Here is a 113,380-nt window from a genome sequence, read left to right as displayed (position 1 = left end):
CAGCGAGAGTCGCCCCCACTATGAGCTGTCCACTATGATCTATGACGTAGTCATCATCGGCGCTGGCGCCGCGGGCTTAATGTGCGCGGCGCAAGCGGGTTATACCGGCAAGCGGGTGTTAGTGCTTGATCATGCTAACAAAGCGGGCAAGAAGATTTTGATGTCTGGGGGTGGCCGCTGCAACTTTACCAATCTTGGCACCACGCCACAGCACTTTTACTCGTCAAACCCTCACTTTTGTATTTCGGCGCTCAAACGCTACCGGCCTGAGCACTTTGTCGAGCTGGTCGAGCGCCATGGCGTTGAACATGTGGAGAAAACCCCTGGGCAGCTATTCTGTGCAACCTCGGCCAAAGATATTCTCCGCACGCTACTGACCGAGTGCGAATGGGCAGGGGCTGATATAAAACTCAGCACACAGATTACTCGCGTGGAGCAGCAGGGCGGTGCCATGCGGCTAACCACCTCGATAGGTAACATCGATGCGGGGGTGGTGGTCGTGGCGAGCGGCGGGCTTTCCATTCCGAGCATGGGGGCGACGGGATTGGGTTACGATATAGCCCGTCAATTTGGCTTGGAAGTATTCGATACCCGCCCAGGGTTGGTGCCGTTCACACTGAGTGATACTTGGAAGGCACGCGCAGCAGAGCTTTCAGGCGTCAGTGTGCCCGTGGCCGTTAGTGCGGGTAGCCGCCGCTTTGTAGAGCCCATGCTATTTACCCATCGTGGCTTGTCTGGCCCTGCAATGCTGCAAATATCCAGTGTTTGGCAGCCCGGGGAGGCGATTAGCATTGATCTGCTGCCCGGTGAAAACGTGGCGGAATCGCTGCGCCAAGCGCGCCAAGAGACTCCCAAACGTCAGCTCTCTACCTGGCTTAGCGAACGCTTCCCGAGACGCTTGGCGCAAGCGCTGCTGGAGTGGTACCCCGACAGTGACCCAGCGCGACCACTGGCCCAGTACGCCAACGCAGCGCTGGATGAGTGGGCAGGAAGGCTCAACGCCTGGCAACTGAAGCCAGCGGGCACCGAAGGTTGGCGCACCGCAGAGGTGACCATGGGCGGGGTCAATACCGAGGCGCTATCATCCAAGACCTTTGAAGTGAAAGGCCTGCCGCAATTGCGCTTTATCGGAGAGGTATTGGATGTAACGGGAGAGCTCGGCGGGTATAACTTTCAATGGGCGTGGGCAAGTGGCGTAGCCTGCGGGCAAGCCTGCTAGGCAACGCCCCTAGCCCAAGCAATAGCATCCGAATTAACTAGCCACCTTGGCTAACAATTTAAGCTTTTTGAATAGCATGTAGCCCGCAAGCGCTTTTCGACCTGCCGCCATAGCGCCACCTGGGTGGCGTGCTAGCTTATAAGCAGCAAAGCCGCCGACGGCGTAGAGTGGCAGTTTGAAGCTTTGCCAGCTTTGGTCTAGCGGCGAGGCTGCCTGCTGCAAATAATCGCTATCTACCAAAATATCCACACGTTGTTGTTCCAGCTCCGCCAATAGCAGGGCTTTGCGCTCAGCGCGGCTCAATGGTTTAGTGCCAGGTTTAACGGTGTCTGCGGATGGTTTCATCACTTGGCTCCTCAAGCAGTGCTCGATCAGCGGCAAGCTGTTTGAGTGTTTCTTTTAAAAGCGAGTGTTGCTTGGACTGGCGAATCGCAATAATTGCAAGTAGCAAACTGGCACCTATCAACACAGCTGCACTGATCGCAATAGCGGTCAGACGATAGGTATCCCAGAATAGAACCACGACTAGAGCCGTTAGCGTGGCAATACCCAGCAATAGCAATAGTAAACTTGCCCCTGCGAGAAGCAGTAGAACCAGTAAACGAGCACGCTCCTCTTCCAACTCAAACACCGCCAAACGCAGGCGGGTTTCGCTATTAGCAATCAGCGATTTCAGTAAGCGTTTGGCGGCAGAGAAGACGCGTTGGGTTGGTCCCAAAGCCATTAGCGACGACCGAGCAGCATACCCACAACCATACCTGCTGCGGCACCAATACCAATGCTCGTCCAAGGATTCTCATGCACATAGCGGTCGCATGCATCGGCTTGATGGGTCAGCGAATCGCGGGTTTCGTCATAGATACGCTCGCCGCGAGCTTCAAGACGCGCGCGGGTGTCTTTTAAGCGGCGCTCAGCGCGAGTGCGCAGGTCGTTCATCTCTCCGCTGGCATCTTTGGCAGTCGCATTGACCAGCTCTTCAACGGTTTCACTCAAGTGGCGCAGATCATCTTTGAGTTGATCGGCTTGAGTAGAGTAAGTGGGTTGACGTTTAGCCATGGAGTCTTCCTTTGACAAATGAATGATTGGGCTTTTGGCTTCTACACAAGCAAGCATAGCAGCCACGCACTAACAGACAAGCAAATGCACCTATCGGTTCAGCCCTGTGGCACTAAATAAGGGATTTAAACTAAACCCAAGGCTTAAGCGGTGCACGCGATGATCATAATCGATCATGCTTTCACCATATCCGTAGTAGTACTGTACATGCGCCCGCAATCTGTTGAAAGCTGGCCAGCTGTAATCAATCTGGGTGCCTATATTGCCAGCACTAGGGTTGCCGCGTAACTGACCGCTCACTTCATGGTTGTTGTTAAGGCGTTTGGCAAGGCGAATATCGCCGTATCCCATATAACGTTCGATATCCGGGTTATCATCATCCTCATCGGACTCTGGTAGGCGCCAATGGGGCGCCAGGGTGAACGCCCAGTCGCCGCGTTGAAAGGTGCTTTCAAGGTAAACACGGTTCCAACTGCGCGAGAAAGGATCCGAGCGACCGTTTGATTGGTGATTAAAGGATACTCGATTGCGGGTGTTTACCCAGCCAAGCGCCTCCCAGGCATTGTCAAAGTCGATAAATATTTCAGGCTCGTAGTTGGTTTCGCGAAAGGGTGATGAGGCGTCGGTATTATAAGCCTGCCACCAGCTGCGCTGGGTGTAGCCAAAGTAGACATCACCGTAGTTGCCAAACACCTGCTCGGCGAGATTAACCTTGGCGCTGAACTGGAATTTTAACTCCACGCTATCTGCGGGAGTGCCGTTAGCCACGGTGCGAAAGCTTTCACTGTTTTTGTTAGCATTGTAACTAACCGGGAACAGGTAGTTGGTGCGGTGGGTGGTGATTGAAAACGGGTTCCGGCTTGACTCCTGCTCGAGTTCACGACGTTCGCTCAAGTCTTCCCGTGCCGCTTCTTCAGGCAACTGTTCAAACGGTAGGTCAAGCGCAGCGTCTTCGGGGCTCTCTATCTGCTGTAGCTGTTGATGCAAATCATACAGCTCAGCGTTGAGCGCACGGATGCGCGCCTCAATCTCTTGTTGAGATTCGGCGAGGGCATTGGCACTAAAGGTAGCAAGACTGAGCAGAACAATGAGTTTCGTCAACAGCAGTTTTCGGGTGACCATCAAGGTGACTCGCAAAATGAGTGAATAGGCAAATGCCATGCTTGTTTCTATCACGCCGCCTGCAGAAGTCAACAGCTCTGATTGCGCTGGCTATCAGAACGCCTGACAATAACCCTACTATCCGTGTCTGCGGAGCTTTCGATGTCAACGAGGCATAAGTAACGTGGTGAGATGCGCCTGTAGGTGGAGTATACCCTGTTTGTTCCTGCTGCTGTTTATTAGCAGTGCCGCTTTTAATCCAGCCCACGCTGCGCTCCAGGCCAGCCTACTTGAACGGGTGCCTGAGCAGGAAGAACTGGCCTCAAGGCTAGCGCAGTTGGAAGCGCTTGAGGGAGCGTTGACTGCTCAGCAGGTAAGCGACAAGGAGACCCTAGAAGCGGCGCTGGATGCCTATGAGCGGCTGACATCTATCGATGAGCGTCTAGCGGCATTAGACGCCCGGGTAGAACAAGCCCCTGAACTGCTAGCACGCCTGCAGCGTGAATTGAGCGAAACGGAAGAAGCTTCACAGCAGCTAACCGTTGCAGACTTGAGCGACCGTCCCCTCGATGAGCTGGAAACGCTGCAAACCAACGCCGTGGTTGAGCTCCAACAGTTGCAAAGCCAGTTGGCGGAAGTGAACTCCCAATTGCTGTCCGCACAAACACTGCCTGAGCGTGCCCAGCAATCCATCGCGGAAACCCTTCAGCGTGCGGAGAGTTTACGCCGACAGCACGATGAGCGCGAGGCTCTGCTGGCGGATCGTCAACTCTCTGCGCTGAGCGATGCACGGCTTATCCAACTGCGCCTGGAACGGGCGCTTGCCGAGCGCGAAATAAGCTTTTATCAGCGTGAGCTAAGCGCTAATAGCCGTCTGCGTGAGTTAGCTCAAGAGCGCCGCGATGTGCTGATGGCGCAGGTCGATTATCGAGAGCAGCAATTATCGATGTTGCAAGGGGTGATTGACCAGCAGCGTCGGTTGGCCTCGGAGCAAGCCATTGCCGATGCCGCCAGGGATAACCCATTAATCGCCGCCGGGCATCCGGTGGTGGCGCAGGCGCAGCAAACCAACCAGACACTCAGTCTGGAGCTATTGCGGGCGACGGATCGCGCTAACAGTGTTGTACGCGAAAATATTGAAGCCCAGCGGCAGTTGGAGAACGTGCGTCAACTGCAGCGCAGCCTTAATGAGCAAATTGAGGCTATCCGCGGCAGCCAGCTGCTGTCGCGGATTCTGCGCGAACAGCGCAAGTCGCTGCCTCCTTTGCCAGCCCCACGGGATTTGCAGGACGAAATTGCCGACTTGCGGTTAAAGCAGTTTGATTTAGTCCGTCAGCGTGACCAGCTACGCCAAAGCGATCAGTATGCCATCACGCGTTTAGCCGAGGCGGGTATAGAGGCAACGCCAGGGCTTGTGGATTCACTTTCGCAGCTGTATCAATCGCGGCGTGAGCTGGTTGAGCAGTTGGAGCAGTCTTACGGCAGTTTATTAAGTGCGGCGATTGAGCTGCAGCTCAACCAGCAGCAGCTAGTAACAACGACCAGCGAACTGCGTAAAACCATCGATGAACAGCTGTTTTGGGTCGCCAATAGTCGCCCGCTGGATCTGAGCTGGGCGCGCCAGTTACCTCGTAACCTTAAGCTCGAGTGGCAGGAAGGAGAGTGGCGCACCATTTTACCCACCCACTGGCAAGGATTCTCATGGGAAGTGCTCAGAGGGGCGCCGCTGGTGGTGTTAAGCCTGGTATTGATTGGCTTACGGGGTCGAATTAAGGCGCGTTTGGCCAAGCTGCATTCGCAGATTGGCCGATTAAAAAGCGATACCCAGCTGCATACCCCCAAAGCGGTGTTGCTGAATGCGCTGCTGGCGATTCCCGGCCCGCTGGCATTAGCCGGTGTTGGCGTTGGGCTGCTTGGGGCGGCGGGGTCGTTAGCTAATAGCGTTGCCCCGGCGCTGCTTCAGTTAGCGCTTAGCTGGGCAGCCGTCGCCTGGTTGCGCAGGCTGCTGGTGGCCGATGGCGTGGCCGAACGCCACTTTACCTGGTCACCGCAGTACAACGCCCGCTTACGCCAACTGTTAGGTGGGTTGGGCATTGCCTTGATACCGGTGATTGCCATTGCGGCGATGTCTGGGGAGATGGAAACGCCGCTGGCCCTGCGTCCTGTCGCCTTGGGGCTGTTGTCGTTTGGCTTGATGGCGATGAGCTGGTGGTTGGCGCAGTTGATATTGGCACATATCCCCATTTTTGGCTTGCGCCTGTTTCGCTTGCTGCTGGGGCTGGCGATGGCGTCGGTGCCTCTGATGCTGCTGGGGTTGGTCGTCTGGGGCTATGAATACACTGCGCTACGCTTGGTAGGGCGGTTCGCGATTACCCTTTACTTGCTGGGTCTATGGGTTGTGGTGGAAGCCACCTTGGTAAGAAGTCTTGCGGTGGCCGCACGACGGCTCGCCTATCGCCGCGCATTGGCCCGCCGTCGCGCTCAGGTACAAGAGGGTGCGGAGGGTGGGCTCGAAGTAGTAGAAGAGCCCCCCCTTGATATGGAGCAGATCAACAGCCAGTCGCTGCGGCTTTCTAAACTGATTGTGCTGATTGGCTTTAGCGCGCTGCTCTATTTGGTGTGGGCCGACCTGATTTCAGTGCTTGGCTACTTGGACAACGTATCGTTATGGGAGTCCCAGGATGGGGAGTTGGTCGATAATGCGCTGTCGATCTCCGACATCTTTGCGGCTCTGCTGATTGTCGCGATTACGTTTATTATGGCGGGCAATTTACCCGGGCTGCTGGAAGTGATGGTGCTATCGCGGCTGTCATTGAAACAGGGTAGCGCCTATGCGATTAGCTCGCTGCTCTCCTACACCATTGTGGGCACGGGAATCGTCATGGGGCTTTCGACCCTGGGCGTCTCCTGGGACAAGCTGCAGTGGCTGGTGGCTGCTCTGAGTGTGGGCTTGGGGTTTGGACTGCAGGAGATTTTTGCCAACTTTATATCGGGCTTGATCATTCTGTTTGAGCGCCCGATTCGGATTGGCGACACCATCACCCTGGGTAACTTGCACGGTACCGTCAGCCGTATCCGCATTCGTGCGACCACTGTCACCGACTTTGACCGCAAAGAGATTATTATCCCCAATAAAACCTTTGTGACCGACCAACTGATCAACTGGTCGTTGTCGGATAATATTACCCGTGTCGTGCTGACCTACGGCGTGGCCCACGGCTCCGATATGGTCAAGGTGCACCAATTGTTGCGTAAGGTGGCGGATGAAAACCCCCGTGTGCTAACCGACCCAGAACCTCAGGTGTTCTGTTTAAGCTATGGGCAGCACAGCCTAAACTTCGAGCTGCGTATTTTCGTCAACGACCTGCTTGACCGGCTGTTTGCCGCCGATGAAATCAACTGCCGGATAGATGCGCTGTTTCGTGAAGCGGGCGTACGCGTGGCGTTTGAACAGATGGATGTGTGGCTACACCCTGATCAGGGGGAGGCGGTCAAAGTGCAGTCCGCTAATCAGTTAACGCCACCTGCTTCGACGTAATGGTTTTTGTTAAACCCGTGGCTTAAATTCTTTTGACGGCGTGAAGGAGAAACTCGCGGTTGCCGTCGCTGCCGGTGATTGGACTTTCCTGCCAGTGGCGAATGGTCAGCTCACAAGCGTCGCAGGCGCTGCGGATGTTGGCTTCCACGTCGGCGAAACGCTTAGCGTCGCGCACCACGCCGCGTTTGTCTAGCGCGCCGGGTGTTAGCTCAAACTGTGGTTTGACCAGGGAAATCAGTTGGCCGCCCGATGGCAGCAGGGCGCCAATTTCGGGCAGAATCAGCGTTTGCGATATAAACGAGACATCCATGATGGCGATATCGATGGGCTGAGTGGAAAGTAAGCTGTTGAGGGCTTCGTTGCCACTCATCGAACGCGCATTTAACCCTTCCAGGCAGGTAACGCGTGGGTCGCCGCGCAGCTCAGGTGCAAGCTGTCCATGGCCAACTTCTACGCCAATCACGTGGCGGGCGCCAAAGCGCAGCGCGCAGTCGGTGAAGCCGCCGGTTGATTGGCCAATATCGAGCACTGTGCAGCCCTCAAACCGCAACTCAAGCGCAGTGAGTACCGCCTCTAACTTCAATCCTGCCCGGGATACATAGCGCTCTTCGGGATCATCTTCTACTTCAAAATGGGTCTCTTCGGGCCATTTCTCGGAGGCTTTGGTTAACGGCTTGCCGTTCTCGGCAAGACGTATCCGCCCGTGACGAATAAGTCTTTGGGCGCGGGTACGGGAGTTGGCCAGCCCCTGGCTGACCAACAGTTGATCGAGTCGCATCATAATGATTGGAGGTGTCGTTTAGAGGGCAGTTCATCCTACATCAGGTGGGGCATTGGGTCCCTGATCCGCCTGAAGTTCTGTAGGCGGTAAACGCGAAGCGCCCCAGCTACGGTGCAAGTAGTGTTTAACATTTTCCACTTCTTCGCTGGTGACATCGGCAATGTTGACGCGCTCAAGAGGATCGTAGTGATAAATATACAGTCGCGATGCAAAGCGCTCGAAAGGTAGTGAAGCCTCGCCAAAGCGTTCACCATTGCCCGATGTGCTGACAATGACGTCATTGCCCCAATCCTGCCCACTGTCATTGTTAGGGTTGTAGAAATATACCCGCATAACATCAGAAGGGTCGAGGGATGCCCGCAAAATGGTAATCGCGTGCCAACCGATAAAACGCGCTGCGCTGTCGGTGACCGCAATGCCCGCTGGTTGGGGATGAATCAGCGGCTGATTGCCATTGTAGTAGGGGTGATAGTAGGCGAAAAAGTGGCGTATGAAGTCATCCACATCGCTTAGCTGGCCGGTGGCCACATCGACGTTGATGCGAAAGCCACGGCCCGACCACCAGCCGTGAAATTCAGGGTTCACCCAGCGGTGGGGGTCTCCTTCCCGGCCAATGCAGCGCCGTCCCATTTCGGCATAAATGCGATCCAGATGCGGCACGACAATCAGCGAAACCGGATCGAGATCAATGGGTAATTGCGTCGCTACGCCGGATAGACTCGCCATGGATGAGATGGCTTGCCCCTCGAAATGCATAATGATTTCGTCGTCGCGGGCTGCCCAAGCCACCATCTGCAGCAGGTAGTCTGGGTCGTTGTACGCCCACATAGAGAGCGCTCGCGCCGATTGGCAGGTGGGGTTGTTGCCCTGACCAACGCCCAGCGGCAGCCCCAACATGCAGAGCACGCCTTCAATCAAGCGTGCACGGGGGGAAGTCGTATCGCCATAGGCCATAGTGAGTCGTGACTGCGCCCACTCTGATAACGGCAGATTGAGTTGACGCCACATGGCGGGTGCCACCGGCGGCTGATAGAGAATGCCACGCTCAAGCATCAACGCCAGGCCATACACTGCTTGCGCAGTGGCAGGGTAAACGCCGCTCCGAATAAGCGCTTGAACCAGCTCGCGATAGCAGAGTAGGCAGTCGCGGCCGGTAGATGAAAGCCCCAGCGCCTCGGAGAGTAAGTGGTCACCCTCTTCAAGTAGATGACGTAACAGCACGGCGTGATACGGCGATACCAGGCCGGTGTCGTGCATCGCCCGGGCGAAGCCGGTGGATTCAGCCTGTAGGGCCGCCTGATCCATATGCTCTAACCGGTCACGATAAATATCCACACCGGGGTCTTCGCGACAAGCCTGGGTGGGGCCGTAAAGCGAGCTGACCAAACGGTCGGCGCCCTGGCCGCTTGCGCCAAGATCAATCGCCGGGTTGGCCTGGCACAGCGCAATTTGGGTGATCATCTGTTTGATCGAATCAACCTGAATCGGGCGTTGTTTTAAAATGCGCCAAATCTCATCAATCAGTTGATCAACAATATGTTCGTAGCCAATGCGATCGGCGAGATGTTGGAAGAGGTGGCGAGGAATGGTCGCCAGTCGCCCTTGGGTTTCCCGCTCCGCTTCGCTAGGCGGTAAAAACAGCAGCCATAAATTAATCGCCATTACCTGAGTAAGGTAGTGGTGCGCATGCTCGGCGGACACCAGCGGATGCTCAAAATTGCCTTTAGCGACAGCCAGGAGACGAAGCTCGCTTAATGCCTCAATGACGACCACATTGGCATCTGCGCTTTTCAACGCGAAGGTTGTGAGGGTCGGCACCAAGTATTGAGGTGTTTCCCAATCGGAGCCCAAAAACACACCAGCGTCCTCAAACGCTTGGGCGCGGGACTCCAGTGCTTCACAGCCGCCATCCTGAAGCAGTACGCGTCGCGCGGTATCCATCACCCGCGGCAGCTTGGCGGGCTTTGAGAAGGCGGGCGCCTGCGTAAGCAGACGCACGGCGTCATCAAAGTTGCTCAACAGTCCATTGAGCTTGCTATCTTCTTGAGAAGACGTTACTTGATCTGTCTCCACGGTGACTCCTTATCCCAGCATCAGCGGGGATTATACATAGAAGTCGAGATCTTCTTGGCGTTTTAGCAGATCGCGAATTGTATGCGCATCCTCGCCTTTAAAGTAGACCAGACCCCAATGGGTACCAAAGGCAGTGCGTTTAGTAACGGTTTCTTCTACAGGTGAGGTTAGCTCATGAGACTCAAAATAGGGATGATCTTCGGTCTCTTCGGGAATTTCCAAGCGGCTGACCACACGACGGCGGGGGTAAACGCCAAAACATCCAGCAAAGCCATCGGCATCGACCACTTCTTTCGGGAAGAACTGGGCCACTTCTTCTTTCGTGGTTTTCGGGTCGAATACCAGCATTGAAGCTTGGTAAGCATTGAACCCGTAAACACGCTCCAGCAGTTCAAATACTTTGAAGCCGGGCGGACGGTAAGCCACTTCGCCAAAGTACATCTCACCATCGCTGGTGACAAAGTATTCCGGATGGATCAAACCAAACTCAATGTCGAACGCTTTAATCAGCTTCTCGATTTGCTGAGTGATCTGTTCGCGGTAAATCTCGAGTTCAGGTGACGCGGGCACAAACACTGAGTAACCCAGCGTGACGTACTCGGAGATGTTCAAGAAGGCGATTTTGCCATCGTGAATCCACGCTTCAACGGCAAATTCCCAGCCATCCAGGTGCGACTCCATCAGCACCGGGAACTCTTCCTCTGGAATGGTATCAACTTCATCAGGGGTGCGGATAACGCGGTGACCAAGGCAACCCGCTTTATCAAACGCTTTAAGATGAATCGGATCGTTGGGGTCGCCGTCCAGCTTGAGCAGTGTCTGGTTAACCCGCTTCAGAAAGCGTACCACATCCTCTTTATCGTGGGCTTCTTCAAAAATACCCACACGTATGCCACCTAGCTGAGCACGACGCTTCATCAACGCCTTGTCGCGTAGCAGTAACGACTGGCCGTAAAGGCGTGGGTTATCCAGCAGTACAGAGTTGATAGCCCCGGCCCACTCAACGGTTTCCTCGTAGAGCGGAATGGCGACATCAACGCCTTTCTCTTTGAGTGTCTCGGCAATTTCCATCGAGCGGTCATTGAGTCGCTCGAAATTCCAAGGCACGTAGGGGATGTCGTGTTTTTGGCAATACTCTTCCGCCCAATCAGGTGCAACGACAATGTAGCGACGGTCAAAATTCTCGGCCGCTTCAATCGCATTGAGACTCCAGCCTAGCAGGGCAATATAGCCCTTATTGGGATCTTTCTGCATGTTGATGACTCCTACTTGGTGAATAAACATTATTGCCAAACCACGCTAACTACCATACACGAGGGGGGCATGCGCGGCTAATGAGCACATTGTCCGCCGTATTAACGCTAAGCTTGCTAAGGGTTTAGCCTAAAGGCGCAGCGGCAGGAATATGGTAAGCTTGTTGGTTCAACTTAATGTACGAATGGCAAGAGGATTAGGCCAAGATGGCGGCCAAGCCGATCTACCGTGTGGTGGTTCACCAGCAGGGTGAAATTTGGGATTTATACGTTCGAGAGATCTTTCAAAGCGAACTCTGGGGCTTTATTGAAGTCGAGGAGTTTGTCTTTGACGATGCTTCACGGGTAGTGGTTGACCCTGCGACCGAAAAATTGCAGCGAACTTTCGATGGTGTCAAGCGTAGCTACCTGCCATTAAATGCTATTGTGCGCATTGATGAAGTAGAGCGCGAGGGGCCATTGAAAGCGGTCAAAACCGATGCCCGGGTAGCGGAGTTCCCCCGTCCCTTTCCGATGCCTCCGCGCGGAGAAGGGTAAGCGTATGAGACAAGCGCACCGCTAAGTTAGGCGATAAGCGCTGCTGGCTCCGTCCGCCTTGCAGCGTTTTTTAATCAGGACATGATGTCATGCTAGTAAATAGAACGCGTTATCGAAATTACGCCGCTGCGGCTGGTCTTTTACTTACTGTTACCAGCTTCAATGCCACCGCCCAGTCCGCTAACCAAGCCTGGGTGACCGATGAGTTGAGCACCTATGTGCGCAGCGGTCCCACCGATGGGTACCGCATCATTGGTACGCTTAACGCAGGTGAACAGGTGGAGGTGCTGGAAACCAGCGGTGACTACACCCGTGTGCGCAACAGCGATGGTAATGCAGTCTGGGTGTTGAGCAATGAGCTTCAGCAAACGCCCAGTGCGGTTGAGCAGTTGCCCGCGTTAGAAGCCCAGGTAGAGGAACTCACCGCCGAGCTTGAGGGTATCAATGAAACCTGGGAGCAGCGTACTGCCTCAATGACGGAAACACTTGAGGTTCGCGAACGCCGCATTGCAGAGCTTGAAGCGGCCAATCAGGAGTTGGATAGCCAAGCAGAACAGTCCCGCCAGCAGGTAAGAGGGCTGCAGGCTCGTTTGGAGACCCAGGAAGAAGACCTGCTGATGCGCTACTTTATGTACGGCGGCGGTGTGGCTGGCGCGGGTTTGTTAGTGGGGTTGATTGTGCCGCACCTCCCGCGTCGGCGTAAAAAGCGTGACCGTTGGTTCTAAAAGCGCGATCAGCCCTATCTGTTGATAAAACCCTATCTGTGGTTAGCGTAAGCGACGACAAGGTGGCTAGACAATGAGCGATCAATGGCGCAAGCGCTGGCAAGAAGGGCGTATTGGCTTTCACTTGCAGCAAGCGCACCCGGCATTGTTGGGCCATTGGGCGTCGCTTGGCGTTGCAAATCGCACCAAGGTGCTGGTGCCGCTGTGCGGTAAAAGCCTGGATATGCGCTGGCTAGCGGATGAAGGGTATCCCGTGTTGGGGATTGAGTTTGCCCCTGAGGCCATTGAGCAGTTTTTGGCCCAGCGCAGCACCGCCGTATCCCGCTACCGTCAGGCAGGGTTTACGATTTCTCGCCAGGGCAGCGTGGAATTATGGTGCGGGGACTTTTTTCACCTGCATATACAGCAAGCCGCCGAGATTGGCGCGTTTTATGATCGCGCCTCGCTGATAGCGCTGCCACCAGCCACTCGGCAGCGCTATGCGTTTCACCTTGCGCAATTGGTGCCGCCCGGTGCCAAAGGCCTGCTGATTAGCCTATCGCATACCGATGGTAATGCCGGACCGCCCTATAGCGTGCCCGCTAGCGAGATCGAAAGCTTGTTCACCGCTAACTTCACGTTAACGTTTCTGGAAGAGGGCGCACCCGATGAGCGCGGGCGAACAGAGAGCGTATGGGCGCTAGAACGACGCGGGCCGCGCCTTTAAAACGTTAACAATAGCGTTATAAAGGTGCAGCCCTGTTTTGCTGCGGTAAGGAGAGATGCCTTAGCGTGCGAGTAAACGGCCCAACTCTGGGTCGCTAAAAGCACGGTTCATGCCATCGCTAAGTAGATCGCTCAGCATGCGCGTATTGCTGTCGGCATCGGGCTTCAGGGCGTAGCCCTGAGTACGGCGTGAGGTGTAGGTGCCGGTATAGGTGGTACCCTTGTTTTGAGCGATAGCGCGGAAAACACCTTCAAGACGCGCTTCATCGACCAGCGGCTGGCCGCTGTCGCCACGAGCGTAGTTCAGGCTGGCAAGTTCCAGCGTTAAGCTCGGGCGGCCCTCGGCCTGCTCGGTGGTAGGGCTAAAGCCCATATCCCGCACGGCGCGCTCGGCCTCTTCCTGCAGACGTGGGATTAGCTCGTGGCTGCTCACGGTAATATGCGCCGTCGACATACCGCCGCCAGCACGGTTGCCGATAATGTCGCTCTCGCGGCCATCCTGGGCAATGACCGTGACCTGCTGGCCCGAGCCCACTTGCGGCACCTGCGCACTGCGCTCGGGACTGAGCTGTAAATATTGCGGGCTAGCGCAACCAGCAAGCCATGCACTGGCAAGCAGCACACCTGAAATCCGTAAAAAGTGACGCCGAAGCATAGTCTTCCTCCGCTATGGCTAAAACACCAGTATAACGCGGGTAGCGCTTTGGCGGTATGTTCTAGCGATGTGGGGTTTCCAACGTGGGCTAAGTTTCGCTTGTTGCTGCAAACTTTCCAATAATCTAGGCATGCCATAATGCACTGGGCACTAAAGAGGTCTTGGTATGGATCTGTTTGAAAACGATGGCATGAAGTTGGTTAATCTGCTTCCACAGGATGGCGAGGCTTATTACTACGGTGAAATCTTAGTAGCTGAGACCGCGGATAGGTATTTGGATCAGTGCATTAACGAATTGCATTGGGAGCATGACCGGGCATTTATTTATGGCAAAGAGATTGTCACCAAACGCAAGATTGCCTGGTACGCAGATGAGCCGGTTGCCTATACCTACTCCGGGTATACCAAGAGGGCGCTGGTATGGCCGGGCTGTCTACGCGAGATTAAACAACGGGTGGAGAGCCATTGCGGAGAGGTGTTTAATTCGTGCCTGGGCAATTTTTATAGCTCAGGCGAGGAGGGCATGAGTTGGCATAGTGATGCTGAGAAGGACCTTGTTGAGAATGGGGTCATCGGGGCGTTGAGTTTAGGTGGGGAGAGGAAGTTCTCGTTTAAACATAGACACACTGGGGAGAGCGTTTCGCTTACTTTAGGGCACGGTAGCTTGCTGGTTATGAAAGGCAACACCCAAAAAAATTGGTTACACAGCCTGCCCAAAACCAAGAAAGTTGTTGAGCCGCGGGTGAGCTTAACCTTTAGGCAAATGCGCTTTTGAGCGAATCCTATTAAAGCCCCGACAGCGTTAGCTGCTGGGGCTTTAAGTGCTAAGGTTTTTAAGTACTGCAGTTCTTAAATGCTGGGGGGGTTAAGAACGTTCTTCCTAAGCGACGCGGGTTTGTTCCGCCGCTTTCGCTTCTACCTTAGGGAAACGACGCCAGTGGCGCGGATGAGCGAATAAGCGCTGCCCACGTTGTAGCGCCAGGTGTTCAAAGTCCGTATGGCGCACGGTGGCCAGCCACGGCTGGGCAAGCCAATCAGCCTCTAGCTCCACGCGTACTTCGGCACCCACTGGCGAGATCGCCGTGATGGTGACCGGTAGGTGGCTTTCAGCGGTGGGCTGCTCGGTTAGGCGTACTTCATGAGGGCGCAGCAATAGCTCTTGATGCCCATCGGGCAGATCAGCGTGCCAGTAGGCGTCACCGCAGGTCAGAACACCGTTGCTTACGTTGCCTTCAAGATGATTTACATCGCCCAGAAACTCAAACACAAAGCGGTTTTTGGGTGTGCGGTAGAGCTCATCGGGAGTGTCAATCTGCTCAATGCGGCCATTGCTCATTACCACCACGCGGTCAGATAACTCCAGCGCCTCTTCCTGATCGTGGGTGACAAACACACTGGTGAAATTGAGCTCGTCGTGAAGATGACGCAGCCAGCGACGCAGCTCCTGGCGTACTTTGGCATCGAGGGCGCCAAACGGCTCGTCAAGCAGAAGCACTTCAGGTTCCACCGCTAAAGCGCGGGCCAGCGAAACCCGCTGCTGCTGGCCGCCTGAAAGCTGGGCAGGGTAACGATTGGCAAGGTGCTCCAGCTTGACCATTTCCAGCAGCCTAAAGACCCGGGCACGGATCTCGCCACTGCTGGGGCGGCGCTTGCGGGATAGCACGGTCAACCCAAAGGCCACGTTGTCGTAAACGCTCATATGGCGGAACAGCGCGTAATGCTGAAACACGAAGCCGATACGCCGGTCGCGCACATGCACGTTGGTAACATCGCGGTCGCCGAACAGAATCTTACCCGGTTGATTAGAGCGGTCAGCATTTTCCAAACCGGCGATAATCCGCAGCAGGGTGGTTTTGCCCGACCCCGATGGGCCGAGTAGACCAACCAGCTCGCCCTCGTGAATATCCAGGTTGATCGGCTCTAGCGCCTGGGTATTGCCGAAGTGCTTAGCGATGTTATGTAAATGAATGCTCATGCAAATGCCTCCCGGCGCGCTGCGCGCCATTCCAGCCCGGCCTTGGCGGCGAGCGTCAGTAGGGCAATCAATGCGAGTAGGGCCGCGCAGGCAAATGCCCCCACGGCGTTATAATCCTGATAAAGCTGCTCAAGGTGCAGGGGTAGCGTATTGGTCTTGCCGCGAATAGCACCGGAGACCACCGATACAGCACCAAACTCCCCCACCGCACGGGCATTGGTAAGAATCACGCCATAAAGCAATGCCCAGCGAATGTTGGGCAGCGTGACGCGACGAAAAGTTGTCCAACCGGATGCGCCCAGAACCACGGCGGCTTCCTCTTCACGGGAACCCTGCGCCTGCATCAGCGGAATCAATTCGCGTGCAATAAAGGGACAGGTGACAAAAATGGTCACCATTAGAATGCCCGGCCAGGAGAACATCAGCTGGATATCGTAGCTATCCAGCCATCCGCCGATCCAGCCGTTGCGACCATATAGCAAAAGATAGATAAGGCCAGCAACAACGGGCGATACCGCAAAGGGAATATCGATCAGCGTTTGCAGAATGCGTCGGCCGGGAAAACTGAAGCGCGTGACCAGCCATGCCAGAGCAACGCCGAATACCAAGCACACGGGGATGGTTAACAGCGCAATCATCAGCGTTAAGCCAATCGCAAGCAGGGTAAAGGTATCACTGACGTTGGCCCAGAAAACCATAACGCCCTGGGAGAACGCCTGGGCAAAAATGGCGACTAACGGCAGCAGCAAGAACAGCGCTGACAGCACCAGGGCGATACCTATCAACAGGCGCCGGATAAGCGGCGCATCACCAATTCGACGCATTACCCCTTACCTCCATGCAGGCGGCGCACAAAGCGGCCCTGCCAAATATTAATCGCCAGTAGCAGCGTCAGCGATACGAACAACACTACTGAGGCAATGGCCGACGCCCCGGCATAGTCATACTCCTGCAGCTTGACGAAAATCATCAGCGCGGTGATTTCCGTTTCGTAAGGCATATTGCCAGCGATAAAGATAATCGCGCCGAACTCGCCCAGCGACCGCACAAATGCAAGCCCAGTACCGGTCACCAAGGCGGGCCAGATATGCGGCAGGATGACACGGCGAAATGCCACACCATCGGTAGCACCCAGCGACATGGCGGCTTCGTCGACTTCGGCAGGCAAGTCCTCTAACACCGGCTGCACCGTACGCACCACAAACGGAATGCTGGTAAACGCCATAGCCAGCGCAATGCCCACCCAGGTGTAAGCGACTTGAAAGCCCAGCGGCTCCAGCAATCCACCCATCCAGCCGCTGCTGGCGTAAAGCGTTGCCAGCGTAATGCCGGCCACAGCGGTGGGCAGCGCGAAAGGTAGATCCATCAGCGCGTCGAGCAGTCGTTTACCGGGAAATTCATAGCGTACTAATACCCAAGCCAGTAACAGCCCAAAGATGGCGTTGATGATGGCTGCCACTGCCGCTGCGCCGATGGTGACCATGTAGCTGGCAACGACGCGACCTTCGGTGATGATGGCCCAGTACTCGGCAAGGCTAAGCCCCGCTAACTGGCCAAACAGGCCGGTAATCGGCAGCAGCAGTACCAGCGAGATAAATAGCACGCTGATGCCCATAGAAAGGCCAAAACCCGGCAGCACGCGTGTGCTGCCGGATCGCCAGGAGGCAAGTTGACTCATAGTTCAGACTGGCTCATGAGTGGTTATTAGCGGCGCTGTAACTGGTCAAGAAGGCCACCACTGCCAAAGTGGGTCTCCATTGCCTCGTCCCAGCTGCCGAATACGTCGTCTACTTCGAGCAGTTCGGTTTCCGGGAACTGATCGGCAAACTCTTCAACCACGGCTTCGTTATGCACCCGGTAATTGAAGCTCGCCAGCAGGCGCTGAGTCTCTTCGGTGTAGAGATATTCAAGGTAGCTCTGGGCCAAGTCGCTGTTACCGTTGCGCTCAGCATTTTCGCCAACGACGGCAACCGGGAACTCAGCCAGGATGCTAACGGGCGGTACAATTACTTCGTAATCGTCGCTGCCGTATTCGCTGCGAATGTTGTTGACTTCCGACTCAAAGCTAATCAGCACATCGCCAATTTCACGCTCAATAAAGCTGGTGGTCGCGCCACGGCCGCCGGTATCAAATACCGCTACGTTGGCCAAGAAGGTGCGCATAAACTCTTCGATTTGCTCTTCATCTCCATCAAATTCGTTTTCGGCAAAGCCCCAGGCGGCTAAGTAGGTGTAGCGACCATTACCCGAGGTTTTCGGATTGGGGAAGACAATTTCTACGTCTTCATTAGCCAGATCGTCCCAGCTTTCGATGCCTTTAGGGTTGCCTTTACGCACTAAGAAAGCAGTGGTGGAGTAATAGGGCGAGGCGTTGTTCTCAAACGCATCCTGCCAATCTTCGGCCACCAGCCCCGCATCGGCAAGCACCTGCACATCGGTCACCTGGTTGAAGGTCACCACATCGGCACGCAGACCCTGCAAGATAGCGCGCGCTTGGGCAGAGGAGCCGCCGTGGGACTGGCTGATCTCAATCTCTTCGCCGTGCTCTTCCTGCCACCAGGCTTGAAACTCAGGATTGATCGCCGCAAACAGCTCGCGAGCGATATCGTAGGACGAATTAAGCAGTTCACGCTCCTGGGCAGCGGCAGGGCTGCTCACCGTGACGCCTAAGGCAAGCGCAATCAGGCTGCGGCGGAAAATAGTCGGCAGTGTCATAAACTAGCTCCTTCAAAAGTGTAAGCGCGTCTTATCGCAATATGGGCAAGGTTAAATCTATCAATGTGGAATTACAATCATGTTTTATATTCTATTTGAGAATATGAGTGTGCGCAGATGCCCAATGCAAAGTCGTGCAGGTGATGGGGCTTAGTGGGTGGCTCTGGTAACATAGTAGGCTCATTCCCCTGTTAATTTAGGAACGTGCTATGACCGCTGCGCAGGACTTTTTGATTGCCCCCTCTATTCTTTCCGCTAACTTTGCGCGGCTTGGCGAGGAAGTAGATAACGTGCTGGCGGCTGGCGCGGATGTGGTGCACTTCGATGTCATGGACAATCACTATGTGCCCAACCTCACCATTGGCCCTATGGTATGCAAAGCGTTGCGCCAGCACGGGGTGACGGCACCGATTGACGTCCACCTAATGGTCAAGCCGGTAGACCGCATGATCAGTGACTTTATTGAGGCGGGTGCCAGCTACATTACGTTTCACCCGGAAGCCTCTGAGCACGTTGATCGCTCATTGCAGTTAATTCGTGATGGCGGTTGTCAGGCAGGCTTAGTGTTTAACCCGGCCACGCCGCTCTCCTATCTCGACTACGTGATGGATAAAGTCGATATGGTGCTGCTGATGAGCGTTAACCCAGGCTTTGGCGGTCAGTCCTTTATCCCTGGCACGTTAAACAAACTACGCGAGGCGCGGGCGCGCATTGATGCCTCAGGACGTCCGATTCGTCTGGAGATCGACGGTGGGGTGAAAGTGGATAATATCGGCGAGATCGCCGCCGCCGGCGCTGACACCTTTGTGGCCGGATCCGCTATCTTTAGCGCTCACCAAGCCAGCGACCCGCACGGCTATGACACCGTGATCAAGCAGATGCGTGCGGCGCTGGCCAAGTAAACGTCAGTGTTATTTAGTGAAGTTTCATGCGCGGCTTTAAGTAACGATTAAGCTTATCGACCAGCCACGCTAGCCCCGTCTTTGGTGCCCCATGAATAGAGAGCTGGTGCATGCGGTAGAGCGATGCATAGGCTTGGCGAGCCAGCCAGCCCTCTAAAAATAGCCCCTTGGAGGCGGAGCTACGCATTAAATTGCCCACTGCATCGTAGCGGGCGAGCGACACCAGCGAGCCGTGATCGCGGTAGCGGAAATCGGCAAGTGGTTTGCCATCTAGTTGATTAACAATATTTTTGGCGAGCAGCTTGGCCTGCTGATGAGCCGCCTGGGCGCGAGGCGGCACCGTGCCACTTTCCCCCATTGGGCAGCTAGCGCAATCGCCTAAGGCAAAAATCTTCTCATCATCGACACTCTGCAGAGTGCTGTTGACTTCAATTTGGTTTTTCTTATTCGTCGTCAGGCCTAGTTCCGCCAAAAACGGGGGGGCTTTGATCCCCGCTGCCCAGACGTTAATGTCGGTCTTGATCACTTCATCGTCACCAGTGACCAACTGATACGCTTGCGCTTCTTTCACGGCGGTATCGGTGTGAACCGTCACGCCCATCTCCTCAAGTTCTGTTTTAACCGTTTGACTGACCCGTTCCGAAAGCCCCGGCAGCAAACGCGGGGCTGCTTCTAGCAAGTGCACACTGATTTGCTGGTTATCCAGCGCCGTCACGCCATAGGCATTGAGCATGCGCGAAGCGTCAAACAATTCGGCGGCAAGCTCTACGCCCGTGGCGCCTCCCCCCACAATCCCAATGGTCAACTGAGTATGCTGACGCAGGTTGGGATCGGTATAGCGCAGAAAGGTATTGATCATATCGCGCTGGAACGCCTTGGCCTGCTGGGGCGAGTCAATAAAGTGGCAATGCTCCGCCACGCCGGGCGTGCCAAAATCGTTGGAGACGCTGCCTATGGCCATGACCAGATAGTCATAGGTAAGCTCCCTGGCGGGTAGCACTTCTTGACCGTCCTCATCATGGATGGGCGCGAGTTGCAGCGTCTGCTGCTCGCGATTTATGCCGGTCAGCGAACCACGCTGGTAGCGATAGAAGTGAGCAGAGGAGTGCCCGCGAAGATCCACCTCATCCATGCTCGAATTCAGCACGCCAGTGGCCAGTTCGTGGAGCAGCGGTTTCCAGACATGGGTGGTATTGCGATCCAGCAGCACAATTTCTGCGCGTTTGCGCTTACCTAAGGTGCGGCCTAATCGCGTGGCAAGGGCTAAGCCGCCCGCACCGCCGCCAACAATCACGATTCTGGGAGTGGGCATATCACTACCTCCTTAACTAAATTAGCCCTAGCATAGAAGGTTCTAACGCGTCTGACTAATGCGAACGTTTGCTTTGAGCGGGTAAACTGGTTGTTAAATCAACATGAGGCAGAGAGCATTGAAGGTACACCCAATAGACTATCCAGAACTACACGCTGTACTACAGGGTAAACGGCTGGTTGCTTTCGACTTGGACGGCACCCTGATCGATTCAGTGCCAGACCTTGCCGCCGCAGTGGCGCGTACATTAAAAGAGCTCAACCTGCCCCAGCCCGGCGAAACAGACGTGCGCGATTGGGTTGGCAATGGCGCTCCGGTATTAGTCGAAAGAGCCCTGACCTGGGCGCTAAAAGCAGCACCCGACCCCGTGCTTCAGCAGCGCGCCTATGAGGCATTTATGCGCCACTATGGCGCGGCATCCAATACCCTGACGACGCTGTACCCTGGGGTTAAGCAGGCACTTCAGGCGCTGTATCACCACGGTCTAACGTTGGTGCTGATCACCAATAAGCCCGAGCGCTTCATTGAACCGCTGCTAACACACTTCGAGCTGTTGGACTATTTTACCCTCTTGATTGGCGGCGATTCGCTGGCCGAAAAAAAGCCCCACCCTTTGCCGCTGCTGCACGCTGCTCAACACTGCCAAATAGCGCCAGATGAGTGTGTGATGATCGGCGATTCACGTCACGATATGGCGGCGGGTAAGGCGGCGGGCTTTACCACCCTAGGGTTGCCCTACGGCTATAATCATGGGGAGCCGATCGACAACAGCCACCCCGATCTAGTGCTGAGTTCGTTAACCGAACTGCTACTCGGCCGTCGCGCCCCCTAGCGCGGTATGCATCACTTCAGCATTATGTTGCAGCATCGCTGAGTAGTTGGCCGCCGGGCCATCTGCACCGCTCAGCGAGTCGACATACAGCGGGCCGGCTAGGGGAAGCGAGGCTTCCCGTGATAGGGCGTCCATATGAATACTGGGCGTAGTGCTTTCAAAAAACAGCGCTGGCGGGCGAGGGCGATTATTGGCCAGATATTCGCTCATCTTGGCCATTGCCTCGGCACTGCCCTGGGTCTCGTGATTAACGCCCCACACTCCCAGGGTTTCAAAGGCGTAGGCGCGGGCGAAATAGCCAAAACCAGCTTCACTGGTCACTAATGTTCGGTTGGTCTGTGGAATCCCATCAAGCCGCTCTTTCACTGTTTGGTTAAGTGTGCCAAGTGCTTTGCGTGCCTCTGCAGCCCGAGCATAAAAAGCATCGGCCTGGTCGGGTAAATGCTCAGCTAGCGTCTCGGCAATTACAGCGATGTAGGCGGCAGCCCCCTCGGGATCCATCCACATATGCGGGTCTGGCTCGCCTTTATACTGCCCTGTCGAGATCATTAGCGGCGAATAGTCGGCTTTTTCCGCCACCTCTACTAGGGTCAGCTGGTCGTGGGACATCGCTTCAACATGGCGTATCCACGGCTCCAGCCCCAGCCCGTTATAAAACACAATATGGGTCTCTTCTAACGCCAGTACATTGGGCGGGGTTAACTCCCAGCGATGAACATCTTCTCCTCGTGGAACAATGACGTTGACGCTAACCGTGTCGCCGGCCACCCGTTTGACCAACTCCTCCATGACTGAGAAAGAGGCTATAACGCGTAGCGTTGTGCTGGCATAGGCAGGCGCAGCACTTATCAGCGCGGCAAATAAGAGCGTATACACCCAGGTAACCCGCTTTGACATTCCACGCTCCTAACTGGCTGAAAAACTATTACAAAAACGATCACAAACACTATGACAAAAATGATCACAAAAGACGGCAGATAATAAAGACTGCGCTGGCCTGTTGCCAGTTCCAATGCAACGTTAGGCCAAAACAGATATTGCCCAAGGAGGGATTCACCCTCGGGGAAAGTGCCGCTATGCTGAACACTACTGTACCTCTAAGCATAGCGTGCCTTATGAATGACCGAACGGTTTCTTCTTTGTAGCGTCGGCGTAGCCATCCTGAAGGCCGCGTTCTATGACATTTTATGCCCACTTTGAGGTGGTGCACGATCACGCTGGCCGCGCGTGCGATCCTAAAATTCCTAACCACCAACCCGACCCTTGATCTCTACGGCAAAAATGCCGAGGTTAAGTAGGCAGCCTGTCGGCTGGCATGTGGTTTGGCTAAGGGTTAAATTGACAAGGTAAGGAATATTTCTTACCGTTTAAGTGTGAGTCGTTTAATAGGAGTTTCATCATGCTGGGTATTCATGAGTTGGCCACTCTAACGTCCAAAGGGCAGGTAACGTTGCCCAAGTCTATTCGCCAAGCTCTGGGCGTTGATGCTGGCGGGAAAGTTGCGTTTGATCTGCGCGAGGATGGGCAGGTGATTGTCAGTAGAGTCGTCAGCGATCACGAGGACCCCGCCATCGGTGCTTTTTTAGACTTGTTGGCGGGTGATATTCAGGGTGGGCGGCATATCCAGATGCTGCCGGAAGCGCTAGCCAAAGCCATGCTGGTGAACGCAGGCCATGACACCAATCTCGATGAGGAGATTCAGGGAGATGTGGTGATCTGATGCGTCGACACGGATGGACATTGCTGTTCCACGACTGTGTCGTTGAGCAATTGCAAAAGCTGCATGGGGCGGTAAAGCGGGTCGAGAAAAACAATCCGACTGGCTTCGCATCCAATGCTAACGTCAAGCTGTTTCGCGCCTTAAGCCATCTAATACTGGAAGTGGTGCCTAGTGATCCGTCACGGGATGAGTATCGTCAGGGCAATACGCTTGGGCGAGATTACCGCCATTGGCGCCGTGCCAAAATTGGCAGACGGTTTCGACTGTTCTTCCGCTATGACTCTAAGGCCAAGATCATTGTATTCGCTTGGGTCAACGACGAAAGCACGTTGCGTTCATCTGGTAGTAAATCTGATCCATATGCTGTTTTTGAGAAGATGCTTGGTCGCGGGAATCCGCCCGATGATTGGCAGGCTTTGAAGGCGGCCAGCCATGATGACTGGAGCGATCCAGGATAATGGCTGTTCAAACAAGCCCGAGTTAAAGTACGCAGCCTGCCTGGCGTCTGTCACGGGGTGGCACTTAACCCCTGCAAGAGAGTGCTCGGTTGCGGTATCATCATCGCTTAGCGGTTTCATCTGTGACCGAAATGACGCAATGGAGTAAGTGGGGCGATGGCGCAAGCTCAGTCGGTGCAGAAACAGCCAGCGCAGAAAGTGGTGATGCTGGATAACTACGACAGCTTCACGTTTAACATTGTCCAGTACCTGGGCGAGCTGGGCGCGGAAGTGATCACTTATCTTAATGACCACATTACCATTGAGCGGATCGAAGCGCTGGCGCCGACGCACTTAGTGGTGTCACCAGGACCCTGCACGCCCAATGAAGCCGGCATCTCCATGGCTGCCATTGAGTATTTCGCTGGCAAGCTGCCTATTCTAGGCGTCTGCCTAGGTCATCAGGCGATTGGCCAAGTGTATGGTGGCAAGGTAGTGCACGCCCCGCAGGTGATGCACGGTAAAACCTCGGCTGTACTGCATGCTAACCAAGGCGTGTTCGAAGGGCTGGATAATCCTGTTGAGGTTACCCGCTATCACTCCCTGGTGGTCGATAAGGCAAGCTTGCCCGACTGTTTGGAAGTCACTGCCTGGACAGGTGATGACGACGTGACCCCCGGTTTAGTCATGGGGTTTCGTCACCGCGAGCTGGATATTGAAGGGGTGCAGTTTCACCCTGAGTCGATTCTTACCCGCCAAGGCCATGAGCTGTTGGCCAACTTTTTAAAACGCGGCTGATGGCCGGTTTCACACGCTTTTAGGGGCCCCTCTGCTCATGCAAATGCGAGACGCGATTAATGCGGTGATGCGCCGCGAAGACCTCTCTTTCGATGCCATGCACGCCTTGATGCGCCAGATCATGACCGGCGATGCGTCTGACGCGCAAATTGGCGGCCTACTGGTCGGTTTAGCCATGAAGGGCGAAAGCGCGGTAGAGATCAGCGCCGCCGCGCAGGTAATGCGCGAGTTGATGAAGCGCGTAGAACTGAAGGCCGAAAACGTTGTAGACATCGTCGGCACTGGTGGCGATGGTGCGAATCTGTTTAACGTTTCCACCGCCGCCAGTTTTGTCGCCGCCGCCGCCGGTGCCCATGTGGCCAAGCACGGTAACCGCAGCGTTTCATCATCGTCGGGCAGTGCTGATCTGTTTGATGTAGCGGGTATTTACCTGGATCTTAAGCCTGACCAGGTGGCGCGCTGTATTGAGCAGGTGGGCGTAGGCTTTATGTTCGCCCCGAATCATCACCCGGCCATGCGCTATGCCATTGGCCCTCGCCGTGAAATGGGCGTGCGAACGCTGTTTAATATTTTAGGCCCGCTGACCAACCCGGCGGGCGCTCCCAACCAAGTGCTGGGCGTTTACGCGCCGGAGCTAGTGCCGCTGATGGCGGAAGTGCTGAAAACCCTCGGCAGCCGCCACGTGATGGTGGTTCACTCAGATGACGGACTGGATGAAATCTCCCTCGCCAGCCCCACCTTAGTGGCCGAGCTAAAAGACGGCGAGATTACTCAGTACACCATTACGCCCGAAGAGCTGGGCATCGAGCGCCAGAGCTTGGCAACACTGAAAGCCAATAGCGCTGAAGATAGCCTGCGCTTGGTCAAGGCCGCGCTTTCAGGTGAAGGCGCCGCTGCGGATATGGTTGCGCTAAACGCAGGGGCCGCGCTCTACTGTTCAGGCGTCGCGGATACCTTAAAAGAGGGTGTGATGGTGGCTCAGGATGCGCAAGCCTCCAAGCTGCCGCTTGAGAAGCTTAAAGAGCTTTCGCACTTCACCAGCGTTTTTAAGCAGTAGGTTCTTAAACAAGATAAGTTTTAAAAAAAGAGATCACCATGACTCAACAGGCAACGCCGACTATTTTAACGCGCATTCTGGCCCGTAAGGATCAGGAGGTGGCTGAGCGCCGTCAGGCAGTTTCGGAAGCTGATCTGCTCGCCCTCGGGGAGAAGCAAAGCGCCCCGCGTGGCTTTATCGAAGCCCTCAACGCGCGCATTGCAGCGGGTGATCCGGCGATTATTGCGGAGGTCAAAAAAGCGTCGCCCTCGAAGGGGGTAATTCGCGAAGAGTTTCACCCTTCGGATATTGCCAAAAGCTATGCCCAGGGCGGTGCGGCTTGTTTGTCGGTACTCACCGACGCGGACTTTTTTCAGGGCCACGAAGACTACCTGATTGCCGCACGGGATGTGTGTTCGCTCCCGGTGATTCGCAAAGACTTTATCACCCACGGCTATCAGGTCAGTGAAGCGCGGGCGATCGGTGCGGACTGTATTCTGCTGATTGTGGCTGCGCTTGACGATGTCCAGCTACGCGACCTGAATCAGCAGGCTACTCAGTTGGGGATGGATGTATTGGTTGAAGTCCACGACGCTGAGGAACTTGAGCGCGCTCTAGCGCTGGATCTAAAGCTGGTGGGTATCAATAACCGTAACCTGCACACCTTTGACACCAGCCTTAATACCACCCTTGATCTGTTGCCACGTATTCCCGAAGGCGTTACGGTGATTACCGAATCCGGCATTCATACCCGTGATGACGTTGAACTGATGCGCGACCATAACGTCAATGGCTTCCTGGTTGGCGAAGCCTTTATGCGCGAAAGCGATCCCGGCTTGGCGCTTAAGCGGCTGTTTTTTTAACCCGCAGCTTTTAGTTCGCCTTTTTGGTTTTCCAACTGAGCACGGCAACCGTAAGGGCGGGCAGAAAAGTAACGGTGACGATGGCCGTGCCGAGCAGCCCGAACAGCACAATGGCGCCGACGCCGCGGTAAAGCTCGGTGCCTTCCCCCGGTAAAAACACCAGCGGTGAAAGGCCACACAGGGTAGTGAGGGTGGTCATGGCGATAGGCCGTAAACGGCTCTCAACCGCCTGTTGAACGGCCTCACGAACGCCCATCGATGCCGTGCGTAGATTCTCCCTTGCCTGATGAACCACCAGTATTGGGTTGTTGACCACCGTGCCCATCAGTATCAAAAAGCCCAGCATGGTGATCATATCAAACGGCTGGCTAATGGCGTTCAAACCTATTTTTGGCAGTTGGGCGCCTACAGTATTCATCAGCCAGAGCCCGACAATCCCGCCTGCGGCACCCAATGGAATGGTAGCGAGAATCAGCAGTGGATAGCCCCAATGGGCGAAAATCGCCACCAATAAAAGATACACAATCGCCAGCGCAATCAGTGCATTGCCGGTCAGCGCCTGCCGGGTAGCGTCTAACTGATCCCCGGCACCGCTCACCGTGACATTAATGTTAGCGGGTAGTGAGCCTTCATCGCTTAAGTAGTCGATCACCTCCTGTTGCATCCGCTCGATACCCGCTTCTAACGCCACGCTGCGCGGAGGAATAACATCCAGGGTGACGCTGCGGCGACCATCTACCCGCCGTAATGTGGCGGTTCCCACCGTTTCCCGTATGTCAGCGAGGGTATTGAGCGGAACATTAATTCCCGACGGGGTGTGAATCGGCAGCGTGGCGAGGGCGTCCAGGTCGATATCGCCTGCCTCGGGGCCGTAGCCGTAAAGATCGATTTTTTCGTCGTCGAGGTAAAAGTCATCCAGGTAGGCGCCGTTGGTAAGTACCGCCACGGTGGTACCCAGCTCGCCGGTATCCATGCCGACTTCGGCGGCGCGCTCCCAATCAGGGTAAATCTCAATCAGCGGCTGACCAAGATCCAAGGCAGAGGGCCGCGACTGAATGCGCGGGTTGTCGAACACTGTCTGGGCGCGCTGATAAATCGCATTGGCGGTGGTGTAGAGTTCGTTTAGATCATTGCCGGCAATATCCAATGTGATACTGCGCGTTCCGCCATCATTGCTGGAAATGATTGAGCCCCGGGCGGCAAAGGCGCGCATGTCTGGGTAATTCTCAAAGCGCCGGGTGAGGGCGTCCATCAAGGCTTCAATATGTGTGGGGTCGATAGTTTCCGCAATGATCCGCAGACTCTGGGCTTCAGCCTGAATGCCCATGGTGCGAATCGGCGGGATATCGGTATCACCACGCTCAAAATTTTCAGGGTCGGCGCCTACATGGGGTTCAAGCTCACGCTGCAGGGTTTGGGCAATGGCATCCATGGTAGCCAGATTGTAACTTGCCGGGGCGTTCATGCTAGCAAAGGTTTTGGCCTCTTCGCCTTCGGGCAGGTACTCCGCCGGGGGTGTTAGCCAAACAAAAATGCCGATACCTCCCACAACGCCCAGCACGATGGCAAGAAAGCGCCGTGAAGCCGTGCGGATCATGCCATCAACCACCCATAAACAGCTGCGTACCCATCGTGGTGATGAGGTTGATGCGCTCTCTTTGCCGCGAAAATCGATATGCGCACCCAGGGTGGGGATCACGGTAATTGCCACTACCATCGAGACAATAATCGAGGTTGAGATGGCCACCGCAATATCGGAGTAGAGCTGCCCGGCTTCCTGCTGAATAAAGAAGATCGGCACAAAGACTAAAATAGTCGTGAGGGTTGAGGCCAGCACCGCGGGCCATACTTGCTTAACGCCCTCCAAAGCGGCTTCAAAACGCGCGAGCCCACGGCGGCGCTGGGTCTCGATGCTCTCCAGTACCACGATGGTGTTATCAATGGTCATGCCAATGGCGAAAGCGACACCTGCCAGCGAAATGACGTTGAGCGTGCGGCCCGCTAGCAGCAGGCCTAAAAAGGCGGCGATGGTGCAGATAGGGATGCCGATAACCCCGGCCATGGTGGCGCGAGCAGAGCGCAGGAAGGCGTACATCACCAGAGTGGCAAACAACGCCCCCAGCCCAAGGTTGACCCAGACATTGGCAATCGATGACTCCACGTAGCGCACGTCGTCGCTGGAGAGCGTCATGCGCATGCCCTGCTCGGCTAGCAAGCCTTCATTAAGCGCCGCGACTTCGTCGAGCATGGCGCTTTTGATGTCTATCACATTGGCGCCCGGTTCCCGGCGCACCTGCACACTCAATACCGGCTGACCGTCCGAGCTGTAAGCGCGAGAAGTGAGTTCGGCATAGGATTGGCGCACCTCAGCCACATCGCTTAGCCGGGTGACTGCGTCACCTTCGCGGGCGAGAATCAGCGCTTCAAGGCTTTCGACATCTTCGAAACGCCCCACGGTACGCAGCAGATAACGACGCTTGCCGCTCTCTAAATTACCGCCAGAGACATCCTGGTTGCGGGCCTGCAGGGCTGCCTGTATATCGCTAATGCTCAACTCGCGGGCAGCCAGTGTCTCGGGATTAATCAACAACTGCATTTGCCGCTCTGCGCCCCCGGAAACCGTGACTTCCGAGACGCCCGCAACGCTCTCCAGGCGCGGGCGGACGTTATCTTCCAGGTAATCGCGCATGGCTGGCATATCGAGCTGGCGCGGGTTGCCTTCCCGTGGGCCAACGTTAAAGTACATAAAGGCGTTAGCGGAAAAAGAGTTAGCGACAATGCGCGGCTGGTCGACATTGTTGGGGTAGGAGGGAACCTGGCTCAGCGCGTTATTAACCCGAATCAAGGTTTCGGTGAGATCGACACCAAACGGGAACTCCAGCTCGATTTCGGCGCTGCCGCTGCTGGCGGTGGATTCCATGCGCTGTAGGTTGGGCACATTACGCAGGAACTCCTCCTGCTCGATCAAGATATCCTTTTCAATATCCTGTGGCGTCGCCCCCGGCCATTGGGTTTCAATACCCACGACACGGGTTTCCAGATCGGGAATCATCTGTACCGGAATACGCCAGATGGCAGCGATACCCAGAATCAGCAGAATCAGCGTAATAACGCTGACCAAGATGCCGTGACGAATAATGGCGGCAAACATACGCGGGTATCGCTCCTTTAGTCGTCGTTCAGGGACACGTTTTGCCCCTCTTCAAGCCGCTCATTACCAACGACGATAACGCGGTCTCCCGCTGATAGACCCTCATTGACGGCGACCTCTCCCTGGTAGCTACTGCCGATCTCAACCCGCTGCTCAAACGCCTGCCAAGTATCACCGGTTTGGCGGGCGAGCCAAACGCTAACGCTGCCATCCGGGCGGCGAATGAGTGCATCCCGCGGCACGCTGGGCCCGCTTTCGCCGTTAAGTTGCAAACGTCCTTCCACGGCCATCCCCGGCAGCATTTCAAGTGGCGTTTCAGGTGCCGCACGCAGCAGAAACTGCCTTGAGCTGGCATCGAGGGGAATACGCGCGAGGGTGCGCGCCGGGAGCCATTGATCACTGCCTTCTAAGCGGACCTCTAGTTGAGAGCCTTCGAAGCGCTGGTAGGCAGAGAGTGGCACCGGGAAATCCAAGCGAAGGGTAGCTAAATCGACCAAGGTGAGCAGCGTATCGCCAGGGTTGACCCACTCACCGATATTGCTCTCCCGTTGGGTAACCATGCCGTCAAAAGGAGCGCGTATCTGGTGACGCTCAAGCTGTAGTTGGGCCAATGCGTAGTCGGCTCGGCGCGCTTCAAGGGTGGCCTGGGCCGCCGCTAAAGCGCTTTCACGCTGGCGGCGCTCGCTGGCGGCAAAATTTTGTGCTGAGAGCTGGTTGGCTTCGCTGACCAAGCGCTGGGCTTCATCACGATCCACTTCTGCTTGGGATAAGTCCGCGCGGGCGCGCTGGCTTTCTAGAGTAATGTCGCGGGTATCCAAGGAGAGCAGCGGCTGGCCCTGAGTGACGGTGTCGCCCATCTCAACCGTTAGCTCGCTGACTTGGCCAGCTTCAGCGCTCGATAGTAATGAGGTTTGCGGGGCGCTAACGCTGCCGGTGAGCGGCAACACCTCTATCCGCGTAGAGTCAGCCACCACTTGGGTCTCAACACGGTTTTCCTGAGCGGTAGCGAGGGATGCTAGGCTCAGGGTTAGAACAGTGCCTGCGCCTAGGCGAACTAGATAGGGGAGTAGGGACAACAAGGCAGCTCCTGAGAAATAACAGCCAATGAACAGCGTGACAGCTTTTTGCACTGCACGCCGTTAGCTCCCTCAACGTTATACAAGGTTTATTGTTTGTACAAATTTTAGCTGCGCTTTAGGGCAATGAGTAACGCCTGCAAAGGGTGTGGCAGAACTTGTTCAGAGTATCGCTTTACCTGGCTGCGGCAGGAATAGCCCGTGGCCAGCAACTTGCCTGCGTTGTTTTCGGCTTCCACTTGGGGCTGCCACGACTGGGCGTAGATAGTTTTGGACGTAGCGGCGTTACGGGTTTCATGGCCGTAGGTGCCGGACATACCGCAGCAGCCACTGGCCATCAGTTCAAGCTCTAAACCAAAGGCGGCAAATACCTGCTGCCATGCTTTGGGGCTGCCCGGCGCGTTGGTCTTCTCGGTGCAGTGGGAGAGCAGCTTAAAGCCTGGATCGGTGAGCTTAAGCTGATTGGGCGCGAGGGTATTGATGCGCGTCGTCAGCCACTCCTGCAGCATCAGCACTTCCGGCACGGCGTCTTCGCCTAACGTTTTTACGTACTCCTGACGATAGGTGAGCGTCATTGCTGGGTCGATGCCAACCAGAGGGATATCAAAGCGGGCGAGGGTACGTAGCCGCTCGGCCTGCTTGGCGGCGGTGCGCTCGAAGGCGCCCAAGAAGCCCTGCACCTGGAGCGGTTTGCCGTTCGCGGAGAAGGGCATCACGAACACGCGTAGATTTAGACGCGATAGTAGCTCCACCACGTCCATCACCAGCTTGGCTTCAAAGTGAGTAGTAAAGGCGTCCTGAACAAGAATCACACTATTAGCGCGCTGCTGTTCGGTTAACAGCGCCAGTGAGAGCGGTGTTGCTTCAGCGATGCCCCAGGCCTTCATCTGTTTCTTCACGCTGGCGCGAGAGAGGGCGGGTGAATCACTCATGCCCAGGGTGCTGCGCATCAGCTTTTCAACCCAGCCCTGGCCGATTACTGCGTTATACAGCGGTGCGGCCTTGGCCAGGGTGGGCAGCATAAACTCAGTGCCGCCAATCACGTAGTCGCGAATCGGGCGCAGGTAGCGGCCGTGGTAGACCTCCAAGAACTGCGAACGGAACTGGGGGACATTGACCTTGATCGGGCACTGACCCGCGCAGGATTTACACGCAAGGCAACCCGCCATAGCGTCGTAAACCTCGTGGGAGTAGTCGTGGTGCTGCTTGCGGCTTAGGGTATTCGCCACCCGCAGCGGAAAGCTCTTAATAAAGCCCCAGCCGCCTTCGGCTTTTTTCTTACGCGACTCCTCAACCACATCGATGCCCGCCTGGGTCTGCAGGCGCAGCCATTCGCGGATCAGGCTGGCACGACCTTTGGGCGAGTGGCGGCGATCTCGCGTGGCCTTCCAGGAGGGGCACATGGGGTCATCAACATCATAGTTGTAGCAGGCGCCGTTGCCGTTGCAGTACACCGCGGCATCGTAGGCCTGCCAGGCGCGTTCGTCGATCGTGCGGTCGAGCTGGCCGCGCATGGGCACGCCATCGACCGTCAACAAATCGGGGTCACTATCCTTGGCGATGAGCTCGACGCTTTCAGCGGGTGAGGCAATCTTGCCAGGGTTAAGCTGGTTGTAGGGGTCAAAAGCCGCTTTTACTCGCTGTAGGCTGGGGTAGAGTTCGCCAAAGAACTTGGGCGCATACTCAGAGCGCACGCCTTTACCGTGCTCGCCCCACAGCAGGCCACCATATTTCTGGGTAAGCGCGGCCACTTCATCGGACACCGCTCGAATCAGTTTTTCCTGCTCAGGGTCTTTCATATCGATCGCGGGGCGCACGTGCAGTACCCCCGCATCCACATGACCAAACATGCCGTAGGAGAGCCCACGAGCATCCAGCGCCGCGCGGAACTCGGCGATAAAATCGGCTAGATGCTCTGGCGGTACGGCGGTGTCTTCCACAAAGGCAATGGGTCGCTTCTCGCCCTGCACGTTGCCAAGCAAGCCCACTGAACGTTTGCGCATGGCGTAGACTTTTTGAATCTGCCCACGCCCTTCGGCCAGGGTATAGCCCAGCCGCTCGACGGTGGCGTCTTGGGTAAGGTGTTCGGTGAAGTCGCGCACGCGCTCAGCGAGAGCGCTCTCATCGTTATCATTAAACTCGATCAGGTTAATGCCGCGAATCGGCGTACTTCCGGTGGCCGGGAAAAACTCGGCAACGCTGTCCCAGACAAAGTCTTCCATGGCCAGTTGCAGCACGGTGTCATCGACGGTCTCGATGGAGGTAGGCAGCGCGGCACTGGCTTTTAACGCTTTGGCATCCCGTAACGCATCCATAAAGCTGGTATAGCGCACATTGACCAGCGTTGAGTGCTTGGGAATCGGCAGCACGTTCAACACCGCTTCGTTCAAAAAGCCCAGTGAGCCTTCCGAGCCGCACAGCAGGCTATTGAGATTCAGCTGACCTTCGCCATCGCGCAGGTGGGCTAAGTCGTAGCCGGTTAAACAGCGGTTGAGCGGGGGGAACTTGGCCGCAATCAAGTCACGCTGCTGGTCGATAATCTCGGCGGCGGTGGAATGTACGCGCCCCAGTACGCCTTCCTGCTGGCGCTCAGCCAGCTCTTCATCCTGTGTTAATGCGCGGCTGTGTAGGTGCTTTCCGCCAATCAGAATGGTATCGAGTTCCAGCACATGGTCGCGGGTTTTGCCATATTCACAGCTACCCTGGCCGCTGGCATCGGTGGAAATCATGCCGCCAATGGTGGCGCGATTAGAGGTGGAGAGCTCTGGGGCAAAAAAAAGCCCATGGGGTTTGAGTGCCGCGTTGAGCTGATCCTTGATCACCCCGGCCTGAACGCGCACCCGGCGGTTCTCAACATCGATCTCAATGATGTGATTCATATGGCGGGAAACGTCCACCACGATACCATCGGTGAGCGACTGGCCGTTGGTGCCGGTACCGCCGCCGCGGGGCGTTAATACAATGCCACGATGGGTGGTTTGCGCGGCCAGCCGGGTCAGGCGCTCAATATCTTCTGCGTGCTTGGGGTAGACCGCCGCCTGGGGCAGGCGTTGATAAATTGAGTTATCCGTCGCCAGCACCGTACGGTTGGCGTAGTCGGGAGCGATTTCACCCTCAAAACCCCGCGTTTTGAGGGCTTGTAGAAATCGCACGTAATCTTTACCCAAACGTTCAAACGGGGCGGTACGCGTATCCAAGGATGCAATCATAGTTGATCAAGCCGTCAGTGCCGTGGGCGCAAAAAAATAAGACGGCTACTTTACCGCAGCGGCTGCCCGGCTGCATCTCAAGGTAGCGCTTTACTTTACACCTTACTCCGCCCCCAGGGCCTCTTTTACCAGTGCTAATGAGGCGTCAGACATTGGCAGTGTAAGGGCCAGCTCGTGGGCGCGGGGTGACATTTTGCGCCAGGTCATCTGCACGATTCGCACCATATGGTCGTGCTCAATTTTGCGCGAGAAGTCGGCAAAGTAGTTTTCTAAGAATACCAAGCAGGCGCAATCTTCCAGTGCCTGCACATCGGCGTCGCGGCCCAGACCTTTTTTACCAATAATTTTCGCGGCTCGGTCGGCGTCTTCGTCACTGTAGCCAGCATCGCGCATTAGCTGAGCGGTCGTCTCGCCCGCGCGCTTGCCCTGGTCACGCCGCCAAGTTAAATAGCCCACGCGTCCTTCAGGATACTCTTCCCGCGGTACCAGCCAGCGCTGCAAGTGCTGGGCCCGAACGGCTAATCGAAGCACTTCATCCGGTGCGTCATGCACATGGTCTAGCCACCCACTCATGCGCTGAGCATAGGCCAGTTCCTGGGGCATTGATGTGTCATCGTCGAGGGTGGTGGAACGTGGATCCTCGGCATGCAGGGCATCGATGGCGGCAAGCGTTTTATCAAAAGCGGTAGGCATGGCAGCGGTGCTCGGCTGGAAAGTGGTCGACAATAGAGACTAGGTTGCCGAGAAACCGCACGAATCACAACTGCTGTATAGGTGGGGCGATTATGAAAAGAGGAAGCGTCGCGTCCGCTGCTAATCACAGCGGACGCGTTTTCATACGCTATAAACGCTAGCGTCAAAAATTAGCGGCGGTTGTAGATTTCTTCGTTAAGTTCACCCTCGCTTTTACCCACCAGGGTTGTCACCATTAAATCACCGGCGACGTTGACGCTGGTGCGTGCCATATCAAGAATACGGTCAATCCCTGCGACCACGGCGATGGCTTCCAGCGGTAGGCCGACCTGTGCCATGACAATCGAGAGCATAATCAAGCCCGCGCCCGGTACGCCCGCTGTGCCAATGGAGGCCAGCGTGCCGGTGGCAACAATCATGCCGTAATCCATCATGCTCAAATCTGTGCCGGTCATTTGGGCAATAAATAGCACCACTACGCCCTGATAAAGCGCGGTGCCATCCATATTGATGGTGGCGCCCACGGGCAGTACAAACCCAGAAACCCCTTCAGAAACGCCAAGGTTCTTCTGCGCACAGCGGATAGAGACCGGCAGGGTGCCCGCAGAGGAGGCGGACGAGAAGGCCACCACAATAGCGTCCAGGCTGCCCTGCAAATAGCGCATTGGATTTAGCCGACCCAGTAGCGAGATAAAGCCTGAGTAGATCACTAGTACGTGCAGGATACTGGCCAGGTAGGCCACGCCAATCAGTTTGGCCAGTGGTAGCAGTATCTCTAAGCCGTACTGGCCCGAGACGTGGGCGATTAAGCCAAATACCCCGAACGGGGCGAAGGCCATCACAATGCCGGTGAGCTTGTACATCGCCTCGGCAAAGCTATCGAACACCTTCATGACCGGCTCGCCTTTATCGCCAATCAGCGTCAGCGAAATACCCAGGCCAATGGCAAACACAATGATCTGCATAATGTTGCCGTTGGCCAGGGCGTCCAACGGGTTACGCGGCACTAAGTTAACCAGAATAGAGATCAGCGATGGCGCTTCGTTAGCGGCCACTTCAGAGTCGAAGCTTAAATCTACACCCACGCCCGGCTGTAGCAGGGTGGAGAGCAGCAGGCCGATACTTATGGCAAAGGCGGTAGTAATCAAATAGAGCGTAATCGTACGTGCGCCGATACGGCCCATCTTCTGTGGGTCGCGCATGGAGGTAATACCCACCACCAAGGTGGAAAATACCAGTGGCACAATCAGCATCATAATGGCGTTAATAAAAATATCGCCAAGCGGCTTAAACACGCTGGCGGTGTCGCCTAGCAGCGCACCTGCCAAAATACCCAGCGCCAAGCCCGCGAGAATCTTCTTCCATAGGGCAATTCGTCGCCACCAGGCAAACTTTCCTTGCTGTGCTTTTTCCTGCACTGCCTTTCTCCTGTCCAAAAGTGTGAAAAACTATTATTCAGCGATTCGCCAGTCGAATCGGCGGGCACTCTATCACTTTTGGCGATTAAGACCAGCTGGGACTGGTACCAGAGGGTTACGTTGGTAGCAGTGGTGTCGTGACTGTGGGGGCTGATAGAGGAGGGGGAAAGGACGACAATTTCACTTTAAGCATGGAAATTTCTGTTTCTGATGAAGCACTCGCATGATGCGAATAGTAGGGCCATCGACCCAGTAGGAAATAATCAGCGATACCTCAGGGACGATAAGCAATCTGCCTGGAATACCCTCTCTTTGCACACCCATAATCGGTTGCTCGAGTAGGTTTTCAGCTTTAGCTTCGATCATGTCATCAGTTCTCTCCGCCACTAAAGGGTTAAACTCGTAAAGAAACTCGAAGATCACCTCACGATCATTAAGGGACTCTTCTTCCCAAAAAATCATGGCGTATCTTGATGGCGGATTTTAGCTTTGCGCTCAGCCATATGGGCTTTCGCGCTATCATGATCAATAAAGGAAGCCTTTCCCTCATCATATTTCTCAAACGCTTGGTTAACTTGCTGTGTCAACCATGCATCGTGAGATAGCACCTTGCGCTGTTGCTCAGCCAGTTGCTCGGTAAATTCCCGGCAGGCATCACTCAATGTGCGCCCTTGGCTTTCGGCCATTTGTTGGCTTAAGCGTTTTGTTTCCTCGTCAACACGAAACTGAATTCTGGTGTCCATGGTGAGATCCAAGCCAATGCGTGTGTACAGATGTTAGCACAAGAATAGATATCCAAGATATTTCAGTGAAGTTATAAACGTTGCTGCAAACTTCCAAGCAGCGCTTTGCGCTGCATCCGCGGGTGCGCCTTCGGCTTACCACGCGCTACTCGGTTAGTGGCGCTACAAAATATCTTACTCATCTAACCTTTAATACTGCTAAGCAAGTGCTGCGTGGCACCGCCCATAGCCCCCCGCCGCGCTTTTGCCTACAATAGTTCTTTTTTCGCACGCGCATTGGCGCGTTGCTCTTATTGTTTTCAGGCCAAGGGACAGGATTCATGCTCGATCCGAAACTGCTGCGCGGTGATCTTGACACGGTTGCTCATCAACTGGCCCGCCGGGGCTTTGTGCTTGATAAGGCGGGGCTACAGGCGCTGGAGTCGCGTCGCCGCGAGCTGCAAACGCAAACCGAGCAGCTGCAAAACGAGCGTAATATGCGCTCCAAAGCAATTGGCAAGGCCAAGGCTAACGGTGAAGATATTCAGCCGCTGCTAGATGAAGTCAGCGATTTAGGCGATCGCCTGGATAAAGCCAAGAAAGAATTGGCCGAGGTGCAGGAAGAGTGGGACGACGCCATTAGCGGTATTCCCAACCTGCCCCACGAAAGCGTGCCGGAAGGCAAAAGCGAAGACGATAACGTTGAACTACACCGTTGGGGCACGCCGCGGGCGTTTGATTTCAAGGTGCTGGATCACGTTGATCTGGGTAAGAAGTCGGGCTATCTCGATTTTGAGCTGGCGGCTAAAATCACCGGTGCTCGCTTTGCGGTCATGCGTGGGCCGATCGCGCGCCTGCACCGGGCGCTGGCGCAATTTATGCTGGATACCCAAACCGAGCAGCACGGTTATGAAGAGTGCTACGTGCCGTATATGGTCAACCGTGATTCGCTTATGGGCACCGGCCAACTGCCGAAGTTTGGCGAAGATCTGTTTAGGCTAGACGATGAGCGCGAATACCACCTGATTCCCACTTCAGAAGTGCCGCTGACCAATTTTGTGCGCGATGAAATTGTCGAGCAGGCGGCGCTGCCGATGAAGCTGACCGCCCATACGCCGTGTTTCCGCAGTGAGGCGGGCTCCCACGGGCGCGATACCCGTGGCATGATCCGTCAGCACCAGTTCGATAAAGTCGAAATGGTACAGATCGTAGAGCCGGAGACGAGCTACGCAGCGCTGGAAGAGATGCGCGGCCATGCGGAGGCGATCCTGCAGGCGCTGGAGTTGCCGTATCGCGTAGTAACGCTTTGCACTGGGGATATGGGCTTTGGGGCCACGAAGACTTATGACTTGGAAGTCTGGCTGCCCAGCCAGGAGACTTACCGGGAAATCTCGTCGGTCTCTAACTGCGAAGATTTCCAGGCCCGGCGTATGCAAGCGCGGTATCGCCATCCGGATTCAAAAAAGCCGCAGTTGCTGCATACGCTGAACGGTTCAGGGCTGGCGGTTGGTCGTTGCCTGCTGGCGGTGCTTGAAAACCACCAGCAGGCGGATGGCTCGGTAACTATTCCTGAGCCGCTACGTCGCTATCTGGGCGGCGTGGAGCGTCTGGCCCTTTAAGCGCCCACTCAACGCTAACCCCGGCATCAATACGAATGGTGCCGGGGCTGTAATCACTGGCGGCACCCGATTGGTTGGCAGCAGAATCGCTTTCTGCCCGCATTGCCATCATGCGTGGTTGGAAAATAGGCGATTGGGTCTCTTCAATGCGCTGCACATGGTCAAGCTCGGCATCTAAGCTGTCGGCCATCAAATTGGCCTTGTGTTGCGCTTTCTCTAGCGCTTTAACCAGTGCTTCGTCGGTAGCTGCATCACGGTCTTGCAGGTCAAACTGAACACCGTCCAGTGAGTTAACACCGGCGGCTATTAGCGCGTCTAATACTTGGCTTAACTGATCCAGGTCGGTTAGTTCGACGGTGATTGGGCGCTCAAGGCGCGTGCGCTGCAGGGTTTCATGCTCACCGTCTTCATTGCGGGGCCCTTGAACATGTTCAGGATAGACATTCAGCGAGCCCGCATTAATAGCGTTGCGTTCAAGGCCGGTGGCTTCCATCTGTTCGATTAATTCGCTGGCGCGGCTCTCCAAACGCTCGCGGGCATCGCTAAGTGCGCTACTATCGCTCTCTTCCAAGGTGGAAAGAGCGGGAGTGTTCTCCCATAGCCGTGCATTTAAAGTGGCTTTGTCAGGCTCTACCTCCACCCATGACTGTGCTTGAACATGTAGGCTGGGCTGTGGCGGAGTGGGCGGTGAAGCGTGTGCTAAAGGCGCGCTTAGGAGTGCCAGCAGGGCACTGCCAAGCAGACCGTAGCCTAGAAATTGAGAGCGCAGCCGCGTAGAGATAGGTGATATTGCTTGCATAGATGGCTTCCTTAATGAGCGGACAATCGTGCCGCTAAGTTAATACCCGGTTTTACAAAAGCTGTTTCAAGAAGTTAGGGCAGACGGAGCTTGGAAGCGCAGTGGAAAAGAAAGTTCAGCAGGGAAGAGTGAACGCAAAACAGTTGCTTATTATTTGCATGGTTTGTGCAATATGCCGTATGCAGCCATTATACACTGACAGCAAGCTAAGGATGGATTATGCCGAAATTATCGGATGAGGATTACCGCAGTATACCGCTCCATGCAACCTTGGCGCTCGCCGCCTTGGTCGTGATTATTGCGGGCATGAAAGTAGGCGCTGATCTACTCGTGCCGCTGTTACTGGCGATATTTATTGCGGTAGTGTGCACCTCACCTGTGCAGTGGCTGCATCGCTGTGGCTTAAGTATGCGGGTGTCGGCCTTTCTAACCTTGATGGTGTTACTGGGGTTTTTATCGCTTATTGGCCTGCTGGTGGTCAACAGCTTTAGTACCTTTGTGACGGCGTTGCCGGAAATCGAGTCGCGGCTATATGAACAGTACTGGAACTTGCTTAATGCGCTCTCTTCACGAGGGTTAGCGATTAATCCCGATCAGATCAACTCGCTGTTTGAGATGGATGATGAAGGCTCCTGGATGCCAGAGGTATTGAGCCAGCTTGGTAACCTCTTTATGCAGAGCATCATTGTCGGGTTACTGGTCATCTTTATGCTGTTTGAAACCCTCAATGTGCGCGACAAAATTTCCCGTGCCTTGGAAAATCCTGCGCCTAGCTTGAAACGCTTTAGTGAGTTCAGCTTAACGCTGAAGCGCTATTTGGCTGTTAAGACGGTTATCAGCCTGGCAACGGGCGCGTTGGTTTGGCTTTCTTGCATGGTCGTTGGGGTTGATTTTCCGCTGCTATGGGGCGTGTTGGCGTTTGCCCTCAACTTTATCCCCAATATCGGCTCAGCCATTGCTGCCATTCCTCCCGTGCTATTGCTGTTGGTCTCCCAGGATGGCGGCGCCTTTCAGGCACTGCTGCTGGCTTCCGCTTATCTGGTGATCAACTTTGTGCTCGGCAATTTGATCGAACCGCGGGTAATGGGGCAGGCGCTTGGGCTTTCTACCTTTGTGGCGTTTTTATCGCTGGTGGTATGGGGGTGGATTTTTGGTGCGGCGGGGATGCTGCTGTCGGTGGTGCTGACAATGACGCTTAAGATTGCTCTCGATAGTCACCCACAAACCCGTTGGATTGCTCGACTGCTAGGGCCAGGGAAACGTCGTGTTAAAGATGATCGGGCGAGTGATGCAAGCTTGCCGCCCTGGAAACGATAAGGCGAAAGAAGTGGACTGAGTAGTAATCGAACTGGTTAGCAGGACAGCTACCGCCGACAGGGTCGGCGGTAGTTTTACGCAGGCACATTCATCAAGCGTTTTGTTCGATGAACTGCGTCAGTTGTGATTTAGATTGCGCGCCAACCAGTGAAGCGACTTTGGTGCCGGATTTAAACAGCATCACGGTAGGTACACCGCGCACGCCTTGCTCAGCCGCAATTTCAGGCGCGTCGTCGACATTAACGCTAACCACTTTCAGGCTCTCCTGACGTTCTGCAGCTACTTCATCCACAACCGGGGCCATGACCTTGCACGGGCCACACCAGGGCGCCCAGAATTTCATTAGCACAGGCTGTTCAGCGTTGAGGACTTCTTGCTCAAAATTGGCGTTGGTGACATCAACATTATTAGCCATTTGCTTCTCCGTTTGCGTTGCTCTTGCTGTTTCGTTGCCTCAAATGGAGCAACGGTCATTACGCGATCAATCGGCGCTCTTTCACCACGCCACGTGACTATCGCGATAAGCGTGGGCAGATGTTAGCGGGCGCGAAGGTTGCTGGCAAATTTCCTGCATAGTGAGTTAACTAAATAGCAGAAATTAAAGGGTGCCGATAGCACATATTTTTTATAATATAAAAGTATTATTTTGGTGTTTTTTATTCTATATGGTGCTGTAGAGTGCCGAATCGACAACACAACCTCTCAGATGCGATGAGCAGTAGCATTTTAGGGTGTTGGTTGAATGTGTTGTTAGGGTTTGTTGGTAGGGTTTGTTGATAGGTACGGTCTACATAGATCTGTTTAGAGAATAAATAAGGTGAGGATATGAAGCTACAACAGCTACGCTATATCTGGGAAGTCAATCGACATAACCTAAACGTCTCAGCCACAGCGCAAAGTCTATTTACCTCACAGCCAGGGATCTCCAAACAGATACGGTTGTTGGAAGATGAGCTTGGCGTCGAGATTTTTGCCCGCAGCGGCAAGCACCTGACGCGGGTTACACCGGGCGGTCAGTCGATTATTGACCTGGCCGGGCAGGTTCTGCGCCTCACCGAAAACATCAAACAGGTGGCCCAGGAGCATAGCGACGAGCGCCGCGGTAGCCTAGCCATTGCGACGACCCATACTCAAGCTCGCTACGCGCTGCCGCCCATTATCAGCGAATTTACGCTGAAATACCCCGATGTGGCGCTGCATATGCAGCAGGGTACGCCTAAGCAGATCGCGCAGATGGTCAGTGAAGGTCAGGCAGATTTCGCTATTGCGACCGAATCGCTAGAACTATTTACCGATTTAGTGCTGTTGCCGTGCTATCGCTGGAACCGCTGCGTATTGGTGCCTAAGGGGCATGCTTTGGCAACCCATAACGGCCCGCTGACCCTAGAGGCGCTCGCTGAACATCCGCTAGTGACCTATGTGTTTGGATTTACCGGCCGCTCGCAGTTAGACGATGCCTTTAAAGCCAAGGGCCTAACGCCCAATGTGGTGCTGACCGCCGCCGATGCTGACGTGATCAAAACCTACGTGCGGTTGGGCATGGGGGTTGGCATTGTGGCGCATATGGCCGTGGATGAGGCGCTTGATGATGATTTGGTAGCGCTCGATGCTAGCCACTTGTTTGCTAGCTCTACGACCAAGATCGGTATTCGTCGTGGCACTTTTATGCGCGGCTATATGTATGATTTTTTAGAGCGTTTTGCGCCTCATTTAACCCGCGACCGGGTAGAGGAAGCGCTAATGGCAGGCCCGCGTCATGAACAGTCTCTATTCGATGACTTAGACCTGCCTGAGTATTAATCTGCTGTGTGAATCAGTGCTGTAAATGCAGCCCGCATTCGCGCTTCTCTTCCACCTTGGTGGGGTCGAAGTAGTCGAAGTTGTTGGGCAGATTATGCGCCTGTAGGTACTGGTACATATCTTTGGCACTCCACTGCAGCAGCGGAGCAACTTTCAATAGGCCGTCGCTGTTGCGGCTAACCGGCTGCATTTTGGCCCGCTCCGCGGTGTCTTCGGCGCGCAGCGCGGTAAACCATACGTCGGGCTGCATTTCACGCAGCGCGCGCTCAAAGGGCTCGATTTTGACTTCCTGGGTAAAGGCCGCGTGGCGCGGGTCGTCGATACCGGGCATGGGGCCTTCCAGCGCTTCACGATGGGCGCGGGTGCGCTGGGGGATAAAGCTCACCAGATTGAGATTGAGCTGTTTAATGACCTCATCAGCAAATTGATAGGTCGCCTCAGTATTGTAGCCGCTGTCCATCCATACAATGGGAATATCCGGGCGCACCTGGGTGACCATATGCAAAATCACCGCTTCAAAGGGGCGAAAGTTGGTGGTGCAAATAGGTCGGGCGCCCTGAGCCAGTGCCCACTCAACCAACCCTTGAGGATTGTTGGCGAAATCTCTGTTAACCGCTTCAAGCTCTGAGGGCATGCTGCCTCCTAATCGAGAGTTAAATATCGAGAGTTAAATAATACTGACTAGGCTACCAAACAGGAGGCAGCAAGCCCCAATACCGTTTAGTTTGGCTTTTATATTCCTTTTTGATATAGAGCTCGCGCTGCTTATTCCAAAGCGCCAATTAAGTGGCGGATTTTATCCAGCGTCTCGGTGTACTCTTCCTCCGCTTGGGAGTCAGCCACCAAGCCCCCGCCGCCCCATACATGCAGTTTTCCCGCCTCGGCCACCATGGTGCGAATAGCGATGGAGGTATCCATGCTGCCGCGTACATCCACATAGCCAAGGCTGCCGCAATACACGCTGCGTTGGCAGGGCTCCAGTTCATCGATAATCTGCATCGCACGAATCTTGGGTGCGCCGGTAATGGAGCCGCCGGGAAACGCCGCCTTAAGTAGTGCTAGCGGGGTGTAGTGTTCAGCCAGGGTCCCCTGCACTACGCTAACCAAGTGGTGCACGTTGGGGTAGCTCTCTAAGTGGCATAGCTGCGGTACGCGAATGGACCCCGGCTGGCAGACGCGGCCCAGGTCATTGCGCAGCAGATCGACAATCATCACATTCTCAGCGCGGTCTTTAGTACTGCTTATTAGCTGCTCAGCCAGCGCCTGATCCTCTTCAAGCGTTGCGCCGCGCGGGCGGGTGCCTTTAATTGGACGGGTTTCGACTTCGCGGTTGCGGCACTGAATAAACCGTTCGGGTGAAAGCGAGAGCACGGCCTTGTCATCCCAGGCCATGAAGCCTGAATAGGGCGTGGGGGTGGCTTTTCGCAACTGTAGATACGCCTGCCACTCATCCCCCTGGTAGTCGGCATAAAAACGCTGGGCCAGGTTGATTTGATAGCAGTCACCCGCCCGAATATAGCGTTGTACGGCGTTAAAGCGCGTCACGTATTGGGCGTGGCTAAGCTCGGCCTTAAAGGCACCCGTTAGGGTAAAGGATTTAGTCGGCGTTGGCGTCTGAGTCAGCCAGCTCTCCACCTGCTCACGGCGCTCTGGTGAGGCGATTAACCACGCCTGTTGGGTCACGTGGTCGAGCGTAATACACCAGTCGTAAAGCCCCAAACGGGCTTGCGGTAGTGGTGCCGGGCTCGCCTGTCGACTTGGGATTGATAAGCTTTTGCGGCCTAAATCGTAACCCCAGTAGCCAATCAGCCCGCCGAGAAAAGGTAGGTCGCTGCACTCATCAAAGGTGTCTAATTGATCCAGTAGCCACTGCTGAAGACCAAACACATCGTTGACCAAGTGTGCCGGGGGGCTAAGTTGATCCGACACGACATTGGTCTCGCCATGATGAGTAACTTCCAACGTCGCGAGTGGGTCGCTACTGATAATATCAAAGCGACCGGTGGCGATAGGGCGGCCGCTATCGAGTAGCACCGCGCCGGGCCTTTCACGCAGGCAGGCGAATATCCCCAATGGATCGGGTGAGTAGGGCAGGGCAGATATCGTCAACGCCTTGATCATTAAGCAAACGCCTAGCCAGTAAAGGGCGAGCTATTTTAGAGGGGCGTAGACGATGACACCAGTGCACGGCTTCGACGCCTTTCTCACGCAGGGCCTTATCGATAGTTTTACGCACAATAATGACTTGATTGTTGACAGCAAGGGTTTTGTTGCACCTGCTAATACAACGAAAGGGGTATAAAATCGGCTAACAAGGTTAGTTGACGGTTTAATTGGCACGCGCTAGAGTCTGTGTACTTTTCAATTGTCGACAATTAATTATGGCTCCTCTCGCTACTTCCTTATTAAACGCCACGGAAAGTTCGTCTGAATCGAATTCTTCAGAAGTGCGCACGCTCGCCGAGCGGGTATTTAATCAGCTCCAGGATGCCATCGTCCGCGGCGAACTGGCCCCTGGCAGTAAAATCACCGAACCGGGATTGTCTAAAACCTACGGCATATCACGGGGGCCACTGCGCGAGGCAATGCGGCGTCTGGAAGCGCACCGCCTGATTGAGCGCGTTCCTCATGTGGGCGCCCGTGTTGTCCAGCTCTCAATGAAAGAGCTGCTAGAGCTGTTTGATCTGCGCGAAGCCCTGGAAAGCATGGCCGCCCGGCTGGCCGCAGAAAATATGACGCCGGAAGAGGTTCAGGGCCTGCGCGATGTGCTGGCGCTACACGAAGGCCAGGCGGACTTAAAGCGTGGCGAAGCTTACTACCAGCGCGAAGGCGATCTCGATTTTCATTACTGCATCGTGCAGGGCAGCCACAACAAGATGCTAATGAACCTGCTCTGCGACGACCTTTACTATCTTGTGCGCCTCTACCGGACCCAGTTTAGTGCCAGTGGCACCCGGCCTCAGCGCGCTTTTGTGGAGCACCACCGCATTGTCGATGCCATTGAGGCGGGTGATGCGGAGCTGGCCGAGCTTTTGATGCGCCGTCATGTCAGCGCCTCTCGAGCCAATGTGGCCGATCGCTACGCCGAGGCTCTCGAACAGTCAGTATCTAAATCACAACGCTAGAACATAACTAAAAAGTAGCTAAACCAGAACTTATAAAGAGCTTATCCAAAGCTCCGCCAGATCAACAGGAGAAACGCCCCATGTCCCAGATGACTCCCGGCGCCCGCTTTCGGGCCGCGCTTGAGGCTAACCGCCCGCTGCCCATTTTAGGCACTATCAATGCCTACACTGCGCTAATGGCCGATAAAGTGGGCCATCAGGCCATTTACCTCTCCGGTGGCGGTGTGGCGAATGCCTCGTTCGGCTTGCCGGATCTGGGCATGACCACCATGAACGATGTGGTGGAGGATGCTCATCGTATCTGCGGCGCCACCGAGCTGCCGCTACTGGTGGATATCGATACCGGTTGGGGCGGCGCTTTCAATATTGCTCGCACCGTCAAAGAGATGCAGCGCGCTGGCGTGGCGGCGGTTCATATGGAAGACCAGGTAGCGCAAAAGCGCTGTGGTCACCGCCCCAATAAAGCGATTGTTTCCCAGCAGGAGATGGTCGACCGCATTAAAGCCGCCGCAGATGCCAAGATTGATCCTGATTTCTATCTCATTGCCCGCACCGATGCCTTCCAGAAAGAGGGACTTGATGCGGCCATTGAACGGGCTAACGCCTGTGTGGAAGCGGGCGCGGATGCCATCTTCGCCGAGGCCGTGCACACCCTGGACGATTACAAAGCCTTCTGCCAGAGGGTCAATGCGCCGATTTTAGCTAACATCACCGAATTTGGTGCGACCCCACTGTTTACTCAAACAGAGCTTGGCGACGTTGGCTGCCGTATGGTGCTTTATCCGCTCTCCGCGTTCCGCGCCATGAACGCCGCGGCACTGCAGGTTTACCAAAGCATCTTCGACAACGGCCACCAAAAAGACGTTGTACCGCTGATGCAAACCCGCGATGAGCTCTACGACTTCCTGAACTACCACGACTTTGAGCAGAAGCTGGACGCACTGTTTGCCGAGAAAGGCGACGACCAATAAGCCAACTGGTGAGAGGGCAGGTTTCCGCGAGGGCGCTGTGAACCCTTCCTTGGGCGCTACTTTTGTCATCCATGACAAAAGACCCTCGCTTCAACCTGCCCTCTCACCAAGATAGCTTTGCCGAAAGTTTACTGAACGACCTTATTCATAAATCGATAGTTACAATAAAAGCAGTAATAGGAGACACACCATGGCTGATAAACCCGTGACAGGTGCAGGACTGCGTGGCCAGAGCGCCGGTTCCACCGCGCTATGTACGGTAGGCAAAACAGGTTCAGGCCTGACCTACCGTGGCTTCGATATCAAAGAGTTAGCTGAAAAAGCCAAATTTGAAGAAGTGGCTTACCTACTGTTAAAAGGCAAACTGCCCAATCAAGCCGAGCTGGATCACTACATCAGCAAACTGAAAAGCCTGCGTGGGCTGCCCGATGCGCTGAAAACGGTGCTTGAGCAGATCCCTAAAGATGCCCACCCGATGGACGTGATGCGCACCGGCACCTCAATGCTAGGCAATCTGGAAACCGAGGAGAACTTCGACCAGCAGCAGGACGTTGCCGACCGGCTGCTAGCGGTGCTGCCCTCAATTATCTGCTACTGGTACCGCTTCTCCCACGACGGCGTACGCATCGATACCGAAACGGATGATGTCTCGGTAGGCGGTCACTTCTTGAATATGCTGCGCGGCGAGCCCGCTTCTGAGCTGCATGCGCGGGTAATGAACGTATCGCTGATTCTCTATGCCGAGCACGAGTTTAACGCCTCTACCTTTACCGCTCGGGTCTGCGCCTCGACGCTTTCTGATATGCACTCCTGCGTGACCGGTGCGATTGGCTCGCTACGCGGCCCACTGCACGGCGGCGCTAACGAGGCTGCCATGGCGATGATCGAAGATTGGCAGTCGCCTGAAGAAGCAGAAAGCAAGATTATGGGCATGCTGGAGCGCAAGGATAAGATCATGGGCTTCGGCCACGCGATCTATCGCGAGTCCGACCCACGCAATGCGATTATCAAAGAGTGGTCAAAAAAGCTGGCTGATGATGTCGGCGATAAAGTGCTTTACCCGGTTTCCGAGCGGGTTGAAGAGGTCATGTGGCGGGAGAAGAAACTGTTCTGTAACGCTGATTTCTTTCACGCCAGTGCGTACCACTTTATGGATATCCCCACCAAGCTGTTCACGCCGATTTTTGTTATGTCGCGGCTCACCGGCTGGGCGGCCCACGTGTTTGAACAGCGCGCCAATAACCGCATTATTCGCCCCAGCGCCGATTACACGGGTCCCGAGAAGAGCGAGTGGGTGCCGATAGAAGCGCGAGACTGATCCGCGTGCTGCCCGGTGGCTTGGCCACCGGGCTTTTTTCCGCCCCTTCTTTGTGAGTCTGCCTGCTATGAATACCCAATACCGTAAACCGCTGCCTGGCACAGAGCTTGAGTTTTTTGATGCTCGTGAGGCGGTGGAAGATATCCAGCACGGTGCCTACGCACAGTTGCCTTATACCTCGCGTGTGCTGGCGGAACAGCTGGTGCGCCGCTGCGCCCCTGAGCTGCTCACCGATGCCTTGAAACAATTGATTGAGCGCAAAAGCGACCTGGATTTCCCCTGGTACCCGGCACGCGTGGTCTGTCACGACATTCTGGGCCAAACCGCGCTGGTCGATCTTGCCGGACTACGCGACGCCATTGCCGAGAAGGGCGGCGATCCCGCCAAAGTTAACCCCGTCGTGCCGACCCAATTGATTGTCGACCACTCACTAGCGGTAGAGCACGCAGGCTCAGAAGAGGGCGCCTTTGAGAAAAATCGTGCCATTGAAGATCGCCGCAACGATGACCGCTTCCACTTTATCAACTGGACCAAGACGGCCTTTGAGAACGTCGATGTGATTCCCCCCGGTAACGGCATTATGCACCAGATTAATCTGGAGAAGATGTCGCCGGTGGTGCAGAACCGTGACGGCATTGCCTACCCGGATACCTGTGTGGGAACCGATAGCCATACGCCCATGGTGGATGCTCTGGGCGTTATCTCCGTAGGTGTGGGTGGGCTTGAAGCCGAAAGCGTGATGCTGGGGCGTGCTTCCATGATGCGCCTGCCGGATATCGTCGGCGTAGAGCTAACTGGCAAACTGCAGCCAGGTATTACCGGCACTGATATGGTGCTGACGATTACTGAATTCCTGCGTAAAGAGCGCGTCGTAGGGGCGTATCTGGAGTTTTACGGCGAAGGCGCCAATGCGCTTACCGTGGGTGATCGCGCTACGATCTCGAATATGACCCCCGAGTACGGCGCCACGGCGGCGATGTTCTATATCGACGCTCAAACCATCGATTATCTGAAGCTCACCGGTCGCGAGGACGAGCAAGTAGCGCTGGTGGAAACCTATGCCAAGCATACCGGCCTGTGGGCAGACAGCCTGACCGAGGTTGAGTACGAGCGGGTGCTGACCTTTGATCTTTCGTCGGTGACTCGCACCCTGGCGGGACCCTCTAACCCTCACGCTCATTTGCCCACTTCAGAATTGGCACAGCGCGGTATTGCGGTAGGGCTTGAAGCAGTACAGGCGGAAGAGAAAGCGGGCAGAATGCCCGATGGCGCGGTTATCATCGCTGCCATTACCAGCTGCACCAATACCTCTAACCCGCGCAATATGGTAGCCGCCGGGCTGATTGCCCGTAACGCTAACCGGCTGGGTCTGCTGCGCAAGCCCTGGGTGAAGTCGTCGCTGGCGCCAGGCTCAAAAACCGTCAAGATGTATCTGGAAGAGGCCGGTTTGATGAGCGAGCTGGAAAATCTCGGCTTCGGGGTGGTGGCCTACGCTTGCACCACTTGCAACGGGATGTCTGGGGCGCTGGAGCCAAAAATTGCCCAGGAAATTATCGAGCGTGACCTTTACGCCACGGCGGTGCTTTCCGGTAACCGTAACTTTGATGGTCGGATTCACCCCCACGCCCAGCAGGCCTTTTTGGCGTCTCCGCCCCTGGTGGTCGCCTATGCCATTGCGGGTACGATTCGCTTTGATATTGAGAAAGATATCCTGGGTATCGATCAAGCGGGCAACCCCGTTACTTTGAAGGATATCTGGCCAGCGGATGAAGAGATCGACGCGATCGTCAAATCATCGGTGAAGCCGGAGCAGTTTCGGCAAACCTATATCCCCATGTTCGACCTGGATAAGAGCGCCCGCGCCCAGGTGAGCCCGCTATATGATTGGCGGCCGCAGAGTACCTATATACGTCGCCCGCCCTACTGGGAGGGCAATATGGCTAAGGTGCGCACCATGAAGGGTATGCGGCCGCTGGCAATTCTGCCGGACAATATCACCACCGATCACCTCTCTCCATCCAATGCTATTCAGTTGAACAGCGCGGCGGGTGAGTATCTAGCCAAGATGGGCGTGCCAGAGGAGGACTTCAACTCCTACGCCACCCACCGTGGCGATCACCTCACTGCACAACGCGCCACCTTCGCCAACCCTAAGCTGTTTAACGAAATGGTGCGCGACGCCGACGGCAAGGTAAAACAGGGCTCGCTGGCGCGGGTAGAGCCGGAAGGCGAAGTGGCCCGCATGTGGGAAGCCATCGAAACTTATATGGCCCGCAAGCAGCCGCTGATTATTATCGCCGGGGCGGATTACGGCCAGGGCTCCTCACGGGACTGGGCGGCCAAAGGGGTCGCGCTGGCGGGCGTAGAAGCGATTGCTGCCGAAGGCTTTGAGCGTATTCACCGCACCAACCTTATCGGTATGGGGGTAATGCCACTGGAGTTTGAGCCCGGCACTACACGCATAACCCTAGGCTTGGATGGCACCGAAACTTTCGATGTTGAGGGCGCGGTTTCGCCAGGGGCGATGCTCACGCTGGTGATCCACCGCCAGAGTGGAGAAAGCGTGCAGGTTGCGGTGAAGTGCCGATTAGATACGGCTGAGGAGGTGTCGATTTACACCGCCGGTGGCGTTCTACAGCGCTTTGCCCAGGACTTTCTTGAGTCCACCGCTGCGTAAACGGAGATAAGTTAATGCCGCAGATTAAAATTCCCGCTACCTATATGCGCGGTGGCACTAGCAAGGGCGTATTTTTTAAGCTCAGCGATCTACCCGAGGCGGCACGACAGCCGGGTGTCGCGCGGGATCAGTTGCTGCTGCGAGTGATCGGTAGCCCCGACCCCTATGAAAAGCAGATTGATGGCATGGGGGCGGCGACCTCCAGTACCAGTAAAACGGTCATTCTGTCCAAAAGCGAGTCTCCGGAACATGACGTAGATTACCTTTTCGGTCAGGTCTCCATCGACAAGCCCTTTGTGGATTGGAGCGGTAACTGCGGTAACCTCTCCGCAGCGGTCGGCCCTTTTGCAATTGCCAACGGTTTGGTGGACTCGGCGCGTATTCCTGAAAACGGGGTGGCCGAGGTACGCATTTGGCAGGTAAATATCCATAAAACCATTGTCTCACGGGTGCCCATCGTTAATGGCGAAGTGCAGGAGACGGGTGATTTCGAGCTGGATGGTGTGACTTTTCCAGCTGCCGAGATACCGGTGGCATTTATGGACCCCGCTGACGGCGAAGGGGCAATTTTCCCCACTGGCAACCTCGTTGACCAGCTTGACGTTCCAGGCGTAGGAATATTGAAAGCGACGCTGATCAATGCCGGTATTCCCACAGTGTTTATTAACGCCGTTGATATTGGCTATACCGGAACTGAGCTTCAGGATGCGATCAACAGCGATAGCAAAGCACTGGCGATGTTTGAAACTATTCGTGCCCACGGCGCTGTGCACATGGGGTTAATCAGCGATGTGAGTGAAGCTGCCAGTCGTCAACACACCCCGAAAGTCGCTTTTGTAGCGCCACCGGCGGATTACATTTCCTCGAGTGGTAAAAACGTGCAGGCCGCCAATATTGACTTGGTGGTAAGGGCGCTCTCCATGGGGAAATTGCACCACGCCATGATGGGCACCGCCGCTGTGGCAATTGCTGCCGCAGCGGCCATTGAGGGGACGCTGGTGAATCTGGTCGCCGGTGGCGGTAAACGAAACGAAGTCACCTTTGGTCATCCTTCTGGCAGCCTGCAGGTGGGCGCTGAAGCTAGCTTGACAGAGGGGCGTTGGTTTATCGAGAAGGCGGTGATGAGTCGAAGCGCACGCGTATTGATGGAGGGGACAGTGAGAATTCCGGACGACAGCTTTTAGTCCATACTGAAATAGATGGTCATCCAGGAGGAAAGCATAATGACAGCCACTGCGTCAGCTACATCCGAAACCAATGAGCGCCCTGATTACGACCCAGAGCTACAGACCATTGCCGACTATGTATTGAATTATCAAGTCGAGTCCCAGGAAGCGCTGGAAACTGCCCGCTACTGCCTGATGGATACGCTAGGTTGCGGTCTGTTAGCGCTGCGTTTTCCTGAATGCACTAAGCATCTCGGGCCAATAGTGGAAGGCACGATGGTGCCGTTTGGGGCGCGAGTGCCGGGCACCTCGCTTCGCCTTGATCCGGTCAAGGCGGCGTGGGATATCGGCTGCATCATCCGCTGGCTGGACTATAACGATACATGGCTTGCCGCTGAGTGGGGGCACCCCTCCGATAATCTCGGGGCAATACTCGCCGTGGCCGATCATCTCTCCCAGCGGCGAGTGGCTCAAGGCGAAGCGCCGCTGGTGATGCGCGATGTGCTTAACGCTATGATCATGGCCCATGAGATACAGGGTGTACTGGCGCTGGAGAATAGCTTCAACCGCGTCGGTCTTGATCACGTGGTGCTGGTAAAAGTGGCGTCTACTGCGGTGGCCGCCAAGCTTTTGGGGGCTAATCGTGAGCAGCTGCTGTCAGCGCTCTCCCACGCCTGGGTGGACGGCCAGAGCCTGCGCACCTATCGTCATGCGCCCAACGCCGGATCGCGTAAAAGCTGGGCAGCAGGGGACGCCACCTCACGGGGCGTGCGCTTAGCGGATATCGCACTACGTGGCGAAATGGGGATTCCCAGTGCGCTATCGGCGCCCCAGTGGGGCTTCTACGATGTGCTGTTTAGCCATGCCAACAAAGATTTGTGCCTGAAGCCGGAAGCTGACCGCCGCCTTCGCTTCCAGCGCGAGTTTGGCAGCTACGTGATGGAGAATATTCTGTTTAAGATCTCCTTCCCCGCTGAGTTCCACGCCCAAACCGCTTGCGAAGCCGCCGTGACGCTGCACCCTCAGGTGAAAGATCGACTAGCCGAGATCGATAAGATCGTGCTCACCACCCACGATTCAGCCATTCGTATTATTTCCAAAACCGGCGCACTCGCCAATCCCGCGGATCGCGACCACTGCTTGCAATATATGACTGCGGTGCCGCTTATCTTTGGCGCGCTGACCGCAGAGCACTATGAAGATGGCTTCCATGCGGCCCATCCGCTGATAGATGAGCTGCGTGACAAGATGGTGGTAGAGGAAAACGCCGAATATTCGGCGGCTTACCACGACCCGGAGAAGCGCTCTATCGCTAATGCGGTGCAGGTGTTTTTCAACGATGGCACGTCAACTGATCATATCGCGGTAGAGTATCCGGTCGGCCATCGGCGTCGGCGAGAAGAGGGGATGCCGCTACTCGTTGAGAAGTTTGAGCGCCATTTGGCGACACGTTTTGCGGCAAGCCGTTGCCAAGCCATTACTCAACTATGTCGCCAACAGACAGCGCTTGAAGCCTTGCCCGTACACAAATTTATGGATTTGTGGATGATTTAAGGCGTGTATCAACAATAGCCCGATGCTTATGCCACCGGGCTATTGTAGTGGTTTACGAAAGATAGGCTCCCCAATAAGGCTATTCAAACGTGACTTGTTCGCGCATGCGGTCCACCGTGGCAGGGCCAATGCCGCTGACGCGTTCAAGATCCTCAACGCTTTCAAAGGCACCATTGGCTTCACGCTCTTCAATGAGCGCTTCAGCTCGGCTGGGACCAATGCCCGGTAGTTCGGCCAGTAGTTCAGCGTCGGCGGTATTGACGTTAATCGGGGCCACCTCTTGAGCCATCACGCCACTTGAAAGTCCTAAGCTAACGCTAAGCAGTAGTGCGGCCAACATTGCTTTAAGTGTCATGTTCATCCTCAATGATCCTGTTAATAACGTTGGAGTACGTGGGTTGCAGAGACGACGTTGCTTAGTGGTTTTCACCCATGCTCGGATTATCGATGAGCAAGTTAAACGCCGCTGCATCATTAACTTAGCTTTATTAAAAGCGCGTTTCTGTAAGAGATCTATGACAGCGTTTGTAAGTTTTTTGCTATACATTTATGGCAAAAGGCTTACATGCCGCTTGCATGTTGGGGGGCGTGGAGTAGGGCGAGGCTGATATAATGATCAAAAACGTATTTGGAGTAACGTTGTGGTCACCGATTCCCCGATTATTATTGCCCTTGATTACCCTTCGCTAGATGCTGCGCTCTGCATGGCGGATCAATTAGACCCCGCCCGCTGCCGAGTGAAAGTAGGTAAAGAGCTGTTCACGCGTAGCGGCCCCGCTGTGCTTGAGGCGTTACACGGGCGTGGCTTTGAGGTGTTTCTGGACCTTAAATTTCACGATATTCCCAATACCGTTGCCAGCGCCGTGCAGGCGGCGGCGGAGCAGGGGGTGTGGATGGTCAACGTGCACGCTAGCGGGGGGCGGCGGATGATGGAGGCGGCTGTGCAGCGCCTGGATCAGCACGCTTTAACGACCCACTTAATCGCCGTCACTGTATTGACCAGTATGCAGGCCGACGATTTGGCGGAGTTAGGCATAAAGGCCCCACTGGCCGAGCACGTGGAGCGCTTGGCGCTGCTGGCGAAACAGAGTGGTTTGCAAGGAGTGGTCTGCTCAGCCCAGGAGTCAGCGCGGATTAAAACCCTATGCGGGGAGTCTTTCTTGAAGGTGACCCCCGGTATTCGGCCAAGCTTTGCAGCCGCTAATGACCAGCAGCGGACGATGAGCCCCTGGGAAGCCATTGAGGCGGGGAGTACTCATCTGGTGATAGGGCGACCCGTTACTCAGGCCGAGGACCCTATGGCCGCGCTGGAGGCGATTGAGGCCGAGTTGGCGCACCGCTAAACAAATAGCACGGCTAGCTATTCTCCCTCTACGCCTATGACCGGCTTAATCGTGCCCCAGTAGCGGCAGCTGGGGCACTGCCACTGTAGCGCGTCGCTGGCAAAGCCGCAGCGTTGGCAGCGATGGCGCGTACGGTTAAGCAGCAGCGCATCGGTATGATGCTTTAGTAGCAGCAGGCGGGTATCAGGTGAGGGCTTTCCGCTAAGCCGCTGGCTTTCAATATATAGGTCGATCAGATAATCCAGCCCGCCTAAGCTTGGCACTGCGCGCAGGCGTTCACCGATCAACTCAATCGCTTTGTCGACACCATCACGCTGATGAACGAGCTGTCCTAGCGCAATAATGGTACTGGTGTAAGGTGCTTGCTCCAGCAGACGGTAGAGGTGAGCCTCAAATCCCGCTTCATCGTTATTGCGCAAATAGGCGTGTTTGAGAGCAGGCAGCATGGTGGGAATATAGGCTATGTCCTGCCTCGGGATGTTGTCTAATCGCTCTATAGCGCGGGCATAGTGTCCGTTGTCCATCTCAAGTTCGGCCAGCAGCAGCGTGGCGCGAACGCAGTTTTCATCCAGTTGCAGGGCTTTCTTGAGGTTTTTTTTAGCCAGTGCTCGGCTGGCTTCACTAATTTCTTCCAGCGCCAGCTCGCATAGCCAGTGAGCTGCGGGGCGGCGCATCTTGGGATACTGTTTGAGCAGCGGCTGGATCACGTCGAAGGCTTGCTGCCAGGCTTTTTCGCGTTCTAATAAGTCGACAAGCAGCTGTTTGGCCGCATAGCGGTGATCATCATCACCGCTGTTTTCCAGTAGTGTATTGAGTAACCGCTGCGCGCGGTCATGAACACCAAGGGCCATAAAGTCCCGGGCAAGTTCAAGCTGGATCTGTTCGTTGGTATGCTGCGAAAGGGCGGGCCGTGCCAATAGGTTTTGGTGAATGCTGACCGCTTTATCGGCCTCGCCGCGGGCGCGAAACAGTTTACCCAGCGCGATGTGGGTATGAACCGTGTCGCTGTTGACCGAAAGCACGTTGATAAAGGTATTAATCGCTTCGTCGGGCTGCTCGTTAAGCAGGTAGTTTAGCCCGACGAAGTAATCCCGGGAGAGCGCCTGCGAGGAGGACGCAGACGGCTGGGAGCGATGTCGGCGGCGTCCGGCTTGGCGATAACCTAACCCGTAACCGATGGCAATGGCGACCAGCAGTACGCTTAGCAGCGCGACATCCAGCATTTATGCCAGTTCCTTGAACTCCTGGGTGCGTAGACTATCCAGCTCTTTACGCTGCTGCTTATTGTGTCGCTGACTGCGGGCCAGGGTCGCCTTTAATCGCACGTAGACACCCAGCATGGCGAGCATGCCCAGCACAACGCCAAACACCAGTGTCGCTAGCAGCCAAACCGATAGCGATACCGCTGGCAGCTCCAGCCAAATAAGGTTCAAGGCAATGGTTTGCTGATTATTAACGGCAAACAGGATGCCTACCAGCACTACTATGAGCAAAATAACGGCTAGAATCAGCCCTTTGATCCAACGCATGTGAGTTTCCTAGTCTGTGACGTTCACGGTAGCGCTATTGTGTACGACTCGAGCGGCGACGTCATCCCACAGAAGGTCGGATAACCCGAATTAGCCGCGTTTAGTAGCCGAGTGCTCGACTAGCATCTACCTGCTCGCGTAGCTCCTTGCCTGGCTTAAAGTGCGGCACATACTTGCCTTCCAGATCAACGGCGTCGCCTGTTTTTGGATTGCGCCCTACCCGCGGCTCCCGGTAGTGCAGTGAAAAACTGCCGAAACCACGGATCTCAACGCGACCACCGCTAGAAAGAGAATCCGTCATGTCGTCGAGGATAATACGCACCGCCGTTTCAACATCTTTGGCGGACAACTCCGGCTGACGCATCGCAATTTGTTCGATTAATTCAGATTTAGTCATCGGTTGGCTCCCTGCAAACATTGAAGGCCGTGACGCGCTCTCGACCTCGCTAACATCAAATTCAGCATACTGCGCAATTCACTATAAAACAATTCAGATAAAACAAGGTTCTAGGTACTTTCACAGCATAGGCGAAGTAGGGCGCTGGCGCGACCCTGTGGCTTAGGTATACTGGCCCTTCATTTCTTAGATCGGAGCGGCTGACGTTGAACGACGATAATTCCCCAGCAGCCATTTTGCGCAAACGGCTTTACTGGCACTCCCGGCGCGGTATGTGGGAGCTTGATCTGCTGCTTATACCCTTTCTAGAGCAGCGTTTTGACCATCTCAGCGAAGCGGATCAACTGGCCTATCAACAGCTGATTGAAGGTGAAGATCAGGATCTTTTTGTTTGGTTAATGCACCGTGAGTGGCCCGAGGAGCCTAGCCAGCGGCGTATCGTAAAAATGATCGTTGAACATGCTGAAACCACCGATAATTCTGCCTATCGTACCCTCTAAATATTGGCTAATGGCCCAGTATGGGTTGTTGGTTGGGTTAGGGGTGCTGAGCTATTGGGTGGGGGGTAAGCTTGCGGCAGGGGCGATGGTAGTGTTTGGCACTGCCTTTGGGTGGCGGGGCTATCTTCGTCAACCTAAAGAAGTGCTCTCGCTGACGTCGATGGGATCACACTTCCAGGGCCGCTGGCTGAGTGATTCGTCGTCAGCGGAGGAGGGTCTCACCCAACGTGAGTTGCAGGGTGAAACGCATCAAGTGCACTGTGACTATTTAGGGCCCTGGTTGATTGGGCTTTACGTGGGTAAGCAGCGGGTTTGGCTCTGGCCTGATAGCGCGCCGCAAAAAAGCCTGCGTGAAACACGTAAGTTATTTCACCGTCCCGGTCGTTAAATCGGTTATCGAAAGCGCAGAGGCAACGGCTTCGGGCTGATGGTGGGGCCAGTCGGTGGCGTAATGCAGTCCGCGGGACTCATGCCGCTGCTGAGCGGCGAGTACCGTCAATATGGCTAGCTGTAGCGTTTGCTGTAAGCGTTTGCCTTCCGGGGCAGTTAAGGCCCCTTCTAGTTCTTCCAGGCTGTTTAGCAGCGCCTTCAAGTTCGCCAGGGCAGTATTTAGCCCGGTTGCGCTGCGCACAATCGAGACATGCTGGCTCATGGTGGTGCGCATCTGTTGACGTATGGCGCTGAGCTTTGCCTTGGGAAAAACGGCTGCAGCCCGCGCCGGGGGCTGGAACTCGCTAACCTTGGGCGTTTGGCCGCCTTGTTCCTGTCCGTCTGCTAACAGCGCTTGGGCACAGCTGCGTGCAAACACTAAACACTCTAACAGTGAGTTGCTGGCCATTCGGTTAGCGCCGTGCAGGCCCGTGCAGGCCGTTTCTCCGATAGCATAGAGGTGGGCTACGTCGGTGGCACCTTGTAGGTTAGTGGCGACACCGCCGCAGCTATAGTGGGCAGCAGGCACCACGGGAATGGCCCGCTGGGTGATGTCGATGCCTCGGGAAGCACAGTGCGCCAGAATAGTGGGGAAGTGGTGGTGGATCGCATTTTCACCTAAATGACGAATATCCAGCCATACATGCCCTAGGGTGCCGCGCTGTATCTCAGCGTCAATGGCGCGCGCAACGATGTCACGGGGAGCCAGCTCGGCGCGCTTGTCTTGTGCAAGCATAAAGCGTTGACCTGCTTCATTGAGCAAATGTCCGCCCTCCCCACGAACCGCTTCGCTGATCAAGAACGCTGGGCCTTCGGGGTCAAAGAGGCAGGTGGGATGAAACTGCTGGAACTCTAGATTCATTAACCGAGCGCCCAGCTCTGCGGCCATCATCATGCCTTCGCCGCTGCTTGGAGAGGGCGTCGTGGTGTGGCGGTAAAGACCGCTTGCCCCGCCGGTTGCCAGTACGGTATGGCGTGCGGTGAGCGAATGCCACTGGTGGTTGGTATCGTTGCCATAGGCGCCGCAGCAGGCGCCTTGATCATCTTTTAGCAGGCCAACCACGGTTAGATCGTTGCGCTGGGTTATGTTGGCATGCTGCGCAACGCTGGCTAATAGGGTGTCCACCACGGCGCGGCCTGTGGCGTCGTCAGCGTGGATGATGCGCCGGGCATTGTGACCGCCTTCACGGGTGAGGTGATACGGGTAGCGCGCGGCGGGGTCGGGCTCAGGTGTAAAGGGAACGCCCTTATCAATCAGCCACTGAATGGCCGCGGGGCCGTGGGTAACGGTAAAGCGAACGGCCTCTAAATCGCATAGGCCATCACCCGCGATCAGAGTGTCGTTGATATGCGCTTCGAGATCGTCATCCGGCGAGAGCACGGCGGCAATACCGCCTTGGGCCCAGCGGCTGGCGCCTTGGTCGTCTTGAGCGGGGCGCACCAGTGTGACTGACATATGATCAGCAATTTCCAGGGCAAGGGTCAGTCCAGCGACGCCGCCGCCAATGATAAGTACATCGGATGTTGGCGTGCTCATAGTGCCCGCTCCTTCTTGATACTGAACGAAATATTGTAAGCCCTAATCGTCGCAAGCTTCGCCGAGGACAAATAATTAGAAGGCAGGCATCATAGCGCGGCGATTAGTGTTTAGCGATGCTTCGGCTTAAGAAATGAGTGATATTCGAGCACGCAAATAGGCGCAGCAAAGGGCTGCGTAATGAAAATCAATATAGAAAGTTAAATGACTGAGAAAGAAAAGCTGGGAGAAGTGAAAAACAGAGAATGGTGCCCGGAGCCGGACTTGAACCGGCACGGGGTTGCCCCCGAGAGATTTTAAGTCTCTTGCGTCTACCGATTTCGCCATCCGGGCAATACATGACAAGCAATCACATCACAATGCTGTTTCATGCTACTTAAAACACCATTGCTACACAAAGATGGAGGCTGGAGTCGGAATCGAACCGGCGTACACGGAGTTGCAGTCCGCTGCATAACCACTCTGCCATCCAGCCTCAAGAGTCGTTGGAGCGGGAAAGGAGATACGATCGGACTGGAGCACCAGCTCACGACCCTAGCCTGCTTTACCACACTATCCAAGTTGGAGCGGGAAAGGAGATTCGAACTCCCGACCCTCGCCTTGGCAAGGCGATGCTCTACCACTGAGCTATTCCCGCTCGACTCGAGGGCGAATTATACGGATCGCCGCCGGGTTGTCAATCAATGAATTAATTCGTGTTCCCTATTTACTAATCAGCAGCTTACATGGAGCGGCTAAGATGCGGCCAGGCGGCTTTCAGGTACTGAATCATCGACCACAGCGTCAGGATAGCGGCGGTATACAACACTACAACGCCCAGCAGCGCAAATTCGTGCGTCGGCGGAAGCGCCAGCAAGATTAGCAGCGACACCATTTGCAGGGTCGTTTTCAATTTGCCCACCCAAGAAACCGCCACCATACCGCGTTTGCCCATTTCGGCCATCCACTCGCGCAGCGCTGAAATAACAATTTCACGGCCAATGATCACCAGCGCCGGAAGCGTTAGCACCAGGGTGTCATAACGCTCGATCAATAACGCCAGGGCCACGACGACCATGAGTTTGTCGGCTACCGGGTCTAGAAAGGCGCCAAAAGGCGTTGACTGGTTCCAGCGTCGCGCTAAATAACCATCCAGCCAGTCGGTAATAGAAGCCAGTCCAAAGAGGCCCGCCGCCACGGGCATGCTCCAACTGAAGGGCAGGTAAAACAGCACCACTAGCAGCGGAATAAAGGCGATTCTCGCCAGTGTCAGTATGTTGGGTATGTTCATCGCAGGGTGCGATCCTTGCCGGAAAATCAGAGGATTCGAAGTGTCTGGGGCTTATTCTATCCCCCTTGGTCGATAGCATCCATGCCAAACGGGCGTTTATCCGTTGAGCGCCCGATAAATACTCTCTGCTAACGACGCATTAATGCCCGGTACGCGGGCGAGTTCATCGCGACTGGCCTTTTGTACACCCTGCAGGCCGCCAAAGAAACGTAATAACTCGCGCCGACGTTTAGGGCCGATGCCGGGGATATCCTGCAGGGTGGAAGTGCGTCGCGCTTTATCGCGCTGAGCGCGGTGGCCCGCAATGGCGAAACGGTGAGATTCATCGCGAATATGCTGGATCAGGTGTAAAGCGGGGGAGGCCGGATCCAGGTCGAGCGGGTTGTCAGCGGTTTCCACAAACAGGCTTTCAAGCCCCGCTTTGCGCGTAGTGCCCTTGGCGACGCCTAATAGCATGATGTTGCTGATCTCAAGTTGTTTAAACACCTCGCGGGCCATATTAAGCTGCCCCTTGCCCCCGTCGACGATCAAAATATCAGGGGCAATCGCTTCACCGCTTTTTACCCGCTTAAGACGCCGTGTCAGGGCCTGCTGCATAGCCGCGTAGTCGTCGCCGGCGGCGACCCCTTCAATACGAAAGTGGCGGTAGTCGCTTTTACGGGGACCTTGATGATCAAAGACCACGCAGGAGGCAACAGTCGCCTCGCCGTGACTATGGCTAATGTCAAAACACTCCAGACGCTGTGGTGTGTTCTCTAAGCCTAACGCTTTCTGCAGGGCGGTAAAGCGCTGGGTAAGCTGGGTTTGATTGGCCAGTTGCGAGGCCAACTGCTGCTCAGCGTTAGTCATGGCGAGCTGTTGCCACTGGGCACGGTGGCCGCGCACTTGGCTGGTGACACGAATGCGTTTGCCCGCCTGTTGGGTCAGCGCTTCGGCGATCAGTTCGCTGTCGTCTAGCGGATGGCTAGTAATCACTTCGCTGGGCACGCTGTGCGGCTGACCAAAATAGTACTGGCTAACCACCTCGGTGAGTAGCGTCTCTAGCGGTAGATCCAGATCGTTTTTTGGCGTGTGGTGGCGTGCTCCTAATAGGCGGCCGTCGCGGACGCTTAACACTGAAACACCCAGCGCACCGGGGCGCTGGGCGAGGGCAAAAATGTCAGCATCCCCGCCACCGGTATCAACAAACTGGCGCTGCTGGAGCTGGCGCAACTGCTGAACCTGGTCACGCAGGCGAGCGGCTTCCTCAAAATTGAGTGCCCGGCTGGCCGTCTCCATCGCCTCCATTAATTCCTGGGTAACACTTTCACTTTTGCCCTCCAGACACATTACGGCGTGTTCGAGGTCACGGCGGTAGTCTTCGGCGGAAATGTAGTCGACGCAGGGGGCGCTGCAGCGCTGTATCTGATACTGCAAGCAGGGGCGCGAGCGGTGGGCAAACACGCTGTCTTCGCAGTTGCGGATACGAAATATCTTCTGCATCAGCGCTAAGCTTTCACGCACGGCGCCGCTGCTGGGGTAGGGGCCTAAATAGCGCCCATCGTCGCTGCGTTGCCGGGCGCGTTTATACTCAAGTGCCGGGTAGGCGTGGCGGTCAGTGACAAACACAAACGGGTAAGACTTGTCGTCGCGCAGCAAAATGTTATAAGGGGGGCGCAGTTGTTTGATCAGTGTTTGTTCGAGGAGCAGCGCTTCGGTTTCCGTGCGCGTGACGGTGACTTGAACGTCGGCGATACGCCCCACCATGGCCTGGGTTTTAGTGTTCAACTGGCCACGAAAATAGCTGGCAAGGCGCGCTTTTAAGCGCTTGGCTTTGCCCACATAGAGGGTGTTGCTTTGCTCATCAAGCATCCGATAAACCCCAGGTGAGGAGCTTACCGAGCTTAAGAACTGTTTTGAATCAAAGGTCATATCAGCGTGTCGGTACCCAATAACAGCAGGAGAAAATGGGGTTATATTAGGGTGCCGTCAAACCCCTCGACTAGCCCGTGACGGAGCGCTAGGTGAGTAAGCTCGACGTCAGTAGCCACCTGTAGTTTATCAAACAGTCGATAGCGATAGGTATTGACCGTTTTAGGGCTTAAGTGGAGGCGATCGGAGATATCTTGCACACGCTGGCAGTTAACAATCATGAGCGCAATCTGTAGCTCGCGGTGGGAGAGGTGGCTAAACGGATTATCCTCATCGGTAAAGTGTGACATAGCCAGTCGTTGGGCGATTTCCTGGCTCACGTGGCGTCGGCCATGGAATACCTGACGGATGGCGTCGGTCATTTCCAGGGCATCTGCCCCCTTGCTCAAAAAGCCCGAGGCGCCGGCTTCCAGCATGCGGCGCAGTACGCTGTCTTCCATATGTGCGGTTAAGATCAGCACCTTCACGTCTTTCATGTTGCGGTGAATACGTCGAGTGGCTTCAAGCCCGCCGATGCCTGGCATGCGAATGTCCATCAACACGATGTCGGGTTTTAAATGGCGGCATTGGGTTACCGCACTTTCACCGTCGTCGACCTCGCCCACAATTTTAATGTCACGCTCTTCGTTTAGCAGGTGAGCAATGCTAGTTCTGACTAGGTGATGATCATCGGCGATAAGTACAGTGATCAATGGACAGGCTCCTGCTTGGAAACATCATGGGCTCAGGCGTTGGCCTCGGGTGCTGCTTTATCGTGTCAGCTGCATATAGAGTGCCACAGCTAACGACAAAGGAGAATTAGTTGGCCGCTGATGATGTGGATACTTGACCAAGATACATGTTCAACGTAGTATTCGCCTCGCTGTTGAAGGATAGCATGTGGGGCCTTAGCTCAGCTGGGAGAGCGCAACACTGGCAGTGTTGAGGTCAGCGGTTCGATCCCGCTAGGCTCCACCATTATTTTGCGTTACAAAAATTCCAGAAAAAAGCCTCGTTTAACAACGAGGCTTTTTTTTCGACTTTAAAAGCTGATTACGCAGCGATTTTTCCTAGCAGTAAAAATTCAATTAGCGCTTTTTGCGCGTGCAGACGATTCCCGGCTTCCTGCCAAACTACCGCACGCGGGTCGTCGAGCAGGGTGTGGCTAATCTCTTCGCCGCGATGCGCGGGCAGGCAGTGCAGAAAGAGTACGTCCTGGTTGGCTTGATCAAGCATCGCTTCGGTGACTTGGAAACCTGCGAAGTCGGCCTCACGTTTCGCCTGTTCCTCTTCTTGGCCCATAGAAGCCCAGACGTCGGTGGTGATTAAGTCAACCTGTTTTACCGCTTCCTGTGGGTCGTGCAGCAGCGTCACTTGATCGCCAGCGGCCGCCATAATGTCTGCACGAGGCTCGTAGCCTTTGGGGCAGCAAATGCGCAGATGGAAACCAAACTGGCGAGCGGCATTAATCCAGGAGTGGCACATATTGTTGCCATCACCGATCCACACCGCTGTACGTCCTTTTACACTGCCGCGTAGCTCGGTCCAAGTCATCACGTCGGCAAGTAGCTGGCAGGGGTGGTAATCATCGCTCAAGGCGTTAATGACCGGTACGCTGCTGGCGCTGGCGTAGGTTTCTAGCCCTGCGTGGGAGAAAGTGCGAATCATGACCGCATCGACCATTTCAGACAGTACGCGAGCGGTGTCTTCAATCGGCTCGCCTCGGCCTAGCTGGGTATCCCGGGGGGAGAGAAATAGTGCGTGGCCGCCAAACTGTGCCATTCCCGTTTCAAATGAAACCCGCGTACGCGTTGACGATTTTTCAAAGATCATCGCCAGAGTGCGGTTGGGTAATGGTGTATAAACAGGACCTTGGGCTTTGAGATTGGTTTTGATCGTAATGGCGCGCTGGATCAAATAGTCCAGCTCATCCGGGGTCAAATCTAGCAAGGTCAGGAAATGGCGTGTCGCCATAAGAGCTTCTCTCCGCGCAAAAACACTATCCTAGCGATGCCGCAGGGGATGCGCAACGCGGACGGCATGCGTAGAATGCCCTTTACACGTTAAAGCCGAGCGCTCTACTCAGGTACTAGTCTCAAGTACTCACTACAAGAGCTAGGTTCAAGAGCTAGGTTTAATAATCAGGTTCAAGGGCCAAGCTAGGTAGAGGAGTGAGAGGGCATCGGTCATTGATAAGCGAGGAGATAGTATGAGTACGACTGCCGAAAACATTCAGCGTCAAATTAGCGAAAATCCGATCCTGATTTACATGAAAGGGTCGCCCCAGCTGCCCCAGTGCGGGTTTTCTGCCCAAACCGTTCAAGCGCTAATGAGCTGCGGAGAGCGTTTTGCATTCGTTAACGTCCTGGATAACCCGGATATTCGCGCCGAGCTGCCCAAGATTGCCAACTGGCCAACCTTCCCGCAGCTGTGGGTTGAAGGCGAGCTGGTGGGAGGCTGCGATATCGTGGTTGAGATGCACCAAAACGGCGAACTGGAAAAGCTGGTGAAAGCCGCTGCTGAGCGTGCGGGTGCAGCGGAAGGTGGGGATAACGCCTAGGCGCTATCGACCACCCCGCTTTATCCAAGCGGTTGGCGGGCTGCGGTGCAACCGCTAGAATGGCGTTTGTTCTCGTATCATCTTTGTTATGCATCGTGGCCTTTGCCCCGCGCTGGCGACAGCGCGGGGCAAGTCAGCCCGCCGAAGGAAGTACAGCTTCATGAGCTATCAGGTTCTGGCCCGCAAGTGGCGGCCTCGCACATTCCACGAACTCGTGGGCCAGGCCCATGTTCAACGCGCCTTGGTCAATGCCCTTGATCAGGGCCGTCTGCACCATGCTTACCTATTTACGGGTACCCGCGGGGTGGGCAAAACCACCTTGGCGCGTATTCTTGCCAAATGTTTGAATTGCACCGCCAATGGTCGTGGCGATGAAGGCATTACCTCTACTCCCTGTGGGCAGTGCGATAGCTGCCAAGCGATTGATGAAGGCCGCTTTGTTGATTTAATAGAGGTCGATGCGGCGTCAAGAACCAAAGTGGAAGATACCCGGGAACTGCTGGACAATGTCCAGTACGCGCCGACTCAAGGGCGTTATAAGGTGTACCTGATCGATGAGGTGCACATGCTTTCCACCAGCAGTTTCAATGCGCTGCTGAAAACGCTGGAAGAGCCGCCTCCCCACGTTAAATTTCTGCTGGCGACCACCGACCCGCAAAAGCTGCCGCCGACGGTTCTCTCGCGCTGCCTCCAATTTACCCTCAAACATATGCCGCCAGAGCGCGTGGTTGAGCACCTGACCTATGTACTGGGTGAGGAGCACGTTGAGTTTGACGAAAGTGCGTTATGGCTATTGGGTAAAGCTGCGGAAGGTTCTATGCGCGATGCCATGAGCCTAACCGATCAAGCCATTGCGTTTGGTCAGGGGGCGGTGCGCCATGCGGATGTGGCCGCCATGCTGGGCACCTTGGATCACCGCCATATTCTTGGGCTGGCAGAAGCCCTGGCCGATGTGGATGTGCAGCGCCTGCTGGGCGAAGTAGCCCAACTAGCCGAACAAGGCCCTGACTTTGCCGCGGTACTGGATGAGCTTTCGAGCATGCTCCACCGACTAGCGGTGGCGCAGATGGTGCCGGACGCCGTGGATAACAGCCACGGGGATCGTGACGTTATCCTGAAACTGGCGAGCCGCTTTACCGCCGAGGACATTCAGCTCTATTACCAAATTGGTATTCAGGGCCGCGGGGACATGGTGCATGCCCCTGATCTGCGCAGTGCATTAGAGATGACGCTGCTGCGCATGCTGGCGTTTCGCCCTCAAGGGGTGCCGAAACCGCCGCGTACCCCGCTACCGCTGCGCCGCGAGCCTTCAGAGACGGCAGCGACTCAAGCGTCAGTGGTGGAGGCGGCTTCACCAGCGGCGCAGCCCGCGCCAGAAGCTGATACCCCGTCAGAGGCTCCGCAGCCAGAAGCTCAGACAAAGCCGCCAGCAGAGCCTCAGCCGCAAGCGGCCGTGCCTGCTGCCGAAGAGGAGCCTCCGCTGCAAGAGCCACCTCCTTGGACACTCGAAACTGATACAGCCGTGACCGAGACTGATGCTCCCCAACAAGCTGCTGAGCCAGCGGCGATGGCTGAGCCTGAGCGGACTACTGAGCCAGAGCCAACCATAACCCCTGAACCAGCCGCTGGGGCTGAGACTGTAGAGCCCACCACGGCTGAGGCGCCAACAGCTCAACCAGAGGCTCTTTCAGAAGCCAGTCCAGAACCCCAGTCAGAAGCCATTCCCGAAACTGTTCCTGCAACCGTTCCTGAAGCCCTGTCAGGCAAGCTGGACAATGCTAAGTGGTTGGAGTGTTTTGACTCCCTGGGTTTGGGCGGCTTAACCCGTAACTTGGCGGGCAACTGCTTGGTCGAGAGCGACGACGGCACGTTGCTGACGCTGCGCTTAGATCCCAGTCAAGAAGCAATGCAGGCTGAGGTACACCAAACGCGTATTGAGCGGGCGCTAAAGGAGCAGGGTATACCCCGGCGAATAGCGTTTTACGTTGCCGAGTTGTCTAATAGCCTGGAAACGCCCCGCCAGCGCGAAGAGCGCCTTAATAAAGAGCGCCATGCCCAGGCGGTTGATCTACTCAATCACGACCCCCATGTACAGAAGTTACAGCAGGCGTTTGGGGCAAAGCTGATAGAATCCAGCGTAAAGCCTGCCGACGCGATACGCTAAGCGCTTGTCATTGAGTCGAAACATCAACTCTTTTTAACTAGGCAGTTTTAGCTAGTCAGTTTTAACTACGGACGTTGGAGGTCAGATCATGCTTAAAGGTGGAATGGGCAACTTGATGCAGCAAGCCCAAGAAATGCAGGAAAAAATGCAGCGCGCCCAAGAAGAGGTAGCGAAAACCGAAGTACAGGGCGAAGCGGGTGCTGGTATGGTGAAGGTCACCATGAACGGTCGCCACGACGTTTCCAACGTGTCCATTGACCCCAGCGTGATGGAAGAGGACAAAGAGTTGCTGGAAGATTTGTTAGCGGCGGCGGTCAACGACGCAGTGCGCAAATTGGAAGTTAGCTCTAAACAGAAGATGGAAGAAGCCACGGCGGGTTTAAACCTTCCGCCTGGCTTTAAGATGCCGTTCTAAGCAATGCGTTTCTCTCCTCTCGTTGAGCAGTTAATGGAAGCGTTTCGCATACTGCCAGGCGTTGGGCCCAAAACGGCCCAGCGCATGGCGATGCACCTACTTGAGCGTGAACGGCCAGGTGGGCAGCGACTAGCGGCGGTCATTCAACAGGCGATTGAAGAAGTCGGCTATTGCCAGCGTTGTCGAACGCTCACCGAAGCTGATATCTGTGCGCTGTGTGAGAGTCCGCGTCGGGATGATGCGCTGCTTTGCGTGGTGGAATCGCCTGCCGATCAACTGGCGATTGAAGAAGCCGGTGGCTTTAAAGGGCGCTATTTTGTGCTCCATGGGCACCTTTCACCGCTAGATGGCGTGGGGCCGGAGTCAATTGGTTTAGACTTGCTGGAAGCACGCGTTGCTGAAGGGCTCATTGAAGAGGTGGTGTTGGCGACTAACCCCACCATCGAGGGTGAAGCGACTGCCCATTACATTGCTGCGCTGCTATCTGAACATGGCGTCAAACTTTCTCGGCTCGCCTATGGCGTTCCCATGGGCGGTGAACTGGAATACGTTGATGGCGGTACCTTAAGCCGTGCCTTTAATGGTCGTCTGCCGTTTGCCAGCGAATAAGCCTACCTAAAACGCAAGCGCGGTAGCGTTTGCGCCAACTTGGAAGAATGCTTTTGTCCTCTCTTACTCCCTCTTATCAATGGCTTGATACCCCTGATGCGCTTGATGCGGCATGCGAGCAAGTAGCCGATGCGGCTGTGATTGCTCTGGATACCGAGTTTTTCCGAGAGAACACCTTTTTTCCAGTCCCCGCGCTGATTCAATTCACCGCCGGTGAAGAGGCTTATCTGATTGACCCGGTGGCCGTCCCGTGTACCGATAAATTCCGCGCTCTGCTGCAGAATAGTGCCATCAAGTTGCTGCACGCTTGCAGCGAAGATTTAGAAGTTTTCCAACACTGGGCGGGGGTATTGCCAGAACCGCTCATTGACACCCAAGTGGTACAAGGCTTCTTGGGCGAAAACCCTGGCATGGGGTATCAAAAGCTGGTCGAATTTTGGGTCGGTGAAACCCTGCCGAAAGAGGAAACCCGCTCGAATTGGCTAGTGCGCCCGCTTTCGCCTGCGCAGTGCCATTACGCAGCGCTGGACGTTATCTATTTACTCAAAGTCTGGACGCTACAGGCTGAAAAACTCGCCATGCTGGGGCGGCGCGAGTGGGTAGACGCTGAGTGCGCTAGCCTAATTGAACAGGCGGGCCGCAGCGTTGATAACGACCAACAGTGGTATACCCGCCAACGCCAGCTATGGCGCCTCACGCCCCGTCAAATGGAAGCGTATCGGCTGATGACCACTTGGCGTGAAGGTGAAACGCGCCGTCGCAACTTGCCGCGTAATTGGTTGATTAGTGACAAGCTGCTGTTTGCGATCGCCGAAAAGATGCCCAGCAATCGCTTCGAGCTCGCTGAGGTGGAAGGCGTTAAGCCGATGCTCATCAAAAAAGAGGGTGATGCACTGCTGGCGATGGTCAAACAGGCCCAGCACTGTGATGAAATAGCCCTGCCCAAGCGCTGGCCGGACCCCATGCACCCGACGTTCAAGTCACGCTTTAAAGCGCTCAAGAAGGTGGTAACCGGCAAAGCCGATGACTTGGGGGTGGCACCGGAAATGCTGATGCGCCGCCGGGATATTGAAACACTGGTGATGCAGGACTTGGCGGGTGAGCCTTTCACTTGGCCGACCGGTTGGCGGGGCGAGTATTTAAATGGTGCGCTGGCCCAAGCCCTTGAGGAGCGACCATCATGAGCGACAAGCTGATTTGCGAAGTTTTCAAAAGCTCGCGTAAAGATGAGATGTATTTATACCTCGATAAGCGTAAAGGATTTGCTGATGTCCCAGAGCAATTACTGGAAACGTTTGGCAAGCCTGTGCCGGTGTTTACTATGCTATTGACCGCTGACAAGAAATTGTCACGGGTGAATGCCGCAGACGTGGTGGAAGGTATTAAAGAGAAAGGCTTCTATTTGCAAATGCCGCCGCCTAAAGAAGCCTATTTGCTTGACGTGCATCGCGCCCATCTTGCCTCGCGTTCTAATGCACGTTCTGATCAAGAGTAACAACAGGCAGTTATGAATTTTCTTGCCCATGCCTGGCTGGTGAGCGCCGGTAGCGATGACTTCCTCTACGGCAATTTAATTGCCGATGGTGTTAAGGGTCGCGATTTAAGCGCTTGGTCTAGTGCCACGGCGCTGGGTATTCGCCATCACCGCCGGGTGGATGCCTGGGTAGATAGCCATACCTGCGTTGTAAATGCGCGACGCCGTGCGCCAGCGGGCCAACGTCGCTATGCGGGTATTGCTCTGGATATGGTGTGGGATCATTTTCTGGCCCGGGATACAGCGGGCCAGGCGGATCAAGAGGCGATTGTGGAGCGTTGTTATCGGCTGCTCTCCGCGCGCCCTGCGCCAAACCGGTTGGCGGGTATGATGCCGATTCTCGTCGAGCACGACTGGTTAAGAGGCTACGCAGACTTTGCCTTCACCTGCCGGGCGATTGCCGGTATCGGGCGGCGTTTGTCTGGCCCCAATCAGTTGGCGGCCTTAGTGCCTTGGCTCCACGATGATTATCAAGCGCTAGAAAATGACTTCCAGACACTATGGCCTGAGCTATTGGCTGAATTAAGCTATTAAGCTACACCCCCATAATAAAGAATTTTTCCGTGACAATGAGGTATGAGAGGAGGGAGACGGCGATGCGCGAACGTTTTTGGGAGCGCTTTACCCTTGAAGAACTAACGCCCCAGGAGTGGGAGGCGCTATGCGACGGCTGTGGGCAGTGCTGCCTGCTAAAGCTGCACGATGAGGATATCCAGGAGTTGGCAGTGCTCAATGTGGCTTGCCGCCTGCTGGATATCCACAGCTGTCAGTGCAGTGATTATGCCAACCGTTTTGACAGCGTGCCCGACTGTACTCAGCTGACCCCAGCCTTGGTCAAAGAGTTTACCTGGCTGCCGCAAAGTTGCGGCTACCGGCGAGTGGCGGAAGGGCGCAAGTTGGCAGGTTGGCACCCGCTGTTAAGCAATGACGCCGAGCGGGTTCACCGCAAAGGGGTGAGCGTGCGCAGCTTTGCGGTGTCCCAAGATGAAGTGCCAGAGCAGCAGCTAGAGTCGCATATTATTGCCGTGTTACCGATGTGATGCCAGCCACGCCTGCAGCGCTTCAAAAGGCATAGGCCGGGCGAAGAGATAACCCTGAAAAACGTTGCACTGCAACGCCATCAACTGCTGTTGCTGTTGGGGCGTTTCCACGCCTTCCGCTACAACCGTCAGGTCTAGGTGGTGAGCCAAGGCAATAATGCCCTGTACGATAGCCGCATCCTTGCTATTGTTGGCAATATTGCTAATAAAGCTGCGGTCAATTTTTACCTTATCGACGGGTAAGTGGCGCAAGTAACTCAGGCTTGAAAAACCAGTGCCAAAATCGTCAATGGCAATACTGATCCCCATCTCACGCAGCGCATGCAGCGTGTCAATCGCGGCGTCGGTATCGTTCATCAATACGCCTTCGGTTAACTCGAGTTCTAGCGATGTTGCGCTGAGCCCGGTGGCTTCAAGGGTAGCGCTGAGCGAGCTTAAGAAACTTGGCCGGTGAAACTGCATCGGCGAAAGGTTGACCGATATTCGGCAGTGATCAGGCAGTTGTGGCTTAAGCAACAGGAAGTCGCGTGCGGCGCGCTCCATTACCCACTGGCTTAAGGCGATAATTTGTCCTGTCTCTTCAGCAATCGGGATAAACAGTACCGGCGAGATAGCGCCTTTGGTCGGATGGTTCCAGCGCAACAATGCTTCAAAACCGATAACTTGACCATTGCCGGTTAACAACGGCTGGTAGTGCAGCTCAAACTGCTCATTTAGAATCGCTTCCTGCAGATCATTTCTCAGCGTTACGCGCTGAGTGAGCTTCTGATTAATATCCTGAGTGAAGGTCTGCAATGCATTGCGGCCTTGCTGCTTGGCTTTGTACATCGCCATATCGGCTTGCTGAAGCAGCTCTTCCGGTTGTGCCAGCTGTTTGTCATTGAGCGCAATGCCAATGCTGGCTGAAAGATAAAGTTCATGACGATCAATACAGTAGGGCAATGCAAGCGCTTCAAGCAGTCGCTCTCCAATGTCCTGCGCTTGCTGGGGGCTATGCAAATCCGGTAGCAGCAACACAAACTCATCGCCCCCGAAACGGCACAAGGTGTCGGAAGGCCTGATCGCCTGCTCAAGCCGTCTAGCGACGTTGATAAGCACTTGGTCGCCAACGCCATGGCCCAGGGTGTCGTTGATCGGCTTGAATTCATCCAGGTCAATAAACAGCACCGCTAAATGTTGATTGTGGCGCCGGGCGAGCTCAACATCATGGCGCAGATGATCCTCAAACAGGGCGCGGTTACCAAGGCCTGTCAGTGCATCGTGGGTGGCATGAAACGCGAGCGCGTTCTCATGATCCCGACGCTCAGAAATATCATTAATACTGCCCACAAAGTGCGTGACGTGACCGTTTTGGGAGCGCACCGGGGAAAGAAATAGGTTATTCCAGAATGGTTGACCGTTTTTGCGGTAGTTACGTAGGGTCAAAGTGATATCGTGCTGCTGAGTAAGCGCATGCTGTATACCGGTCATTTGCTCTGGATCGGTATCTTGGCCTTGTAGAAACCCGCAGTTGCGCCCTTTTGCCTCTTCCAGCGAATAGCCTGTAATGGTCACAAAGGCAGGGTTTACATAAACAATGGGGTAGTCAGGTTGGCGTGCCTCGCAAATTAAAATGCCATTGCTGCTGGCTTCAATGCTGCGCTGATAGATACGCAGCTGAGACTCTTTTTGGCGCAGCGCGGTCATCTCCTTGGCAATTCCGTATACACCTACCACTTGATCCATGACCACCGTGGGTAAAAACGAGACATCCAATTGGCGTACGCTGCCCTGTTGGCTGATGACCTCCAAATCGAAGCGCTGAGCAATTCCCATTAATGCCTGTTGAAAAGCAGCCCCCACGATGGCGTGATGTTCAGGCGCAACCACTTCTTTCCAGTGACTGCCAATTATCTGTGCCTCGTTAATTTCTAGCAGGGTGAGTACGGATCGGTTGACGCTTAAGTGGTAGCCGCTCAAGTCCAGTGAAAACACCGCGTCGGGGTTCTGTGTAAACAGAGAGCGAAACCGCTGCTCGCTATCTTGCAGGGTCTCTTTGGCTTTCGAAAGCTCACGGGTACGCTGGGCACGGGCAGATATCAAGGCAAAGCTGAAAATCAATTGATAGGTGAGTAACAGACCGGAGATCCCAACACCAGCAGCAAGAAAATGGGTGGTGAGGAGGGGCTGATTTGATTGTTCCGAGAGCGCCAAAGTGATCACTGTTCCGCCCGGTAACGCCAACGTGTGCTGCGCAAGCATTATTGCTGGTGGCACTATCGAAGCCGTGGGTAGCAAGCCCTCACCTTGGTTAACCAGGTGACCATTGGCGTGGATTATATGCAGCGTAAAAGCGCCGTTGACTGTGCTGGTTTCTTGCTCTATGAGCCGCGCTATATCGATAACGGCGACTAGCTGGTGGGGTTGATCCTGAGGCTGGATGGAGAGTAGTGCTAGCGTAGGGCGCTCAAAATCGGGGAATGACCACTGGATGACACTTCGTTGCTGATTAAGCCAGGTCAATGTGGACAGGTTAATTAATTGATCATCTAGCCAGAGTAGCGCACTGCCATGGCGTGCACGGCGCCATATATCATTGGCGAGCGGGTTGAAGTATGCAATGGCGAGTATGCTTGGATAGTCTGTCCAGTAGCGCACAACCTCCCGGCTGCGCGATGCCGGGTCTTCAAAGACCTGGCGCCAACGCTCCGCCAAGCGCTCCAGTACAATCGCTCGCGATGACAGCGTCTGGTTAATATTAACCGCAATGCTTTCCAGGTTCTGTTGAGCCCCTTGGCGCATTTCATGGTTTTGATCCCAACTGACTAAAAACCAACCGCTCATACTTAAGCTAACACCTAGAATGCCAGCCAGTACGGCGGCATTACTTAAGGACGTTTTTAAATGAGGGATATGTCGACTCACCATGAGCATTGCGATAGCAAATAGAAAACCGACTAGGCCAGGTGTAAGCGCGCTGGCGCGGGGTAACCAGTCGGGTACAGTCAAACCATAATGGGCGGCTAAGGTAATACAACCCACCACCCATAAAAACAGCCCGCCGAGCTGCCAAATAAGCCGCTGCCAACGTCCTTGGGGGCCGATCCAGAGACAAAATGCAGCCATAAACAATATAGGGGCGGTTTGGCTAGGCAGGCGTTGATGACCACTCAGCAGGGAAGCCGTGTGATAAGAGGGATCTAGGGCATTGTGCATCAGCGTATAGCTGGCAACCGCAGCCAGTGCGATAGAGGTTACTTTGCGAAAACGTTCAAAGTTAGCCATCACGGCGCTGAGGCCTAGCCCGCAAAGTAAAATAACCAGCGCACTGTCCGGTAGCAGAGCGAGCGCCACGGGCTGGTGAACATCAGGAAAAAAGCCCAACAAGAAGCCACTTGCACCAATCACAATGGTGGCCACCAGCAGCATCAGTAAGCCCGCTTGAAGAGCCAGTTCGCGATTATTGACATCCATTAGCTATTATTTATGCATCCAGTGAAGGGTGTGTTTACGCCGATTCACATAAGGTACCTTTAGAAACCAATAGCTCACCAGGGGATATCATCAACGCAAATTGGAAACATCTTTTTATTAACGCCACCTGTATTTATTAAGTTTATGTATTTAGTAATATTTTTGTATTCTGAGATTAAGTTGAGCGGGATTTTCTAGGCATAAAGGATATGAGTATTTTGCTTAAAAAGATCTCAAGCATTTTTTGCATAGGCCTGCGGTGCTTGCCGGAGCGCAGCAGGCCTGTGAGCACTTTACTCAGTGATTGCCAGTGTTTGCGGATTCAGGCCCAGCGCCCAAAGAATAAACGCATCTTGCCGGGCGGTATCGCGCCAGGCCTTGAAGCGGCCGGATGCGCCGCCGTGGCCACTGCTCATATCGGTTCGCATCAAAATGGGCGCTGACCCCTGTTGCTGTTGGGACACCTGGGCATAGAACTTGGCGGGCTCCCAGTAGCTCACTCGGGTGTCAAACCAACTGCCCTCAATCCACAGGGCCGGGTAGGCCTGGGTCTGGATATTGTCGATGGGCGAGTAAGCGCGGATTCGGGCGGCAACCTCCGGCTCTTCCGGGTTTCCCCACTCGCTGTACTCCGCGGTGGTTAGCGGTAGCTCTGGATTCTGCATGGTGCGCAGTACGTCTAAAAAGGGCACATCCAGCAGCGCTGCGCAAAATTTTTCTGGGGCACGATTAATACAGGTACCGACCAGTAGCCCACCGGCGCTGGCGCCATAGGCTGCTATGCGCTGTGAATCGCTAATACCCTGTTCGACAAGTGCTTCACGCGCGGCCAGGAAGTCATTAAAACTGTTTTCCTTGTGCTCCATTTTACCGTTTAAATACCAGGGCTCGCCGCGTTCGCCACCACCGCGGACATGGGCAACCGCAAAGGCTGCACCGCGCTCCAGCAGCTCCAACCTGGCGATCGAAAACCAGGGGTCGAGCGCATCACCGTAGGCACCGTAGCCATACAGCAGTGTGGGTAGGGGCTGGCCCGCCAAGTCGGCGCGCATCACTACCGATACGGGCACTTGTTCACCATCTTGGCTGGTCGCCCAAAGGCGACGGCTGATTAACTGTTGCGGCTGTAAATTACCGTAAACAGGCACCCGTTTCAGCAGTGTGCGTTCGCCGCTGGTTAGATCAAGTGCGAACCAGCTGGGCGGCTGAGTAAATGACTCTTCACGCAGATGCACTATCTGTGTATCGAAGTGCGGCGCATCCTCCAGCATCTGAGAGCAGGGTTGTTCGGGCAGTGTCAGATATTCATCCTGCGTGCATCCGTGCTGAGCATCGAACAGCAAACGCCGCAAACGCACCTGCGCCTGGGCATGATCGCGCTCCGCTAGTATCAGCCCCCAGGCGAACGCATCAACGCCTTCCAAGGTAGCTTCTTCACGGTGGGCGATTAATGTTTGCCAATTCAATTGGGGCTGACCAAGCTGACTTTCGGGCAGGAAGTCGAGCTGGAAGTGAGCACCTGCCTGGTTATGCAGGCGGTAAAAGCTGCCTGGGCGATGATCGATACTGTACTCAACCCCTGCCTGCCGCGGCTGAATACACTGTGGTGTTGAATCAGGAGCATCAGCGGGCAGCAAGTGAATTTCGCTGGTGTCTTTTGAGCCGCTTTCGAGCAGCAACCATGCCCGCGAGCGTGTTTTGCCGATGCCAAGCCAAAACTCAGGGTCCTCTTCGCGTAACACCAGTGCGGGCTCTTTGGAGGCCTCAGGTTTAGCCAGCGAGAGTGAAAACCGCCAAACGCTATCGGGTCGCTGGGTGTCGTCAAAGCGCGTAAACAGCAGGCTAGCTGTGGTGGCCGTTTGATCTTCTGCCCAGCACAGCCCCGCACCAATATCGCTCAATAGTTGCACCGGCTTCCCGTTAGGCAGTGCCTTCAGCCATAGGGTAAAACGCTCATCGCCTTGGGTATCTTCTGTCCAGGCTAACCACTGTTCATCGGGTGAGAGCGCCATATCGCCCATATCGTAAAAGTCGTGCTCCGCGGCGCGGGCGCTTACATCGAAAAAGCATTCTTGCTGTTCGGAGTGGTGATTGGGGTGGCGCCACCAACAGGGGTAATCATCTTCCGCATCTGTCTCGCTCCAGAACGTGAAGTGGTCAAGCGTTGTCTTAAGGCTGGTCACGGCTAATTCGCGGCGTGCCAAGTGGCTCTGGTATAACGCTTCCTCCAGCGGGGCAAGCGGGGCAAACCAATCGGCTTGTTGCTGGTTGGCGGCCTCTAAAAAGGCGCTGACCTGTGGGTCGTCGCGCTCTTCTAACCAGTGCCATTGCGGGTCATTAGCGCGATAATAGCGTGCAGCGGGTAAGCCTGAATGTATGCCTTGCTGTGCTTTCATAAATTGATAGGTACCATAACGGGAAATCAACGTCGGGTGAGTTCACCCATATGAGGGGTATTATGCTTTTTGCAAATTCAACGCCAATGCTTTGGTTGAGCTATTACGGGCTGTCGCTGCTAGTGATTGTCGCGGTCTATTTTGCGCTCACTTTTCTGCCTCGCTTGCCACGTCTTGTACTGACCTGGATGGTCGCGGGAGCGGTATGGGCACCTGCTACTTTCCGACTGCCGCTAATCGAAGAGGGTGAATTCTATACCGGTTGGGCACCTTCGGCGATGGTGGCAGCGGTTGGCTTTTTAGAAAACAACGGCTCGGCGCTACGTGGCGGGTTGATGTGGCTGGTATTAGGAATGGTGTTAGGTGCGCTTATTGGCGTTGCACTTTGGTGGTGGCGCCGCCCAGGCGAGGCTGAGTATGTCACCCAGGAAGAAGAAAGTGATGATGAAGAATTGCCACGCCGTCGCGAACCGGTGATTGGTTGATGCCACGTGTGAACAATGTCTTGATGCCGCAGTATGTGCAAATCGTATGTATGAACCGTATGTGTAAAGCATATGTGTGAATTGCTAGGTATGAGCGCCAATGTGCCCACCGATATCTGTTTCAGCTTTTCGGGCTTTTTGCACCGCGGTGGGGGCACGGGCCCACACCGCGATGGCTGGGGAATCGCCTTCTACGAAGAGGGCGGCTACCGCGACTTTCGTGACCCACACCCGTCGGTCGATTCGCCCATTGCGCGATTAATTTGTGACTACCCGATTAAGTCCAATGTGGTGATTAGTCATATTCGCCAAGCCAATGTAGGGGGCGTAAAGCTTGCCAATACGCACCCATTTACCCGAGAAATGTGGGGGCGGCCCTGGTGCTATGCCCACAATGGCCAATTAAGTGGCTGGGAGAGCCTAGCATTAGGTAATTATATCCCGGTTGGCAGCACCGATAGCGAGCACGCCTACTGCTGGCTAATGGGTGAGTTACGCCGCACCTTTCCTACGCCACCTGCTTCACCTGAAACACTCTGGGAGTACTTGCACCAGCTGTGTGAGCAGCTAAGAGCGCTTGGGGTGTTCAATATGCTGCTCTCCGATGGCCGCTATTTATATACCTATTGCGCCACTAAGTTGGCGCACATTACCCGCTGTGCGCCCTTCGGCGATGCGGAACTTTCCGACGCTGAAATGACGGTGAACTTTGCCGAACACACCACACCAGACGATATTGTGTCAGTGATTGCCACCGAGCCTCTTACCCATAATGAAGCGTGGCAGCGCATGGTGCCCGGCGAACTATTGGTCTGGCGCGATGGAGAAATCCAGGCGCGTTACTGTCCATAAGCGTAGGTGTTGCTAAAGTGAAATAAGAGAAGTAGCAATGAATTAAGCGAGCCTGACTATGGGCTAAAGTTTAAACGTAAGTTTCAATCGATCGTTTTACAGCCTGTTATAGGTCGTATATCGTTGGGCGTCTTAAGCTATTTTCAGACAAAGCCCAGCGACAACAACAAGGTCGGTGATCCTACGCCGACGCCGATAGCGGAGATTGCCCATGAGCGAACACGCCAACGCCGCCGTTTTACGTGGCCCAGCGCTTGAAGGGTTGGATCAATACGATTCAGTCACGGATGTTTTTCATCACGCAGTAGCACGTTTTAAGGACAAGCCAGCTTTTTCCTGTATGGGGAAAACGCTCACCTTCGCTGACCTTGATCGCCTCTCAGCAGACTTTGCTGCTTGGCTTCAGCATGAAACCGACCTTGTTCCAGGCGATCGTATCGCTATCCAGTTGCCCAACGTACTGCAGTTTCCGGTAGCGGTATTTGGCGCGCTCCGGGCAGGCCTAGTAGTGGTTAACACCAACCCGCTGTATACCGAGCGGGAAATGGCCAATCAGTTCAAGGACTCCAACGCTAAAGCCATTGTGATTTTGGCCAATATGGCGGACAAGCTCGAAAAAGTGCTCGATAAAACAGATATCAAGCACGTGCTCGTCACCCAGTTAGCTGACTTGCACGACGTTCCCAAGCGCTGGTTAATCAATGCCGTGGTGAAGCACGTTAAGAAAATGGTGCCTGCCTATTCACTGCCCGGCGCGGTTGGTTTTCGCGATGCGCTGAAAAAAGGCGCCTCGCTAAGCCATAGTGAGGTCAAAAGAAGCCATGATGATTTAGCCGCGCTGCAATACACCGGCGGTACTACGGGTATGCCAAAAGGCGCGATGCTGACCCATCGCAACCTCATCGCCAATATGTTGCAAGCGCGTGAAGCCATTGGCGCCCATCTGACCGATGGCGAAGAGCTGGTTGTCGCCCCGCTACCGGTGTATCACATCTATACCTTTACGGTTAACTGCCTGTTTTTAATGGAAACCGGTAACCACTCTTTGCTTATTACCAACCCTCGTGATCTGGATGGGTTTGTCAAAGAGCTCAAGGGGCTGCCTTTTACTGCCTTTATCGGTCTCAACACGCTGTTTAATGCATTGTGTAATCGCGACGACTTCAAACAGCTCGATTTTTCCAAGTTGAAGCTGACGATCTCTGGCGGCATGGCGCTGACTAAAGCAGCGGCGCAGCGTTGGGAGCAAACTACCGGTTGTCCTATCGCTGAGGGGTATGGTCTGACCGAGACTTCTCCCATCGTTAGCTTTAACCCCACCGATGCGATCCAACTGGGCACTATCGGCAAGCCTGTGGCAGGCACCGCGGTAAAAGTCGTCGACGCCGACGGCAACGATGTGGCGCTGGGTGAGCCAGGAGAGCTGTGCGTGCAAGGGCCGCAGGTGATGAAAGGCTACTGGCAGCGCGAAGACGAAACTCGCGATTCCATCGATGAAGATGGCTGGTTCCACACGGGTGATATCGCCGTGCTGCAGGATGACGGCTACATCCGCATCGTTGATCGCAAAAAAGACATGATTCTGGTCTCTGGCTTTAATGTGTACCCCAACGAAATTGAGGACGTGGTGGCTGCACATCCTGACGTACTTGAATCAGCGGCGGTTGGCGTACCGGATGAAAATGCCGGTGAAGCGATCAAGCTGTTCGTAGTGAGCAAAAATGACCAGTTGGATGAGAAAACGCTACGCGATTGGTGCAAAAAAGAGCTCACTGGCTATAAGGTGCCCAAGGTCATCGAGTTTCGTGATGAACTGCCCAAAACCAACGTGGGCAAAGTGCTCCGCCGCCAATTGCGCGACGAAGAGCCCTCAAAAACGTCATCAGATAGCCATTAATAAACACTCGCTTAGCGGGCGAGGGCAGGTTGTAACAAGGGTCTTTCGCCATGGCCGGAAAATATTCCTGACAATTCAGGCATTTCCGCCATCCATGGCGGTCAGATGGCGAAAGTAGCGCTCACGGATGGGTTCACAGCGCCCTTGTGGAAACCTGGGCTCGCCCGCTTCCTGCTTGCTTTGTGGTTAGGCGTCGTGGAGCTGAAAGCGTTACACTATCCGACCCGCTCAATCGAGCGGGTCGATTTTTTCTATCTCTTTTTAGACGTCTCTTGTTAAATGCCCAAGCGAATGGAAGCCGACTCAATCGTGACCACCGACACATCCCCAGCCCCCACCGATAGCCAACGTCTCGCGTCGCTGCAACAGGCGGCAGGGAGTGTGATGTTGCGTGATGCCGAACGGCTGGAACGTCGCTTGGCTGGTTTGTACCGCCGTCAGCGCGATAACAAGCCTATTAGCCGTGGTTTGGATGAAGTGCAGCGTGAGCTTAATCGCTCTCAGCAACAGCTCAGCTTGCGTGAAGCCCAACAAGTCGCGCTGAATTACCCACCTGAACTGCCGGTAGTTGAAAGAAAAGAAGATATCGTTAACGCGATACGCGATCACCAAGTGGTGGTGGTGGCAGGGGAGACCGGCTCGGGCAAAACCACCCAGCTACCTAAAATGTGTCTGGAGCTGGGGCGTGGTCGGCGTGGTTTGATTGGCCACACCCAGCCGCGTCGCCTGGCTGCCCGAAGCGTGGCAGGGCGTTTAGCAGAAGAGCTTCAAGTCTCCCTGGGCGAGCAGGTGGGCTATCAGGTGCGCTTTAGCGACCAGAGCAGCCCGGGTACGCTGGTTAAATTGATGACCGACGGAATTTTGCTGGCCGAAACGCAGAATGACCCGCTGTTGCTGCGCTACGACACAATCATTATTGATGAAGCCCACGAGCGCAGCCTGAATATCGACTTTCTGCTTGGCTACCTCAAGCGCTTGTTGCCCAAGCGGCCCGATCTAAAAATCATCATTACCTCAGCGACCATCGACGTAGAGCGCTTTGCCAAGCACTTCGGTACGGCCAAAACGCCCGCCCCAGTGGTTGAAGTCACCGGGCGCACCTACCCCGTGGAGGTGCACTACCGGCCATTGGTCCGCGATGAGGACGATGAAGAAGACCGTACGCTGCAAGAGGGCATTCTCCACGCGGTGGAAGAGATTGAAGCCGTTGAGCGCGAAAAAGGCTGGCTACACGGCCCCCGGGACGTGCTGGTGTTTTTACCCGGCGAGCGCGAGATTCGTGAAACCGCCGATACCCTGCGCCGCGCCGAGCTGAAGGGCACCGAAATTCTGCCGCTCTACGCACGGCTTTCCAACGAAGAGCAGAACCGCGTGTTTGCGCCGCACCGCGGGCGGCGCATTGTACTCGCCACCAACGTGGCGGAAACCTCGCTGACTGTGCCCGGCATTCGCTACGTGATTGACCCAGGATTGGTGCGTATCAGCCGCTACAGCTACCGCTCCAAGATCCAGCGTCTACCGGTGGAAGCGGTTAGCCAAGCCAGCGCCAACCAGCGGAAAGGGCGCTGTGGACGGATCGCCGAAGGCGTGTGCATTCGCCTCTACAGCGAAGAGGATTTTCTCTCCCGGCCCGGCTTTACCGACCCCGAAATCCAGCGCACCAACTTAGCGTCGGTCATCCTTTCGATGCTGGGGCTAAAGCTTGGGGATATTGAAGCGTTTCCATTTGTTGACCCGCCGGATAGCCGCTTTGTTAAAGACGGCTTTCGACTACTGTTCGAGCTGGGCGCAGTGGATGAAAAGCAGCGCCTTTCCCCGCTGGGACGTAAGCTGGCGCGGCTGCCGATTGACCCGCGCTTAGCGCGCATGGTGCTTTCGGGGGCCGAAATCGGCAGCCTGCGCGATGTGCTGATTGTGGTCTCGGCGCTGGCTATTCAAGACCCTCGTGACCGACCCGCGGATAAGCGTCAGGCCGCCGACCAAGCCCACCAGCGTTGGCACGACCCGGATTCCGACTTTGTCGCTTTGCTCAACCTCTGGCACGGCATTGAGAATGCCCGCGAGGCGCTGTCGGGCAATCAGCTGCGCCGCTGGTGCCGCGAGCACTACATCAACTACCTGCGCATGCGCGAGTGGCACGACACCTTCCGCCAACTGCGCCAACTGCTGCGCGATATGGACATTGACGTGCCCGCGCCGCCGCCCCGCAATGACGGCGAGAGCGAAGAGCAGGCGCGTCAAACGCGGCGTAAAACTTCAGGCAAGGTTCATCAGGCGCTACTTTCAGGGCTGCTCTCTAACCTGGGTACGCTGGTGGAGAACCGCGAGTACCTGGGTGCCCGCAACCGCAAGTTTATGATCCATCCTGGTTCAGGGTTAGCCAAGAAGTCGCCCAAGTGGATCATGGCGTTCGAGATGGTAGAAACCTCCAAACTGTTTGCCCGCACCGTGGCCAAGATCGACCCCCAGTGGATCGAACCCCAGGCGCAGCATTTGGTTAAGCGCAGCTACAGCGAACCCCATTGGGAAATGAAACGCGCCCAGGTAGTGGCCTTTGAGCAGGTTACGCTGTTTGGCCTGCCCATTGTGGCGCGGCGTCGGGTGCACTATGGCCCCATCGCCCCTCAGGAGTCTCGGGAGCTGTTTATTCGCCGGGCGCTGGTGGAAGGAGAGTTTCAAACCAAAGGCGCCTTCTTTGCCCATAACCGCGCACTCATCGACGAAGTCGAAGCGCTGGAAGATCGTGCTCGGCGGCGGGACATTCTGGTCGATGAAGATACGCTGTTTGATTTTTACGATCAGCGGATTCCGGCTGACATCGTCAACGGCAAGGGCTTTGAACACTGGCGCAAGCAGGCCGAGCAGCAAGAGCCGCAATTACTGCATTTCGATATTGATTCGCTTAAGGCGCGGGATGCCGATGACGTTACTCAGGCGCAGTATCCAGATCATTTAATGCTGGCGGGCGTGGCCTATCCGGTCAGTTACCACTTTGACCCTGAATCCGAAGATGACGGTGTTACTCTGACCGTTCCCGCCGCCATGCTGCCGCAAGTGCCTGTACATGCCTTGGAGTGGCTGGTGCCTGGGCTGCTGCGTGAAAAGTGTATTGCGCTGCTGAAGTCACTGCCGAAAAGCATCCGCCGCCAGGTGGTGCCGATTCCCGATTGGGTGGATGCGGCGCTGGAAACACTGGTGCCTGATCAGCGCCCGTTAACCGAGGCGTTGGGTGAGTTTATTCGCCGTCGAACATCGACCCGGGTGCATCCCGACGACTGGCGGCTAGACTTGCTCGAGCCGCATTTGATCATGAATATTCGCGTTGTCGGCCACACCGGTGAAACCCTGGGGCAGGGGCGTGATCTACGCGCCCTGGAGCAGCGCTTTGAAGCCGCCGCCAGCGCAGGTGCCCAGGCGCTGGCCGAACAGGTTAGCCATGAGCCCGCCGTTGCCGGGCTACCCAAAACGCCGCTGCCTGCCTCCCGGGTCACCACCCAGGCAGGCATTCGTGTAGAGGCATATCCTGCCCTGGTCGCTGAAACCAACGAGTTCAAAGTAGCGCTATTTGATCACCCTGCTAAAGCTGACGCCGCCCACCAGGAGGGCATCGCCCGGCTGGGCATTGCAAAGCTTCCCGAACAGGTTAAGGCGATTAAGCAACTGCCGGGTGTTGAGAAGTGCGCGCTGCTGTTCGCCAAAGTGGGCAGCAAGCAAGCCTTGATTGACGATCTGCTGCTCGCGGTGTTCACCCAGGTGATTGCTCAGCACCCCCTGCCGCGCTCGGAAGGGGAGTTTAGCCAGCGCCTAGCAGAAACACACAACCAACTGGTTGACGAAGCGAAAGCTCTGCTGGTGCGGGTAGAAGCCGCGCTACAGGGCCATCTAGCCGTTAGTAAACTGCTCAAAGGCAAGCTTAATTTTGCCCTGGCGCTGGTGTACAGCGATGTCAGCGCGCAGATGCAGCGCTTGGTCTATCCCGGCTTTATCCGCGATGCTGGCGCTTGGCTGGACGAATACCCGCGCTACACCGAAGCGGCACTCATTCGGCTTGAAAAAGCCGCCCGTGAACGCGGTCGCGATCAAATGATGATGCAAGAAGTCCAGTCATTAGAGGCCCGCTTTGATGCCCGCCGCGAGAGCGAGCGGCGCGGGCGGGTGGAAGACCCAGAACTGGTCGCTTTTGGCTGGTGGTTGCAAGAGCTTAGAGTGTCGCTATTCGCCCAGCAGTTGGGTACTAGTATGGTGGTGTCGGTAAAACGACTGGAAAAGCGCTGGCAAGAGATAATTAACGTTTAGCCGCGGGGTGGAAAAAAGCGCGTTAAACGCACACAGTAATGGTATGGGTGGCGGTTTAAGCTTCCTGGCGTAAGCCGCGGTGAAAAGGAGAGGTAGATGATAAATGCGGTGATTACCGGGACAGGGCTCTATACACCGGAACACGCCATTGATAATGCAGCCCTGGTGGCGGCATTTAACGCTTGGGTAGACACCGAGAATGGGCAACACGCTGAGGCCATCGAGCGCGGTGAGCGTGAACCGCTTGCCCACTCCAGCAGCGAGTTTATCGAAAAAGCGTCCGGTATTCAGAGCCGCTATGTGCTCGACGCTTCAGGAATACTTGACCCACAGCGTATGCGGCCTAAACTGCCGCAGCGGGGTAATGACGAACCTTCGATTCAGTGTGAGATGGCCACCGCTGCCGCCCGCCAAGCGCTTGCCGCGGCCCAGGTGGATGCTGCTGACATTGAACTGGTCATTGTTGCCTGCTCAAACCTAGAGCGCGCCTACCCTGCAGTGGCGGTAGAAGTGCAGCAAACGCTGGGAACCAGCGGTTATGGGTTTGATATGAACGTGGCCTGCAGTTCAGCGACGTTTGCTTTGGAAACCGCTGCCAATGCGATAGCCTCCGGAAGCGTCAAGCGCGCGCTGGTGGTCAATCCTGAAATCTGCTCAGCGCATCTTAATTTTCGAGACCGTGACAGCCACTTCATTTTCGGCGATGCTTGTACCGCTGTAGTATTAGAAAATAGCGCCGATGCCGTAGCTGTCGAGCAGTTTGAAATACTCGGCACGCGCTTGGTCACCAAGTTTTCCAACGCGATTCGCAATAATGCGGGGTTTCTAAATCGCGTAACGGACAGTGACCCGCTGGCCTTGGACAAGCTGTTTGTGCAGGAAGGTCGACGGGTATTTAGAGAGGTTTGCCCGATGGTGGCTAAATTGATCACTGATCATTTGGCCTCCTTGGAGTTAAGCGGTAGCGATCTCAAGCGTATGTGGCTACACCAAGCCAACCGGCATATGAACGATCTGATTGCCCGCAAAGTATTGGGTTATGACCCCAGTGAAATCCAGGCGCCGATCATTTTGGATCGTTATGCCAATACCAGCTCAGCAGGCTCCATCATCGCCTTTCATCTCCATCGCGAGGGGCTTGTAGCGGGTGATATTGGTGTGATTTGCTCCTTTGGGGCAGGTTATAGCGCAGGCAATGTGGTTATCCGGCGTCTATAAGTGCGCTGCGGAATTGAAAAAAGGAAAATGTCATGTGGCAGTGGTTAAATAAAGACAAGCCTGCGCTTTCGCTGCGTAGCAAAGGGGGGCCACTACTGCTGGTGACGTTACTCGCAACCGGCGGCTGTGCCAGCACGCAAATGGCAGAAAATGCTGCTCCAGAGGACCCCTGGGAAGGCTTTAACCGCAAAGTGTTTGCATTTAACGATGTGCTGGATCGCTATGCGCTTAAGCCGGTGGCAAAAGGATATCGCACTATTACCCCTGACCCAGTGGAAACCGGGGTGGGCAATTTTTTCGCTAACTTAGGCGAAGTGCGCACTGCCATTAATAGTGTACTGCAGGGCAAGCCTGCCAACGCAGGCCTGGCAACCTCCCGCTTTCTGATTAACTCCACGGTAGGTATTGGTGGCTTGCTGGATTATGCCACTCTGATGGAAATTACCGCGGATAAAGAAGATTTCGGCCAAACGTTGGCCGTTTGGGGCTGGCAAGATTCGCGCTATCTGGTGCTTCCTTTGTTGGGCCCCAGCACGCTGCGGGACACCACCGGCTTGCCTGCTGATATGACGTCGTATCCGTTGTATTACGTAGACGACGACGCCGTTCGACTAAGCCTTACGGCGCTCAATGTGATTGATATTCGTGCGGGTTTGCTTGACCAGGAAGAATTAATTCGCGGTGATCGCTACCGTTTTATTCGTGACGCTTACTTACAGAGCCGCCAATTTGAGGTGAGCGATGGAGAATTGGGCGATGACCCCTTTGCCAGCGAAACCTTCGAGTTCGATGACAGCGATTTTGAAGACAGTGACCAGGATGATAGCGGCTCTAGCGGCAACGTCGCTGATTGAGGCTTATGATGGATCACTCTAAGCAGTTGATCGCGGTGATCGACGAACCAGGTCGTGAGCGCGATGCGCTGGCTGAAGCAATTACCTGCGACGGCATGTGGGTTTTTGCATCGGATGATATCGAGCATTTGCCCCCTGATACGGCGCTTATTGTTGCCCACGCGCGAGCGGTGCCCAGGCAGCAGTGGACGCAACTGACACGCCGCCTGCCGACACTGGTGGTCAGCGACTCGCGTCAGGATGCCGACTTGATTAAGGCGATTGATGTGGGGCTGGTGGATTATATCGTCCACCCTCTGCGTCACGCTGAACTGCTGCGCCGCATGATCCGCAAGGCCATTGAGCTTAACGATTTGGCGTTGGAGCGTGAGCGTGACCATGCGCGCCTGGCGGAGCTAAATGAGAGCCTGGAGACTCACTTGGCCCTGCTGCGCATGGATCAGCAGAGCGGCGGTCATATCCAGCGGCGTTTACTACCGCTACGCCCCAAAGTGATTAATGGGGTGTATTACGACTACGTATTTGCCCCTTCGCTCTATTTATCCGGTGATTTCCTCGATTATCAACGCTATAACGAGCGTTATAGCGCCTTCTATTTCGCCGATGTATCGGGCCATGGCGCCTCGTCGGCGTTCGTCACGGTGCTGCTCAAATACCTATGCAACCGCTGGCTGAGTGAGTGGGATGGCCAGCAGCCAGAAAATCTGCCGCCAGATTGGCTAAAGGCGATGAACCGCGAGCTGCAGGGCACTGATATCGGCAAACATGCCACCTTATTTGTCGGTGTTATTGACCATGAGGCGCATACTCTGCACTATTCGCTCGGCGCGCAGCTTCCCATGCCCCTGTTAGCGGCTGGGGGCGAGCTAAGCCGGTTAGAAGGCGAGGGAATGCCGGTAGGCCTTTTCCCCGATGTGGAGTATCCTTCGCTTAGCTGTGCTTTGCCGAACGAATTTCGTTTATGGCTTTGCTCAGATGGTGTATTGGAATGCTTGCCGGGTAAAACGCTCGACACGCGGCTCAAGGAGCTTGAGCAATTAGTAAGCGAGAGTGTCACGCTTGAGCAGTTGCGCGACCGGCTGGCAGAGACGAATGCTCTCCTTGCAGAAGGGGATGCGGAGTTTGATGCCAACCAAGAGCGCGATGCTTTACCCGATGATCTAACAATCATGATGGTGAGCGGATTTGGTCATGCTGATTGAAGAGGGCCGCATTAAAGCGGCGTTCGATTCTGGTGTTTTTGTTCTAAAACTGTGTGGTGATGTGCGTTTGACGCTCTGCGCCACGCTGGATACCCAAGCCCAACGTCTCGCCGAGACGCCGGGGTTGCGTGCCGTATTGATTGACCTGCGTGAAGCGACCAATGTGGACTCCACGGCGCTTGGCTTTCTGGCCAAGGTCGCCATGGCGGTGAAAGGGCGCCTGGAGCAATCACCAACGATTATTGTCGATAATCCCGACGTGCGGCAGATGTTGGACGTGATGGGGTTTGCGCGCTTTTTCACCCTGATGGAAGCGCCGCTACAGCAGGCAGCTACGCTCAATAATGCGCTTGAAGAACTTCCCCAAGAGCCCGCAGATGAAGAAGGGCTGCGCGACCGGATCCTGGAAGCCCACCGCATTCTAATGCATATGAACGAGCATAACCGTGAGCAGTTTCAGCCACTGGTAGAGATGCTCGAGTCGCAAGACGCCACTACGCACCATTAAACATCCCTCACCCTAAGAAGCCCCTGGCCATCTCCAGGGCTATTGATCGATAGCGACCAACCCCGACAAATGGCTTGAAATCGGCTATGATTAGCGGCCTATCTATTCCAGTGCGTATATCATCGCCTTAAGGAGACCCATGGATCTTAATCCTCGCCGGGTAGCCCTGTTGGTTGCCGCCAACACGGCGCTGGCGCCCTTTGCTATCGACGCGTATTTGCCTGCCATGGGGGTTATTGCGGAGAGCATCGGCGCCAGTATTCACCGTACTGAGCTCTCCATTAGCGTGTTTTTGTTTGGCTTTGCGTTGGGCCAGCTTTGCTTTGGGCCGCTATCGGATCGCTTAGGTAGGAAGCCTGTTCTGCTGAGTGGCCTAGTGGTTTTTATGCTGGCAAGCCTGGCTATCACCCTGGTGGACAGTTTGCCCACGCTGCTGGTCTGGCGGTTTATCCAGGCGCTAGGAGGCGGGGCCTGCGTGGTCAACTCGGCGGCGATTGTGCGCGACTGCTTTAGCGGGCGCGAGGCCGCCAAAGTGATGTCCACCATGGCGATGATCATGATGTTGGCACCGTTAGTGGCGCCTACCGTGGGGAGTTTACTGCTGCATATTGCCGGCTGGTGGCTGATCTTTGTGTTCCTGGCTGTCTATGCGGGTTTTTTACTCTGGCTGCTTGGAACGCGCCTGCCTGAAACCCGCGATATGTCGCTGCCTGCCGCTTCACCGCGGCAGGTAATCCGCAACTACGCCAGCGTGCTTAAACACCGTGAAGGCATGGGCTATATCTGCGCGGTAGCGGCTTCCTTTGCGGGGCTATTCGCCTTCGTGACCGCTTCACCGTTTCTGTATCTTGATTATTTTGGCCTCTCGCCAAGCACCTATCCGTTCGTTTTTGGGGTCAATGTGGTGGTCATTGCGCTCTCTAACCGGGTCAATATCCACCTGCTGCGCAAGCGCACCCCCCAGCAAAATTTGCGCCTAGGGTTGCTGATACAGCTGGTGGCGGCGCTAGGGCTAGTGGCGGTGACCGCCTTGGATATAGCGACGCTAGCGCTTGTGGTGCCGCTGATTATGCTGTTTACCGGCATGATCGGACTGATCACGCCCAACGCGATCTCATCGCTGTTGGATCATTTTGGCCATATCAGCGCCACGGCCACAGCGCTGCTGGGTGGCATCCAGTTTACCTGCGGTGCGCTCGCGGGCGTGATGGTAGGGCTTTTTGAGGTTGAGCACCTCTGGCCCATGGTACTCACCATGCTGGGGGCTGCGTTAGTGGGTAATATCGGTGTGCGCAAATTAACCAAGGCGCCCAGTGTGGAAGACCAGCAGGTATGACTGACAGGGATGAACAGCACTGATGAATAGCCTGCTAGCGTGGGTCAATATGCCCATGAGTACCTGGTTGGCCTGTTCCGGCGTACTTCTGCTGGGCGCCTTTGTACAGCGCGCTACCGGTTTTGGTTTAGCCGTTATCGGTGCGCCGCTACTGTTGATGCTTGAGCCGAGGCTGGTGCCGGTCACTCTGGTGCTGTTTGGCTTTACCGTTTCGCTGATGATGGTTCGTCACTACTGGCATGAGGTGCGCCTGGATTCCATTAGTATGGCGTTAGTGGGGCGCCTTCCAGGCAATGCGCTGGGTATTTGGTTGCTGCTCGCCGCGCCTATGTTTCTGCTAGAAAAGCTGATTGCGGTCATCGTCCTGTTTGCGGTACTCGTCACCTTGTGCCGCTTTCAACTGCCGGTAAATCGCATAACGATGTTTGGCGCGGGGATACTCTCCGGTATTTTCGGCACCGTCGCCGCCATTGGCGGCCCGCCCATTGTGCTACTGATGCACGGTCTTCCGGCGGATCGCGTGCGCGGCAATTTAGCCGCTTTTTTCATTTTGACCTCTCTATTGACCTTAGTCACTCTCGCCCTGGCTGACCAGATTCAACTCTGGCATTTTCAGGTCGCGCTGACCTTCCTGCCCGCGGTGTTAATCGGTAATGCCTTGGCCGATACCGTCGCCCACCGCTTGGATCGACGCCTACTACAAGGCGCCTCACTAGCGTTATGCACCCTCGCTGCCTTAGGTTTGTTGTGGTGATGTAAGGCTTGTTTGCTTCCCGGTAACGAAATTTTTTCTGCGTTCTTTTCCATGTCATGAAGTTGTCATAGAAACCGTGCAAGGTATGCCTTGCGAAGGCCAGATCCCTACATGAACAGGAGTATTTCGCATGAACCGTATTCTAAAAACCACCGTTATCGCGGCTGCTGTAATGAGCGTTGCCGGTGTTGCTCAAGCCCGTGATCAGATCCGTATCGTAGGCTCCAGTACCGTTTACCCGTTTGCCAGCTACGTAACTGAAGAGTTCGGTGCGACTACCGGCAACCCAACACCTGTTATTGAATCAACAGGTTCGGGCGGCGGTTTGCGCCTGTTCTGTAACGGTGTTGGTGAAGGCACTCCCGACATTACTAACGCTTCTCGTCGCATGAAAGTATCTGAGTTTGAGCGTTGTGAAGAGAACGGCGTTACCGACATCACCGAGGCTAAAATCGGTTCTGACGGTATCGTACTTGGCCAGTCCAGCAGCAACGATGTTGTTGACCTGACTCATGAGCAGATTTTCATGGCGGTAGCCGCCATGGTGCCGGTAGATGGCGAACTGGTTGAAAACCCCTACACCAACTGGAGCGAGATCGACTCATCGCTGCCGGACCGTGAAATCTCCATCTATGGTCCGCCGACTACCTCAGGTACCCGCGACGCTTTTGAAGAGCTGGTTATGGAAACCGCTTCTGAAGAGCTAGGTGCTTACGGTGATGAAGGCTATACCGATGTTCGTTCTGACGGTGTGTATATCGACGCGGGTGAAAACGACAACCTGATCGTTCAGCGCCTGTCTGAAGACACTAAAGCCTTTGGTATCTTCGGCTATTCGTTCCTGGAAGAGAATACCGATACCCTGAATGCCGCCACCATTGACGGTGTTGAGGCAACGCCAGAAGCTATTAGCTCGGGTGATTACCCGGTAGCGCGCTCACTGTGGTTCTACGTGAAGAACCAGCACGCTGAAGAAGTGCCGCCGCTGTATGACTACGCCGACATGTTTATGAGCGAAATGATGATTGGCGATGACGGCTACCTGCGCGATATCGGCTTGATCGTGCTGCCGGAAGGTGAGCGCGAAGAGTGGCGCCAGGCTGTCGCAGACCGCACTACCATGTCAGTAGATGTTCTTCAGTAAGTATTGAGTTAGTGATGTAAATGGTCGGCAGCGAAAGCTGTCGACCTATTATTGTTAATAAGCTTCTTAACCGGTGACGACGTGAGAGAGATGCGATGCAGACCAACCAGCTTCTTCTGATATTTTGCGGTGCGTTATTGCTGCTGGGGCTGCTGGCTTTTTTTGCTGGCCGTTCAAAAGCCACTCGTCTACGTAGCGCGGGCACGGCGATGTTTGCTCAACCAGATCAATATGGCTGGTTTACCGTGCTTTCCACCGCTGGGCCAGCATTGCTGGTTAGTGCGCTGGGGGCTTTTGTACTACTGCTATTGGGCGCTGATATCCCCACGCTCTATTTGCTCGCAGCGAGTTTATTGGTGGCTGCCATAGGCTTAATGTTAAGTCTTAATCAAGTTAAACCCGATTTTCATGCGCGACAAGCCATTGAGCGGGTGATTCGCCTGATCCTGGCCAGTGCAGCGTTAATCTCCATTTTGACAACCTTTGGTATTTTGATTTCGATTATTTCCGAGGCGCTGCGCTTTTTCCAAATGCACAGCTTCTGGGAGTTTATCACCGGCACCACCTGGAATCCTGGAGCAAGCTTTCTAGCCGCAGCAGGGCGTGGTGATGGTGGTGGGGCAGAGTTTGGCTCGGTGCCGCTCTTTGCCGGTACCTTTATGATTACTGCTATTGCGATGTTAGTGGCAGTACCCATTGGTTTGCTGTCGGCGATTTACATGTCGGAGTACGCGCCGCGCAATGTGCGTACCGTTGCTAAGCCGGTACTCGAAGTATTGGCCGGTATACCTACCGTGGTATACGGCTTCTTTGCCGCCATTACTGTCGCGCCGATCATTGTCAATATCGCTGGTTTTTTTGGCCTGGATGCGTCTTATAACAATGCGTTGGCGCCCGGTATTGTGATGGGCATTATGATTATTCCCTTTATCTCCTCGCTTTCTGACGATGTGATCAACGCAGTGCCTGACAGCATGCGTCAAGGGTCGCTAGCCCTGGGGATGACCAAAGGCGAGACGATTCGTGATGTGGTGGTGCCCGCCGCAATGCCGGGGATTATTTCCGCGTCGCTGTTGGGTATGTCCCGAGCTATGGGCGAGACCATGATTGTGGTCATGGCGGCTGGCATGCGCCCCAACTTAACCGCAAACCCGCTGGAAGATATGACCACGGTGACCGTGCGTATTGTGGCGGCATTAACCGGTGACCAGGAGTTTGCAAGTGCTGAAACGCTCTCCGCCTTTGCACTTGGGTTAGTACTGTTCGTTGTGACGTTGGCTCTCAATTTGGTTTCTGTGCTGATGATCCGTCGTTTCCGTGAAAAATACCGCGTCAATAACCTGTAACGCTGAGGAACTGTTGCGATGAGCCACTCTTTTGACGAAATCAGCCAGCAGCTTAAGCGGCGTCACCGAAAGTCTGCCCGCCTTAAATGGATCACCATGGGGTCGCTAGGCTTAGCTGGCTTGTTCCTGGTGCTGTTTTTTGCCGATATGCTGAATAAAGGTCTGCCCGCCTTTCAGCAGGCGTATATACAAGTCGAGATCAACTACACCGAAGAAGCCGAAACCGACGGGCGGCAGGCGTTTGATGAAGAGTTGCTACCCATCATCAGTCGCACAATGGTTCGTGTAATCCCGATGGAGCTACGCAACAACCCCGGAATGATCGGCACTAGTGAAAGCGACTGGGTATTGGCGACCAGCGAGGTCGATCAGTATCTAAAAGGGCACCGAAATAGCTTAAGCCCCGAACAGCAGGCCGCTATTGATGAGCGGGTTGAATCTGGCCAAGTAGATATGCGGTTTAACACCACGTTTTTTACCAATGGTGATTCAAAAATTGCTGAGTACGCCGGTATTTTATCGGCAGTCGTAGGCACTGTGATGACCATGATCGTCACCCTAGCGATATCCTTCCCCATCGGGGTAATGACGGCGGTGTACCTGGAGGAGTTTGCTCCGGATAATCGCTTAACCCAAATTATTGAAATTAACATCAATAACCTAGCTGCGATTCCGTCGATTCTGTTTGGTCTGCTGGGCCTCGCTATCTTTATTAACTTTTTCGGGGTGCCGCGTTCGTCCCCATTGGTGGGCGGCATGACGCTGGCGCTGATGACGCTTCCCGTGATTATTATCTCGACACGTACCGCGCTGCGCAGCGTGCCGGAATCCATTCGCCATGCAGGCTTCGGGGTGGGTTGTTCGCGCTGGCAAGTGGTGCGGGATCACGTTTTGCCTCTCGCCATGCCAGGTATTATGACCGGCTCTATTATCGGCTTAGCGCAAGCGATGGGTGAAACTGCACCATTGATTATCGTGGGGATGGTGGCTTTTATCCCTGACGTGGGCGTTTCATTTACTAACGCGGCAACGGTGATGCCAGCGCAAATATTCACCTGGGCCGGTGAGCCTGAACAGGCGTTTGTGGAAAAAACCGCCGGCGGTATTCTGGTGCTACTCACCATACTCATCTCACTCAACGCCTTTGCCGTTGTGATGCGTAAGAAATTTGAGCGTCGCTGGTAGGCCAGCCCGTTATAGAGGAAAGTACTATGAATAGCCAAGCACCTGTAATGAACGGCCAGCAGACACCTGCGGTTGGGCAGCCTTATACACGAAATGAAGCGGCGTGCCACGACCTGAGTTTCCGGATTCGCGATTTGAACCTGTGGTATGGCAAAAACCAGGCGTTGAATAACCTCAATATCGATCTGTTCCAGAAAAATGTGACGGCGTTGATCGGCCCTTCGGGGTGCGGTAAGTCGACCTTTCTACGCTGCTTGAATCGTATGAATGATCTGATTCCCAGCGTACGTACCGAGGGTCTGGTCGAAATGGATGGGCTGGACGTTAATGCGCCAAAAATGGACGAAGTGGCGCTGCGCCGTCGGGTGGGAATGGTATTCCAAAAGCCCAACCCGTTTCCCAAGTCGATTTTTGAAAACGTCGCCTATGCACCGCGTATGCACGATTTGGTTAGCCGCAAAGCTGAGCAAGAAGAGCTGGTTGAAAAGGCACTGCGCGACGCCGGGCTTTGGAACGAAGTGAAAGACAAGCTGCATGAGCCGGGCACTTCATTGTCAGGCGGTCAGCAACAGCGACTGTGTATTGCCCGTGCCATTGCGGTACAGCCCGATGTCATCTTGATGGATGAGCCGACCTCAGCACTTGACCCGATCTCGACCGCTACCATCGAAGACTTGATGGACAAGCTGAAAGAGAAATTCACCATCATTACCGTGACCCACAATATGCAGCAGGCGGCGCGGGTGGCGGACTATACGGCGTTCTTCCACCTGGGGGAAATTATTGAGTACAACGACACCAAAGTGATGTTCTCAACCCCGGCGCAGAAGAAGACCGAAGACTATATCTCTGGTCGTTACGGTTAATTAACGTGTAACAAACAGGCCCACCCTTGATGGTGGGCCTGTTGGCGAGTCAGCATTTTTTTACCCATTAATATATGTTTTAGCGTATGTAGCCGTTATGCTTTCCCGTAATAATTGGCTTAAATCAGTTAGCTTAGGAGGCTCCCGTGGCACTACGTATCGGTATCAACGGTTTTGGACGTATTGGGCGCTTAGCGCTGCGCAGCTTGTGGGCGCAGGTAGAATCTGGTGCGGTAGAGCTTGAGCGCATTAATGACCCAGGCGGTGATTCGGCCACTTTTGCCCACCTGCTGGAGTTTGACTCGGTACACGGGCACTGGTCACCTGGGAAGGGCATTGAGGCAACAGATGACGCTATCGTTATCGATGACCAATCCATCGCCTTCAGCGCCAATAAAGCCATTGCCGATAGCGACTGGTCAGGCTGCGATGTAGTGATCGAGTGCTCGGGCAAAATGAAAACCACCGAAAAGCTGCAGGCATACCTTGATCAAGGGGTAGGCCGGATAGTGGTCAGCGCACCGGTCAAAGAGCCGAGTGTGCTTAACGTGGTGGTAGGGGTGAACGACCATCTTTATGATCCTGCTCAGCACCCCATTGTGACGGCGGCCAGCTGCACTACCAATTGCCTGGCGCCGGTGGTCAAAGTCATCCAGGAGAGCTTCGGTATTCGCCATGGCTCGATGACCACGGTACATGACATCACCAATACCCAAACGATTTTAGACGCGCCGCATAAAGATCTGCGCCGCGCCCGCGCTTGCGGCATGAGCTTAATCCCCACCACGACTGGTTCGGCGAAAGCCATCACCGCGATTTTCCCTGAACTGGAAGGCAAGCTAAACGGCCATGCGATTCGTGTGCCGCTGGCTAACGCTTCGCTTACCGATATGGTGTTCGAGCTTGAGCGTGAAGTGACCGTCGATGAAGTCAATCAGGCGCTAAAAGCCGCTGCCGATGGCCCGCTGGCGGGGGTTCTGGGCTATGAAGAGCGCCCGCTGGTGTCGATTGATTACCGCACCGATCCGCGCAGCTCAATTATTGACGCGCTCTCTACCATGGTGATCAACGGCACCCAGTTGAAACTTTACGCCTGGTACGACAATGAGTGGGGCTATGCTAACCGTACCGCTGAGTTGGCCGTTATGGTAGGCGGTGGGCAGATGGGCGATGAGCAGGTGACTCGTGGCTGAATCAATGCTTGCGCGGGTAAAAGCGCTACCTTTCGAGGTGCGCCAATACATGTTGATTACCGGCAACTACTGGGCGTTTACGGTCACCGACGGCGCGCTGCGCATGCTGGTGGTGATGCACTTTCACCAGTTGGGTTACTCGCCGTTAGCCATCGCCATGCTGTTTCTGTTTTACGAAGCCTTTGGCGTGGTGACTAACCTGGTAGGCGGTTGGTTGGGCGCGCGGTTGGGGCTCAATCGCACCATGAATGTAGGGCTTGGGCTGCAAATTATAGCGCTCGCTATGCTGATGGTGCCCGCGAGCCTGCTGACCGTTGCCTGGGTAATGGCCGCTCAGGCGATTTCGGGGATTGCCAAAGACCTTAATAAAATGAGCGCTAAAAGCGCCGTTAAGGTGCTGGTACCCAAAGAGAGCGTCAACGCCAATAGCTCGCTCTACCGCTGGGTAGCGATGCTGACCGGCTCTAAAAATGCGCTTAAGGGGCTGGGCTTTTTTGTCGGCGGCCTGCTGCTCACCTTGATTGGCTTCCAGGCGGCAGTGTTTGTAATGGCGGTGATGCTGGGCGGCGTGTTGCTGCTTTCGCTGCTGCGGCTAAAGGCGGATTTAGGCCGCCAAAAAGTAAAGCCCAAGTTCTCCGAAATTTTCTCAAAATCACGTGCGATTAACGTGCTCTCCGCGGCGCGTTTTTGCCTATTTTCGGCGCGGGATGTGTGGTTTGTAGTAGCACTGCCGGTGTTTTTATACGATCAACATGGTTGGACACACTGGACGGTGGGTGGGCTGTTAGCGGTATGGGTGATCGGTTATGGTGGGGTGCAAACCCAGGCGCCTAAATTAACCCGGCTGATACGAGGGGATGCCCGGGCGCTTACCGCTGGCTGGGCTGCGGCGCTGGCGGTGCTGGCGATTGTGTTGGCGATGCTGCCCTTGGCGCAAGTGGGCTGGCTGGTCGTCGGGCTGCTAGCCTTTGGGGTGCTGTTTGCGATTAACTCCAGCTGGCACAGCTACTTGATCGTGCACTACGCCCGTTCCGACGGCGTCTCCATGGATGTCGGTTTCTACTATATGGCCAATGCCATGGGGCGTTTAGTGGGCACGCTACTGTCGGGCTGGCTGTATATGGCCTATGGGTTGAGCGCCTGCCTGTGGGTGTCGGCGGCCCTAGTGGCGGCCAGCGCATTAATGGCATTGGCACTGCCTAAACAAGTCGCATGATCCGCGCTTCGCCCAGGCTGGGGTTAACGCTCACCTTAGGCAGCGCGCAAACCCTTGCCTGGGCATCCAGTTACTACTTGCCCGCTATTCTGGCGGTGCCCATGGCCCGCGAGCTGGAGATATCGTCAAGCTGGGTGTTTGCGGCGTTCTCTGCCGCCTTGCTGTTAACCGCTATGCTCGGCCCCAGCGTAGGGCGCTTGATTGACCAGCAAGGCGGGCGAGGTGTGCTGATGGCTTCAAACGCTGTTTTGGCGCTTGGTTTGGTGGTCATGGCGCTGTCCCAGGGGCTCTTCAGTCTAATGCTCGCCTGGCTGATCACCGGCGTGGGCATGGCGATGGGGCTATACGACGCCGCCTTTGCTACTCTCGGGCGGCTATTAGGTCGCAGCGCCCGTGCTTCTATTACCGGTGTGACGCTACTGGCAGGGTTTGCCAGCACTATCGGTTGGCCACTAACGGCCTTGTTGGAAAATGAGTTCGGCTGGCGGGCCACCTGCGGCGCCTGGGCCATTATGCATATAGTGATAGGTCTACCGCTGAATGCCCGCCTGCCCAAAGCCGGTGATAGCACCCACCATTTAAATGACGAAACATCTGCGCCATCGCCAGAGCGGCCCCGCCTGGCGATGGTGCTATTGGCCTATGTGTTTGCCGCGGGCTGGTTTGTCTCAACGGCGATGGCAGCGCATCTGCCCAGGCTTCTCCAGGAAACCGGCGTATCGCTTTCGGTGGCCGTAGCCGCTGCAGCGTTGGTAGGGCCTGCGCAAGTAGCCGCACGGCTGGGCGAGTTTGCACTGCTTCGCCATTTGCACCCATTGGTGGCGGCGCGGGTGGCCACAACGCTCCACCCCCTTGGTGCGGCACTGCTAGCCACAGTGGGTATGCCCGCCGCGGGATTTGCGCTACTCCATGGCGCGGGCAATGGCATGATGACGATTGCCTCCGGCACGCTGCCGCTGGCGCTGTTTGGTCCAAAAGGGTTTGGCCAGCGTCAAGGTTTGATTATCGCCCCGGCCAGGGCTGCGCAAGCCTTTGCACCGCTGCTGTTTGGCCTATTGATAGAGCATAAGGGTGCTGGGGCGCTATGGCTGACTACGGGGTTGATGCTGGCGGCGTGTCTAGCGCTAGTGTTTATTCGTATGCCCAGAGCGCGGGTTTGAGCCATCCACATACAGATGGCGCAACTTCCAGAACCCTTCAACGTCAACACGCAGTTCTTGGTAGGCAAGCTCTGTCGCAATGAAGAGCGTTATATCTTCATCACTATGGCGCTGGTAAAGCGAAGGGTCTTTGGGTGCACTCGCCTCGGCGACGGCAACGTTGGCGAGACCCCCACAGCAGCCGTGGCGAGGGGAGAGGCGCACAGTCACCACGCCTCCCTGTTGCTTGATAAACGCTTTTGCAGCGTCAGACACATCGATAATTTCCCGCATTGAGACGCCTGTCGAAAGAGAGCTCCCAGCTTACCAGGAAGCAATCGGGGAGCCAGAGCGCAGTAGGTGAACTTGAGGCCTTTAGGCTTTCAATATAGCTTCGATTTTTTTACGATCTGGAACACCCCCGCTGTGGGCAAGCTGGCCATTGACCGCGACCGCTGGGGTCGACATGACTTGATACTGCATGATGATTTGTGGGTCAGTGACTTTGCTCACCTCAACATCGGTACCCAACTCTTTGGCAATCGCGGTAATTTGCTCTGCGGTGACGGTGCACTTTTTGCAGCCTGTGCCTAATACTTCGATCTTTTTCATGTTTTGTCCTCTTGGGTTTACAGACTGCTGAACAACCAGGGCGCCAGCAGGTTAATTAACCATCCCACCAACATAAAGTTGATAAGTAGAATGATGAAAATGGTGGCCAGTAAGCGCCACAGCATGACCTGTTTGAGCATGATAAATTCAGGAAAGCTGGCTGCGACGGTGCTCATGCAGAAAGCTAACGTTGTGCCGACAGGTAGCCCTTTGGTAATCAAGCTTTCCATGATGGGGATGACACCGGTCGCGTTGGAGTAAAGCGGTAGCCCCGCTAACACGGCCGCGGGGACATTCCACCATTGGCCGCTGCCCAGGTTGTTACTAAACCAGTCATCCGGGACAAAGCCATGCAGCGCGGCGCCCAGCCCCACGCCGATGATGATCCACTTCCAAATCCGCGCGACAATTTCGTAAAGCTCATTGCGTGCAAATTGGTGGCGTTCTATCAAAGTGAGTGACGCAGGTTCCGGAGCAGGCCGATTTGCTTGCGGGCTTGTTGCTGCGTTCTGATAGGCTTTCGCCGCAAAGTCTTTTAACCAGCGTTCAGCGCCTAGGCTATCGAGCAGTATGCCGCCGCCTATGCCTACGGTCATTCCGATGGCGATGTACATCAGGGTGAATTCCCAGCCCAACAGGCTCCACAGCATGATAACGGCAACTTCATTAATAATCGGTGAAGTAAACAGAAACGCCATGGTGATACCCAGCGGAATGCCTGCACTGGTAAAGCCGAGAAACAGCGGAATGCTTGAGCAAGAACAGAACGGTGTTATCGCGCCAAAACCAGCGCCTAAGCCGTAGCCTGCGAAACGGTTCTTTTGCTGAATGTAATAACGCACCCGCTCCAGATTGAGCGAGGCGCGTAACAAGGCAATGGCGTAAATCATCACCACCAGCAACGCAAAAATCTTGCTCGTGTCCTCGACGAAAAAGTGCAGTGAGCTGCCTAACTTGCTATTAGGGTCTAAACCGCCCAGGTCGTATACCAGCCAACTGGCCAGCCAGGTAAAGATCTCCAACATCGCTGCCTTCCTTTTATATGAACGGTTCTATAAAGAAGACGGAGCAATGTGGAAAAGGATGCAGGGAAAAGCCAAATAAATATTCGCTAAGGGAGTTATTCGGGAAAGGGTATCGCCCGATGGCAGCAGATATGGCCTTGGTCATCAAAGACGATCCCGCACTGGGCAACCAAGGTTTCGCGAAGACGTTTCCGGGCGCGCAGTAGCCGCGTTTTGGTCGCAGGGAGCGTTAAGCCATGACGCTGGGCATAGTCACTTTGCTTAACGCCGTTAAGGTCACAGGCCCCAACAATATCCGCGTCTTCGTCAGTACAATGAGCCAGTGCCTTCGCGATGCAGGTAGCCAGACTCGCTAAGGGAAGGTGGGTATCAGTGTGTTCAGGCAATGGTGTTGCTGTCGCGGTATCTAGCGATTGAGAGTCAGGCGTTGAGCGGCGCAACTCATCAATCCACTCATGTTTGGCGACCGTATAAAGCCACGCTTTGGGTTCTGCCAGTTGGCAAAACTGGGCGCGATGCGTCAGCGCTTTTACATAGACACGCTGCAAGATTTCGTCGGCGGCGTCCCGATTGTTGCATAGCGCCAAGAGGTAATAGCGCAGTGCCTGATGATGGCTGTTCCAAGCCTCCTCAATGCAGGGTGAGGCAGCGTTTTTCCTCATGGATAGGTCACTATGTCACCGTCTTCTTTGGTGAAGTGTTTGATCGGTGTTTCCAAAAGCGCTAATACCTGCTCGGAAGGGCGGCACAGGCGTGTGCCCTTATTGGTCACCACAATAGGGCGATTAATCAGAATCGCGTGGGCCATCATGGTGTCGATAAGTTGATCGTCGCTCAATAAAGGATCATCCAGTTTTAGCGCATCATAGGGGGTGTTTTTTCGACGTAGCAATTCCCGAGGTGATAACTGCATCATCGCGAGTAGCTCGATCAGCTTTTCGCGGGTGGGCGGAGTTTCCAAATAATAGATCACCTCCGGCGATTCGCCAGAGGCTTCGATCATCGCCAGGGTATTGCGCGACGTACCGCAGTTGGGGTTGTGGTAAATAGTGACGGGCATGGTGACCTCACGATCGATTAGTTGCTTTCACTGCCGGGCGCGTTGCGTTGCGAGGGCGCGGTTTTAAAAGCGGGCGATACCCGCGTTGGATCTACCTGCTGTTTATAGCTAGCCGCGGCTTCCGCCCACCACATGAGTTGGCCTAACGTGCGGCCAAAATAGCTTTCCCAACGTTCATGCTCTTGCTCAAATTGCCCCTCTTCGTTTAGCGCCTCCTGAGCTTTAGGTATATGAATCATGGCGGATACGGGCAGGCAGCCAAGCTCGGAGAGAAACGCACGCATGGCGACTGCCGCACGCACGCCGCCCCACTGGCCCATTGAGTAGGTCACGATGGCGCTGGGTTTAAACGCAAACAGCGATGCGCCGAAGTGGTTAAGCAGATGACTAAGCGCCGGGCTCATTGAGTGGTTATATTCAGGGCTGACCATCACATAGCCATCGGCAGCGGCGATTTTATCAGCCAGCGCTGCTAAGTCCTCCGGCACATCGGCTTTTGCGTAAGCAAAATGCGGCTTAAACGGATCGCTTAAGTTTAGTGCCAGCGGGTCAATAATTTCAGCCGTGGTATGCGGTAACGATGAAAGCAAGCGCCCGCAGGCCTTTGCTACCCGCTCGCCGAGGCGTGCCGGGGAGGGCGGTGTGCTGGTGCGGGTTGAACCTAGAAATACCAAATAGTGAGCCATAGCGCTTACTCCCGATTAATTAGCTTCTGCCGGAAAATGATGGCGGGTTTTATTGGCAATTCTTACCAGCGCCAGCATTAACGGCACTTCGACCAAAACGCCCACCACAGTGGCCAGTGCCGCGCCCGACTGTAAGCCAAATAGCGCAATGGCAGCAGCCACTGCCAACTCAAAGAAATTGCTCGCACCAATCATCGCCCCCGGGGCGGCAATATTGTGCGGCAACTTCCAGGCTTTAGCCCAGCCATAGGCGATAAAGAAGATCAGAAACGTCTGAATAATCAGCGGGATCGCGATCAGCACGATATGCAGCGGATTATTCAGAATGACCTCGCCCTGGAAGGCAAACAGCAGCACCAGGGTAATGATCAAGCCAATCGGCGTGATCGGACCAACGCGCTTCATAAACACGTTGTCGTACCACTCGGCGCCGCGTTTTTTAATCAGGGTTTGCCGGGTTATATAACCCGCCGCCAGTGGGATCACAATATACAGCACCACTGAGAGGGCGACGGTGTCCCAGGGCACCTGAATATTGGAGATGCCCAGCAGAAAGACCACGATAGGAGCGAACGCGAACAGCATAATCAGGTCGTTTAGCGCCACCTGTACCAGGGTGTAGGCCGCATCGCCACGGGTTAGGTAGCTCCACACAAATACCATGGCGGTACAGGGCGCAGCGCCGAGCAGAATCGCACCGGCTAAATACTGGCTGGCTAGCTCAGCGGGAATAAAGGGCCGAAAGATCACCATCAGAAAGAGCCAGGAGATGGCGAACATGGTGAAGGGTTTTATCAGCCAGTTAACAGAGGTCGTGATGATTAAGCCTTTTGGCTGGCGCCGCACACCTAGCAGTGAGGTGAAGTCTATTTGCGCCATCATGGGAAAAATCATCGCCCAGATAAGTACCGCCACCGGAATCGACACCTGCGCCACTTCAAAGCGTGACAGCGTTTCCGGTACCGCCGGGATAAATTGCCCGACTAAAATGCCCATCACAATAGCAAGTGCTACCCAAAGTGAGAGGTAGCGTTCAAAGACTCCCATGCCTTCGGCAGTGGAGGGCGATGCGTTATCTTGCAGTGCTGACATGTGAAGCTCCTGATTAAATGGCGCGTTGATTAACCCGTTTGGAGACTTCTTCCGCGCTCTCTTTGCGCTCCGAGTAACGATCCGTAAGCAGTTCGCTGCGGTCACGCACCAGCAGCGTGAATTTCACCAGCTCTTCCATGACATCGACGATACGGTCGTAGAAAGGGGAGGCTTTCATGCGGTCGTTATCATCAAATTCCATAAAGGCTTTGGGCACGGAGGATTGATTGGGAATTGTCAGCATACGCATCCAGCGCCCCAAAATACGCAGTTGGTTGACGGTATTGAAGGACTGCGAACCGCCGCATACCTGCATCACGGCCAATGTCTTGCCTTGGGTGGGGCGTACGCCGCCCAGGGAGAGCGGGATCCAGTCTATTTGCGTTTTCATAATGCCGGTCATGGCACCGTGGCGTTCCGGGGAGCACCACACCATGCCTTCGGCCCATTGGGCTAGTGTGCGTAGTTCGTCGACTTTGGGGTGACTGGCCTCTTCACTATCCGGTAATGGCAGCCCTCTGGGGTCAAAGATGCGCGTTTCTGCGCCCATGGCATTGAGCAAGCGTGCGGCTTCCTCAACCATTAAACGACTAAAAGAGCGTTCACGTAGCGAGCCGTATAGCAGCAATATTTTAGGTGCATGTTCAGCACGCTGTGGTACTCCAAGCCGCTCGCTGCTGGGGGGCTCGAAAAGCGTGGCGTCAATATTGGGTAAGTCATCGAAGTGGGACATTAGGTTCTACCTGTAAGCCATGATCGGTTAGTTGCTTCATAATATATGTTTTTCCATATATTTCCAGCGCAGCCTACCCGTTGCAATAATGCCGTCATGATCCAGGCGTAGATTGGCAGCCATCAATCAAATAAGAGGCTGTTTATTTATGTCGAAGCGCCGCGTGTTGTTTCTCTGCAATGCTAATTCTGCACGGTCGTTGATGGGAGAGGCGCTGCTTCGCCATTTGGCAGCTGATCGGTTTGAAGCCTTTAGTGCCGGGTCTGAGCCCGATCAGCCCCATGCATTGACCCTTGAAGCGTTGCGCAAGCAGGGGTTGCCCACCGAAAGCTTGCGCAGTAAGTCGCTGGATGAGTTTGAAAACGAAACCTTCGATTTTGTCATTGTGCTTTGCGACAAAGCCCAGCAAGCCTGCCGTGAATGGCAAGGAAAGGCGGGCGAGGTGCTGTTCTGGGATATTCGCGACCCTCGCCTGATTGGCAAGTCAGATGCTTATGAGCAGGCGTTATTAGAGATTCGTCGGCGCCTGCAGCTGTGGCTGCCCCTCCACACGTCTGATTAATCTTAATGAAAGGGGTGTGTCGAGATGAAATGGATTAATAACTTAAGCGTCAAAGCGAGTTGGACGCTGGTACTCGTCGCCTTGAGTGGCTTGGTGGTCGTTATTGGCGCGCTGGGGCTGTTCGCCAACCATTTTGGCCGTGAGGCATTTACCTCGCTCCATGAGCGCGACATGGCGCAAATTAGCAACCTCGATAGCGCCTATTCCCAGCTATTGCGGGCGCGTATTCAGATGAACCGTGCGGCGGAGTTAATCCGTACCCCTTCATTTGATCGGCCTGACCCCTTGATAGAAGAAGCCCAGCGGTTGCTTGACTCAGCCACTGAGAATTTCTCTCAATTTACAGCGAGTGATTTTGATCAAAATCAACAGGCACTTGTGGATCAGTTAGCGTCGAGCTTTCAATCATTCGTTAACAATAATCTCAACCTTCAGATGATGATGCTAGAAGAGCGCGATATATCCGGTTTTTTCTCAGGTGAGTCACGGGTGGATGAGAGCAGCCAGCACTTTGTGGAAAGCGCCGAGGCTTTTTATAGCGCTTCTACCCTGCGGGGTAACAACTTGCTAATGCGCTTTGAGCAAATCTCATCGTTACTTTTTTGGGGCGTAATTGCCACGCTTGGTGCTGCGCTGCTAGTGGTAACCGTGGTGGTCTGGGGTGTGCGTAAAAACGTGCTGCGACCATTAAAAACGATCACTGGGCATTTTCAGCGCATTGCTAGCGGTGATCTGTCAGCGCCGGTAACAGCACACTCAACCAACGAAATTGGTCAGCTGTTTAGTGAGTTGGACAAGATGCAGCACTCGTTGACGGCGACTGTTAAGCGACTTAACGCAAGTAGTCAGCAGGTGTATAGCAACAGCCAGGAGATGACCGAGCAGAACCAACTTCTGGCGAGCCAAACCGACACTCAAGTCTCGGCCTTGCAGCAAATGGCGGCGAGCTTGGAACAGCTCACCGCCACGGTGAATCAGAATGCTGAAAGCGCGGCGCATGTTAATCAGTCCACGGCGGATGTGTCCCACAAAGCGCAGCAGGGTGACGAGGTAATTAGCCAGTTTATCGCTACGATGGAGGCGATCAATGATCACTCCGAAGAGATTCAAAGCATTATTCGCATGATTGAAGGTATTGCTTTTCAAACCAATATTTTAGCGCTCAATGCATCGGTTGAAGCGGCGCGCGCCGGTGAACATGGGCGTGGATTTGCGGTGGTGGCCAATGAAGTGCGTGCGCTGGCAACCCGCAGTGCCAGTGCCGCCAGCGATATACGGACGCGCATTGAAGCGTCGAGTGCGAGTGTTCAGCAGGGTAGCGTTCTGTCCCAACAGGCCGGCGAACATACTCGGGCGATTATGCAGGCAGCGAGTAGTGTGGACACGCTGATGACGCAAATCACCCATGCCTCTGAGGAGCAGCGGCGAGGCATTGAAGAAGTCAATCAAGCGGTGACCCAAATTGATACCACCACCCAAGACACCATGCGCTTAGTCAATCAAGCAGCCCAGAGCGCAGAGGTGTTGTCTCAAGAAGCCTTGCAGATGCGTGAATATGCTGGCCAGTTTAGCGTGGTAGAGAAAGACTCAAGCTTGGCTGAAGTGAGTGAAGAGCACGCCGAATATCCCGAATGGGAGCAGCTTAGCCATCAAGACACCGCCTTGGCTGATACCCAGGTTCGCCGTCAAGCCAGCTTAATGGCTTCTGCTTAGCATGCTGATGTGAGCAATTTACGTTTACTCAGAGTCAGTTAGCGCTATCATGCGGTTTTCTCTGAGCGGTCTATGGCGTGTTTGCAACAAAGCGGTTAGCGACATCTGTTAGCGTGTTTGTTCAGCGTTTTCTTAACGATCCTATGCTGCTCCTTATGAGCGGCCTAGGCGGCGTTCTGTGGTGGCTGCAGCCTCAGTCGCTGATGGAGATGGCTGAACGTGTTCACTGGAAAACCCTGGCGGTGTTGACGGGCCTGATGGTGCTTAGTAGAGCATTAGAGCTGAGCGGCTATTTAACCCTCTGGGGGCGGCGGTTGTTAGCCCACCTGCGTGGCGAGCGTCGCCTGGCGGTTGGGCTGGTAATGTTTTCGGGGCTGCTTTCCGCAGTAGTTACCAACGATGTGGCGCTGTTTATTGTGGTGCCGCTGACGCTTAGCTTGGCAGGAATGGCGGCACTGCCGATTGGGCGTTTGATTGTATTTGAGGCGCTGGCGGTCAACGCTGGGTCATCGCTGAGCCCGATAGGTAATCCACAAAACCTCTATTTATGGCAGCATTCAGGCGTTAGTTTTGGCGAGTTTTTATCCGTCATGCTGCCGCTGGGAGTGGGGCTGATGGTGCTGCTGTTGCTTCTCGTTCCCTTGGCGTTTCCTAACGCGTTAATACGCTTGGATACAGTGGCAAGCGCGCCCAATGAGCGGTTACAAAAGCCGTTATGGGCCGCGCTAATCGGCTACCCGCTGTTCTTGTTCGCCGTTGAAATGGGCTGGGCGGCCCAGGCAATGGCAGGCGTTCTGCTGGTGATGTTGATCGTGGCCCGACGGGCGGTGTTCAGCATTGATTGGCTGTTGCTGGTCGTGTTTGTCTTAATGTTTGTAAATTTGAGTGTGATCGGTGAGTTGGGCGTCGTTCGGCAGGCGATTGCCACGATGCAGCAGTGGCCAGGTGGCGATACCAGCGTCGGTGTGCTGCTCTCACAGCTGCTATCCAACGTACCGGCAACGCTACTGCTTGCCCAGCAGAGTGAGTGGCAGCCGCTCGCCTGGGGTGTCAGCGTGGGCGGTTTTGGTTTAGTGATTGGCTCAATGGCTAATTTAATCGCGCTGCGATTGGCGCGCCAGCCGGGGATGTTGTTGGAGTTCCATCGCTGGTCGCTTCCCATGCTGGGGCTTGGTTGGTTGTTTGCCGCTGTGTGGCTAAGCGCCCTGGCTCGGTAACAGTGCCAGGGCGTTTTCTTTCAGCTCTCTCTTCCCGCTCTCTCTTTAAAGATCGCGAATTAGTCGATTAGCTCGACGGCGACGGCCGTCGCTTCGCCGCCGCCAATGCACAAGCTAGCAATGCCGCGTTTGCCGCCTTTAGTGCGCAGGGCATGAATCAGTGTGGCAATAATACGCGAGCCGGTGGAGCCAATGGGGTGGCCTTGGGCGCAGGCACCGCCAAATACATTGACCTTGTCATGGGGGAGACCCAAGTCATCCATGGCCATTAGTGTCACCACCGCAAAGGCTTCGTTGATTTCAAATAGATCAACGTCGTTCACGCGCCAGTCCAGCTTTTTCATCAGCTTATCAATGGCGCCAACAGGGGCGATGGTGAATTCACTAGGGTGTTGTGAATGGGTCGAGTGGCCCAACATGCGCGCCAGTGGCTTAATACCGTGCTGATCGGCGGCTGCTTGGCTGGCCAATATAAGGGCGGAAGCGCCGTCGGAAATTGAACTGGCGTTGGCGGCGGTAATCGTTCCCTCTTTGGCGAAAGCAGGGCGCAGCTGGCGGATTTTGTCGAGCTTGGCTTGGAAGGGCTGCTCGTCGTGTTCGACCAGGGTTTCACCCTGGCGAGAGGAGACCATCACCGGCGCCATTTCTGCGTTTAGGTGGCCCGCGTTGGTGGCAGCCATGGCGCGCTCAAGTGAGGCAATGGCAAAGTCATCCAGGCGCTCACGGGTATAGCCGCGATCCGAAGCGACATCTTGAGCAAACACGCCCATTAGTTTGCCCGTTTCGGCGTCTTCCAGCCCATCCAAAAACATATGGTCTTTGAGCTCGCCGTGGCCTAAACGATAGCCACCGCGTGCCTTGGTCAGCACGTGTGGGGCGTTAGACATGGATTCCATGCCGCCTGCCAGCACAATATCGCCGCTGCCTGCCTTGATTAGGTCGTGGGCAAGCATGGTGGCTTTCATGCCCGAGCCACACAGCTTATTAATTGTCGTTGCGCCATTGGCGTCGGGAATGCCTGCTTGTCGCATTGCCTGACGTGCTGGGCCCTGTTTAACGCCTGCAGGCAGTACACAGCCCATAATGCCCTCGCCGATCGCAGCAGGGGCAATGCCTGACGCTTCAATCGCTGCTTTGATGGCAACAGCGCCGAGCTGTGGCGCCGTCATGTTCGCGAGGCTGCCCATCATGCCACCCATTGGGGTGCGTTTAGCGGCGAGAAATACAACATCGGTGGGGTTACTCATGATCAATCTCCTTCAGTTTTGTTGTGATTATCGTATCGAGTCGTGGGTGATACATTGACCCGTAGGCGGTGCTGTGGTTCTCTCCTGAGTAACCAAGCAAGCGCTAGTGTGAGTGACATGAATGTAATGAATGCATCCCCTCGTCGCAAGGAATTGACGCGCCTCGCCGCTCAGCTATTCGTCCAAGAGGGCTTTGACCGCACGACGGTGCGTATGCTGGCGCAGGAAATGGGCATTAAGTCCGGCAGCTTGTTTCACCATTTTAAAGATAAGCAGGAAATCCTCGCCGCGGTTATCGAAGAGGGCACCCAAAATGCCTTGGCGATTGCCCGCAAAGCCCTCGCTGAGTGTGCTGACGAGCCTGAGATGCGGTTACGCGCCATGGCCCGTGCTCATTTAGAAACGCTATTTACCGACCGCAATGCGCATGTGGTGGCGCTCTTCGAGTGGCGTCGCCTGGATCCTGCGGCAAGTGCCCATTTGAGCCATCTGCGCGATGCTTACGAGGCGCTGTGGGTCGCTGTGATTGACGATGCCTTGGCAGCAGGGTTGATTCATGGTGACCGCTTTCTTGTCTCGCGCTTTGTACTGGGGGCGCTCAACTGGACGGTTCGCTGGTACGACCCTAACGGCCCTCGCTCACCCGATGACCTTGCTGATGAGCTTGTCGCCATGATTATGCCTACCCCTCCTGCTTGATGCCTCGATGACCACCGCCTCGACCAACGTCTAACGCGACAATTTATAACAGTGCTTGCTCTCTGCACCGATTACTTTTAGCGTTGCTATTATCTATAGGGTTACGTTAACGTCAACGGATAATTATAGCGACGGACTACTTTCCCACCTTTAATGCCTAGAGCTCGTTACCAACAACAAGTAACAACGACATAAGAGAGCCATCATGACAGCGACATCACAATCACTGCCCGACTATCACCACTATCGCGATAATTTCTCCGTGGATAGCGTTATTGCTCGCCTGGATGACCACCAGGACGGCTTGCTGAATGCCTTTGAGGCTTGCTGTGGTCGTCATGTGCGTGAGGGGCGTGGCGAGGTGCTGGCGCTGGTTCAAGAAGACACTCAAGGTGGTGTGCATACCTTGACCTACGCCGAACTCGATGAGCAGAGCGCGAAGTTAGCGGGATGGTTTGAGTCCCAAGGGTTGGGTAAAGGCAACCGCATTGCCTGTATGCTGCCGCGGTCACCACAGCTATTGATTGCAGTGCTCGCCACCTGGCGTATTGGCGCGGTTTATCAGCCTTTATTTACCGCTTTTGGCCCCGATGCGGTGGATTATCGATTAGGTCGTGCGGATACCAAGCTAGTGATTACCGATCACGCTAATCGCTATAAGTTTGATGGCCTTAGCCAATGCCCGCCGGTTCTGGCTGTGGGTGGAGCGACCAGTGAACACGGCGATGATCACGATTGGCAGTCAGCGTTGACGCATACGTCAATGAGCAACAAGCCGCCGCGGCTCTCGCCCGAGGAGCCATTTCTGCAAATGTTCACCTCCGGCACCGTGGGCAAGCCAAAAGGGGTTGCTGTGCCTCTGGCAGGTATGACGGCTTTTGCGATCTATATGGAACTGGCCATTGACCTGCGTGACGATGACCGTTTTTGGAATATGGCCGACCCCGGCTGGGCCTATGGTCTCTACTATGCGATTGCCGGGCCTTTGTTGCTTGGCGTGACGACGCATTTTTGCGAGGCAGGCTTTAGCGCCGAAGGGGCGCTGGCGTTTATGAAGCGCCACCATATTACCAATTTTGCCGCAGCGCCGACCGCTTACCGCCTAATGAAGGCGTCAGGTCTGTTTGATGACGCCCATAAAACGTTTGAGCTGCGTGCGGCTAGCTCGGCGGGTGAACCTCTAAATACTGAAGTAGTGACCTGGGTTGAAAAGTCGCTGGGCTGCCCGGTTATGGATCACTACGGCCAGACCGAGACCGGCATGACGTGTAATAACCACCATGCTCTTGACCACCTTAAGCATGTGGGCGCGATGGGTGTGCCGATGCCGGGGTATCGTCTGGCGATTTTGGACGCGGAGTATAAAGAGCTGCCTGCCGGTGAGCCAGGTGTCCTTGCGGTGGATATCAAGCAATCTCCAGCGCACTTTTTTCAGGGCTACACCTGGCAAGAGAAGAACCCTTTTGTAGAGGGCTATTACCTGACCGGTGACGTGGTTATCCGCAATGAAGACGGCACCTTCCAGTTTGCTGGCCGCGACGACGACATTATTACCACGGCGGGTTATCGCGTAGGGCCAACGGATGTCGAAAACAGCGTGATGACGCACCCTGCGGTCGCTGAGTCGGCGGCGGTTGGACAGCCCGATGAGATTCGCGGCGAAGTGATTAAGTCGTATATCGTGCTGCGCGAAGGCTATGAGGCAAGTGATGAGCTTGCAGATGAAATCAAGCAACGTGTGCGTGAGCGGCTATCAACCCACGCTTTCCCGCGCATTATTGAGTTTGTCGATGAGCTGCCTAAAACCCCCAGCGGCAAGATACAGCGCTTCAAATTGCGTGCCCAGGCGGTAGAAGAAGCCAAAACAGCTAAGTAAACATAACGACCATAGGGAATACGGTTATGCAGGTTAAGGAGAGTACTTTTTTAATTACCGGTGCCGCTTCGGGGCTAGGGGCAGCAACCGCTGAGCGGTTAGTCGCTGCAGGTGCCCGCGTCGTTTTATGCGACCTAAACGATAGCGTCAAAATCCATGCTGAGCAGTTGGGGGAGCAGGCCCAAGCGTGCCTGGCAGATATCACCTCAGCCGAACAAATGCAGCAGGCAGTTGACGCAGCGGTAGCGCTGGGGGGTGAGCGTGGGCTTTCGGGGGTGGTTCACTGTGCCGGCGTCGTTAGCGTAGCCAAGCTGGTGGATCGTGAGGGGAATCCAGCGGATTTAGACAGCTACACCAAAACGATCAATATCAACCTGGTCGGCACTTTTAACGTCATGCGCCTCGCGGCTGCCGCAATGGCTAAAAATGCGCCTAATGAGAGTGGCGAGCGGGGGGTGATTATTAATACCGCTTCTATCGCCGCTTTTGATGGGCAGGTAGGGCAGTGTGCTTACAGCGCCTCTAAAGCGGGCGTTGTGGGTATGAGCTTGCCTGCGGCGCGGGAGTTGTCGCGGCATGCTATTCGTGTCATGGCCATCGCCCCGGGGGTATTTGAAACGCCGATGATGAGCGAGATTCCCGACGAGGCCGCCCAGGCGCTAGCGGCCGCTGTGCCTTTTCCTAAGCGCTTGGGTAAGCCGGATGAATTTGCGCAATTAGCCGAGCAGATTATTACCAATCCCATGCTGAACGGTGAGTTGATCCGTTTAGATGGCGGCATTCGCATGCAGTAAGTAAGTGGTAAGTAGGTGGAAGGGAAATAGAGAAACTCGTCAGCTTTTAGCTGGCGAGTTTTTTATTATTGATGTCAATGGGTTACTCCGTAGGCGACCAAAGTTCTAGTGTGTTTCAAGGCTAAATTCAAACGCTCGCTTGACTCTGTGGGGCGCTCGCGATAGTTTTCAAACATGTGTTTGAAAGCCTTCTTTCAAAAGAATCTGATTGGCTTCCAAGCCCCCTATTTCAGGAGAAGTGTGATGCCCAGCTATCAGGCCCCCATTCGTGATATGCGTTTCGTTATGGACGAAATGCTCGACTACCCCGCTCACTACGCGCGTCTACCTAGTGGTGATGATGCATCGCCAGACGTGGTCAGTGCCATTCTAGAAGAGGGCGCACGCTTCGCCCGTGACGTACTGCTCCCGATCAATCAGAGTGGCGATGAAGAGGGTTGCCTGTTAGAGGGGGGCGAAGTCAAAGCGCCTAGCGGCTTTAAAGAAGCCTATCAACAGTACGTAGAAGGCGGCTGGCCGAGCCTTGCCGCTGATCCTGCCCATGGCGGCCAGGGCTTGCCGCCTTCATTGGCAATGCTGCTGTCGGAAATGATCTGCGCGACTAACCTGGCGTGGGGTATGTACCCTGGGCTCTCTCATGGTGCGGCGGATGCGCTGCGCCATCATGGCACCGATGAGCAGAAGGCGACGTATCTCACCAAGCTGGTTGAAGGTGTATGGACGGGCACTATGTGCCTAACCGAGCCGCACTGCGGTACTGACCTAGGATTGATCAAGACCCGAGCAGTGCCCGCTGATGGCGATGCCTATGCGATTACCGGCACTAAAATTTTTATCTCGGCCGGTGAGCATAATCTGGCTGAAAATATCGTCCATTTGGTTTTGGCAAAACTGCCCGACGCACCGGAAGGATCTAAAGGTATTTCGCTATTTGTAGTGCCTAAGTTCTTGCCTGATGCCCAAGGCAGTGTGGGTGAGCGTAATGGCGTCACCTGCGGTTCGCTCGAGCACAAGATGGGCATTCATGGTAATGCCACCTGCGTGATGAACTTCGATGGCGCAACCGGCTATCTGGTGGGTGCCCCGAATAAAGGCTTGGCGTGTATGTTCACCATGATGAACGCTGCGCGTCTTGGGGTGGGGATTCAAGGGCTGGGGTTGATTGAAGCCAGTTTTCAGAATTCATTGAGCTATGCCCGTGATCGGTTACAGATGCGCGGCTTATCGGGCAAACAGGCTCCTGAAAAGCCTGCTGATCCGATTATTGTCCACCCTGATGTGCGCCGCATGCTGCTGACCCAGAAAGCCTTCGCCGAAGGCGGGCGTATGTTGGTGCTTTATACCGCGCAAATGCTCGATGTAGTGGAGCATGGTGAGCCGGGTGCAGAGCGAGATCACGCTGAAACCCTGCTTGGCTTGCTAACGCCTATTGTTAAAGCCTTCCTGACCGAAGTTGGTTTTGAAAGCACTAACGAGGGTGTGCAGATCTACGGCGGCCATGGCTTTATTAAAGAGTGGGGCATGGAGCAGTTGGTGCGTGATGCGCGTATTACTCGACTCTATGAAGGCACCACAGGCATTCAGGCGCTTGATCTGCTGGGCCGTAAAGTGCTCATGAGCCAAGGTGAGTCGCTAAAGGTTTTCACCAAAGAGATCCATAAATTTTGCAAAACCGAAGCTGACAATCCAGCCCTTAAGGAATTTGTCGAACCACTGGCGAAGCTCAATGCAGAGTGGGGCGAGCTAACCATGGGCGTGGGTATGAAGGCGATGCAAGACCGTGAAGAAGTCGGCGCGGCGAGTGTTGATTACCTTATGTATTCAGGCTACGTCACGCTGGCCTATCTATTTGCCCGCGCGGCCAAGCAGGCATCTACATCGCTAGAGGGCGACGATAAAGCCTTCTATGCCGCTAAGTTGAATACTGCCCGTTTCTATTACCAGCGGCTATTGCCGCGCACCAAGGCTCATGCGCAGATGATCCAATCAGGCGCTTCCAGCCTAATGGCTATCTCCAGCGAAGATTTTGGTTTGGGTTTTGAAATTTGAAGCGTCAATTACTGAAGGCGTGAGCTAAAGCACGCCAACAGGCACTCTCTGGTCAGGCGTTCTGATCGGTGGTTTGCGGCAAAAGGGCAACCTTTTGCCGCTTTTTTATACGCAATAACTTCTTTTACTTGCTATCTTGATAGTGAGGCCTTAAAGTACGCATCCGCTGCCGGGGACGCCAAGCGTTACCAGCGGTGAATGAAGTGTAAAAGCTTCGGTTTGTCAATTAGTTAGCGGTTTTGGATGTGATCAGTTCTACATCGAAAAACAACGCCCTTGACAAACGTAAGGAAATGCGTAGAATACGCCTTCCTCGCTGAGGCAAGCCAAGTCAACGGCAAGCCGGGTAGCCAAGATAGCTACCGCAGCGAAACAGCTCTTTAACAATTTGATCAGGTAATTCATGTGGGCGCTTGCTGATGTTGGTGACAAATCACCCAATATCAAGGCAAGCGACTCAAGCAATAAGGTTTTAAGGGATTCGTCCTTTGGGATCTGTTTTGAATGAATTCGTTTGAACCTTGAGCCAAGTTTGATCCGCTTTTGCTGCTTTCGGCTAGTCCGTAAGTAAGTGAGTAAGGATCACATAGATCTTAAACTGAAGAGTTTG

Annotated in this window: 102 protein-coding genes and 4 tRNA genes; 58 read left to right on the top strand and 48 right to left on the bottom strand. The window is 55.1% G+C overall.

From position 1 onward, the window contains the following. Positions 1-34: 34 nt before the first annotated feature. On the top strand, positions 35-1,219 hold the full coding sequence (locus ACT3UM_RS08430; RefSeq protein ID WP_498897839.1) for a BaiN/RdsA family NAD(P)/FAD-dependent oxidoreductase: 1,185 nt from the start codon (positions 35-37) through the stop codon (positions 1,217-1,219). Between the two features lie 33 nt (positions 1,220-1,252). On the opposite strand, the gene ACT3UM_RS08425 is transcribed toward ACT3UM_RS08430, so the two are convergent. The 4 genes from ACT3UM_RS08425 to ACT3UM_RS08410 form a co-directional block, all read right to left on the bottom strand. Next, the gene (locus ACT3UM_RS08425) at positions 1,253-1,564 is read right to left on the bottom strand and encodes a YqjK family protein (protein WP_498897837.1); all 312 of its coding nucleotides are present in this window, start codon (positions 1,562-1,564) and stop codon (positions 1,253-1,255) included. Further along, entirely contained in the window at positions 1,539-1,943 is a 405-nt protein-coding gene (locus ACT3UM_RS08420) for a phage holin family protein (protein WP_498897835.1), read from the bottom strand. Before ACT3UM_RS08420 ends, ACT3UM_RS08425 begins: the two co-directional genes overlap by 26 nt. Beyond that, on the bottom strand, positions 1,943-2,275 hold the full coding sequence (locus ACT3UM_RS08415; protein ID WP_035563274.1) for an ElaB/YgaM/YqjD family protein: 333 nt from the start codon (positions 2,273-2,275) through the stop codon (positions 1,943-1,945). The genes ACT3UM_RS08420 and ACT3UM_RS08415 overlap by 1 nt, the downstream gene beginning before the upstream one ends. A gap of 90 nt (positions 2,276-2,365) precedes the next feature. Continuing rightward, positions 2,366-3,397, bottom strand: coding sequence for a phospholipase A (locus ACT3UM_RS08410; protein ID WP_498898026.1), 1,032 nt, complete (start codon positions 3,395-3,397; stop codon positions 2,366-2,368). 199 nt (positions 3,398-3,596) lie between these two features. On the opposite strand from ACT3UM_RS08410, the gene mscK reads away from it, so the two are divergent. Continuing rightward, positions 3,597-6,914, top strand: a complete 3,318-nt coding sequence (gene mscK / locus ACT3UM_RS08405) for a mechanosensitive channel MscK (RefSeq protein WP_498897833.1) — start codon at positions 3,597-3,599, stop codon at positions 6,912-6,914. Between the two features lie 22 nt (positions 6,915-6,936). Here mscK and ACT3UM_RS08400 read toward each other — a convergent pair whose 3' ends face one another. From ACT3UM_RS08400 to ACT3UM_RS08390, 3 genes are read right to left on the bottom strand one after another with little or no spacing between them, the layout of a single operon-like run. Further along, on the bottom strand, positions 6,937-7,695 hold the full coding sequence (locus tag ACT3UM_RS08400) for a TlyA family RNA methyltransferase (protein ID WP_498897831.1): 759 nt from the start codon (positions 7,693-7,695) through the stop codon (positions 6,937-6,939). Positions 7,696-7,725: 30 nt separating this feature from the next. Beyond that, on the bottom strand, positions 7,726-9,768 hold the full coding sequence (locus tag ACT3UM_RS08395) for a hypothetical protein (RefSeq protein WP_498897829.1): 2,043 nt from the start codon (positions 9,766-9,768) through the stop codon (positions 7,726-7,728). A gap of 30 nt (positions 9,769-9,798) precedes the next feature. Next, the gene (locus ACT3UM_RS08390) at positions 9,799-11,022 is read right to left on the bottom strand and encodes an ATP-grasp domain-containing protein (protein WP_498897827.1); all 1,224 of its coding nucleotides are present in this window, start codon (positions 11,020-11,022) and stop codon (positions 9,799-9,801) included. 206 nt (positions 11,023-11,228) lie between these two features. On the opposite strand from ACT3UM_RS08390, the gene ACT3UM_RS08385 reads away from it, so the two are divergent. The 3 genes from ACT3UM_RS08385 to ACT3UM_RS08375 all read left to right on the top strand — a co-directional run bounded on the left by ACT3UM_RS08385 (position 11,229) and on the right by ACT3UM_RS08375 (position 12,989). Further along, complete coding sequence (locus ACT3UM_RS08385; RefSeq protein ID WP_498897825.1) at positions 11,229-11,558, top strand: DUF1820 family protein; 330 nt, start codon at positions 11,229-11,231, stop codon at positions 11,556-11,558. 89 nt (positions 11,559-11,647) lie between these two features. Further along, entirely contained in the window at positions 11,648-12,283 is a 636-nt protein-coding gene (locus ACT3UM_RS08380) for a TIGR04211 family SH3 domain-containing protein (protein WP_498897823.1), read from the top strand. Positions 12,284-12,356: 73 nt separating this feature from the next. After that, the gene (locus tag ACT3UM_RS08375) at positions 12,357-12,989 is read left to right on the top strand and encodes a class I SAM-dependent methyltransferase (protein ID WP_498897821.1); all 633 of its coding nucleotides are present in this window, start codon (positions 12,357-12,359) and stop codon (positions 12,987-12,989) included. Between the two features lie 60 nt (positions 12,990-13,049). On the opposite strand, the gene ACT3UM_RS08370 is transcribed toward ACT3UM_RS08375, so the two are convergent. After that, complete coding sequence (locus tag ACT3UM_RS08370) at positions 13,050-13,643, bottom strand: YajG family lipoprotein (RefSeq protein ID WP_064233607.1); 594 nt, start codon at positions 13,641-13,643, stop codon at positions 13,050-13,052. 166 nt (positions 13,644-13,809) lie between these two features. Between ACT3UM_RS08370 and ACT3UM_RS08365 the strand changes: the two genes are divergently transcribed. After that, complete coding sequence (locus tag ACT3UM_RS08365) at positions 13,810-14,418, top strand: alpha-ketoglutarate-dependent dioxygenase AlkB family protein (RefSeq protein ID WP_498897819.1); 609 nt, start codon at positions 13,810-13,812, stop codon at positions 14,416-14,418. 105 nt (positions 14,419-14,523) lie between these two features. On the opposite strand, the gene ACT3UM_RS08360 is transcribed toward ACT3UM_RS08365, so the two are convergent. The 4 genes from ACT3UM_RS08360 to cysP are packed head-to-tail and all read right to left on the bottom strand — an operon-like array spanning position 14,524 to position 18,333. Continuing rightward, complete coding sequence (locus ACT3UM_RS08360; protein ID WP_144815320.1) at positions 14,524-15,618, bottom strand: sulfate/molybdate ABC transporter ATP-binding protein; 1,095 nt, start codon at positions 15,616-15,618, stop codon at positions 14,524-14,526. Then, positions 15,615-16,442, bottom strand: a complete 828-nt coding sequence (cysW, locus tag ACT3UM_RS08355; protein ID WP_035583960.1) for a sulfate ABC transporter permease subunit CysW — start codon at positions 16,440-16,442, stop codon at positions 15,615-15,617. The genes ACT3UM_RS08360 and cysW overlap by 4 nt, the downstream gene beginning before the upstream one ends. Next, positions 16,442-17,296, bottom strand: a complete 855-nt coding sequence (cysT, locus tag ACT3UM_RS08350) for a sulfate ABC transporter permease subunit CysT (RefSeq protein WP_498897817.1) — start codon at positions 17,294-17,296, stop codon at positions 16,442-16,444. The genes cysW and cysT overlap by 1 nt, the downstream gene beginning before the upstream one ends. Before the next feature lie 26 nt (positions 17,297-17,322). Then, positions 17,323-18,333 (bottom strand): thiosulfate ABC transporter substrate-binding protein CysP, encoded by a 1,011-nt coding sequence (cysP, locus tag ACT3UM_RS08345; protein WP_498897815.1) that lies wholly within the window; start codon positions 18,331-18,333, stop codon positions 17,323-17,325. 209 nt (positions 18,334-18,542) lie between these two features. On the opposite strand from cysP, the gene rpe reads away from it, so the two are divergent. Continuing rightward, the gene (gene rpe / locus ACT3UM_RS08340; RefSeq protein WP_035583955.1) at positions 18,543-19,235 is read left to right on the top strand and encodes a ribulose-phosphate 3-epimerase; all 693 of its coding nucleotides are present in this window, start codon (positions 18,543-18,545) and stop codon (positions 19,233-19,235) included. Between the two features lie 13 nt (positions 19,236-19,248). Here the strand turns inward: rpe and ACT3UM_RS08335 are convergent, their stop codons facing one another. Further along, complete coding sequence (locus ACT3UM_RS08335) at positions 19,249-20,547, bottom strand: NAD(P)/FAD-dependent oxidoreductase (protein ID WP_498897812.1); 1,299 nt, start codon at positions 20,545-20,547, stop codon at positions 19,249-19,251. A gap of 103 nt (positions 20,548-20,650) precedes the next feature. Here ACT3UM_RS08335 and ACT3UM_RS08330 point away from each other — a divergent pair, with 103 nt between their 5' ends. Then, on the top strand, positions 20,651-21,379 hold the full coding sequence (locus ACT3UM_RS08330; protein ID WP_498897810.1) for a phosphoglycolate phosphatase: 729 nt from the start codon (positions 20,651-20,653) through the stop codon (positions 21,377-21,379). Here ACT3UM_RS08330 and ACT3UM_RS08325 read toward each other — a convergent pair. Beyond that, positions 21,356-22,276, bottom strand: a complete 921-nt coding sequence (locus ACT3UM_RS08325; protein WP_498897808.1) for a metal ABC transporter substrate-binding protein — start codon at positions 22,274-22,276, stop codon at positions 21,356-21,358. The two genes, ACT3UM_RS08330 and ACT3UM_RS08325, sit on opposite strands and share 24 nt — an antisense overlap. A 502-nt stretch (positions 22,277-22,778) precedes the next feature. On the opposite strand from ACT3UM_RS08325, the gene ACT3UM_RS08320 reads away from it, so the two are divergent. The 5 genes from ACT3UM_RS08320 to trpC all read left to right on the top strand — a co-directional run bounded on the left by ACT3UM_RS08320 (position 22,779) and on the right by trpC (position 26,233). Then, positions 22,779-23,099 (top strand): type II toxin-antitoxin system PrlF family antitoxin, encoded by a 321-nt coding sequence (locus ACT3UM_RS08320; protein WP_498897806.1) that lies wholly within the window; start codon positions 22,779-22,781, stop codon positions 23,097-23,099. After that, complete coding sequence (locus tag ACT3UM_RS08315; RefSeq protein WP_498897804.1) at positions 23,099-23,557, top strand: type II toxin-antitoxin system YhaV family toxin; 459 nt, start codon at positions 23,099-23,101, stop codon at positions 23,555-23,557. Before ACT3UM_RS08320 ends, ACT3UM_RS08315 begins: the two co-directional genes overlap by 1 nt. A 156-nt stretch (positions 23,558-23,713) precedes the next feature. Beyond that, a complete protein-coding gene (locus ACT3UM_RS08310; RefSeq protein ID WP_498897802.1) occupies positions 23,714-24,334 on the top strand; it encodes an anthranilate synthase component II in 621 nt (206 codons plus the stop codon). A 37-nt stretch (positions 24,335-24,371) separates the two neighbouring features. Next, on the top strand, positions 24,372-25,391 hold the full coding sequence (gene trpD, locus ACT3UM_RS08305) for an anthranilate phosphoribosyltransferase (protein WP_498897800.1): 1,020 nt from the start codon (positions 24,372-24,374) through the stop codon (positions 25,389-25,391). Positions 25,392-25,429: 38 nt separating this feature from the next. Further along, positions 25,430-26,233 (top strand): indole-3-glycerol phosphate synthase TrpC, encoded by an 804-nt coding sequence (gene trpC / locus ACT3UM_RS08300; protein WP_498897798.1) that lies wholly within the window; start codon positions 25,430-25,432, stop codon positions 26,231-26,233. 10 nt (positions 26,234-26,243) lie between these two features. Here the strand turns inward: trpC and ACT3UM_RS08295 are convergent, their stop codons facing one another. From ACT3UM_RS08295 to ACT3UM_RS08265, 7 genes are all read right to left on the bottom strand, one after another. Then, positions 26,244-29,384, bottom strand: a complete 3,141-nt coding sequence (locus ACT3UM_RS08295) for an efflux RND transporter permease subunit (protein WP_498897796.1) — start codon at positions 29,382-29,384, stop codon at positions 26,244-26,246. Positions 29,385-29,401: 17 nt separating this feature from the next. Next, on the bottom strand, positions 29,402-30,463 hold the full coding sequence (locus ACT3UM_RS08290) for an efflux RND transporter periplasmic adaptor subunit (protein WP_498897794.1): 1,062 nt from the start codon (positions 30,461-30,463) through the stop codon (positions 29,402-29,404). Positions 30,464-30,567: 104 nt separating this feature from the next. After that, positions 30,568-33,669 (bottom strand): D-2-hydroxyglutarate dehydrogenase YdiJ, encoded by a 3,102-nt coding sequence (gene ydiJ / locus ACT3UM_RS08285; protein ID WP_498897792.1) that lies wholly within the window; start codon positions 33,667-33,669, stop codon positions 30,568-30,570. 102 nt (positions 33,670-33,771) lie between these two features. Then, positions 33,772-34,362, bottom strand: coding sequence for a DUF4202 domain-containing protein (locus ACT3UM_RS08280; RefSeq protein ID WP_498897790.1), 591 nt, complete (start codon positions 34,360-34,362; stop codon positions 33,772-33,774). Positions 34,363-34,532: 170 nt separating this feature from the next. Continuing rightward, positions 34,533-35,780, bottom strand: coding sequence for a dicarboxylate/amino acid:cation symporter (locus ACT3UM_RS08275; RefSeq protein WP_498897788.1), 1,248 nt, complete (start codon positions 35,778-35,780; stop codon positions 34,533-34,535). 180 nt (positions 35,781-35,960) lie between these two features. Next, a complete protein-coding gene (locus tag ACT3UM_RS08270) occupies positions 35,961-36,242 on the bottom strand; it encodes a type II toxin-antitoxin system RelE/ParE family toxin (RefSeq protein WP_498897786.1) in 282 nt (93 codons plus the stop codon). Beyond that, on the bottom strand, positions 36,239-36,523 hold the full coding sequence (locus tag ACT3UM_RS08265) for a type II toxin-antitoxin system RelB/DinJ family antitoxin (RefSeq protein ID WP_498897784.1): 285 nt from the start codon (positions 36,521-36,523) through the stop codon (positions 36,239-36,241). Before ACT3UM_RS08265 ends, ACT3UM_RS08270 begins: the two co-directional genes overlap by 4 nt. 320 nt (positions 36,524-36,843) lie before the next feature. Here ACT3UM_RS08265 and serS point away from each other — a divergent pair, with 320 nt between their 5' ends. Then, entirely contained in the window at positions 36,844-38,121 is a 1,278-nt protein-coding gene (gene serS / locus ACT3UM_RS08260) for a serine--tRNA ligase (protein ID WP_498897782.1), read from the top strand. On the opposite strand, the gene ACT3UM_RS08255 is transcribed toward serS, so the two are convergent. Continuing rightward, positions 38,066-38,920 (bottom strand): SIMPL domain-containing protein, encoded by an 855-nt coding sequence (locus ACT3UM_RS08255; RefSeq protein ID WP_498897780.1) that lies wholly within the window; start codon positions 38,918-38,920, stop codon positions 38,066-38,068. The genes serS and ACT3UM_RS08255 overlap by 56 nt on opposite strands. Positions 38,921-39,139: 219 nt before the next feature. Between ACT3UM_RS08255 and ACT3UM_RS08250 the strand changes: the two genes are divergently transcribed. Further along, positions 39,140-40,237 carry an AI-2E family transporter gene (locus tag ACT3UM_RS08250; protein ID WP_498897778.1) on the top strand — a complete coding sequence of 366 codons (1,098 nt, stop codon included), beginning with the start codon at positions 39,140-39,142 and terminating at the stop codon, positions 40,235-40,237. A gap of 91 nt (positions 40,238-40,328) precedes the next feature. On the opposite strand, the gene trxA is transcribed toward ACT3UM_RS08250, so the two are convergent. Continuing rightward, a complete protein-coding gene (trxA, locus tag ACT3UM_RS08245; RefSeq protein WP_007113240.1) occupies positions 40,329-40,652 on the bottom strand; it encodes a thioredoxin in 324 nt (107 codons plus the stop codon). A gap of 410 nt (positions 40,653-41,062) precedes the next feature. Between trxA and cysB the strand changes: the two genes are divergently transcribed. Continuing rightward, positions 41,063-42,037, top strand: a complete 975-nt coding sequence (gene cysB / locus ACT3UM_RS08240) for an HTH-type transcriptional regulator CysB (protein WP_498897776.1) — start codon at positions 41,063-41,065, stop codon at positions 42,035-42,037. 13 nt (positions 42,038-42,050) lie between these two features. Here cysB and ACT3UM_RS08235 read toward each other — a convergent pair whose 3' ends face one another. Continuing rightward, positions 42,051-42,671, bottom strand: a complete 621-nt coding sequence (locus ACT3UM_RS08235) for a phosphoadenosine phosphosulfate reductase domain-containing protein (protein WP_498897774.1) — start codon at positions 42,669-42,671, stop codon at positions 42,051-42,053. A gap of 131 nt (positions 42,672-42,802) precedes the next feature. Next, a complete protein-coding gene (pabB, locus tag ACT3UM_RS08230; RefSeq protein WP_498897772.1) occupies positions 42,803-44,158 on the bottom strand; it encodes an aminodeoxychorismate synthase component I in 1,356 nt (451 codons plus the stop codon). Positions 44,159-44,418: 260 nt separating this feature from the next. Here pabB and ACT3UM_RS08225 point away from each other — a divergent pair, with 260 nt between their 5' ends. From ACT3UM_RS08225 to prpD, 6 genes are all read left to right on the top strand, one after another. Further along, complete coding sequence (locus ACT3UM_RS08225) at positions 44,419-45,162, top strand: GntR family transcriptional regulator (RefSeq protein WP_498897770.1); 744 nt, start codon at positions 44,419-44,421, stop codon at positions 45,160-45,162. Positions 45,163-45,242: 80 nt separating this feature from the next. After that, positions 45,243-46,133 carry a methylisocitrate lyase gene (prpB, locus tag ACT3UM_RS08220; RefSeq protein WP_498897768.1) on the top strand — a complete coding sequence of 297 codons (891 nt, stop codon included), beginning with the start codon at positions 45,243-45,245 and terminating at the stop codon, positions 46,131-46,133. Between the two features lie 190 nt (positions 46,134-46,323). Then, positions 46,324-47,451: a bifunctional 2-methylcitrate synthase/citrate synthase gene (gene prpC, locus ACT3UM_RS08215; protein ID WP_498897766.1), complete on the top strand. Its 1,128-nt coding sequence runs from the start codon at positions 46,324-46,326 to the stop codon at positions 47,449-47,451. A 67-nt stretch (positions 47,452-47,518) separates the two neighbouring features. Beyond that, positions 47,519-50,128 carry a Fe/S-dependent 2-methylisocitrate dehydratase AcnD gene (gene acnD, locus ACT3UM_RS08210; RefSeq protein WP_498897764.1) on the top strand — a complete coding sequence of 870 codons (2,610 nt, stop codon included), beginning with the start codon at positions 47,519-47,521 and terminating at the stop codon, positions 50,126-50,128. A 14-nt stretch (positions 50,129-50,142) separates the two neighbouring features. Further along, positions 50,143-51,312, top strand: a complete 1,170-nt coding sequence (prpF, locus tag ACT3UM_RS08205; RefSeq protein WP_498897762.1) for a 2-methylaconitate cis-trans isomerase PrpF — start codon at positions 50,143-50,145, stop codon at positions 51,310-51,312. Between the two features lie 39 nt (positions 51,313-51,351). Then, a complete protein-coding gene (gene prpD, locus ACT3UM_RS08200) occupies positions 51,352-52,848 on the top strand; it encodes a 2-methylcitrate dehydratase (protein WP_498897760.1) in 1,497 nt (498 codons plus the stop codon). Between the two features lie 79 nt (positions 52,849-52,927). Here the strand turns inward: prpD and ACT3UM_RS08195 are convergent, their stop codons facing one another. Next, positions 52,928-53,209 (bottom strand): ComEA family DNA-binding protein, encoded by a 282-nt coding sequence (locus tag ACT3UM_RS08195; RefSeq protein WP_035583909.1) that lies wholly within the window; start codon positions 53,207-53,209, stop codon positions 52,928-52,930. A gap of 280 nt (positions 53,210-53,489) precedes the next feature. Here ACT3UM_RS08195 and pyrF point away from each other — a divergent pair, with 280 nt between their 5' ends. Then, positions 53,490-54,191, top strand: coding sequence for an orotidine-5'-phosphate decarboxylase (gene pyrF, locus ACT3UM_RS08190; protein ID WP_498897758.1), 702 nt, complete (start codon positions 53,490-53,492; stop codon positions 54,189-54,191). A 17-nt stretch (positions 54,192-54,208) separates the two neighbouring features. Here the strand turns inward: pyrF and lapB are convergent, their stop codons facing one another. The 3 genes from lapB to ACT3UM_RS08175 form a co-directional block, all read right to left on the bottom strand. Continuing rightward, the gene (gene lapB / locus ACT3UM_RS08185) at positions 54,209-55,414 is read right to left on the bottom strand and encodes a lipopolysaccharide assembly protein LapB (RefSeq protein ID WP_498897756.1); all 1,206 of its coding nucleotides are present in this window, start codon (positions 55,412-55,414) and stop codon (positions 54,209-54,211) included. After that, positions 55,415-55,720: a LapA family protein gene (locus ACT3UM_RS08180; protein WP_035583902.1), complete on the bottom strand. Its 306-nt coding sequence runs from the start codon at positions 55,718-55,720 to the stop codon at positions 55,415-55,417. Positions 55,721-55,820: 100 nt separating this feature from the next. Then, positions 55,821-56,117, bottom strand: a complete 297-nt coding sequence (locus tag ACT3UM_RS08175; RefSeq protein WP_007113226.1) for an integration host factor subunit beta — start codon at positions 56,115-56,117, stop codon at positions 55,821-55,823. A 206-nt stretch (positions 56,118-56,323) separates the two neighbouring features. On the opposite strand from ACT3UM_RS08175, the gene ACT3UM_RS08170 reads away from it, so the two are divergent. Beyond that, the gene (locus ACT3UM_RS08170; protein WP_498897753.1) at positions 56,324-56,617 is read left to right on the top strand and encodes an FAD assembly factor SdhE; all 294 of its coding nucleotides are present in this window, start codon (positions 56,324-56,326) and stop codon (positions 56,615-56,617) included. Then, positions 56,577-57,005, top strand: a complete 429-nt coding sequence (locus ACT3UM_RS08165) for a hypothetical protein (protein ID WP_498897751.1) — start codon at positions 56,577-56,579, stop codon at positions 57,003-57,005. Before ACT3UM_RS08170 ends, ACT3UM_RS08165 begins: the two co-directional genes overlap by 41 nt. Here the strand turns inward: ACT3UM_RS08165 and nadB are convergent. The 7 genes from nadB to uvrY form a co-directional block, all read right to left on the bottom strand. Next, positions 56,982-58,583, bottom strand: coding sequence for an L-aspartate oxidase (gene nadB, locus ACT3UM_RS08160; RefSeq protein ID WP_498897749.1), 1,602 nt, complete (start codon positions 58,581-58,583; stop codon positions 56,982-56,984). The two genes, ACT3UM_RS08165 and nadB, sit on opposite strands and share 24 nt — an antisense overlap. 246 nt (positions 58,584-58,829) lie before the next feature. After that, positions 58,830-58,916: transfer RNA gene (locus ACT3UM_RS08155), tRNA-Leu, on the bottom strand. A gap of 68 nt (positions 58,917-58,984) precedes the next feature. Then, positions 58,985-59,058 (bottom strand) — tRNA-Cys (locus ACT3UM_RS08150). 87 nt (positions 59,059-59,145) lie between these two features. Continuing rightward, positions 59,146-59,220, bottom strand: a tRNA-Gly gene (locus ACT3UM_RS08145). Positions 59,221-59,304: 84 nt separating this feature from the next. After that, on the bottom strand, positions 59,305-59,853 hold the full coding sequence (pgsA, locus tag ACT3UM_RS08140; RefSeq protein ID WP_227405431.1) for a CDP-diacylglycerol--glycerol-3-phosphate 3-phosphatidyltransferase: 549 nt from the start codon (positions 59,851-59,853) through the stop codon (positions 59,305-59,307). Between the two features lie 96 nt (positions 59,854-59,949). Beyond that, positions 59,950-61,764, bottom strand: a complete 1,815-nt coding sequence (gene uvrC, locus ACT3UM_RS08135) for an excinuclease ABC subunit UvrC (RefSeq protein ID WP_498897747.1) — start codon at positions 61,762-61,764, stop codon at positions 59,950-59,952. A gap of 41 nt (positions 61,765-61,805) precedes the next feature. Further along, a complete protein-coding gene (uvrY, locus tag ACT3UM_RS08130) occupies positions 61,806-62,456 on the bottom strand; it encodes a UvrY/SirA/GacA family response regulator transcription factor (RefSeq protein WP_498897745.1) in 651 nt (216 codons plus the stop codon). Positions 62,457-62,645: 189 nt separating this feature from the next. Here uvrY and ACT3UM_RS08125 point away from each other — a divergent pair. Beyond that, positions 62,646-62,721, top strand: a tRNA-Ala gene (locus ACT3UM_RS08125). Positions 62,722-62,796: 75 nt separating this feature from the next. Here ACT3UM_RS08125 and argF read toward each other — a convergent pair. Then, positions 62,797-63,717: an ornithine carbamoyltransferase gene (gene argF, locus ACT3UM_RS08120; protein WP_498897743.1), complete on the bottom strand. Its 921-nt coding sequence runs from the start codon at positions 63,715-63,717 to the stop codon at positions 62,797-62,799. Between the two features lie 235 nt (positions 63,718-63,952). Here argF and grxD point away from each other — a divergent pair, with 235 nt between their 5' ends. From grxD to ACT3UM_RS08080, 8 genes are all read left to right on the top strand, one after another. Continuing rightward, positions 63,953-64,303, top strand: coding sequence for a Grx4 family monothiol glutaredoxin (grxD, locus tag ACT3UM_RS08115; protein ID WP_133732744.1), 351 nt, complete (start codon positions 63,953-63,955; stop codon positions 64,301-64,303). Positions 64,304-64,463: 160 nt separating this feature from the next. Next, entirely contained in the window at positions 64,464-66,467 is a 2,004-nt protein-coding gene (gene dnaX, locus ACT3UM_RS08110) for a DNA polymerase III subunit gamma/tau (protein WP_498897741.1), read from the top strand. A gap of 88 nt (positions 66,468-66,555) precedes the next feature. Next, positions 66,556-66,882 (top strand): YbaB/EbfC family nucleoid-associated protein, encoded by a 327-nt coding sequence (locus ACT3UM_RS08105; protein WP_035583883.1) that lies wholly within the window; start codon positions 66,556-66,558, stop codon positions 66,880-66,882. 3 nt (positions 66,883-66,885) lie between these two features. Beyond that, positions 66,886-67,491: a recombination mediator RecR gene (recR, locus tag ACT3UM_RS08100; protein ID WP_498897738.1), complete on the top strand. Its 606-nt coding sequence runs from the start codon at positions 66,886-66,888 to the stop codon at positions 67,489-67,491. Positions 67,492-67,538: 47 nt separating this feature from the next. After that, complete coding sequence (gene rnd / locus ACT3UM_RS08095; protein ID WP_498897736.1) at positions 67,539-68,675, top strand: ribonuclease D; 1,137 nt, start codon at positions 67,539-67,541, stop codon at positions 68,673-68,675. Further along, positions 68,672-68,986: a YcgL domain-containing protein gene (locus ACT3UM_RS08090; RefSeq protein WP_498897734.1), complete on the top strand. Its 315-nt coding sequence runs from the start codon at positions 68,672-68,674 to the stop codon at positions 68,984-68,986. The genes rnd and ACT3UM_RS08090 overlap by 4 nt, the downstream gene beginning before the upstream one ends. Before the next feature lie 12 nt (positions 68,987-68,998). Then, positions 68,999-69,559 (top strand): acyl carrier protein phosphodiesterase, encoded by a 561-nt coding sequence (locus tag ACT3UM_RS08085; RefSeq protein WP_498897732.1) that lies wholly within the window; start codon positions 68,999-69,001, stop codon positions 69,557-69,559. A gap of 62 nt (positions 69,560-69,621) precedes the next feature. Beyond that, on the top strand, positions 69,622-70,065 hold the full coding sequence (locus ACT3UM_RS08080) for a YcgN family cysteine cluster protein (RefSeq protein ID WP_498897730.1): 444 nt from the start codon (positions 69,622-69,624) through the stop codon (positions 70,063-70,065). Here the strand turns inward: ACT3UM_RS08080 and ACT3UM_RS08075 are convergent. Further along, a complete protein-coding gene (locus ACT3UM_RS08075; RefSeq protein WP_498897728.1) occupies positions 70,054-73,518 on the bottom strand; it encodes an EAL domain-containing protein in 3,465 nt (1,154 codons plus the stop codon). The genes ACT3UM_RS08080 and ACT3UM_RS08075 overlap by 12 nt on opposite strands. Before the next feature lie 293 nt (positions 73,519-73,811). Beyond that, the gene (locus tag ACT3UM_RS08070) at positions 73,812-75,914 is read right to left on the bottom strand and encodes a S9 family peptidase (RefSeq protein WP_498897726.1); all 2,103 of its coding nucleotides are present in this window, start codon (positions 75,912-75,914) and stop codon (positions 73,812-73,814) included. A gap of 62 nt (positions 75,915-75,976) precedes the next feature. Here ACT3UM_RS08070 and ACT3UM_RS08065 point away from each other — a divergent pair, with 62 nt between their 5' ends. The 17 genes from ACT3UM_RS08065 (at position 75,977) to ACT3UM_RS07985 (ending at position 97,426) form a co-directional block, all read left to right on the top strand. Beyond that, positions 75,977-76,399: a hypothetical protein gene (locus tag ACT3UM_RS08065; protein ID WP_498897724.1), complete on the top strand. Its 423-nt coding sequence runs from the start codon at positions 75,977-75,979 to the stop codon at positions 76,397-76,399. 72 nt (positions 76,400-76,471) lie between these two features. After that, a complete protein-coding gene (locus ACT3UM_RS08060; RefSeq protein ID WP_035583864.1) occupies positions 76,472-77,251 on the top strand; it encodes a class II glutamine amidotransferase in 780 nt (259 codons plus the stop codon). Positions 77,252-77,462: 211 nt separating this feature from the next. After that, a complete protein-coding gene (locus tag ACT3UM_RS08055) occupies positions 77,463-79,148 on the top strand; it encodes an AMP-binding protein (RefSeq protein WP_498897722.1) in 1,686 nt (561 codons plus the stop codon). 279 nt (positions 79,149-79,427) lie between these two features. Next, positions 79,428-83,444 carry an ATP-dependent RNA helicase HrpA gene (hrpA, locus tag ACT3UM_RS08050; protein ID WP_498897720.1) on the top strand — a complete coding sequence of 1,339 codons (4,017 nt, stop codon included), beginning with the start codon at positions 79,428-79,430 and terminating at the stop codon, positions 83,442-83,444. A gap of 96 nt (positions 83,445-83,540) precedes the next feature. Next, positions 83,541-84,662: a beta-ketoacyl-ACP synthase III gene (locus ACT3UM_RS08045; protein ID WP_498897717.1), complete on the top strand. Its 1,122-nt coding sequence runs from the start codon at positions 83,541-83,543 to the stop codon at positions 84,660-84,662. A 32-nt stretch (positions 84,663-84,694) separates the two neighbouring features. After that, positions 84,695-85,516 carry an MlaA family lipoprotein gene (locus ACT3UM_RS08040; protein WP_498897715.1) on the top strand — a complete coding sequence of 274 codons (822 nt, stop codon included), beginning with the start codon at positions 84,695-84,697 and terminating at the stop codon, positions 85,514-85,516. Positions 85,517-85,524: 8 nt separating this feature from the next. Further along, positions 85,525-86,718: a PP2C family protein-serine/threonine phosphatase gene (locus ACT3UM_RS08035; RefSeq protein WP_498898024.1), complete on the top strand. Its 1,194-nt coding sequence runs from the start codon at positions 85,525-85,527 to the stop codon at positions 86,716-86,718. Next, on the top strand, positions 86,708-87,226 hold the full coding sequence (locus ACT3UM_RS08030; protein WP_035583852.1) for an STAS domain-containing protein: 519 nt from the start codon (positions 86,708-86,710) through the stop codon (positions 87,224-87,226). Before ACT3UM_RS08035 ends, ACT3UM_RS08030 begins: the two co-directional genes overlap by 11 nt. Before the next feature lie 139 nt (positions 87,227-87,365). Further along, entirely contained in the window at positions 87,366-88,562 is a 1,197-nt protein-coding gene (locus ACT3UM_RS08025) for a Bcr/CflA family multidrug efflux MFS transporter (RefSeq protein WP_498897713.1), read from the top strand. A gap of 22 nt (positions 88,563-88,584) precedes the next feature. Beyond that, the gene (locus ACT3UM_RS08020; RefSeq protein ID WP_498897711.1) at positions 88,585-89,316 is read left to right on the top strand and encodes a sulfite exporter TauE/SafE family protein; all 732 of its coding nucleotides are present in this window, start codon (positions 88,585-88,587) and stop codon (positions 89,314-89,316) included. A 130-nt stretch (positions 89,317-89,446) separates the two neighbouring features. Further along, positions 89,447-90,460 carry a substrate-binding domain-containing protein gene (locus tag ACT3UM_RS08015; protein WP_498897709.1) on the top strand — a complete coding sequence of 338 codons (1,014 nt, stop codon included), beginning with the start codon at positions 89,447-89,449 and terminating at the stop codon, positions 90,458-90,460. Positions 90,461-90,555: 95 nt separating this feature from the next. Next, positions 90,556-91,806, top strand: a complete 1,251-nt coding sequence (gene pstC / locus ACT3UM_RS08010; RefSeq protein WP_498897707.1) for a phosphate ABC transporter permease subunit PstC — start codon at positions 90,556-90,558, stop codon at positions 91,804-91,806. 18 nt (positions 91,807-91,824) lie between these two features. Further along, the gene (pstA, locus tag ACT3UM_RS08005; RefSeq protein ID WP_498897705.1) at positions 91,825-92,991 is read left to right on the top strand and encodes a phosphate ABC transporter permease PstA; all 1,167 of its coding nucleotides are present in this window, start codon (positions 91,825-91,827) and stop codon (positions 92,989-92,991) included. Between the two features lie 26 nt (positions 92,992-93,017). Continuing rightward, positions 93,018-93,857, top strand: coding sequence for a phosphate ABC transporter ATP-binding protein PstB (pstB, locus tag ACT3UM_RS08000; protein ID WP_498897703.1), 840 nt, complete (start codon positions 93,018-93,020; stop codon positions 93,855-93,857). Between the two features lie 146 nt (positions 93,858-94,003). Then, positions 94,004-95,050 carry an ArsJ-associated glyceraldehyde-3-phosphate dehydrogenase gene (locus ACT3UM_RS07995; protein ID WP_498897701.1) on the top strand — a complete coding sequence of 349 codons (1,047 nt, stop codon included), beginning with the start codon at positions 94,004-94,006 and terminating at the stop codon, positions 95,048-95,050. A 4-nt stretch (positions 95,051-95,054) separates the two neighbouring features. Beyond that, entirely contained in the window at positions 95,055-96,266 is a 1,212-nt protein-coding gene (gene arsJ, locus ACT3UM_RS07990; protein ID WP_498898022.1) for an organoarsenical effux MFS transporter ArsJ, read from the top strand. After that, on the top strand, positions 96,263-97,426 hold the full coding sequence (locus ACT3UM_RS07985) for an MFS transporter (protein WP_498897699.1): 1,164 nt from the start codon (positions 96,263-96,265) through the stop codon (positions 97,424-97,426). Before arsJ ends, ACT3UM_RS07985 begins: the two co-directional genes overlap by 4 nt. Here ACT3UM_RS07985 and ACT3UM_RS07980 read toward each other — a convergent pair. From ACT3UM_RS07980 to arsH, 8 genes are all read right to left on the bottom strand, one after another. After that, positions 97,391-97,699, bottom strand: coding sequence for a CC/Se motif family (seleno)protein (locus tag ACT3UM_RS07980; protein WP_498897697.1), 309 nt, complete (start codon positions 97,697-97,699; stop codon positions 97,391-97,393). The genes ACT3UM_RS07985 and ACT3UM_RS07980 overlap by 36 nt on opposite strands. Positions 97,700-97,780: 81 nt before the next feature. Continuing rightward, on the bottom strand, positions 97,781-98,017 hold the full coding sequence (locus ACT3UM_RS07975; protein ID WP_498897695.1) for a thioredoxin family protein: 237 nt from the start codon (positions 98,015-98,017) through the stop codon (positions 97,781-97,783). 17 nt (positions 98,018-98,034) lie between these two features. Next, positions 98,035-99,042 carry a permease gene (locus ACT3UM_RS07970; RefSeq protein ID WP_498897693.1) on the bottom strand — a complete coding sequence of 336 codons (1,008 nt, stop codon included), beginning with the start codon at positions 99,040-99,042 and terminating at the stop codon, positions 98,035-98,037. A gap of 95 nt (positions 99,043-99,137) precedes the next feature. Continuing rightward, positions 99,138-99,704 (bottom strand): RNA polymerase sigma factor, encoded by a 567-nt coding sequence (locus ACT3UM_RS07965; protein WP_498897691.1) that lies wholly within the window; start codon positions 99,702-99,704, stop codon positions 99,138-99,140. Next, complete coding sequence (gene arsC, locus ACT3UM_RS07960; RefSeq protein ID WP_498897689.1) at positions 99,701-100,102, bottom strand: arsenate reductase (glutaredoxin); 402 nt, start codon at positions 100,100-100,102, stop codon at positions 99,701-99,703. The genes ACT3UM_RS07965 and arsC overlap by 4 nt, the downstream gene beginning before the upstream one ends. Before the next feature lie 17 nt (positions 100,103-100,119). After that, the gene (locus tag ACT3UM_RS07955; protein ID WP_498897687.1) at positions 100,120-100,788 is read right to left on the bottom strand and encodes an NADPH-dependent FMN reductase; all 669 of its coding nucleotides are present in this window, start codon (positions 100,786-100,788) and stop codon (positions 100,120-100,122) included. 15 nt (positions 100,789-100,803) lie between these two features. After that, positions 100,804-101,880 carry an ACR3 family arsenite efflux transporter gene (gene arsB, locus ACT3UM_RS07950; protein WP_498897685.1) on the bottom strand — a complete coding sequence of 359 codons (1,077 nt, stop codon included), beginning with the start codon at positions 101,878-101,880 and terminating at the stop codon, positions 100,804-100,806. Between the two features lie 13 nt (positions 101,881-101,893). Beyond that, positions 101,894-102,613, bottom strand: a complete 720-nt coding sequence (gene arsH, locus ACT3UM_RS07945; RefSeq protein ID WP_498897683.1) for an arsenical resistance protein ArsH — start codon at positions 102,611-102,613, stop codon at positions 101,894-101,896. Positions 102,614-102,761: 148 nt separating this feature from the next. Here arsH and ACT3UM_RS07940 point away from each other — a divergent pair, with 148 nt between their 5' ends. The 3 genes from ACT3UM_RS07940 to ACT3UM_RS07930 all read left to right on the top strand — a co-directional run bounded on the left by ACT3UM_RS07940 (position 102,762) and on the right by ACT3UM_RS07930 (position 106,105). Beyond that, complete coding sequence (locus ACT3UM_RS07940; protein ID WP_498897681.1) at positions 102,762-103,175, top strand: arsenate reductase ArsC; 414 nt, start codon at positions 102,762-102,764, stop codon at positions 103,173-103,175. Between the two features lie 24 nt (positions 103,176-103,199). Beyond that, positions 103,200-104,888 carry a methyl-accepting chemotaxis protein gene (locus tag ACT3UM_RS07935; RefSeq protein WP_498897679.1) on the top strand — a complete coding sequence of 563 codons (1,689 nt, stop codon included), beginning with the start codon at positions 103,200-103,202 and terminating at the stop codon, positions 104,886-104,888. Positions 104,889-105,031: 143 nt separating this feature from the next. Further along, a complete protein-coding gene (locus tag ACT3UM_RS07930) occupies positions 105,032-106,105 on the top strand; it encodes an SLC13 family permease (RefSeq protein WP_498897677.1) in 1,074 nt (357 codons plus the stop codon). A gap of 59 nt (positions 106,106-106,164) precedes the next feature. Here ACT3UM_RS07930 and ACT3UM_RS07925 read toward each other — a convergent pair whose 3' ends face one another. Next, on the bottom strand, positions 106,165-107,352 hold the full coding sequence (locus ACT3UM_RS07925; RefSeq protein ID WP_498897675.1) for an acetyl-CoA C-acyltransferase: 1,188 nt from the start codon (positions 107,350-107,352) through the stop codon (positions 106,165-106,167). A gap of 126 nt (positions 107,353-107,478) precedes the next feature. Between ACT3UM_RS07925 and ACT3UM_RS07920 the strand changes: the two genes are divergently transcribed. From ACT3UM_RS07920 to ACT3UM_RS07905, 4 genes are all read left to right on the top strand, one after another. Continuing rightward, a complete protein-coding gene (locus ACT3UM_RS07920) occupies positions 107,479-108,051 on the top strand; it encodes a TetR/AcrR family transcriptional regulator (protein ID WP_498897673.1) in 573 nt (190 codons plus the stop codon). Positions 108,052-108,256: 205 nt separating this feature from the next. Further along, positions 108,257-109,927: an AMP-binding protein gene (locus tag ACT3UM_RS07915; RefSeq protein WP_498897671.1), complete on the top strand. Its 1,671-nt coding sequence runs from the start codon at positions 108,257-108,259 to the stop codon at positions 109,925-109,927. 26 nt (positions 109,928-109,953) lie between these two features. After that, positions 109,954-110,721: an SDR family NAD(P)-dependent oxidoreductase gene (locus tag ACT3UM_RS07910; RefSeq protein ID WP_035583813.1), complete on the top strand. Its 768-nt coding sequence runs from the start codon at positions 109,954-109,956 to the stop codon at positions 110,719-110,721. Between the two features lie 243 nt (positions 110,722-110,964). Then, positions 110,965-112,770 carry an acyl-CoA dehydrogenase C-terminal domain-containing protein gene (locus ACT3UM_RS07905; RefSeq protein WP_144815482.1) on the top strand — a complete coding sequence of 602 codons (1,806 nt, stop codon included), beginning with the start codon at positions 110,965-110,967 and terminating at the stop codon, positions 112,768-112,770. Positions 112,771-113,380 lie beyond the last annotated feature (610 nt).

It is taken from the genome of Halomonas sp. AOP13-D3-9, assembly GCF_052379125.1.
Taxonomy (GTDB): Bacteria; Pseudomonadota; Gammaproteobacteria; order Pseudomonadales; family Halomonadaceae; genus Vreelandella.
This window is presented reverse-complemented; position numbering and strand designations above follow the sequence as displayed.

What these genes read in the sequence shown, in the direction of transcription:
- ACT3UM_RS08165 (WP_498897751.1), top strand. Translation starts at nt 56,577, where the DNA reads ATGCTGAAACCACCGATAATTCTGCCTATCGTACCCTCTAAATATTGG.
- ACT3UM_RS08425 (WP_498897837.1), bottom strand. Translation starts at nt 1,564, where the DNA reads ATGAAACCATCCGCAGACACCGTTAAACCTGGCACTAAACCATTGAGC.
- ACT3UM_RS08360 (WP_144815320.1), bottom strand. Translation starts at nt 15,618, where the DNA reads ATGAGCATTCATTTACATAACATCGCTAAGCACTTCGGCAATACCCAG.
- grxD (WP_133732744.1), top strand. Translation starts at nt 63,953, where the DNA reads ATGAGTACGACTGCCGAAAACATTCAGCGTCAAATTAGCGAAAATCCG.
- ACT3UM_RS08195 (WP_035583909.1), bottom strand. Translation starts at nt 53,209, where the DNA reads ATGAACATGACACTTAAAGCAATGTTGGCCGCACTACTGCTTAGCGTT.
- pabB (WP_498897772.1), bottom strand. Translation starts at nt 44,158, where the DNA reads ATGATCAAGGCGTTGACGATATCTGCCCTGCCCTACTCACCCGATCCA.
- dnaX (WP_498897741.1), top strand. Translation starts at nt 64,464, where the DNA reads ATGAGCTATCAGGTTCTGGCCCGCAAGTGGCGGCCTCGCACATTCCAC.
- ACT3UM_RS08070 (WP_498897726.1), bottom strand. Translation starts at nt 75,914, where the DNA reads ATGAAAGCACAGCAAGGCATACATTCAGGCTTACCCGCTGCACGCTAT.
- ACT3UM_RS07910 (WP_035583813.1), top strand. Translation starts at nt 109,954, where the DNA reads ATGCAGGTTAAGGAGAGTACTTTTTTAATTACCGGTGCCGCTTCGGGG.
- ACT3UM_RS08380 (WP_498897823.1), top strand. Translation starts at nt 11,648, where the DNA reads ATGCTAGTAAATAGAACGCGTTATCGAAATTACGCCGCTGCGGCTGGT.
- prpD (WP_498897760.1), top strand. Translation starts at nt 51,352, where the DNA reads ATGACAGCCACTGCGTCAGCTACATCCGAAACCAATGAGCGCCCTGAT.
- ACT3UM_RS08060 (WP_035583864.1), top strand. Translation starts at nt 76,472, where the DNA reads ATGTGTGAATTGCTAGGTATGAGCGCCAATGTGCCCACCGATATCTGT.
- ACT3UM_RS07955 (WP_498897687.1), bottom strand. Translation starts at nt 100,788, where the DNA reads ATGGCTCACTATTTGGTATTTCTAGGTTCAACCCGCACCAGCACACCG.
- acnD (WP_498897764.1), top strand. Translation starts at nt 47,519, where the DNA reads ATGAATACCCAATACCGTAAACCGCTGCCTGGCACAGAGCTTGAGTTT.
- ACT3UM_RS08085 (WP_498897732.1), top strand. Translation starts at nt 68,999, where the DNA reads ATGAATTTTCTTGCCCATGCCTGGCTGGTGAGCGCCGGTAGCGATGAC.
- ACT3UM_RS08270 (WP_498897786.1), bottom strand. Translation starts at nt 36,242, where the DNA reads ATGATTTTTTGGGAAGAAGAGTCCCTTAATGATCGTGAGGTGATCTTC.
- ACT3UM_RS08265 (WP_498897784.1), bottom strand. Translation starts at nt 36,523, where the DNA reads ATGGACACCAGAATTCAGTTTCGTGTTGACGAGGAAACAAAACGCTTA.
- ACT3UM_RS08015 (WP_498897709.1), top strand. Translation starts at nt 89,447, where the DNA reads ATGAACCGTATTCTAAAAACCACCGTTATCGCGGCTGCTGTAATGAGC.
- ACT3UM_RS08255 (WP_498897780.1), bottom strand. Translation starts at nt 38,920, where the DNA reads ATGCAAGCAATATCACCTATCTCTACGCGGCTGCGCTCTCAATTTCTA.
- ACT3UM_RS07915 (WP_498897671.1), top strand. Translation starts at nt 108,257, where the DNA reads ATGACAGCGACATCACAATCACTGCCCGACTATCACCACTATCGCGAT.
- rnd (WP_498897736.1), top strand. Translation starts at nt 67,539, where the DNA reads ATGCTTTTGTCCTCTCTTACTCCCTCTTATCAATGGCTTGATACCCCT.
- nadB (WP_498897749.1), bottom strand. Translation starts at nt 58,583, where the DNA reads ATGAGCACGCCAACATCCGATGTACTTATCATTGGCGGCGGCGTCGCT.
- ACT3UM_RS08090 (WP_498897734.1), top strand. Translation starts at nt 68,672, where the DNA reads ATGAGCGACAAGCTGATTTGCGAAGTTTTCAAAAGCTCGCGTAAAGAT.
- ACT3UM_RS07935 (WP_498897679.1), top strand. Translation starts at nt 103,200, where the DNA reads ATGAAATGGATTAATAACTTAAGCGTCAAAGCGAGTTGGACGCTGGTA.
- ACT3UM_RS08025 (WP_498897713.1), top strand. Translation starts at nt 87,366, where the DNA reads ATGGATCTTAATCCTCGCCGGGTAGCCCTGTTGGTTGCCGCCAACACG.
- ACT3UM_RS08065 (WP_498897724.1), top strand. Translation starts at nt 75,977, where the DNA reads ATGCTTTTTGCAAATTCAACGCCAATGCTTTGGTTGAGCTATTACGGG.
- ACT3UM_RS07940 (WP_498897681.1), top strand. Translation starts at nt 102,762, where the DNA reads ATGTCGAAGCGCCGCGTGTTGTTTCTCTGCAATGCTAATTCTGCACGG.
- lapB (WP_498897756.1), bottom strand. Translation starts at nt 55,414, where the DNA reads ATGCTGGATGTCGCGCTGCTAAGCGTACTGCTGGTCGCCATTGCCATC.
- ACT3UM_RS08325 (WP_498897808.1), bottom strand. Translation starts at nt 22,276, where the DNA reads ATGTCAAAGCGGGTTACCTGGGTGTATACGCTCTTATTTGCCGCGCTG.
- ACT3UM_RS07970 (WP_498897693.1), bottom strand. Translation starts at nt 99,042, where the DNA reads ATGTTGGAGATCTTTACCTGGCTGGCCAGTTGGCTGGTATACGACCTG.
- ACT3UM_RS08105 (WP_035583883.1), top strand. Translation starts at nt 66,556, where the DNA reads ATGCTTAAAGGTGGAATGGGCAACTTGATGCAGCAAGCCCAAGAAATG.
- trpC (WP_498897798.1), top strand. Translation starts at nt 25,430, where the DNA reads ATGACTCAACAGGCAACGCCGACTATTTTAACGCGCATTCTGGCCCGT.
- ACT3UM_RS08180 (WP_035583902.1), bottom strand. Translation starts at nt 55,720, where the DNA reads ATGCGTTGGATCAAAGGGCTGATTCTAGCCGTTATTTTGCTCATAGTA.
- ACT3UM_RS07975 (WP_498897695.1), bottom strand. Translation starts at nt 98,017, where the DNA reads ATGAAAAAGATCGAAGTATTAGGCACAGGCTGCAAAAAGTGCACCGTC.
- rpe (WP_035583955.1), top strand. Translation starts at nt 18,543, where the DNA reads ATGACCGCTGCGCAGGACTTTTTGATTGCCCCCTCTATTCTTTCCGCT.
- arsB (WP_498897685.1), bottom strand. Translation starts at nt 101,880, where the DNA reads ATGTCAGCACTGCAAGATAACGCATCGCCCTCCACTGCCGAAGGCATG.
- prpC (WP_498897766.1), top strand. Translation starts at nt 46,324, where the DNA reads ATGGCTGATAAACCCGTGACAGGTGCAGGACTGCGTGGCCAGAGCGCC.
- cysB (WP_498897776.1), top strand. Translation starts at nt 41,063, where the DNA reads ATGAAGCTACAACAGCTACGCTATATCTGGGAAGTCAATCGACATAAC.
- ACT3UM_RS08320 (WP_498897806.1), top strand. Translation starts at nt 22,779, where the DNA reads ATGCTGGGTATTCATGAGTTGGCCACTCTAACGTCCAAAGGGCAGGTA.
- ACT3UM_RS08335 (WP_498897812.1), bottom strand. Translation starts at nt 20,547, where the DNA reads ATGCCCACTCCCAGAATCGTGATTGTTGGCGGCGGTGCGGGCGGCTTA.
- cysP (WP_498897815.1), bottom strand. Translation starts at nt 18,333, where the DNA reads ATGACACTGCCGACTATTTTCCGCCGCAGCCTGATTGCGCTTGCCTTA.
- ACT3UM_RS07980 (WP_498897697.1), bottom strand. Translation starts at nt 97,699, where the DNA reads ATGCGGGAAATTATCGATGTGTCTGACGCTGCAAAAGCGTTTATCAAG.
- cysW (WP_035583960.1), bottom strand. Translation starts at nt 16,442, where the DNA reads ATGCGTCGAATTGGTGATGCGCCGCTTATCCGGCGCCTGTTGATAGGT.
- ACT3UM_RS08385 (WP_498897825.1), top strand. Translation starts at nt 11,229, where the DNA reads ATGGCGGCCAAGCCGATCTACCGTGTGGTGGTTCACCAGCAGGGTGAA.
- recR (WP_498897738.1), top strand. Translation starts at nt 66,886, where the DNA reads ATGCGTTTCTCTCCTCTCGTTGAGCAGTTAATGGAAGCGTTTCGCATA.
- ACT3UM_RS08400 (WP_498897831.1), bottom strand. Translation starts at nt 7,695, where the DNA reads ATGATGCGACTCGATCAACTGTTGGTCAGCCAGGGGCTGGCCAACTCC.
- pstC (WP_498897707.1), top strand. Translation starts at nt 90,556, where the DNA reads ATGCAGACCAACCAGCTTCTTCTGATATTTTGCGGTGCGTTATTGCTG.
- ACT3UM_RS07965 (WP_498897691.1), bottom strand. Translation starts at nt 99,704, where the DNA reads ATGAGGAAAAACGCTGCCTCACCCTGCATTGAGGAGGCTTGGAACAGC.
- ACT3UM_RS07930 (WP_498897677.1), top strand. Translation starts at nt 105,032, where the DNA reads ATGCTGCTCCTTATGAGCGGCCTAGGCGGCGTTCTGTGGTGGCTGCAG.
- hrpA (WP_498897720.1), top strand. Translation starts at nt 79,428, where the DNA reads ATGCCCAAGCGAATGGAAGCCGACTCAATCGTGACCACCGACACATCC.
- prpF (WP_498897762.1), top strand. Translation starts at nt 50,143, where the DNA reads ATGCCGCAGATTAAAATTCCCGCTACCTATATGCGCGGTGGCACTAGC.
- ACT3UM_RS08415 (WP_035563274.1), bottom strand. Translation starts at nt 2,275, where the DNA reads ATGGCTAAACGTCAACCCACTTACTCTACTCAAGCCGATCAACTCAAA.
- ACT3UM_RS07905 (WP_144815482.1), top strand. Translation starts at nt 110,965, where the DNA reads ATGCCCAGCTATCAGGCCCCCATTCGTGATATGCGTTTCGTTATGGAC.
- ACT3UM_RS08375 (WP_498897821.1), top strand. Translation starts at nt 12,357, where the DNA reads ATGAGCGATCAATGGCGCAAGCGCTGGCAAGAAGGGCGTATTGGCTTT.
- pgsA (WP_227405431.1), bottom strand. Translation starts at nt 59,853, where the DNA reads ATGAACATACCCAACATACTGACACTGGCGAGAATCGCCTTTATTCCG.
- trxA (WP_007113240.1), bottom strand. Translation starts at nt 40,652, where the DNA reads ATGGCTAATAATGTTGATGTCACCAACGCCAATTTTGAGCAAGAAGTC.
- uvrC (WP_498897747.1), bottom strand. Translation starts at nt 61,764, where the DNA reads ATGACCTTTGATTCAAAACAGTTCTTAAGCTCGGTAAGCTCCTCACCT.
- ydiJ (WP_498897792.1), bottom strand. Translation starts at nt 33,669, where the DNA reads ATGATTGCATCCTTGGATACGCGTACCGCCCCGTTTGAACGTTTGGGT.
- ACT3UM_RS08030 (WP_035583852.1), top strand. Translation starts at nt 86,708, where the DNA reads ATGCTGATTGAAGAGGGCCGCATTAAAGCGGCGTTCGATTCTGGTGTT.
- ACT3UM_RS08040 (WP_498897715.1), top strand. Translation starts at nt 84,695, where the DNA reads ATGTGGCAGTGGTTAAATAAAGACAAGCCTGCGCTTTCGCTGCGTAGC.
- ACT3UM_RS08280 (WP_498897790.1), bottom strand. Translation starts at nt 34,362, where the DNA reads ATGCCTACCGCTTTTGATAAAACGCTTGCCGCCATCGATGCCCTGCAT.
- ACT3UM_RS08250 (WP_498897778.1), top strand. Translation starts at nt 39,140, where the DNA reads ATGCCGAAATTATCGGATGAGGATTACCGCAGTATACCGCTCCATGCA.
- ACT3UM_RS07985 (WP_498897699.1), top strand. Translation starts at nt 96,263, where the DNA reads ATGATCCGCGCTTCGCCCAGGCTGGGGTTAACGCTCACCTTAGGCAGC.
- ACT3UM_RS08055 (WP_498897722.1), top strand. Translation starts at nt 77,463, where the DNA reads ATGAGCGAACACGCCAACGCCGCCGTTTTACGTGGCCCAGCGCTTGAA.
- ACT3UM_RS08370 (WP_064233607.1), bottom strand. Translation starts at nt 13,643, where the DNA reads ATGCTTCGGCGTCACTTTTTACGGATTTCAGGTGTGCTGCTTGCCAGT.
- ACT3UM_RS08035 (WP_498898024.1), top strand. Translation starts at nt 85,525, where the DNA reads ATGGATCACTCTAAGCAGTTGATCGCGGTGATCGACGAACCAGGTCGT.
- arsJ (WP_498898022.1), top strand. Translation starts at nt 95,055, where the DNA reads ATGCTTGCGCGGGTAAAAGCGCTACCTTTCGAGGTGCGCCAATACATG.
- ACT3UM_RS07925 (WP_498897675.1), bottom strand. Translation starts at nt 107,352, where the DNA reads ATGAGTAACCCCACCGATGTTGTATTTCTCGCCGCTAAACGCACCCCA.
- arsC (WP_498897689.1), bottom strand. Translation starts at nt 100,102, where the DNA reads ATGCCCGTCACTATTTACCACAACCCCAACTGCGGTACGTCGCGCAAT.
- ACT3UM_RS08020 (WP_498897711.1), top strand. Translation starts at nt 88,585, where the DNA reads ATGAATAGCCTGCTAGCGTGGGTCAATATGCCCATGAGTACCTGGTTG.
- ACT3UM_RS08330 (WP_498897810.1), top strand. Translation starts at nt 20,651, where the DNA reads ATGAGGCAGAGAGCATTGAAGGTACACCCAATAGACTATCCAGAACTA.
- ACT3UM_RS08390 (WP_498897827.1), bottom strand. Translation starts at nt 11,022, where the DNA reads ATGCAGAAAGATCCCAATAAGGGCTATATTGCCCTGCTAGGCTGGAGT.
- ACT3UM_RS08315 (WP_498897804.1), top strand. Translation starts at nt 23,099, where the DNA reads ATGCGTCGACACGGATGGACATTGCTGTTCCACGACTGTGTCGTTGAG.
- ACT3UM_RS07920 (WP_498897673.1), top strand. Translation starts at nt 107,479, where the DNA reads ATGAATGCATCCCCTCGTCGCAAGGAATTGACGCGCCTCGCCGCTCAG.
- ACT3UM_RS08420 (WP_498897835.1), bottom strand. Translation starts at nt 1,943, where the DNA reads ATGGCTTTGGGACCAACCCAACGCGTCTTCTCTGCCGCCAAACGCTTA.
- pstA (WP_498897705.1), top strand. Translation starts at nt 91,825, where the DNA reads ATGAGCCACTCTTTTGACGAAATCAGCCAGCAGCTTAAGCGGCGTCAC.
- ACT3UM_RS08295 (WP_498897796.1), bottom strand. Translation starts at nt 29,384, where the DNA reads ATGTTTGCCGCCATTATTCGTCACGGCATCTTGGTCAGCGTTATTACG.
- ACT3UM_RS08410 (WP_498898026.1), bottom strand. Translation starts at nt 3,397, where the DNA reads ATGGTCACCCGAAAACTGCTGTTGACGAAACTCATTGTTCTGCTCAGT.
- ACT3UM_RS08225 (WP_498897770.1), top strand. Translation starts at nt 44,419, where the DNA reads ATGGCTCCTCTCGCTACTTCCTTATTAAACGCCACGGAAAGTTCGTCT.
- cysT (WP_498897817.1), bottom strand. Translation starts at nt 17,296, where the DNA reads ATGAGTCAACTTGCCTCCTGGCGATCCGGCAGCACACGCGTGCTGCCG.
- prpB (WP_498897768.1), top strand. Translation starts at nt 45,243, where the DNA reads ATGTCCCAGATGACTCCCGGCGCCCGCTTTCGGGCCGCGCTTGAGGCT.
- arsH (WP_498897683.1), bottom strand. Translation starts at nt 102,613, where the DNA reads ATGTCCCACTTCGATGACTTACCCAATATTGACGCCACGCTTTTCGAG.
- trpD (WP_498897800.1), top strand. Translation starts at nt 24,372, where the DNA reads ATGCAAATGCGAGACGCGATTAATGCGGTGATGCGCCGCGAAGACCTC.
- serS (WP_498897782.1), top strand. Translation starts at nt 36,844, where the DNA reads ATGCTCGATCCGAAACTGCTGCGCGGTGATCTTGACACGGTTGCTCAT.
- pstB (WP_498897703.1), top strand. Translation starts at nt 93,018, where the DNA reads ATGAATAGCCAAGCACCTGTAATGAACGGCCAGCAGACACCTGCGGTT.
- ACT3UM_RS08430 (WP_498897839.1), top strand. Translation starts at nt 35, where the DNA reads ATGATCTATGACGTAGTCATCATCGGCGCTGGCGCCGCGGGCTTAATG.
- ACT3UM_RS08075 (WP_498897728.1), bottom strand. Translation starts at nt 73,518, where the DNA reads ATGGATGTCAATAATCGCGAACTGGCTCTTCAAGCGGGCTTACTGATG.
- ACT3UM_RS08235 (WP_498897774.1), bottom strand. Translation starts at nt 42,671, where the DNA reads ATGCCCTCAGAGCTTGAAGCGGTTAACAGAGATTTCGCCAACAATCCT.
- ACT3UM_RS08045 (WP_498897717.1), top strand. Translation starts at nt 83,541, where the DNA reads ATGATAAATGCGGTGATTACCGGGACAGGGCTCTATACACCGGAACAC.
- ACT3UM_RS08310 (WP_498897802.1), top strand. Translation starts at nt 23,714, where the DNA reads ATGGCGCAAGCTCAGTCGGTGCAGAAACAGCCAGCGCAGAAAGTGGTG.
- ACT3UM_RS08365 (WP_498897819.1), top strand. Translation starts at nt 13,810, where the DNA reads ATGGATCTGTTTGAAAACGATGGCATGAAGTTGGTTAATCTGCTTCCA.
- argF (WP_498897743.1), bottom strand. Translation starts at nt 63,717, where the DNA reads ATGGCGACACGCCATTTCCTGACCTTGCTAGATTTGACCCCGGATGAG.
- ACT3UM_RS08175 (WP_007113226.1), bottom strand. Translation starts at nt 56,117, where the DNA reads ATGACTAAATCTGAATTAATCGAACAAATTGCGATGCGTCAGCCGGAG.
- ACT3UM_RS08080 (WP_498897730.1), top strand. Translation starts at nt 69,622, where the DNA reads ATGCGCGAACGTTTTTGGGAGCGCTTTACCCTTGAAGAACTAACGCCC.